Raw genomic sequence first — 110,806 nt, 5'->3', positions numbered from 1 at the left:
CCGGCAGTTGCTGGCGAAAGGCCAGGGCGTGGTGGCCAATTTCACCACGCGCGGCAATCTTTGCGAACGCCTCGAGCGCCAGGCGAAGAAGACACCAAACGCGATCGCCGTCTCCGACGGCCGCACCTCCCTGACTTATCGGGAGCTCGCCCGCCGCAGCCAGGCGGCCGCACGCTGGCTCGCGCGCGAAGGTGTTGGCGCCGAGAGCGTTGTCGCCTTGCTTGCAGATCGCGGGCCCGACCTGCTCGCCGCGATGATCGCCGCGCAGCGCGTGGGCGCAGCCTTCCTCAATCTCGATCCCGACCAGCCGCCGGCGCGGCTTGCGACCATCCTCGGATCGAGCTGCGCCCGCATGCTGCTGACCGGGCGCGCCCAGTCGGCCATGGTCGAGGCGCTGCTCGAGCCGCTGGTCGAGCGCATCCATGTCGCCGAGCTCGAGGACGCGATCGCACCCGGATCGACCAGGCCGGCCCGCGCGGCGCGGCGCGCGGCCGCGAGCCTCGCCTATCTCATCTACACATCCGGCTCCTCCGGCGCGCCGAAGGGCGTCATGATCGAGCAGCGCGGGCTGTCGAACCATCTGCCGTCGCTCATTTCCGAGCTCGGCCTTACGGCCAGGGACGTGATCGCCCAGACTGCGCCGCAGAGCTTTGTCATCTCGGTCTGGCAGTTCCTTGCCGGTCCCATGGTCGGCGCGCGCGTCCATGTCTGCGACAACGCAATCGTGCAGGACCCGATCCTGCTCGCGCGGGAGATCGAGCGTGAAGGGATCAGCGTGCTCGAGATCGTCCCGTCGCTACTGCGGGTGATCCTCGACCGCATGGACGACGCGCAAGTCCAGCGCGCCTTTGCGGGATTGAGGCTCCTGATCTCGACCGGCGAGCCGCTGCCGGTCGATCTCTGCCGCAGCTGGTTCGCCCGCTGCCCGAAGGTGTCGCTGATCAACGCCTATGGCGCATCAGAATGTTCCGACGACGTCTCGCTGCATCGCCTGACCAAAGCGCCGGCGGCGGCGACGAGCAACGTCCCGGTCGGCGCGCCGCTGCCCAACACCCAGCTCCATGTGCTCGATCAAAACCTCCAGCCGCTGCCGGTCGGCGTGATCGGAGAGCTTTGCATCGGCGGCGCCGGCGTCGGCCGCGGCTACATCAACGATCCCGCGCAGAGCCGGCAGCGCTTCCTGCCCGATCCGTTCTCGCGCCAGGAAGGCGCGCGGCTGTACCGGACCGGCGACCTCGCACGCCGCCGCGCCGACGGCACCATCGAATGCCTCGGCCGCGCCGACCATCAGGTCAAGGTCCGGGGCTACCGTATCGAGCTCAAGGAGATCGAGAACGCGCTTGCCGACCATCCTGCGGTGCGCGCCGGAATCGTCGAGCCGCGCCGCGAGGCGAGCGGCGATGTCAGGCTGATCGCCCATATCGTCGCAAGGGCCGGCAGCCAGAGCAGCGCCAGCGCGCTGCGCGACTTCCTGAAGAGCCGGTTGCCGGGCCATGCCATCCCGTCCGCATTCCTGTTCCTGGACCAGATACCGCTCAATGCCCATGGCAAGATCGACCGGTCGGCGCTGCTGGCGCCCGCGCAGCAGGACATCTCCCCACCGGACGCCGCCGTGCCGGCGCGGCACTTCACCGAAAAAGTGCTCTCGGACATCTGGGTCGACCTGCTGAAGGTCGAGAGCCTCGGCGTGACCGATAATTTCTTCGATCTCGGCGGCCATTCGCTGCTGGCGGGCCAGGCGATGGCGCGCGTCGCCCGTGCGCTCGGCGTGTCCTTACCGATCAAGACCATCTTCGAGGCTCCGACGATCGAAGAACTCGCCCGGCGGGTTGACGAGGCCGTGGCAGCAAAGCCGCGCAAGCCGGCAACAGGCATGTTGCGGCCTGCTGAAAGCGGGCTCCCAACGCTCTCGATCGCACAGGACCAGATGATGCGGATCGAGCAGAACCTGCCGGGCCTGCCGCTGTTCAACCTGCCCTTTGCCTTCCGCCTCCAGGGCCCGCTCGATCCGACCACCCTCGCGCAGGCGTTCGGCGACATCGTGCGCCGCCACGAATCACTGCGGACCGGGTTCGGCCGGAGCGGCGAAGAGCCCGTCAGCCGCATCGCGACACCCGGTGAACTCGGACCGGCCCTCACGATCGAGGTCATCGGCGACGGACGTCCCCACGACAACAAGCGGCGCAAAGCCCTCGAACTCAGGAAGATCGATCTCCTGATCGAGCAGGAGACCTACGCCCCGTTCGACACTGCGCGGCCGCCGCTGTTGCGGGCGCGGCTGTTGCGGCTCCATGCCGACGATCATGTGCTGCTGCTGACGCTGCATCATGCCATTGCCGACGGCTGGTCGATCGGCGTGCTGTTCGAGGAGCTGTCCAACCGCTATGCGGCGCTGGCCGGACGTCCGTCCGTGCCGCTGCCGAAATTGCCGCTCGCCTTTTCGGACGTCGCCCGCTGGCAGCGCTGGTGGTGCGGCACCGACGCCGCCCGCCGCCAGGCCGCCGACTGGACGGAGAATCTGCGCGGCGCGGCCCCCGTCTTCGACGGCGAAGCAAGCCCCGGCGCGTCCACCGGGCATCACCCCGTCAGCCTCGAGCGCGAGCTGATCGGCCGGCTCACGGCGTTCGCCGGCCGGCATAACAGCACGCTGTTCATGTGCCTTCTCACCGGCCTGAAAGCCCTGTTGCTGGCGCAGAGCGGCCGCAGCGACATTTCGGTCGCCACCGCCATGGCCAATCGCGCCCAGCCGGATACCGACCGGGTCGTCGGTCCGTTCGAGAACACGGTGATCGTCCGTACCCGAATCACGCCGGAGCTGTCGTTCGCGCAAGCCCTGGCCCGGGTACGCCAGAGCGTGCTCGACGCGCATGCGCGCCAGGAGCTGCCGTTCAACATCCTTGCCGACCATCTGGAGCAGGAGGGGATCGAACCGGCCTCGCTGCTGCAGGTCTATTTCACCCTGCAAAATCCGCTGCGCCAGCCGCTCGATCTGGCTGACGTCACGATCGAATCGATCGGCAACGTCGCGCGCGAAGGCCAGCCGGTGCTGCCGATCGACCAGACCTGGCTGTCGCTGATGCTCAAGGAGCGCCCCACCGGAATCACCGGCTCATGCAATTACAAGGGCGAGCTGCTTGATGGCCGCAGGGTCCGTGAGTGGATGGCGAATCTCGTCGCGCTGCTGGATGCGGCCGTCGCCCACCCCAACACGCCGCTCGGCCGATTACTCGCTCGCAGGGCGGCATGACCGGCTGTACGGGACGGGAGAACACAGGTTCACTCGCCAAAGCTGTGAATGACCAAGTTGCATCTTGATTATTTGGCGCCAGCGCGCAAGATTATTCCCTCGATTTGATTTGGACGATTATTTTCAACCGGGGGAGTATGTTATGGGTTTCATCAAATTTACCAAGGGTACCTCGTTGAGCGACAAGGACCGCAAGGCCCTGCAAAAGCTGCTGGGCGCCGAGAAGAAGAAGCTCCAGTCCGCGCTCAAGGATGTCGACGCCAGCCTTTCGATGCTGGGCGGAGCGAAGAAAGCCAAGAAGAAGAAGAAGTAAGGATCGTCGGCCGGGACGCCGCACGAATCCTCAGGCTTCATTTTCCGGATATGGGCCGCTCGCTTGTCGAGTTGGGGTCTCGCACAAGCTTGCGCCTGTAAACCGGCCTGCAAATCGACAAGAAATTGCCCGGGTGGACCGTTAGAAGCGGTCCGCTCAGTTGATTCTTGCTCAGTTGATTCTTCCGTCAGGGCCGGAGACTTGGCCTCCGCCTGACGCCATGGGCCTTATTGATGGCAGACGACAGAATTGAACTGTTTGTCGGACTGATCGAGACCATTGACGCTCCGGGCGCAGTCGATGCGTGCCGGCGCCTGCTCTCGGTCGACGAACGGATCCGCGCCGATCGCTTCATGTTCGAGCGGCATCGGCGGCAGTATATCTTCGCGCACGCGATGCTGCGCCTGGCGCTGTCGCAGGCCGCGCCGGACGTCGCACCCACCGATTGGTCCTTCGGGGCCGGTCGCTACGGGCGGCCGTTTGTCGCGGCGCCCGCGACCTCGACCGCGCTGCATTTCAGCCTGTCCCATGCCGATGGCTGCGTTGCCTGCGTCGTGTCCGGGCATGAGACCGTCGGCGTCGACGTCGAAACCGTGTCACGGCGTGTCGCGCCCCTGTCCACTGCGCTTCGCTTCTTTGCGCCGGAGGAGGTCGAAACGTTGCGCGGACTGCCGGAGCCCGCCGCGATCGAGCGCTTTTTCGACTATTGGACGCTCAAGGAGGCCTATCTGAAGGCAAGGGGGTTTGGGCTCAATCTGCCGCTCGACGCTTTCGCGATGCAGGTGTCCCGGGAGGCCATCGAGATCAGCTTCAAGCCCGATATCGCCGACGATCCGCATGCATGGCGCTTCTCGCTGTGCTCGCCGTCGCCCTCGCATCGCCTCGCGATCGCCGACGGCTCCCGCGCGGACGGCGGCCTTCCCATCACCCGCAATTCCTGGCCGTTCCAGGAAGCGGCTGAATGACGCCCCCGCGGCTGCGCGTCTTTCCCGCGATCTCGCGCAACCGCGATCCCAAGAAATATGTCGGCGAGCTGATGCGGGTGGCACAGTTCGCCGACCGTAACGGCTTCGAAGGCATCCTGCTGTTCGAAGGCAACGACGTGTTCGTCGAGCCCTGGGCGATGGCCCAACACATCATGGGTGAGACCGCGCGAAGCTCGCCGCTGATCGCGGTCAATCCGGTCTACATGCACCCGTTCACCGCGGCAAAATTCGTCTCGTCCTTTGCGCAGCTCCACGGCCGCAAGGTCTATCTCAACATGATCACGGGGACCGCGGTCAGCGATTTGCAGGGGCTGGGCGACGAGCAGTCGCATGCCGACCGCTACGTCCGGCTCGGCGAATTCGTCGCGCTGATGCGCCAATTGCTGGAAAGCCCTCGCCCGGTGAATTTCGAGGGCCGGTTCTACCGCGCGAGCAATCTGCAACTTCGCCCGCGCCTGCCGGCGGAGCTGATGCCGGAATTCCTGGTCGCGGGCCAGTCGGAGGCCGCGCAGCGCGTGGCGAAGGAGACCGGCTGCATCAAGATGCAGATGCTGCCGCCCGATCTCGATCGCGGCCTCGATGCGCCCGGAATGAACTTTGGCATCTTCGCCCGCGAGGGACGCGACGAGGCACGGCAGGCGGCAACGGCGCGTTTCCGTGACAATGCCGATGACCGCGAGCTGCTCGCGCTCACCGTGGAGAACAGCGATTCCGTGTGGAAGCGGCGGCTGTATGAAGGCCAGAGCGGCGAGCTCGCTGACAATGGCTACTGGCTGCTGCCGTACCTCACCTTCCAGGCCGACTGCCCCTATCTCGTCGGCAACTACATCGAGATCGGCGCAAAGCTGAAGGATTTTGCGGCGAAGGGCCTGACCACGATCATGCTCGACATGGTCGCCGACGAGGCCGAGATGCAGCACGTCCGCAAGGCGCTCGCGGCGAGCGGGATGTTCTAGGACGTCACGCCGAGCGGACTGAGCCGTGCCAACGGCTCGCTGCCCTCCGGCCGTCGCAAAAGCTGCATGACATGACGCTTCAGGCGTACGAACTCGGGTTCGGTCACGAGATCGTGGCTGCGTGGCCGCGCGAAAGGCAGCACGACATCCTCGATCACCCGGCCGGGTCTTGCGCTCATCACGACGATACGATCGGCGAGGAACAATGCCTCGTCGATGTCGTGGGTGACGAAGACGGTTGTGGTCGGGATCTTGCTCCAGATGTCGAGCAGGACCTCCTGCATCATGCCGCGCGTCTGCGCGTCGAGCGCGCTGAAGGGCTCGTCCATCAGCAGCACCCGCGGCTGGTTGATCAGGACCCTCGCAATTTCCACGCGCTGCTGCATACCGCCCGACAATTGCGTCGGATAGAACGCCTCGAAGCCGGAAAGGCCGACCAGCTTCAGGATCGCGTCGGCGGCGCGGTCGCGCTCCCTCCTCGCGAGACCCCGCATCTTCGGGCCGAAGGCGACATTGTCACGCACCCGCTTCCAGGGAAACAGCGTGTGCTGCTGAAACACCATGCCCCGGTCCGGGCTCGGACTCTGGACCTGCTGGCCGTCGACCGTGAGACGTCCAGCCGTGATCGGCAAATGCCCGGCCAGCGCGCCGAGCAGCGTGGATTTGCCGCAGCCGGAGGGACCGAGGACGCAGACGAGCTCGCCCGGCGCAATCGCGACATCGAGACCGCTGACCGCTTCGAATGCATCACCGCCCGCTCCGAGCGAGATCGAGACATCGGCGAAGTCGATCCGACCGACGCTCTTCGTGCCGATATCCGCGACCCGAATGTTCATCGCGCCACCTTCGGGCTCCGCCAGGGCATCAGAAGCCGCCCGGCCGTCGTCAGCAGCCAGCTGGATCCCATGCCGAGCAGACCGATGATCAGCATGCCGACGATGATGTCGGCGTAGTTCTGGAGCGTGTAGGCTTCCCAGGTGTAATAGCCGATGCCGAACTGGCCTGAGATCATCTCCGCGGTGACGAGGCAGAACCACGAGGTGCCCATGCCGATTGCAAGCCCGGTGACGATGCTGGGCGCGGCGTCCGGCAGCACGACCTCCCTCAGGATCGCCAACTCCCCCGCGCCGAGGCTGCGGGCGGAGGCAACCAGCCGGCGGTCGACATTCGCGACACCGTGGACGGTGTTCAGCACGATCGGAAACAAGGCACCGATGAAGGTGATGTAGATCATCGAGAGTTCGGACGACGGAAAGATCAGGATCGACAGCGGTATCCATGCCACCGCCGGTATCGGCCGCAGCAATTCCAGCGGCGGCAGCAAAAGATCGCTCGCGGCGCGTGACCGGCCGATGGCAAAACCAAGGATCACGCCGATCACGACCGCCGCCCCGTAGCCCGCGAACACCCGCCAGAGGCTACTGGTGATATGTGCCGTCAATTTCGGCGAACGAAACAGGGCGAGCGCGGATTGAACGACCTCGACCGGCGGCGGCACGTTGCGGAAGGTCACGATCCCCAGATTGAGATGCGTGGTCGAAGCGACCTGCCAAAGGGCAATGCAGGCCAGGATCGAAAGGCCGCGGACCATCCAGCGGATGCCCGCAGGCCGCGCCTTGATAGCGGTGGCCATCGCCTCACCGGCTCGCGACGAGGGACTCGCGCGCGGCCGCGAAGTCGAGCACCGCGCCACCGTTCTTCTTCGACCAGCCCTCGGCCGCCTGCTTGAGCAGGAACGCGCTCAGCTCGCCCTTGGATGACCGCACGAACCAGGCCTGGTTTGCGAACAGCTTGATGCCGCTCTCGCGATCCTGAGCGTAGACGACGCGGATGGTCTTGCCGTCCTTCTCGAGGCCGGCGAGCGCCTTCAGCGCGTTCTCGGGCGAGGCATAGTGGCGTACATGAGCCTCGTCCTTGACCCAGATCTGCGCGACGCGGCTGTAGTCGTTGATCTCGGCGCCCGTCGCAGCGTCCTTGGCGCGAAGCGGAAGCTGCGCATAGTTCTTCAGTTCGGAGTCGTAATCGCGCCCCGCCTGCGCCGCCGCGATACGGATGAACTTGTCGGTGACGAACTGGTTGATATCGAGATCGCTGTCCGCGCGCTTGAGCAGCTTCAGCGTCTTGATCGAGGTTGCGACCGCCTGGCGGTACTCCGGCTTCCAGGTCACATCGCGGGTCTGGAGACCGAGCGGTCCGTGAAAGAGGTAATCGACCTCCGCCTCGATGCCGGTCACCTTCGCGATCAGCTCGCTGTACTTCTCCGGCTCTTCAGCGATCAGGCGATCCGCTTCCAGCGCTGCGCGCAGATAGGCGACGACGATCTCGGGATATTTCTCGGCGTATTCCGCGTCGACCAACCCACCGTGGAATGTCGGGGCATTGGCCTGCGCGCCGTCAAAGATCTTGCGCGCGAAGCCGCGCCACGGAAACAGTTCGGCGAACGGAACGAAGTCGGCATGCGCCTCGACCTTGCCTGCCTGCAAGGCCGGCCCCGCAACCTCCGGCGCCTGCGTGATGATGTTGACGTCGGTCTCGGGATTCCAGCCCTTGGCCTCGATCGCGCGGAGCAGCATGCCGTGCGAGGTCGAGGCGAAGGGAACCGAGATGGTCTTGCCTTTGAGCTCATCGAGCGATTGCACCGGCGAGCTCGACGGCACCACGATGCCGTTGCCGCTGCCCTTGGTGCTGCCGGACAGCACGCTGATGAAGAGGCTGCGGCGTCCGGCCTTCTGGAACGCCACGCCGTTCAGCGAGCCCGGAAAGTCAGCCATCGCGCCGAAATCGAGCTTGCCTGCGACCATCTCGTTGGTGAGCGGCGCGCCGCTCGTAAAATTCTTCCACTGGATGTCGTAGGTGACATCCTTGTACTTGCCATCATGGGGCAAAAATTTCTCAAGCAGCTTGAGCTCGCGGATGAGCAGTCCGCCGGTCGCGCAATTGATCGTCGTGTCCTGCGTCCCGACCGCCACACGGATCGTCTCCGCCTGGGCCGGCGCGAACATCGCAACGGTGATGGCCACAATGGCCACACTGAATCTCAAAGAGCTGAATTCGATCATCGAACTGTCCTCGGGAGGCCGGGCGCGTGCCGGCGACAACGCTGGCCGGCACTATCGAAGGCGCGGCGCAACGCTTGAAGCAATTACTTGCATCGCTGTCGCAGGACGTTCGCGCCATGATTCCGTCGCGCAACGACGCAAAGGATTTTCTCAGGACGGAGCCATGGACAGAGGAATCATTCCACTGCCGATCGCCGCGCGTATCAAGCTTTGCTAAGTGATTTGGAACGATCGCAAAGAGATGGACATCGCACCATCGCCGCACTTACCTATTCGCAGGCCCCTGGAGAGCTGACGGATTGCGATGACCATACTCAAGGAAGCTGCCGCGATCGAGCCTGCCGCTTTCGCCGACCGGCCTCATGCAGGCGTTCCGTTCGACTGGATCGACCACAAGAAGACGCGGCGGGTCCGCAGCACACGTGCAAGGCCCGCAAGCTCGGCGCTGTTCATGAGCGAGACGATCGACGGGCTGAATGCCGGCGCGCATTTCCTCGACCGTTTGTCCGCGTCGGAGCAGGCGCGCGTGCACGCGGCCGGCCGCATCATCTCGGTGCCGCAGGGCGAAATGGTATTCAGCCAGGGCGATGGCCACGACGGCATCTTCATCATCCGCCGCGGACAGGTGCGGGTCTATTACACCGCGCCGTCGGGACGCGAGATCACGCTCGCCTATTGGACGCCGGGACATTTCATCGGAGGCCCCGAGATATCCGGCGGTGGCATTCACATGTGGTCGGGCATCGCCATCGAGGCCTGCGAGATCACGACACTCTCCGGGCCGGCGCTCGAGAAGCTGTTGACCGGCATGCCGAGCTTCGCGCTGGCGCTGATCGACGGCCTCATCGCCAAGGGCAAATGCTACTCCTCGATGGCGCAGATCCTCGGCACGCGCTCGGTGATCGAGCGGCTGGCGCAGTTCCTGCTCACGCTGTCGGAGTTGCACGGCACGGCCGACGGCGACACCATCATCATCAACCGCAAGATCACCCATGACCAGATCGCGGCCATGGTGGGCTCGACCCGGCAATGGGTGACGATGATGCTGAAGCGTTTCCAGAACCGCCGCATCATCGCCATCGACGGCAGCACCATCCAGATCAGGCGGATCGACCTGCTGGAGCAGATCCTTTTCAAGGACTGAGGTTCGCCTCTCCAGCGCCAGCGCTTTGGGCGTTGAAGCACCCTCAGCGTCATGGCCGGGCTTGTCCCGGCCATCCACGTCTCACCCCTCGGCGCAAAGAACGTGGATGCCCGGGACAAGCCCGGGCATGACGACCTACGCGGGGAGAGGTGAAGCTCACCGCGCCTCTTCGAATCCCGCCAGCACCGAGGTCAGGTTCGCGCCCAGAATATCCGAGAGATAGCCGCCCTCCTGCACGAACACGGTCGGCAGGCCCATCTTCGCGATCGCCTGGCCGATGCGGCGGAAGCCCGGCGTGGTGACGGCGAGGCCCTTCAGTGGATCATGCTCGGAGGCATCTAAGCCGAGTGCGATGACGAGGGCGCCGGGGGCAAAGGATTCGATCGCCCTGCGCGCGACATCCATCGCCTGGATGTAGCCGTCGTCGCCGGTGCCGATGGCCAGGGGGACGTTGAGATTGGCGCCGAGGCCGGGTCCTTCGCCGCGCTCATGCGCGTAGCCCCACACATAAGGATAGTACGCGATGGGGTCGGCGTGGATCGACACCGTGTAGACGTCAGGGCGTGCGTAGAAGATTCCTTGCGTACCGTTGCCGTGGTGGACGTCGACGTCCAGGATCACGACGCGCTCGTGCTTCAGACGCAGATGCGCCGCGGCGATCGCGCTGTTATTGAGGAAACAGAAGCCGCCGGCCATGTCGCGGTAGGCGTGATGGCCGGGCGGACGGCAGAGTGCATAGGTCGCATCCTCGCCGTCCATCACCATCTGCGCTGCCGTGACCGCAACATCGGTGGCAGCGCAGGCCGCGGCCCAGGTGCCGGGACCGATCGGCGCCGCGGTATCGGCGGTGTGCCAGCCAAGCTTGCCGACGATGTGGGTCGGATAGGTCGCGGCATGGCGCACGGGATGGATGTTGCCGATCATCTCCGGGCCGGAATCGCCGAGCGCGGTCCAGGCGTCCCAGGCTTCGCTGAGGAACGACAGATATTCCGGGCTGTGAATCCGCGCACGCGGCCCCTGTCCGAATGTCGTCGGTTCGACCAGTTGATGCTTGCCGTCCTTCAACCCCTTGAGCAGGCGATCGGCGCGCTCGGGCTGCTCTGTGGTGCGCTTGACGACACCGCGAACCAGGAAGAATTGCGGATCGTGGCTGCGATGCAGTTCGGTATGGACGGCTTTCACTCAAACACTCCGTGGTCGCGTTGACGGTGCCCACAGATGTCTAAATGCCTGCGGCGGCCAGATGCAAGCAAGAAGAATGCCGCCGCTTTGGTGCTGCTCTGCGCCGGAGGCAGACCGCCCGTGATGCTCTAGCAGCGCCCGCGCTGGAGGCAGTGCTCGCGGCCCTGCTGGTCGGTGCGGAAGGACTCGACGAAGCCGCCCTGACGCTGGGTGACGAAGACGGTCTTGCCGTCGCTGCCGCCGAAGGCGAGATTGGTCGGCTCCTTGCCCTTCAGCGCAATCTCCCGCTCGACAGCACCATTGGGCTTCATCAGCGCGATGGTGCCCTTGAGGATGCGCGCGACATAGAGACGGCCGGCGACGTCGGTGCGCAGGCCGTCGACGGTGTCGGGCTGGAAGGCTTTGACGAGTTTTGCGCCGGTGAGCTCGTTACCGCGGACGGTGTAGGACCAGATTTCGCCGCTGCTGGATTCCCCGACATAGAGCGTCTTGCCGTCAGGGCTGAGGTCGATGCCGTTGGTGGTGCCCATCGCGCGCGGCGCGGGCATCACCTGCCCCTGCACCGTGCCGTCCGCAGATTTGGCGATGCGCCAGATGTGGCCTTCCCTGCCCTTCCAGTTCGGATCGCTCGCATAGATCGTGCCGTCGCGCGCGACCGTGATGTCGTTGGGCTGGTTCATCTCGTCGGAATGAAACCAGACGACGGGCTCGCTCGCGCCCTTCGGGACAGCGAAGATGTTGTGCTTCTTGTAGTCGGCAATGAACATGGTGCCGTCACGCGCAAAGCGGATGGCGTTGCCGACGCTGCCCGCGGGCAGTGCCGTAAACTGCTCCGAAGCCGCGCCGCCCACCGGCAGCTTGCCGATGGTGCCGGGCTTGCCAAAGTTGACCACGAAGAGATTGCCGTCGAGATCGGCCGCCGGCCCTTCGATGCCGAAGGTGTATTCGCCCGACGGCGTCACCTGCACGCTTTCGAACAGCTTTGTTTCAGCATGGGCCGGCGATGCCGCGATGACGAGAAGGAGGCTACTGCACAGGCACCAGAAATTCCTGCCGAATGTAATAGCCATCGTCGTCGCTGCACTCGCCATTCAGATAGGGATCGGCAGGCCGGAAGAATCGGCTGAAGCCGGGTTTGTCTACAGCGCTCCTTTGTGTCACGACAACGACCTTGGCGGCCGGTATTTCGCCGCATTCCTTATTGGTCTTGCCAAAGAACTTGCGCTGCGGCGGGCCGGACTTGATCTGCATCCGCGTGCCCGGAACCATTTTCGCAACCAGCAGGTCCGCGGTATCGAGCACGCGCGTGTAGCCAGGTTCGGTCCTGGGCAGGCTTTCGCCGCCCGGCGGCATCAGCTTTTCGGCGCCGATACCGCGCAGCCGCGTGCGCAGCTTGCCGGAGCCTGGATCGCCCGGATAGATCCAGCCGTCCTGCGACAGCATGAAGCGTAGCACCGTCGCGTCCTTTTCCGCATCCGATTGCCCTGCCTTCAGGCCGAAATCCGAATGGCAGCCGACGCAGTGCTTTTCGACGAGCCCCTTACGCAGCGTGGTGAGCCGGATGCTGTTCTGCGCGTCTTTTGCGACGAAGGCGGCAAGCTGATCGATCAGCGCCTGGCTGCGCATGTCGCAAGGCAACGGCGGCGGATCGCCAGCAGCGCGATCGATGCGGATTACCGTCTGGTTCTTGTCCTCGACCAGCCAGATTGCGCCGTCCTCCGCGACCGTCATGCCGACGGGCGCTCCTTGCGGCCGCGCGCCGTTGACGCGGTGCCAGCCTGCGATCAGCTCGTCGAACGGCGCGGCGGCGACGTCGCCGGCGTCGGTCTGAAAGCTGTGGGTCGGATCTGCCGCGCAACTGACGTGGTAACGCACCGGCGCCGGGGCGGGCTTCGGGAAGCCATGGTCGTCGACGTCATAGACGAGGACGCGGCTGCCGGTCGGGCGATAGCCGTGCAGGCCGACCAGCAGCTTGCCTTCCAGTTCCGGGAATTTCGCGCCGTGATAATAGAGCATCGCGAGCGGCGCGCCGTGCGGCGGCATCAGCGAGAACGGCGCCTTGTAGAGCGCATTGGCCGTGCAGAGCGATTTGTAGACCCCGGATTGCAGCACGAGCTTGAATTCGGGGCTCGGCGTCGACAGGTCGTAGCAATAGGGCCAGCCATAGTGCCTGCCCTGCTCGATCGCGTTGATCTCCTCGTTCGGCTTGAAGATGTCGGGCAGGTCGCGCCCGTTCTCGCCTTGCAGGAAGGCGTAGCCGGCATCGGGAAAATTCGGATGCAGCGCCAGCGCCATCGAATTGCGCAGGCCGCGCGCGTAGACGGTGTGCGGCGGGTCGGGATCGGCCGGCTTCAGCGCCGGGAAGGTGCCGCCCGCGGGCGGTGTGAACAGCCAGATCGAGGCCATCGCGGACGCGCCCTCGGCCGCCGCGCATGGCCTTGTGATCGGCGCCGGCGTGATGCAGTCGTCGCTGTGCGAGCCGACATTGACGAACAGCCGCCCGTTCCTGTCAAAGACGAACTGCTTGAGCGGATGCGCGCTCTCGTCGAGCCTGGTGCCGTCGGGCAATGTGATCCGGCGGCCGGGCATGTGCCGGATGATGGTCTCGACCGTGCTGCGGGGATTGTCGGCGAGCGGATCGAACCGGAAGATCGTCTCCGCGGTCGAGGCGTACAACTTCTTGTCCGGGCCAATGACGAGGCCGAACGGATATTCGATGGCGGTCAGCAACTCCTTGAACCGCTGCCCCTGGGGCGCGCGGGGATCGAGCAGCAGCAGCCGTCCATCGGTGTGGCCCCAGCCGCCCATGTCGGCGACCACGAACAGGTCACGGCCCGGCACCTGCATGATCGAGCGCGGAAATTTCAGGCGATCCTCTTCGCTGGCGACGAGGCCGGCGCAGAATCCCGCCTTCATGTCGATCTGGATTCTGGGAAAGGCGAGATCGCCGCTGCCACAGGTTTCCGTGCCGATCGCGTAGCCGCTTTTCCTCACCGGCTCGGAGGAGGCTCCCGGGGCAAGACCGAACAGCGCTCCGGCGACGATCGCCGCAAGCAGGCTTCGGCGTTCATGCCAGAATGTGAGCTGGTTCACGGCGGTCCCCCGGACTTTCGGTCCAAAGTTGTTCCATGCCATGGGAACGCCGTCCAGTTGATCATCACCCCCCTGTGATCAAACCCGCTCGGGCCTTCGCAGCGACCAATCTCCGTAGATTCCCTTACCGGGCTCGCCCCGAATGTTTCGCAAAGGCCTCGGGTGGTATCGATTTGCCATCCCAGTCGCTCCCGACAGGAGACGCATATGGTCCAGGTCTATTTTCACTGCTCCAACACCGAAGGCACGCTGATCGATCGCAGCGGCACCGCGGTGGCCAGCCTGACCGAGGCGCGTGACCGTGCGGCCCAGATCATGCACTCGATGATCTACACCCCGGGTGCCGAAGACTGGCGCGACTGGGTGATCCATGTCAGCGGCTCCGACGGCGAGGAGATCTTCGACCTTCCCTTCACCGCCATGCTCGGCAAGCCGCATTGAGGTGATGTCGTGCTGTTCGCTTCATTAACCCTGCTCTGCCAGCCCCTCAACCTCGTCGCCACCAAGTGGCAGAAGCTGGTGCGGATCGCAGGCAACCCCTACCGCCCCGAGCTGCACTACATGCGCGGGCCTGGCCCGAAATGGCACGCCAAATATCGGGCCAGCCGGCTGGATCGCAGGCTCTGAGCGCCGCGGCTCTTTTCCTGCTAACGATCTCTCGTCATGCCCGGGCTCGTCCCGGGCATCCACGTCTTGGCCACCACGAAAGAACGTGGATGGCCGGGACAGGCCCGGCCATGACGACCAGCGAGCACAGGTCACTTCACTTCCCCGTAAACTTCGCCTTGCGCTTCTCGACGAAGGCGGTGCGGCCTTCGATGGCGTCGGCGCTCTTGCGGATCGTGGCCTGAACCTCGATCTCGCGGCGGAACTGCGCCTCGTAAGCCGCATGCTCGCTCTCCTCGACAAGCGCACGCGTTGCGACCAAAGCGCGCGTCGGGCCGTCCGCCAGACGGCGCGCCAGGGCCAGCGCCTCGTCCATCAGCTTCGCATCGTCGACGACCTGCCGCACCAAGCCGATCTCCTGCGCGCGTTCGGCCGTCAGGGGCTCGTTCAGCAACATCAGCTCGAGCGCGCGCTGCCGGCCGACCAGCCGCGGCAGCAGCCAGGTCGAACCGAGGTCAGGCACCAGGGCGATCCGGCTGAACACCTGGATGAAGCTCGCCGACCGCGCCGCAACAATCATGTCGCCGGCCATCGCAAGGCTGAAGCCGCCGCCGGCCGCGACGCCGTTGACGGCGACCACGACAGGCACGCGGCATTCGCGCAACGCCTTGAACGCCGGCCAGTAGAACCGCATCACGCCGGCGGCGATGTCCTCGCCCAGCGCTTCCGATGCCTTCAAATTCTGTCCTGAGCAAAATCCGCGCCCCGCGCCGGTGAGGATCAGTGCGCGAATGCCCTCATCCCCAGTCATCTCGGCGACGGCGGCAGCGAGCGCGCCGAGCAGGTCCGGCGTCATCGCGTTCAGACTCGCCGGCTCGTCGAGCGTCAAGATCCCAACCGCGCCATCCCGCGCCTGTTTCACACCTGCCATGCCGCTTCTCCCTTTGGATTTTCTCGTTGGCGGCAATGTGCCATCCTTCGCGCGCCCCGCCAATGCTGCAGCTTCCGCGTGAAGCCAGAACAACCGAATCCAGAGATCAAGACGACATCATGCCTCATCAGTTCAGCCTCGCCCAAGCCGTCCGCAAACCCGCCGTCACATCCAAGGGCGGCATTGTCGCTTCGCAATCGCGGCGGGCGGCCGAAGTGGGCGCGCAAGTGCTGGCGGCAGGGGGCGACTGCGTGGACGCGATCGTCGCGACCACCTTTGCGCTGAACGTGCTGGAGCCCTGGAACAGCGGCATCGGCGGCGGCGGCGCGATGGTGTTGTACCGTGCCAAGGAAAATCGCACCGAGGTGATCGACTACGGCATGTGCGCGCCACAGAGCCTGCGCACCACCGACTACCCGCTCAGCGGCGAAGGCGCGGCCTCCGATCTGTTTCCGTGGCCGCGGGTCAAGGACGATCGCAACATCCACGGCCCCGGCTCGGTCGCCGTGCCCGGCGTCGTCGCCGGCATGGAGGAGGCGCATCGCCGCTACGCCAAGATGCCGTGGAAAGACCTGGTCGCACCGGCTGCCGCGCTCGCCGGCGAAGGCCTGCTGGTCGATTGGTGGACCACGCTGACGATCGCGGCATCGGCAGCCGATCTCAGGCGCTATCCCGCGAGCGCGGCCGCGTTCCTGAAGGATGGCCTGCCGCCGAGCGCGCCGTGGGGCATCAAGTCCGAGACGCGGCTGCCACTGGCCACGTTGAAGGCGACGTTGTCACACCTCGCCGCTGCCGGTCCGCGCGATTTCTACCAGGGCGACCTCGCCAAAAGCATCGCATCCGACATCAAGGCCGACGGCGGCTCGCTGTCGGTGGAGGATCTCGCCGCGTTTCGCGCCCATCTGCGCGAGCCGCTGGCGATCCCCTATCGCGACGGCAAGGTGTATGCGACGCCGGAGCTCACGGCCGGACCGACAATGGCGCATGCGCTGCGGCTGTTGCAGCAGAGTCTGAAGCCGGGAAGCGCACCCGACGCGACCACCTACAGCGAATATGCGCTCGCCTTGCAAGCGGCCTTCCGCGAGCGGCTCAAGGACATGGGCGATGCCGACGGCAAGCGCTCGCTCGGCGCCGAATATCTGGCGCCCGCCTGCACAACGCATTTCTCCGTGGTCGACCGCCACGGCAATATCGCAGCGGTCACACAGACCCTGCTCTCATCCTTCGGCTCGAAATACGTGACGCCGCACACCGGCATCGCCATGAACAACGGCATCATGTGGTTCGACCCGACGCCGGGCACCACCAACTCGCTCGCACCAGGCAAGCGCTGCCTCTGCAACTACACGCCCGTCATCGCCGAAACGAAGGACGGCAAGCGTCTCGCGGTCGGCGCCTCCGGCGGCCGCCGCATCCTGCCGTCGGTGATGCAGCTCGTGTCCTTTGCGATGGATTTCGGCATGGACCTCGATACAGCCATCCACCAGCCGCGGATCGACGCCAGCGAAGGCGCGGTCGTGATCGGCGACATCAGACTGCCGGCGGACGTACGCAAGACACTTGCCGCACGCTTCGATTATGAAGAGACGCAAGTGCAGGCCGTGCCGCAGAAGTTCGCCTGCCCCAGCGTGGTGATGCGCGAGGGCGATACGAATTCGGGCGCGGTCGAGATCTTCCAGCCCTGGGCCGACGCTGTCGCCGAATCCTGAGCGTCACGACTCCTCCGCATTTGCACGCGACACCGCGATCGATGTTCGTTCGTCGAACGGACAGATGCGTGCCTAACAGGAGAGATTTCGGATGAAGAAACTTGCGCTCGCCGCAACACTGATCATCGCGGCCGGCTTCACCATGCCAAACGCCGCATTCGCCAGGGGCGGCCACGGACATGGTCATGGCCATGGTCACGGCCATCATGGCGGATACCATGGACATCGCCATGCCACTCCTCCCGGATGGCATCACGGGCGCAAGGTCGGCTGGCGCGGCAGGGGCTGCCCGCCCGGCCTGTGGAAACAGGGCCGCTGCTGACGCCCTATCTGCAAGTCATGCAAGGCGTCGCTCCTGACGGGGCGGCGCCTTCTTCTTCAAACGCCCAGCCGATCCCGCACCCGGCCCGCGATCACAGCAGTCGTAACCCCCAAGGGCCAGAACGCGTGCATCGGGATCGGCTTGATGCCTGTGACCGGCATGTCGATCTCGGCCTTGGCACCGCCGATCAGCCGGCGCGCGAGCTGCGCGCCCATCGCGGTCGAGAGCGCGACGCCGCGGCCGTTGCAACCGAGCGAGATCAGGACGCTCTCCGTCGGCTCGTGCACATGGGGATAATGATCCTTGGTGATGGCGAGCCGGCTGTTCCAGCCGTGCGTCCAGGCGGCGCCCTTGAGCTGCGGCCATAGCCGCTCGGCATAACGCATGAGATAGGCGACGTCGTTGGGCGACTTGATCCAGCGCATCGGGCCGCGGCCGCCCATCAGCAGGCGGTTGTGCTGATCGATGCGGTAATAGACCGTGATGTGGCCGCTCTCGTAGAGCACCGGCCGTGTCGGCATGATCGAGCGGGCGACCGCGTCGGAGAGCGGCGCGGTGGCGGCAATCGAGGAGAATACCGGCACGATGGTACGGCGGAGCGCCGGCCAGAGATCGTCGGTGAAGCCGTTGGTGGCGAGCAGGACCTTGTCGGCATGCACCACCGCGTGCGGCGTCTCGATGCGCCAGCGCGCGCCGTCGCGACGGAGCGACAGCGCCGGCGTCTCGCCATGGACCTTCGCGCCCGCGGAGATCGCAGCGCGCGCAAGACCGCGGGCGTAGCTGAGCGGATGGAGATCACCGCCGCGCGTGTCCAGCATCGCGCCGATGTAGCGGTCCGTGCCGGTCATCTCGCGCAACTGCTCGCGGTTCAGATATTGCACCGGCATGCCGCGGCGGATGCATTGCTCCGCCGTCTTCTCGATCGCGGCGGCGCTGGCCTCGTTGTAGGCCGCGCGCAGCGTGCCATTCTGCCGCGCTTCGCAAGGGATCTGGTAGCGGCGGATCAGGTCGTGCGTGAAATTGGTCGTGCCGTAGGAGAAGTCGATCATGCGGCGGCCGAGCTCGGCGCCGAAATCGGCCTCGATCTGATCGGGGTCGTGCTTCAGGCCTGGATTGGTGTGGCCGCCATTGTTACCCGACGCGCCCCAGCCCGGCTCCTGCGCCTCGAGCACCAGAGCCTCGACACCTTGCTCCGCCAGATGCAAAGCCGTGGACAGCCCGGTGTAGCCGCCACCGACGATAGCAACGGAGACGGTCTTGTCGACATCGAGCGGCGGCGTGGCAACCGGCGCGACGGCGGTGTCGGCATAGAGCGAGGGCGGCAGAGGCAGGCGCGTCGTCATGACAAGGACCGATCAGAGCGGATGTAGCACGCGGCGCAAAAAGTCCTGCGTGCGCGGGTGCTGGGGTTGATTGAGGACGGCCGTCGCCGCGCCCTGCTCGACGATGACGCCGCCGTCGATGAACAGCACGCGGTCGGCGACGTCGCGGGCAAAGCCCATCTCGTGGGTGACGACGACCATGGTCATGCCGTCATCGGCGAGCTTGCGCATCACGCCGAGCACGTCACCGACCAGTTCGGGATCGAGCGCCGAGGTCGGCTCGTCGAACAGGATCGCCTTTGGCTGCATCGCGAGTGCGCGCGCGATGGCGACGCGCTGCTGCTGGCCGCCGGAGAGCTGCGGCGGATGCGCATCGGCCTTTTCGGCGAGGCCCACCTGACCGAGCAGCGCGCGGCCGCGCTCGAGCACCTGCGCACGCGGCTCCTTCTTTACAAAGAGCGGGCCTTCGACGACGTTCTCCAGCACGGTCCGATGCGGGAACAGGTTGAAGCGCTGGAACACCATCGAGACCTGGGTGCGGACCTTCACGATGGAGGACGCATCGCGATCGACCTTCAGTCCCTCGACGTTGATCTCGCCGCGGTCGTAGCTTTCCAGCCCGTTGATACAGCGCAGGATCGTCGACTTGCCGGAGCCCGAAGGGCCAATGATGCAGACCACCTCGCCCTTCTGGACGGAGGCCGTGATGCCCTTGAGCACCTCGTTCTGGCCAAAGCTCTTGTGGACGTCGGTGAGCTCGATCATTTCTTGCCCGCCCGCTTCTCGAAGTGACGGACCAGCAGGATCAGCGGGATGCTCATGGTGAGATACATCAGCGCCACCAGCGTGAACACGTTGGTGTTCTTGAAGGTCGAGGACGCGATCAGCTTGCCTTGAAGGGCGAGCTCGGCGACCGTGATGGTCGAGGCCTGCGACGAATCCTTCAGCATCATGATCATGACGTTGCCGTAGGGCGGCAGCACGATGCGCACCGCCTGGGGCAACACCACGCGGCGCATGGTCAGCCACCAGCCCATGCCGATCGACTGCGCCGCCTCGATCTGGCCCTTGTCGATCGCCTCGATGCCCGCGCGGAAATTCTCGGCCTGGTAGGCCGAATAGGCGATGCCGAGCCCGAGGATCGCGGCCTGCAAGGCCGACAGCGTGACGCCGAGATCCGGCATCACGAAGTAGAGATAGAACAACAGCACGATGATCGGGATGCCGCGGATCACGTTGATCAGGCTGGCGCTGAGCATCGACAGCACCTTGATGCCGGAGACCCGCATCATCGCCCAGATCAGACCCAGCACCGTCGAGAGCAGCAGCGAGCCGATGGTGACGACGATCGTCAGCGCGACGCCGCTCATCAGGATCGGGAAGAATTCGACGGCGTCGTGCCAGAAGCCTTTCATCGGTTAGCCTTACCAGCCTCTGTCGATCAACCCTGCGCCTTCTGACCCCACTTCTCGAGGATCTTGTCGATGGTGCCGTTGGCCTTCAGCTTCGCCAGCGAGGCGTTGATCTTGCCGAGCAGCGCGGCCTCGCCCTTGCGGACGCCGATGCCGACCGAACCGACCGTGACGGGCTTGTAGCCGTCGACGAGACGCACCTCGGGGAAACCGCCCTGCTTCAGATTGTAGGCGAGGATCGGATAGTCGGCGTAGCCGGCCTTGAGGCGACCGGTGTTGACGTCGCGCAGGATGTCCGGGATGTTGTCGTAGGCCTTGACGTCGGCGAACAGGCCGGACTTCTTCAGCGCATCGACGAAGGCGGTGCCGACCTGGGCGCCGACCGTCTCGCCCTTCAGATCATCCTGCGTGGCATAGGCCTTGGTGTCGCTCTTCGGGACCACCAGGCCTTCGCCGTAGGTGTAGATCGGATCGGAGAAGTCGACGACCTCCTTGCGCGGCGCGGTGATGAACATCGCCGCCGCAATCATGTCGATCTTGCCCGATGTGAGCGACGGGATCAGCGCCGAGAACGCCATCGGCTCGATCTGCACGCTGAGGCCGGCGTCCTTGCCGATCTCGGTGACGATGTCGACCATGATGCCCTGGATGGTGTTGGTCTTGGTGTCGAGGAAGGTGAAGGGAATGCCTGTCGGCGTCGAGCCGACCTTCAACGCCTGCTGCGCCGAAGCCGGCATCACCGCTGCAATCGCGAGCGCCGCGACCGCGGCCAGACCAAAACGCTTCATCGCATCCCCCTTTGGGCTTGGCCGATGTCGGCGCTCGCGCATGTCGTGATCAGACGTTGCGGGCCAAGCCGTTTCGGCCTATTTTCACCAATATGAAAATTTGGTCACACTTTCGCGGGCGATGCAAGCGATTTTCATGCACATGAAGGAAGCGGTTTGACGTGAGCGGTGGCAAAAGAATGCGCAAACCGGCCGCCGCAAAGCCGGCGAAGGTGAAAGCCAAGGCTACCACCAAGCCGGCCGAGCCCGCGATGGATGTCGCGGTCGGCCGCCGTATCCGCGATCTCAGGCGTGTCAGACAATTCTCGCTCGAGACCGTCGCGGCGCGCACCGACCTGTCGATCGGCTTCCTCAGCCAGATCGAGCGCGGCCTGTCGTCGCCATCGCTGCGCGTGCTGGCAACGCTCTCCGACGTGCTCGGCGTCGGCATGGCCGCTTTGTTCGGTGCGAGCCCAAGTCCCGACGGCGCCTCCGGCCAGGTGGTGACGCGCGGGCTTCAGCGGCCGGAACTGAAACTCTGGCGCAGCGGAATTTCGAAGCAATTGCTGAGCGCTGCGGACAGCGACAACCGGCTCAACCTGTTCCTGGTGCATATCGATCCCGGCGGCTCCGCGGGCGACGAACTCTATACCCATGACGGCGAGGAAGCCGGCCTCGTGCTCGAAGGCGAGATGATGCTGACGGTGGACAGCGAGACGTGGTCGCTGAAGACGGGCGACAGTTTTCGGTTCGCGAGCCGAAGGCCGCACCGGTTTTCCAATCCGGCACAGGATGCGAAGGCTGTGGTGCTGTGGGTGAATTGCGTGACAGGGGCGGGGTAGCTTCTTTTCGCGCCGCGAGCGCAATTCCAGTCCTGTCATCCTGAGGCGCTCGCGCAGCGAGCCTCGAAGGATGCACGGCTCCGATAGAGCCGGGCCGTCGCCCTTCGAGGCTCGCTGAAGAAGCGGCCACCTCAGGGTGACGGAGAGGGAGTGAGTGAGCGATGCCTCTCCACCGTCATTGCGAGCGCAGCGAAGCAATCCAGGCTGCCACCGCGGAAAGATACTGGATTGCTTCGCTGCGCTCGCAATGACGAGCAGATGGAGTCTTAGCCGAACCGATACTTGTACCGGTCCACCGTCAGCGCGCTCACATCGACCTCCGGCTTCTTGCCCGACAGCATGTCCGCGAGCACGCGGCCGGAGCCGCAGGACATGGTCCAGCCGAGCGTGCCATGGCCGGTGTTGAGGTGGAGGTTGCCGTATTGCGTCGGGCCGATCACCGGCGGGCCGTCCGGCGTCATCGGACGCAGGCCGCTCCAGAACGTCGCCTTGGAGAGATCGCCGCCGCGCGGGAACAGATCGGTCAGCGAGTGATCGAGCGTGGCGCGGCGGGCGTCGTAGAGCTGGCTCGAATAGCCGGAGATCTCGGCGGTGCCGCCGACGCGGATGCGATTGCCGAGGCGGGTGATCGCGACCTTGTAGCTCTCGTCCATCACAGTCGATTCCGGCGCGCCGGAGGCGTCCTTGATCGGCACCGTGATCGAATAGCCCTTCACCGGATAGACCGGCAATGAGATGCCAAGCGGTGCAACGAGCCGCGACGACCAGCTTCCGAGCGCGAGAACGTAGGCATCGGCCTGCAACGTGCCCGCACTGGTCACGACACCACTGACGCGCGCGCCATCCGTGACGATGCGGTCGATGCCGGTGTTGAACATGAAGCGAACGCCGAGCGCTTCGGCATGCTTGGCCAGCGCCTGCGTGAACATGTGGCAGTCGCCGGTCTCGTCCTGCGGCAAGCGAAGCCCGCCGGCGAACTTCTCCTTCACGGCGGCGAGCGCCGGCTCGACCGCGATGCAGCCCTCCCGGCTCAACACCTCGAAAGGAACGCCATACTGCTTGAGCACGGCGATGTCCTCACCGGTGCCATCGAGCTGCGCCTGGTGACGGAACAGCTGCAGCGTGCCCTGTGAACGCTCGTCATACTGGATGCCGATGTCGCGGCGCAGGTCGCGCAGGCAATCGCGGCTGTATTCCGCGATCGGGATCATCCGGCTCTTGTTGACCGCGTAACGCGCGCTGGTGCAGTTGCGCAGCATCTTGGACAGCCAGACCCACATCACAGGGTCGAGCTTCGGCCGGATCACCAGCGGGCCATGCTTCATCAGCAGCCATTTGATCGCCTTCACCGGCACCCCGGGGCCGGCCCAGGGCGACGAATAGCCGGGCGACACCTCGCCCGCGTTGGCGAAAGAGGTCTCCAGCGCCGGCTCGGGCTGACGGTCGACGACCGTCACCTCATGTCCGGCACGCGCAAGGTAGTAGGCAGAGGTGACACCGATGACACCGCTGCCGAGGATCAGAACTTTCACGCTTCGTCAAACTCCCGCGGCATCACGCTCGCCGCTGCAAGAACAAACTCCGCAACGGCGAGAGCAATTATCAGGCCACCCGCTTGATGGCGTCGCCGAGGATCGAGACCATATCGTCGATATGGCTCTTCTCGACGATGAGGGGCGGCGACAGCGCGAAGCTATCGCCGCTCATGCGGAAGTACAGACCGCGATTGAAGCAATCGACCATGACGTCGTAACCACGCGCGCCGACCGCACCGTCACGCGACGACAGCTCGACAGCGCCCATCAGGCCGCAATTGCGGATGTCGACGACGTTCGGCAGGCCCTTCAGCGAATGCAGCGCATCGCCCCAGTACCCGGCGATCGACGCACCGCGCGTGAGCAGACCCTCGTCCTTGTAGATGTCGAGCGTCGCGATGCCGGCGGCACAGGCGGTCGGATGCGCGGAATAGGTGTAGCCGTGGAACAGCTCCATCTGGTTCTCCGGGCCGACCATCAGGCCGTCGTGAACCTTGCGGCTCGCGAACACCGCGCCGCAGGGAATGGTGCCGTTGGTGATGCCCTTGGCCGTCGTCATCAGGTCCGGCGTGACGCCGAAGAAGTCGGCGGCGAACGGCGTGCCGAGGCGGCCGAAGCCGGTGATGACCTCGTCGAAGATGAGCAGGATGCCGTGCTTGTCGCAGATCTCGCGCAGACGCTTAAGATAGCCCTTCGGCGGCGGCAGCACCGCGGTCGAGCCCGGCACCGGCTCTACGATGACGGCGGCGATCGTCTCGGCGCCATGCAGGCCGACCAGACGCTCGAGATCGTCGGCGAGCTCGGCGCCATGCTCAGGCTGGTCCTTGGCGAAGGCGTTGCGGGTGAGATCGTGGGTGTGGCGGATGTGGTCGACGCCCGGCAGGTGGGTCGCAAACGCGCGGCGATTGGCGACCATGCCGCCGACCGACATGCCGCCGAAGCCGACGCCGTGATAGCCGCGCTCGCGGCCGATCAGACGGGTGCGGCTCGCCTGGCCGTTGGCGCGGTGATAGGCGAGCGCGATCTTCAGCGCAGTGTCGACCGACTCGGAGCCGGAGTTGGTGAAGAAGATGCGGTCGAGGCCCTTCGGCGCGATCTCGGCGAGACGCTCGGCGAAGTCGAATGCCAGCGGATGGCCCATCTGGAACGACGGCGCGAAGTCCAGCGTCATCAGCTGGCGCTCGACCGCGGCGGCGATCTGCTTGCGGCCGTGGCCGGCATTGACGCACCAGAGGCCGGCGGAGCCGTCGATCACCTTGCGGCCGTCGACGGTGGTGTAGTGCATGCCCTCGGCCGAGGAGAACAGGCGCGGCGCCTTCTTGAACTGACGGTTGGCCGTGAACGGCATCCAGAACGAGTCGGTCTTGATAGTGTTCGGAATCTGATGAAGGGTCACGGGCCACGCTCCTTTGCTGACCGGATAGCAGAGGCACGGCTTCGGAAGCGCAACAAGTCCTTTTCTGGTCACCTGCAAGCCATTGATTTCACTGGGGCTGCCGGTCCATATTTGCGCGATCCGCAACACCTGCAACAGGGACCAGGGGCATGAGCGTCGACATCGGTGGACGGCTGCGATTCATCCGGGCGCACCACAAGCTGTCGCAGCGCGAGCTCGCCAAGCGCGCCGGGGTCACCAATTCGACGATCTCGCTGATCGAATCCAACCAGATGAACCCGTCGGTCGGCGCGCTCAAGCGCATCCTCGACGGCATCCCGATGGGGCTCGCCGAGTTCTTCGCGCTGGAGCCGGAGTCGCGGCGCAAGATCTTCTACCGTGCGGAGGAGCTGACCGAGGTCGGCAAGAAGCCGATCTCGTATCGCCAGATCGGCGACAATCTGTTCGGCCGCAGCCTGCAGATCCTGAAGGAGCGCTACGAGCCCGGCAGCGACACCGGGCGCGTTCACCTCGTCCATGACGGCGAGGAAGGCGGCATCGTGATCTCGGGCAAGCTCGAAGTCACCGTCGAGGACGAGCGCCGCATCCTCAATCCCGGCGATGCCTACTACTTCGAGAGCCGTCGCCCGCATCGCTTCCGCTGCGTCGGCGGCAAGCCGTGCGAAGTGATCTCGGCCTGCACGCCGCCGACGTTTTGAGGCGCATCGACATTATCCGGAATCTTACGGAGTGCCCCGGTGTCTTACGGAGCTTGAGGCATCTCAAATTCCGCGCGTCGATCCTCTATATGTTGCGAACCCAAGCCGAGGAAACATTCCGGCGCCGCTTCATAACTGGGCTCGAAGATGAAGATCACGCTCGCCAATGCAGAGGCTGCGCTCGATGAAGTGCAGCGCGACACCGACAAGCTCCATTCGCAGGAGCTGCGTAAGGCTATTGCCGACTACATCGAGACGCAGCGAGAAGCGCTGAAGGCGCTCCGCAAGAAACTGCATTAGCAGGACGCGGCGGAACGAGAAGATCTCGTCCCGCCTTTTTGCCTCAACGCTGGGTCAGCAACTCCTCGATCTTGATCGGGAAACGACGCACCCGCACGCCGGTCGCATGCCACACCGCGTTGGCGACCGCGCCGGCGCTGCCGGTAATGCCGATCTCCCCGACGCCCTTGATGCCGAGCGCATTCACATGCGGATCGTGCTCCTCGACCGTGATCACGTCGAGCGGCGGCACGTCCGCATTCACGGGGATGTGGTACTCGCCGAGATTGGCATTCATGATCCGGCCGCTGCGGCGGTCGGTGATGGCTTCCTCATGCAGCGCGAAGGACATGCCCCAGATCATGCCGCCGAACAGCTGGCTCTTCACCAGGTGCGGATTGACGATGCGCCCAGCCGCGAAAGCGCCGACCATGCGGGTGACACGGACCTGGCCGAGTTCGGGATCGACCTTCACCTCCGCGAACACCGCGCCATGGGCGTGCATCGCATACTCCTCCATCGCCGCAGGATTTGGCGCACCGGTGCCGCGGGCCTCGATCTCGGCAACGCCCGCACGGGCGAGGATCTCGACGTAGCTCTCGCCGCGGCTCTCGTCGTCGCGCCGGATCAGCCTGCCGTCGCGCGCGATCACGCCGGCATTGCCGGCACCGAACAGCGGCGAGCGCTCGTCACTGGTGGCGAGATCGGCGAGCTTTGCGACCACGGCCGCACCGGCGCTATGGATCGCAGCACCCGCGGTCGCGGTGTGCGCCGAACCACCGGCAATGCCGGCGTCGGGCAAGTCGGATGAACCAGCCTTGAACTCGACACGGTCGATGTCGAGCCCGAGTTCGTCGGCCGCGATCTGGGCGAGTGCCGTCCAGGCGCCCTGCCCCATGTCATGCGCGCCGATTTCCATCGCGCCGGAGCCGTCGCGGCGGATGACCGCGCGCGCTTCGGCCTGGAACATCAGCGCTGGGAAAGTCGCCGTGCCCATGCCCCAGCCGACGAGAAGGCCGGCATCATCACGCATCTGCCGGGGCTGGAGCGAACGCTTCGACCAGCCGAAGCGCGCCGCGCCCTGCTCGTAGCAAGCACGCAGCGCCTTGGACGAAAACGGCTTGCCAGTGATCGGCTCGACCTCGGCGTAGTTCTTCAGGCGGAAAGCCAGCGGATCGATGCCGCACGCCCAGGCCATTTCGTCGATCGCGCGTTCGAGCGCGATCGAGCCGGTGGCCTCGCCGGGCGCACGCATGAACAGCGGTGTACCGGTGTTGACGCGCACGGCGTCATGCGAGGTGCGGATTGATGGGCTGGCATAGAGTGTATGCGAGGCGTCCGCCGCGGGCTCGTAGAAATCGTCGAACGTGCTCGACACGGTCCGGGCGTGATGATCGAGCGCAGTCAGGCGCCCTTCGCCGTCCGTGCCAATGCGCAGCCGCTGACGCGTCGGTGCACGGTGACCGACCGGGCCGTACATCTGCTCACGGCGCAGTACCAGCTTGACCGGCTTGCCGACCAGCTTTGCGGCCATGATGCCGAGGACCGGCGGACCGGCCATCAGCCCCTTCGAGCCAAAGCCACCGCCGAGGAACGGGCTGCGGATGTGGATCTTGTCATGCGCGATGCCGAACAACTCTGCCACGCGCGCAAGCGACAGCATCAGACCCTGGGTCGGCATGTCGATCTGCAAATTGTCGCCATTCCATGCGGCCACTATCGCATGCGGCTCCATCGCGTTGTGATATTGCGGCGGCGTTTCGTAAAGCGCGTCGATCTGCTTCTCGGCCGCGGCAAGGCCGGCCTCGACATCGCCGAGGTGATTTTCGGTGGGGTTGCCGACGCCGACGACCGGCGGCACGTAACTCTCGCCGGCATCGAGACCGACCAGCGCAGGCAGCGTCTCGTAGCGCGGCGCCAGCAGCACCGCGCCTTCAGTCGCGGCCTCCAGCGTCTCGGCGATCACGACGGCGATGGGCTGGTTGGCGTAGCGGACCTCATTGCTCTGCAAGACCTCCATCCGGAACACGAACGGATTGGTTTTGATTTCAGGGTCGATCGCAAGCTGTGGCTTGTGGTCTGGTGTCATGACGTCGACGACGCCGGGATGGCGTTTTGCGGCGGCGACATCGAGCGAGGTGACGCGGCCATGCGCGATGCTGGCGACCGCCATCACGGCAAGCAGCATGCCGGGCGGATGATTGTCGGCGGCGTAGGTCGCCTGCCCCTTGACCTTGAGGACGCCGTCGCGGCGGGTCAGCGGCTGACCGATGTTCGAGCCGTGGCGCAGATGGGCGGGAGAGCTGGACAGATTAAGCTCAGGCATGGATGGCTCCGGACGTCGAGGCAAAGGGAGAGGCCGGCAGCGCGGGGATGCGCGCGGGCGTACCGGCGGCGGCAAGGGTCAGCGCGCGCACGACGATGCGGCGTGCGAGCTCGATCTTGAAGGCGTTGTCGCCGGACGGCTTTGCGTCGGTAAGCGCGCGCCAGGCGGCTTCCTGAAAAGCGTCGCTCGTCGGCGCGACGCCCTTGAGCACATCTTCCGCGGCGCGGGCACGCCAGGGCTTTGCGGCGACGCCGCCGAGCGCCAGCCGCGCCTCCGCGATCTTGCCGTTCTCGATCCGCAACGCAGCCGCGGTCGAGACCACGGCGAACGCGTAAGACGTGCGCTCGCGAACTTTCAGATAGCGCGCATGTGCGGCAAAGCTGCGTGCGGCAGGCGGCAGGCGCACCGCGACGATGAGGTCGCCGGGTTCGAGCGCCGTTTCACGCTCGGGCGTATTGCCCGGCAGGCGATGTAGCGCGTCGAGCGCGATCTCGCGGCGGCCGTTCCTGCCCTCGATCTCGACGACGGCATCGAGCGCGACCAGAGGTACACAGAAGTCCGACGGATGCGTGGCGATACAGCTCTCGCTCCAGCCGAGCACGGCATGCGTGCGGTTCTCGCCCTCGCGCGCGTCGCAGCCAGAGCCCGCCTCGCGCTTGTTGCAGCGGCTGGCGGTGTCGTAGAAATAGGCGCAGCGCGTCCGCTGCAGCAGATTGCCGCCGACGGTCGCGGCATTGCGCAGTTGCGCGGACGCACCGGAGAGCAGCGCCTCAGCAACGGCCGGGTAGGACTTCGCGAAGTTTGCGTCATGCGCGAGATCGGCGTTGCTCACCAGCGCGCCGATGCGCAACGATCCGTCGGCGAGAGTCTCGATCTGATCGAGTCCGTCGAGATGCGTGACATCGACCAGCCGATCCGGTCGGCTGACGCCGCCCTTCATCAGATCGAGCAGATTGGTGCCGGCGGCGAGATAGGCAGTGCCCGGCTTAGCGGCCGCCGCAACGGCCTCGGCCACTGTGGCCGGCCTGATATAATCGAACGGTTTCATGCGGAGCGCCTCTGATTGGATTCGTCCGTGCCGGCCTGGGCTTCCAGCACGGCATCGACGATGCCGGCATAAGCGCCGCAGCGGCAGAGATTGCCGCTCATGCATTCGCGGATGCGCTCGGGATCGTTGCCGGCCTGCGCCTCTTGCATCATGCCGATCGCGCTCATGATCTGGCCGGGCGTGCAGAAGCCGCACTGAAAGCCGTCATGTGCGATGAAGGCCGCCTGCACGGGATGAAGCTGGTCGCCGCGCGCGACGCCTTCGATGGTGAGGATGTCGGCGCCGTCATGGCTGATGGCCAGAGCAAGACAGGAGTTGATGCGCTTGCCGTCGACGAGAATGGTGCAGGCGCCGCACTGGCCGCGATCGCATCCCTTCTTGGTTCCGGTCAGATGGAGGCGCTCACGCAGGAGATCGAGCAGCGTGACGCGCGTATCGTCGAGGACGAAGTCGCGCCGCGCACCGTTCACGGTGAGGCTGATGGAGTGGTTCATACAAGGCTCCGATCAGATATGGACATGAGTCATCGGCCAGCGCGCCACCTCCGTGGCCGCTGTCGATATGCGTTGGCCAGGCGGAACCCAGCCAACATCTCAAGGAAGATACGGAGGCACCCTCCGCTTAACAAGGGTCGCCGAAAAATATTTGGAATTCGTCAAAAGCCCATGCGCAGACAACGCGATGCAGCCTTGCAAGGGTTCATTGCGAGGGTTCAATCTAACCAATTCGTGATCTACATTACCGTCATGGACGACCAGACCGACCAGATTCGGAAGCCCCGCGCCGATGCCGTGCGCAATCGCGAGCGCGTGCTCGAGGCGGCGAAAATCGTGTTCAACGCGGGCGGTCCCGAGGCAAGCCTGGAAGCCGTCGCAAAACGCGCCGGGGTCGGTATCGGCACGCTCTATCGGCATTTTCCAACTCGCGAGGATTTGTTCGAGGCGGTGTACCGGCGCGAGGTCGAGCAGCTCAGCGAGCTCGCTGAGCAATTGAAGAACGCCAAGGACCCGGTCGACGCGCTGCGGCGCTGGCTGCGCTCCAATGTCGAATTCGTTGCCACAAAAAAGGGCATGTCGGCCGCGCTGGCGCTGACGTTCCAGAGCTCGTCGGAACTCGCGGCGTTCTCGATGGACCGGCTCACCAAGGCGATCGGCTCGCTGCTCGACCGCGCGGTCGCGGCCGGCCAGATGCGCGGCGATGTCAGCCCGGAGGATCTGCTCAGGGCACTCGTTGGCATGTGTTACATGCACGACCAGCCGGGCTGGCAATCCTCGGTGCTGCGCATGCTCGACGTGTTCGTGGACGGGCTGCGGGTGCAGCCGGCCGGCAAGTCCGGCACCAAGGCCAAGGCGCGTGCCGCCAAGCCCGCAAAGCCCGCGGTGAAACGGAAGCGATAGCACGCCGTATTTCGCTGAGGGCGTGCTAGGATTGGCATCGCCGGGATTTCAACGCGGAGCCTGTCATGCGCATCGCCACCTTGCTCGTCGCCCTTATGATTATCCTTGGTGCCGCTCCAGCATGCGCCGCCGACGTTACTGCGGCACAGGGCGTGATCCGCGCCCAGGAGCAGGCTTTCGCGCGCGACGATGCGGCCGCGGCCTATTCCCACGCCGCGCCGGCGATCAGGGAAATCTTCCCCGCCCCTGACATCTTCATGTCCATGGTGCAAAACGGCTACGCGCCGGTCTACCGGCACAAGAGCTTTGAGTTTGGCGAGAGCAGGAGCGAAGGCAACTGGATCTCCCAGCACGTCCACATCATCGACGCCAACGGCGAAGCCTGGGAAGCGCTCTACACACTCGAGCAGCAGGCGGACGGCAGCTACAAGATCACCGGTTGCTCGCTGCTGAAGGTGGGACGAGAAGTCTAGGTCGCAAAACCCGGTCCCGTCTTGACCGCGTTCATTCGCGACCGGATCAGCAGCGTCAGCACGATGCCGACATTGAGGGCATTCCACGCCACGCCGTTCGCGAACGCCGCAGCGTAGGAGCCCGTCGCGTCGAAGATGACGCCCGACACCCAGCCGCCGAAGGACATGCCGAACACCGAGGCGAAGATCACGATGCCGACGCGGGTTGCCGCCTCGCTCGCCGGCATCGCCTCGCGCACGATGATGGCGTAGCTCGGCACGATGCCGCCCTGAAACAGGCCGAACATCGCGGAGATCAGATAGAGCGAAGTCAGGCTGTCGAAAAACAGATAGAACACCAGCGCAAAGCCCTGCGCCAGCGATCCGACCAGCAGCGTGCGGATGCCGCCGATCTTGTCGGCAAGGTAACCCGAGCCGATGCGGCTGACGATGCCGCAGGCCATCATCAGCGACAGCATCTCGGCGCCACGCGCCACGCCGTAACCGAGATCGCCGCAATAGGCGACGATGTGCACCTGCGGCATCGCCATGGCGACGCAGCAGGAGATGCTGGCGATCGAGAGCAGCACGGTCAGCGTGTTGGTCGAAAGCTTGAGATCGACCTGCGGCGGCCGCGCATTGGCGTGATTGCGGACCTTGTCGTCGCCCATCTGTGCGCGCAGGACCAGCACCAGGATCGTCATCAAAACCACGCAAACGAGGGCGATGCCGATATGCGTGGTGCGCCAGCCGATCGTCTGCATGCCCTCGCTGATGAGCGGCGGCCACATCGTGCCCGCGACGTAATTGCCGCTCGCGACGATGGTCACGGCAAGTCCGCGATAGCGCTCGAACCAGTGCGAGGCCTCCGCCATCAGAGGCGCGAAGGTCGCCGAGGTGCCGAGCCCGATCAGGAAATAGGCCGCGACGAACTGCCAGAGCTGGGTCGAGAGCCCCGCCAGCACGTTGGCAACGCCAATGAAAGCGATGCTGATCGCCATCGCCGGCACGATGCCGAACTTGTCGGTGATCTTGCCGGCGATCACGCCGCCGAGGCCGAAGCCGAACATCATCAGCGTGAAGGCCAGCGACACCGCTGCTCGCGTGGCGGCGAACTCGGTCTGCACGACGGGAATCACCACGACGACCGCCCACATGCCGACGCCGCCGATCGAACCGATCAGCAGCGCAAGCAACAGCCGCACCCAAGCCTGACGCGAATCAGGGGTGAATGAGGCCGGTCTCTGTCCTGGAAGATTTGGCGCGTGCACAGGCCGGACCATGTTCGCTGACCGCCTTGGGGTCAAGCATCGTGCCGCGATATTGGGCATGCGCGGTGCACTGCGGTAAGAAGATGCTTGGCGAAGCCGCGCTTTGCCATTAGTTTGCAATCTGCGTGTGCAACATTGCCGCGCGAGGAGCCTATCGGCGGAATGCTGTTGCGATTGACGCGATCGATGCGGATCAGGGTGGGGCGGATCATCGCCCTCGCCTATCTGTTCTGCGTGCTCGCGCCGGCAGCAGCCCTCGCCTGGGGCAGCGGCCCGGCGCCGTGCCTCGACGACGCGCTCCTCGCCGATCTCGTGCCGGTGCATCACGAGATGCAGGCCGGCCACGTGCATGACGGTGTGTCGCATGACCACGCAGGCCTGCACGCGCATCACCAGGCTGCCGCACAGGATGCGCCAGCCCAACATCACCATGACGGCAAGGCTGGCCCGTGCTGCGCGATGATGTGCGTGAGCGCCCTGCCGGCCGACCTGCCCGGCATCGCCAAGCCGCTGCAGCCGATTTCCGCCTGCGCGCCCGAGATCGTGGTCAGCCTGCACAGCGCGGCGCCGCCTCAGCGCTACCGCCCTCCCATCGCCTGATCTGACGCGACGACGTCAGGACCGCACGCGCATCCGCGCGCGCGAACCTGTGGTCTCTACGACAGATCAGGGATGACTCATGCTTACGCTTTCCGGGGCGAAGTTCGCCGCCGCATCCGCGGCGCGTGGACGACACTTTCGATTCAATTGGCCGCTGCTGGCCGCAATCGCATTGATATTGTCCGGCTGCATGCCGGCAACTGTGCCCGTGGCCGGCGCCGATCCTGCCGATCCGGCGGCGAAGGTCGCGCGCGTCGGCTATCGATCGACGATTGCGCCCTATACCAGCCTGCGGCCCGCGACGCCGGGGCCATGGCGCGACCGCAACGACGCTGTCGCACCGCAGCCGAAGCAAGACCGGTAGGGGCGCGCCATGACGCATCATTTTGCGCGGGGCCTGCTCGTGCTCACTGCGCTGGGACTCTCCGGCTGCATGGCATTCTCGCCGGACGGAGGCATGACGACGGTCTCGGAGCTCACCAGCCAGACCATCAACAAGGACGTCGCCTTCGTGCGAACGGCCGAAGGCGCGGAGGCCGTCAACGCGACCGTCCGCCGCTTGCTGGCACGCACGCTGACCACTGAGACGGCCGTGCAGATCGCGCTGCTCAACAACAAGGGATTGCAAGCGACCTATAACGAGCTGGCGCTGGCCGAGACCGAGTTGGTCGAGCAGAGCCTGCCGCCCAATCCTGTGTTCTCGATCTCGCGCATCGCAGGCAATGGCGCGAGCGAGATAGAGCGTCAGGTAGTTGGCGACATCCTCGCGCTGGCCACCCTGCCGTTCCGCTCCGACATCGCCCGCGACCGTTTCCGTCAGGCGCAATTGCGCGCGGCGTTGGCGACGCTGCGGCTGGCCGCGGATGTCCGGCGCGCCTATGTCCGCGCAGTCGCCGGCAACGAAATGGTGGCGCTGCTCACCGACGCGAAGGCGACGGCGGAATCGACGGCGCAGCTCGCGGTCAAACTCGGCGACACCGGTTCGATCAACAAGCTCGACCAGGCCCGCGAGCAGGTGTTTTATGCCGAGACCACGGCCGACCTCGCCACCGCGCGGCAGGCGGCAACGAGCGCGCGCGAAAGGCTCGCGCGCCTGATGGGGCTGTGGGACGGCGGCCTCGACTTCCGTCTGCCCGATCAACTGCCGCCGCTGCCGCGCCGGCCGCAGGCACTGCCCTCGATCGAGGCCGATGCGGTGGCCCATCGCATCGATCTTCAGATCGCGCGGCTGGAGCTGACGGCGCTGGCAAAGTCACTCAACCTCACCGAGGCGACGCGCTTCGTCACGCTGCTCGACCTCGCCGGTATCTCCCGCCGCACCCAGGATCCCGAGGGCCCGCCGTTCCGCGAACGTGGTTTTGACGTGCAGTTCCAGATCCCGATCTTCGACGGCGGCGAGGTGCGGGTGCGGCAAGCGGCGGAGACCTACAATCTCGCCTTCAACCGCCTGACCGAGCGCGCCGTCAACGTTCGCTCCGAGGCGCGCGATGCTTATCGCGCCTATCGCTCCAGCTACGACATCGCCAGCCATTATCAGCGCGAGATCCTGCCCCTGCGCAAGATCATCACCGAGGAGATGCAGCTGCGCTTCTCCAGCATGCAGGTCGATATTTTCGCGCTGCTCACCGAAGCGCGGCAGCGCCTGGCGTCGCTGCGCGGCGCGATCGATGCCAAGCAAAAACTCTTCCTCGCCCAGTCCGACCTCCAGACTGCCGTCAACGGCGGCGGCGCACCTGCGTCGGGCGGCGACACTTCAACCACCATCGCCGCGGCAGCGCCTGCCGATGGCGGTCACTGAGATGGAGGCCAACATGTATTCCCGCCGAGGATTTTTGGGCACCGCCGCGCTTGCCAGCGCGTCAGCCGTCAGCGGCCGTGTGCAGGCCGCGTCCATTCCGGAAGCGCCTCACATGGACAAGGTGGTGATGCAGCCGCCGCTGCATCCGATCAGCGGCCCGGACTACCGCCCCGTGGTCACGCTGAACGGCTGGTCACTGCCGTTCCGCATGAACGGCGACTGGAAGGAATTCCATCTCGTCGCCGAACCCGTGGTGCGCGAGTTCGCCGAAGGCATGAAAGTGAATCTGTGGGGCTATAACGGCCAGTCACCGGGCCCGACCATCGAGGCGGTCGAAGGCGACAAGATTCGTGTCTTCGTCACCAACAGGCTGCCCGAATACACCACCGTGCACTGGCACGGCATGATCATTCCCAGCGGCATGGACGGTGTCGGCGGACTGACGCAGCCGCACATCCAGCCGGGAAAAACCTTCGTCTACGAGTTCGAGATGAAGAAGAGCGGGACCTTCATGTACCACCCGCATTCCGACGAGATGGTGCAGATGGCGATGGGCATGATGGGCATGGTCGTCGTGCATCCGCGCGATCAAAGCTTCCGGCCCGTCGACCGCGACTTCGTCTTCGTGATGAGCACCTATCGCGTCGATCCCGGCACATACCTGCCGCAGGTCAACGAGATGACCGACTTCAACATGTGGACCTGGAATTCGCGGGTGTTTCCCGGCATCGATCCCTTGCCGGTCAGGCTCGGCGACAAGGTGCGCGTGCGCATCGGCAATCTCAGCATGACCAACCATCCGATCCATCTGCACGGCCACAGCTTTGCGGTGACCTGCACCGATGGCGGCTGGATTCCGGAGAGCGCGCAATATCTGGAGACGACCACCGATGTACCCGTGGGCGCGGTGCGGGTGTTCGACGTGCTCGCCGACAATCCCGGCGACTGGGCGTTCCACTGCCACAAGTCGCACCACACCATGAACGCGATGGGGCACGAGGTGCGCAATCTGATTGGCGTGTCGCGCAAGGACCTCGCCAGGGCCGTCGGCAAGCTCGCGCCCGATGCCATGGCGATGGGTTCGACCGGCATGGCCATGGGCAACATGGAGATGCCCGCGCCCGACAACACGCTGCCGATGATGACCGGCACCGGTCAGTTCGGGCCGATCGAGATGGGCGGCATGTTCACGGTGATGAAGATCCGCGACGACCTCGCGCGCGACGATTACCGCGATCCCGGCCCCTACCAATTCCCGCAAGGCACCGTCGCCTACGAGGTCACGCCGCCGTCCGCCGAGCCGGCGCGGCAGCAAGGCGCGCCGATGAAGAACATGAAGATGTGAGCGTTTCGATGAACCACCAACTGGAGAACAAGATGAAGAAGACGATCAAACTCGGACTTGCGCTGGCTGCGCTTTCGACCGCACCGGCGTTTGCCCACGACCAGCACGGGCACGGGACCTTTTCGGCCGGCGAGCCCGGCGATCCCAGGAAGCCCGCGCGCACGATCGAGATCCTGCTGAACGAGATGGACTACGCGCCCGCCAGGATCGAGGTCAAACGCGGCGAGCAGATTCGTTTCGTGCTGCGCAATGTCGGCAAGGAGGACCATGAATTCCTGCTCGCCACGACGAAGGAGAATCTCGCGCATGCCGTGGAGATGAAGAAGCATCCGCACATGGAGCACGACGATCCCAACGGTGTCCGGCTCGCACCGAACAAGACGGCCGAGATCCTCTGGAAGTTCAGCAAGGCCGGCACGTTCGAATTCTCCTGCCTGATTCCCGACCACCGCGACTACGGCATGGTCGGCCACGTCACCGTGAAGTAACAAGGAAGACTCCCATGAACCGCACCATCCGTATCGCCGCAGCGCTGGCGCTGACCGTCGGCCTTGCCGCCGAAGCCTTCGCGGCCCAGGGCGCCGCGATCAGCGGCGAGGTCAAGAAGATCGACGAAGGCGCCGGCAAGATCACGCTCAAGCACGGACCGGCGAAAAGCCTCGGCATGGATGAGCCCATGACCATGGTCTATCGCGTCAAGGACCCCGCTTTGCTCAAGCAGGTGAAGGTCGGCGACAAGGTGACCTTCGAGGCCGAGGAGGCGGCCTCGGGGTATACGGTAACGACGATGCAGAAGGCGCAGTAGGGCTACGTCCTCCGCAGCTGATTTCGGCGCCAAACGCTTCCACAACGTCATGGCCGGGCTCGTCCCGGCCATCCACGGCTTGGGCGCGACATGAAGAACGTGGGGATCCCCGGGCCTTCGCCGCGCCGAAGCGGCTTGGGCCGCGCAGGCGGGACAAGCCCGGGCATGACGACTTCGTCCCTGCCAGGTGCCCGAAACACCCCGGTCTGACCTCCTGCCGCACCCTCCGTTAACCCTTTGCTAACCATACACCCGGCAAGAATTGCCGAGTGAAGTCGAGTGTCGTCAGCCGCGTAGAACGGGAGGTTCCCCGTGGACGCCAGTGCGGTGCCTCACTTTCGAAACGGCGGCCCTTCGGCCGCCGCGCAGACATTTGGGGCGCGCGGACGGCAGTCGCGCGGGGGAGCAGCTACCATGGTCGACGTCACCGCGGGACAGGGCGTAGGCAGCACGAACGCCGGCTTCCCGACCCTTACCGAGATCGGCAACATCCTCAAGCGCGGCGATATCGCGCTGGCGCTCGGCGTCCTCACCATCCTGGTGGTGCTGATCCTGCCGCTGCCCGCGATCGTGCTCGACCTGTTCCTGGCGATCTCGATCACGCTCTCGATCCTGATCCTGATGACGTCGCTGTTCATCCAGGCGCCGCTGGAATTCTCCGCCTTCCCGACCGTCCTCCTGATCTCGACGATGCTGCGCCTGTCGCTGAACATGGCCTCGACCCGCCTGATCCTGTCGCACGGGCACGAGGGCACGGATGCCGCCGGTCACGTCATCGAAGCCTTCGGCAGCTTCGTGATGGGCGGCAATTTCGTCATCGGTATCATCGTCTTCGCCATCCTGATCATCGTCAACTTCGTCGTCATCACCAAGGGTTCGGGCCGTATCGCCGAAGTCGCCGCCCGCTTCCACCTCGACGCCATGCCCGGCAAGCAGATGGCGATCGACGCCGATCTCTCCGCCGGCCTGATCGACGAGAAGGTCGCCAAGCAGCGGCGCAAGGATCTGGAGGACGAGAGCGGCTTCTTCGGCGCCATGGACGGTGCCTCCAAATTCGTTCGCGGCGATGCCATCGCGGGCCTTTTGATCGTCTTCATCAACATCGTCGGCGGCATGATCATCGGTGTCGCGCAGCAAGGCCTCTCCTTCGCCGATGCCGGGCGCAGCTACACGCTGCTGACCGTCGGTGACGGCCTCGTCACCCAGGTGCCGGCGCTGATCGTTTCGACCGCGGCCGGCCTGCTCGTCTCCAAGGCCGGCGTGTCCGGCGCCGCCGACAAGGCGCTGATGAAACAGTTCTCCGGCTATCCGCAGGCGCTGGCGATGTCCGCGGCGGTCATGCTGGTGCTGGCGGCGCTGCCGGGCATTCCGACCATCCCCTTCCTGGCGCTCGGCGGCGGCGCCGGTGCGCTCGCCTGGCACGCCCGCAACCGCAACCGGGCGACTGCCAGGGCTGACGAAGTTGCAAAGACCGCACCCGCTCCGGGAACGCCGGGTTCACCTGGCGCCGCTGCGGCCGAAGAGCCGATCTCCGCCGCGCTCAAGATCGACGATCTCAAGATCGAGCTCGGCTATGCGCTACTGCCGCTGGTCAACGGCCCTGATGGCACCGACCGCCTCACCGAGCAGATCAAGGCGCTGCGCCGCTCGCTCGCGATCGAGATGGGCTTTGTGATGCCCGCCGTGCGCATCCTCGATAACGTCCAGCTCGAAGCCAACACCTACATCATCAAGATCAAGGAAGTGGACGCCGGCACCGGCAAGATCTGGCCGAACCAGTTCATGGTCATGGACCCCGGCGGCAGCCAGGTGCAGGTGCCCGGCATCCATACCACCGAGCCGACCTTCGGCCTGCCCGCAACCTGGGTCGATGCCAGCCTCAAAGAAGAAGCCTCGCTCAAGGGCTACACCGTCGTCGACGCCGCGACCGTGCTCTCGACCCACCTCACCGAGCTGCTCAAGGCCAACATGTCGGACCTGCTCTCCTACGGCGAGGTGCAGAAGCTGCTCAAGGAGCTGCCGAAGGAGCAGGGCGAGCTGGTCAAGGACATCGTGCCGGGCCAGGTCACGGTCTCCGGCATCCAGCGCGTGCTGCAGCTGCTGCTCGCCGAGCGCATCTCGATCCGCGACCTCTCGACCATCCTGGAAGGCATCGCCGACTCGCTCGCCTTCTCGCGCAATCCCGCGACCATGGTCGAGCATGTCCGCGCCCGCCTCGCGCGGCAGATCTGCGCGCAAAACACCTCCTACAGCGGTTATCTGCCGCTGATCGCGCTGTCAGCGCGGTGGGAACAGGCCTTCGCCGAATCCATCATCGGCCAGGGCGAGGAACGCAGCCTCGCGATGCAGCCCTCGAAGCTGTCGGAATTCATGACCGGCGTGCGCGAGGCCTTCGAGCGCGCCGCGCGCGAAGGCGAGGCGCCGGTGCTGGTCACGTCTGCGGCAATTCGTCCCTTCGTACGCTCCCTCGTCGAGCGGTTCCGGGCCCAGACGACGGTGCTGTCGCAGGCTGAAATCCACCCCAGGGCGAGATTGAAAACGGTCGGAAGCATCTGATTTGCCTTAAGAAGCCGTATGTTTTTCGGCCACAGGCAAATGGTTTTTGAGTTCCTGGCGCCTTGTCGACCAAATGCAAACAAGGCGCCTCGCAAGCACATTACACCTTTGAAATAATTATATAATCGAACGATTGAGGGGTCGCTTTCGATCGCGATCTTTCACGTCCTGTCACGCTCTTGTGATCGCCCCTTGGGAACGAATCCCCCCAATACTAGGTTGTTGGGGACCGGAAGCATGAACCTCCCCCAACAGGGTAGCGACTACTTCGGGTAGATGGCGGCAGGAGCCTTCCATGAACCACTCGATTTACAGCGCCGATCGCTCGACCCACTTGAAAATCGTGGTCGTAGCCCTCGTCGCCGGCATCGCGGTGGCAGGCTTCGGCATCACGGCGGCGCGCACGGGTTCGGACGAAGGTCTGACCCAGACCGCCCGCGTCATCAAGGCCGGCAAGCCGGTTGTTATCACCAGCTCGAACGCATCCCTCGTTCGATAAGGAGATTTGACGAGTTTTGTGAATTCACGCGGCTCTTTACCAGCCCCCCAAAGTCGCCACGTGGATATGTAGACGACCCCAACCCCAAGTCGACTACGGAAAGCGCCCGCCCCCCACGGGCGCTTTCTCATGTCTGGGGTACCTCGTCATTGCGAGCGTAGCGAAGCAATCCAGACTGTCGCCGCGGTAAGATTCTGGATTGCTTCGCTACGCTCGCAATGACGGAGCAATTGGCACAGCCGCGATCCTCCAACCAGCCCCGATCAAATTCTACCGCGCCCCATAAGTCGGCGGCGGCGCCTGGACCGTCGGTGCTGCCGCAGCGAAGAGCTCGGCCTTGCTACCGGTGAGCGGCGGGTAGATGCGCTTGCAGTTGATGGTCTGCTTGGTCGCCTTTGCGGCCGCGCCAGTGGTGCGAACCTCGCGATCCCACCCTTCGGTATAGAGCGCGCCCCAGCCGCCGAGGTCGAGCACGGTCACGTACCAATCGATGCGCAGCGGCAGCATCGGCAGGCCCGCCAGATCGGCTACGACGTTGTGACCGGCGAAGCGGCCCATGGGACGGGCGAACTGGCAGGACATCACCGTCGGGTGCAGTCCATCGACCACGCTCGAGGCGACGTCGCCGGCGGCGAACACGCCCGGCACATCGGCCACCCGCATGAAAGGATCGACCAGCAGGCGGCCGAGGCGATCGCGCGCGCCCGCGAAGCTCTCGGCCAGCCGGCTCGCGCGCATCCCGGCGCACCAGATCACGGTTTGCGCCGGGATGAACTCGCCCGAGCTCAGGTGCATGCCGGCGGCCTCGACGGACACGACGCGCACGCCAAGCCGCGTCTCGACGTCGAGCGAGGCCAATGCCGTCTCGATGACGGGACGCGCATGCGCGCCGATGGTGGCGCCGACCGCAGGGTTGGGATCGACCAGGACGATGCGGCGGCTGCCGGTGATGCCGACGCGCGCCAGCCTGTCCGGCATCTCGGCCGCCACCTCGATGCCGGTGAATCCGGCGCCGACCACCACGACAGTCGAGCGCCCCGGCGAGGGCGCGCTGTGTCCGAGCGAGACGAGATGATTTTCGAGGATGAGCGCGGCGGCATAGGTATCGACATCGAAAGCATGCTCGGCAAGGCCGGGGATGGCGGGACGCATCACTTCGCTGCCGAGCGCCAGCACCAGGCGGTCGTAGCTCAGCGTCTCCTCGCCCCCGCTCGTGACGAGCGAAATCTCGCGCCGTGCCGGGTCGATGGCTTCGACCTCGCCAATGCCATGAGTGACGCCGATCGGATCGAGCAGTTGCGGCAACGGCAGTGCGACCTCGCTGAGGTCGGCCTCGTAATTGCGCACGCGGATGTTGTGATAGGGATTGCGATCGACGACACGGATCTCGATGTCACGGCCGGCCGCGCCGATCTCGTCGCGCCTGCGCGCGGCGCCGATGGCCGCCCATAGACCCGCAAACCCCGCGCCGAGCACGACGATACGCGCCATGTCCGTTTACTGCTTTGTCCAAGAATTCCGGCGGCCTGCCCGCGCAGGCAGATATAGCTCATTCGACCGGATCGACCAACTGCGGCGGCGCCGCTCCGCTGCATAAAATCGCGGCTCAGGCCTCGCGCAGCTCCGACGGCGTCGCGCCAAAACGCTTGCGGAAGGCGCGGTTGAAATAGGACAGGTCGGAGAAGCCCGAGGAATGCGCGATGTCGCTGATCTTGCGCGCCCTCGCGCGGGGATCGCCGAGCAGCTTGCGCGCCAGCACCAGGCGCTGCTCCAGCACGAATTCGGTGAAGGTCGTGCCGGCCTGCTCGAACAAGCGTTGCGCCTGGCGCGGGCTGAGCCCTGAGCGCGTCGCGATCTCGGACAGACAGAGATCGTTGCGGCCGAGCGCGGCCATCACGTCGGCACGCATGAGATCGAGACGGGCCGCCGCATGTCCGCGACCGCGCGCGAGGCTTGCATGCTCCGCATCGGTGCCGAGCAGCAGGCCGACGAGATCGATCACGTGCTGCGCGGTCAGGCGCTGGCCGACGGCGTCGAGATGCGGCGCGTGGTTGGCGGCGAGTGCGTGGTAGCGGAAGATCGTCTCGGCCACCGCGCCGTCCGAGAGCACTTGCGACAGCTTGTCCTCGGCACGCGGATTGATGTCGAGCAGCGCGCGGCGCGGCATGCGGATGCTGGTGAAGCGATCTTCCTGGGTGTGGCCGACGGTGCCGGTGACGCCCATGTCGACAAGCACCATCTGCGCAGGCGCAAGTTCAACGGTGTGGCCGTTCTGCCCGACGCGGACTAGACCCGCATGCGCGGCGATCAGGACCAGATCGTCGCTGCCGTCGGCCAGATGGCTCTGCGTGCGCGAGTATTGCGCGGAGGCACCTTCGGGAATGGCCAACGCGATATTGTCGACCACGCTGACCTGGAGCCGGCAATCGATGTTGTCGCCATGGCTCGGCCCGACGTCGAGGCCGCAGGGACCGAAGGCCCGCTCGCGCCAATGTTCGAAGGCCGGACCATGCGGAAGGCCCGCATATTGGTGGACGAAGATGCCCGGCGTCTTAGCTGCGTCCATCTGACTTCTAGCCCCTTTTCCGGCGCCATGATGTGCGGCGCCGACTGCAAATTCCGGGCATTTGACGCCGTGGATTGCGGGGAGGTTCAACGCGGGAGTGGATTCGGCGGGACTTGTCGGGGTGCGACGGCTGGACGGACCTTGGCGACGGTCGAGCGCCGTGTGCGCTCCATCCGGGCTACGGCGCCACGACACCTACTTCTTCGCGGGCGCCTGCGGCTGAGACGGCGGCACGGTCTCGATCAGCTTGCCGGAAAACACCGGAGCCGAGGTCGGCTGGCCGTTGGGCGAGCCGCCGGCCTGCTCGACGGTGACGGCGTAGGTCGCACCGTTGACGACCTCGGGATCGAAGGAGCCGAGCACCGGGCGCGCGGTGAAATCGCCCGCGCCAATCACGCCAAGCGAGCGCGGACGCGGCAGCTTGTCGGAGATCAGCCAGAGCTCGAAGCTCTTGCCGGCCTCCGGAGTCGCGCCCACCTTGCGCACGGTGAAATTCCGCGTCGCGCCGTCGACGGTGAGGATGAAGGCGGGACCGCCGCCCTGGCCCTGCAACAGCGCGACATACTGCGCAGCAGCCGTGAGCGGCGCCGCCGGCGTCTTCACTTCCACCGTCTGGATGCGCGGCGCCGGGCGCAAGCCGCCCGGCAGCGCATCGGGCTGGAAGATCTGAAGCGACAGCGTCACCAGCAGTGCAGCCGCAAGCGCGCCCACCGCGGAGGCGATCGTGCGCCAGCGTTTCACGCGGCCCTCGAGCCGGATGACATTGCTGTTGTCGGCAACCGGCGCCGGCGGCGCGCGCGCGACGTCAGGATCGGGTGCATGGACCTGCGGCATGAATATCGGCGCGATGTCGGGAAGCGCATCGGGTGCCGGCCGCGCCGTCCCGGGCTGCTCTGCTTCGGAAGGCTGCAGCTCCGGTTGCGGCACGGCGTCCGGCGCCAGCTCAGGCGGTGCAGCTTCGATCGAGGAGGACTCGGGCACAGGTGGCGGCGGCGGCGAAGCTTCCGGCGCAGGCGTCTCCTGCGCAAAGTCCGTCCGCGCAAGCTCGGACCGGATGTTCTCCCACACGATCGGACGCGGCTCGACCGAGCCGACCATCTGGTTGAGGACGCCGAGCCGGTAAGCCCAGGCCTGCACGACATCGGCGAACGCCTTGTCCACGGCCATCATGGTCTCGACCTGCGCGCGCTCACTGGCGTCGAGCGTACCGAGCGCATATTCCGCGGCGAGCGCGATATGGTCCTCCGTGTAGGCCATCACTTCCAGTCCAGAACCACCCTCACAATGCAAGTCCTCATAGTCCGAGGCACTCGCGGATATCCAACATGCTGCGCCGGAGCCACGTCTTCACCGTGTTGACGGGCGCGGCGAATTTTTCCGCCAATTGCTCGCGGCTCCAGCCGTTGTAATAGGCGAGAAGCACGAGCCTCTGACGATCCGGCTCGAGCCGGCCGATGCATTCCAGGAGCCGCTTCAACTCCTCGGTCATCTCCCTCCGCGCCAGCGGATCGGGGCTGTCGGCAGCGACTTCCATCGCCTGCGGCTCTTCCTCGATGGAGACTTCCGTCTTCTTGCGCACGATGTCGATGGCGCGGTTGCGCGCGATCGATGCCATCCATGTGATCGGCGACGACAAGGCCGGATTGAACTGGCCCGCGCCGTTCCAGATCTTGACGTAGGTCTCCTGAATGACCTCCTCTGCGAGATCCTGTCGACGCAAGATACGGAGCACGACGCCATAGAGTTTCGCGCGCGTGGCGACGTAGAGGCGCTCGAACGCGGCCTGATCGCCCCTGGCGACCTCCCCAATCAGCCCGACCAGCTCTGCTGGCGTCAGCATTCAGCCCCCCACGCACGGCCTGTCGCGTTCGGCGCAGGCCCTGGCACTCCGCTACCATAGCGCGCGGCAAAGCCCATCACCAAGGGGCGGCGCGCCACACTGTGGATAGCAAACGCGAAACCCGGACCTTGCGGGTCCGGGTTCGACGAATTCTCGGCTGTTGGACCGCTGGCTGCGCCGTCAGGCGACGGCGCCGATGCGGGCGCGCATCAGGCCGATGCTGTCGAGGTCGGCCTGCTCGCGGGCGTTTTCTTCGGCGCGCTCGCGGGCCTGGTCACGCTCGTCGAGGAGCTCGACCTTCTTCAGTTCCTCGAAGGCTTCGGCCAGCGCGGCCTTGGCTTCGTCGAGCTGGCCCTTCAGTTCGTCGGCCGAGCGGGTCAGGTTCTCGCGGCGCTGAATCGCGGCCTTGGCATAGGTCGGATAAGCGAAGTGCGAGGGATCGTTGATCCCGGCACGCTCCTGCTCGGTCGTGATCTCGCGTTCAAGATCGGTCGACATCCGCTGGAAGTCGGCGATCATGGTCTCGATCTGGGTGACCCGGCGGCGCTTCTCGTCGACCTGAAATTTCTTCAGGCGGATGAGGGTATCACGTGACTTCATCGACTCATACTCCCCAGAAGTCCCCTGGCTGCACGTGGGACGTCACCGGTCTCCCCACAGGCCCTGATAGGGCCAAGACCGGCTCTGCTACTCTGTGAGAGCGGATGATGACCTGACAAAGTTAGCGTTCCGTTTCCAAATCACCGAGGATTTGCGCCAACTGGCGGTAGCCGTCCGCCAGTGATGCATTTTCGTCCTTGCGCTGGCGCAGGAACGCCTCCAGCGGCTCGTGCAGCCGGATCGCCTCGTCCACCTCGGGGCTGGAGCCGGCCCGGTAGGCCCCGAGCCGGATCAATTCCTCCATGTCGGCATAGGTCGCCATCACCTGGCGGGCCCGCTGGATGGTCGGCCAGAACTGCGGATCGGCCGATTTCGGCATGGTGCGGGAGACGGATTTGAGGATGTTGATGGCGGGGTAACGGCCGCGCTCGGCGATCGAGCGCTGCATCACGATATGGCCGTCGAGGATGCCGCGGACGGCATCCGCGATCGGCTCGTTATGGTCGTCGCCGTCGACCAGCACCGTGAAGATCGCGGTGATCGCGCCCTCACCGAGGCCCGGCCCCGCGCGCTCCAGAAGCTTCGGCAACTCGGTGAACACGGTCGGCGTATAGCCCTTGGCGGTCGGCGGCTCGCCGGCGGACAGGCCGATCTCGCGCTGGGCCATGGCGAAGCGCGTGACCGAGTCCATCAGGCAGAGCACGTCCTTCTCTTCATCGCGAAAGTATTCGGCGACCGCGAGCGTCAGATAGGCGGCCTGGCGCCGCATCAGCGCCGGCTCGTCCGAGGTTGCGACCACCACGACAGAGCGCGCCAGGCCCTCCTCGCCGAGGTCGTCCTGCAGGAATTCCTGGACCTCGCGGCCGCGTTCGCCGATCAGCCCGATGACGCTGACCGCGGCATCGACGTTGCGCGCGAGCATCGACAGCAGCACCGATTTGCCGACGCCGGACCCTGCGAAAATGCCCATGCGCTGGCCGCGGCAGCAGGTGAGGAACGTGTTCATCGCGCGCACGCCGAGATCGAGCGGGGCGCCGACGCGCTTGCGCGAATGCGCCGGCGGCGGCGAATTGCGGTATGGCATCGGCGCCGGGCCCTGCGGCAATGGCCCCTTGCCATCGATCGGCTCGCCCAGCGCGTTGACGACGCGGCCGAGCCAGGCCGACGACGGACGCACTTGATTGGCGGCATTGGCGATGACGGCCTTGCAGCCGCGGCGCACCCCGTCCAGGCCGGCGAACGGCATCACGACAGCGTTGTTGCCGGAGAAGCCGATCACCTCGCAGGGAATGGAACGGTTCGCGCCGGTCTCGATCACGAGCCGCGCACCGACCGACATCGCGTGAATGGGTCCGGCCACTTCGACCATCAGGCCGCGAACGCCGACCACGCGGCCATAGATGTTGACGCCGTCGATGTCGCCGATCTGTTCGGCAAGAGCCTTCATCAGGGGCGCGCCTTTAATAAGAGGACCTTCATAAGGTGATCGCCTCCGATCCCGGGCTTCATGGCGAAAGACTTAAGTTTCGCCATATTTCTGAACGGCGCTTAACTTCGTGTTTACCCGCATCGTTAATCATTGCGTCACTGTCTTTGTGACTGAGCGTGACTCCCCTTCAGAAGAAGGCTGAGTCGCGGGAGTCGGTTAGGCCCGTCTCTTAAAGTGGAACTTGAACGGTACGGGGTGACGAAAGCTGCTTCGCGCGCAAGACCTTAGGGCGATTCGACAAAAATTGCACCGGGGGGACTTGCGTTCCAGAATCAGAGTTTGTTAACCATCTGTTGTCAGGATCCGAATCAGTTGTTCAAAGGCGTTTTGTTGAGTGCCGCGAATGCGGCCGACCTGACGCCCAGGAGCGGCGACTATGGGGAACTGGCATGCGCGTTTTGCTGATTGAAGATGACAGCGCCGTCGCGCAGTCGATCGAGCTGATGCTGAAGTCTGAGAGCTTCAACGTCTACACGACCGATTTGGGGGAAGAAGGCGTCGATCTCGGTAAGTTATACGATTACGACATTATTCTTCTCGACCTCAATCTGCCCGACATGTCCGGTTACGACGTGCTCAAGCAGCTTCGGGTCTCCAAGATCAAGACACCGATTCTGATCCTCTCCGGCCTCGCCGGCATCGAGGACAAGGTCAAGGGTCTCGGCGTCGGCGCCGACGACTACATGACCAAGCCCTTCCACAAGGACGAGCTGGTAGCCCGGATCCACGCGATCGTGCGCCGCTCCAAGGGTCACGCCCAGTCGGTCATCCAGACCGGCGACCTCGTCGTCAACCTCGACACCAAGACGGTGGAAGTCGGCGGCCAGCGCGTGCATCTGACCGGCAAGGAATACCAGATGCTGGAGCTCCTCTCGCTCCGCAAGGGTACGACGCTCACCAAGGAAATGTTCCTCAACCACCTCTATGGCGGCATGGACGAGCCCGAGCTGAAGATCATCGACGTCTTCATCTGCAAGCTCCGCAAGAAGCTCGCCAACGCTTCCGAGGGCCGCAACTTCATCGAGACCGTGTGGGGCCGCGGCTACGTGCTGCGCGAGCCGCACGAGCACGAAGAGCGCATTCCCGCCTGATCACTAAGTTTACGTCGCGAGCCCCCGGGGCTCGCTCCTCCCAGCCTGGACCCCGCCGCAAATGGCGGGGTTTTGTTTTTTGGGGACGCCAACGCGGCCTCATCGTCCTTGCGCCATTGAACCGCTATCCTCCCCCCGCCGACGAATGGTCGCTGCACGATGGGGGAACGATGATCCTGCAATCACTGGCCGGCCTGCCCGCCTTCCTGGTTTATTTCTGCACCGGCCTGATCGCGATCGTGGCGTATCTGTTCGTCTACACCCGCATCACCCCGCACAACGAGTTCCAGCTCATCCGCGACAACGAGCCGGCCGCCGCGATCGCGCTCGGCCTCAGCCTGCTCGGCTTCGTGGCGCCATTGGTCAGCGCGATCGCGCATTCGGCCAATGTGCTGGACTGCCTGATCTGGGCGGTCATCGCGTTGATCGTGCAGATCATCGTGCTCTTTCTGGTGAAGGTCCCGGTGCCGAACCTGTCGGCGCGGATTGCCGCAGGCGAGCTTGCGCCGGCGATCTGGCTCGGGCTGTCTTCGCTCGCGGCGGGCCTGTTGAACGCCGCCTGCATGATCTACTGACATGGCCAAACCCTCCAAAAAGGAGTTCGGCAAGCGCCGGCCGGCGCCCGTGGCGCCGCCATCGGGTCCGCCTGTGAAGCGCTCCGGCCATGTCGCGCTGCTGGTGATGGGCACGATCGCGGTCGGCACCACCGCCTACACGCTGATGCCGCGGCAGCACTGCGAACCCTCGCCCGGAGCCGTGCCGGGCCAGACGACCACGACGTGCAGCAGTAGCAGCAGTTCATCGGGCGGAAGCGACGGCAGCAGCTCGCGCTGGTCGTCGCGATCGAGCTTCTTCAGCAGCGATTCCTCGAGCCATTCCTCATCGGGAACCTCTTCGGACTCAGGCTCCAGCAGCGTGAGCCGTGGCGGCTTCGGCTCGTTCGGCCATGGCTTCTCGGGCGGCGGCTAGCGCATGATCCGGAAAAGCGGCCACCGATTTTCCCTCGCGACAAACGCGGAACGCGTTTGCGCGGAGATCATGCGCAGGAAATAACATGCGACGCATCGTCTGCCCCGAGCGCGACGACTGGCGGCAGACCGCCGAACAATGCGGCTTCGCCTTCCACACCATCGACGGCGAACGCTATTGGGACGAGAGTGCCTATTACGCCTTCACGCTCGACGAGATCGAGTGCGGCATCGAGACGCCGACAGCCGAGATCGACGCGATGTGCCTGGAGCTTGCCGGCCGCGTGATCGGTGACGAGCGCTATCTGCGACGCTTGAAGATTCCGGAGGCGTTCTGGAGCTTGATCGCCGAGAGCTGGAAGCGCGACGATCGCAGCCTCTATGGCCGGCTCGATCTGAAGTTCGACGGACAGTCGCCTGCAAAGCTGCTCGAATACAACGCGGATACGCCGACCTCGATCTTCGAGGCTGCGGTGTTTCAATGGACCTGGCTCGAACAGGCGATCGAACGCCGCATCATTCCGGCGCGCGCCGACCAGTTCAACTCCATCCACGAGCGGCTGATCGCGGCGTGGAAGGAGATTGCCGCAGGCCGCCATGTCCATCTCACCGGCACCACCGGCAACGAGGAAGACGCCGGCACGCTCGCTTATCTCGAGGACACCGCGCGCCAGGCGGGGCTCTCGACCAGGATGCTCGACATCGAGGAGATCGGCTGGCGCGACGAGCCTGGCGGCTTCGTCGATCTCGACGACGGCGACATCGCGTTCGCCTTCAAGCTCTATCCCTGGGAATGGATGTTCCACGACGCCTTCGGCGCCAAGCTGATGAGCGCGCCGACACGCTGGATCGAGCCGCCGTGGAAGGCGGTGCTCTCCAACAAGGGCATTTTGCCGCTGCTCTGGGAGATGTTTCCGAACCATCCCAATCTGCTGCCGGCCTTCTTCGAGGACGACGCGCGGGCAGCCGAGCTCGGCAGTTCCTACGTCCGCAAGCCGCTGTTGTCGCGCGAAGGCGCCAATGTCACGCTGGTGTCCGGAGGCATGCCGCTCGACGAGCAGGCAGGACCTTACGGCGCAGAAGGCTTCGTGCGGCAGGCATTGTCACCGCTGCCGAATTTCTCAGGCTTCTACGTTGTGGTGGGAAGCTGGCTGGTGAACCACGAGCCGTGCGGCCTGTCGATCCGCGAGGACGAGAGCCCGATCACGGGAAACCGCTCGCGGCTTCTGCCGCACGCGATTTTGTGAAATGCGCTCGCGACCTCATCGGAACGGGACGCGAGCGCAGAGACTTGCGTGCTTACTCAGGGTGTCTTGACGATGAATCTCCCGTCGTAGAGGCCCGCGCCCTTGAAGCCGGCTTGCGCACTTTCGAAGCCGCCCGTGCCCGTCGCGTTTGCATACGCCCCGGTGCCCGACAGGATTGTGTATTCGCCTTTCGCCCGACCATCCTTGATCGCGCCGGCGTAGCGCGCCGTGATCGAGGATCCGTCGTCGAAGGTGTAGGTGCTGTAGCCGTAGATGGGTCCTGAGCCCTTGATCAGGTCGGCGGAGTGGACGAAGTCCTTCACCGCAACGCGGCCGTCCTTGAAGAAGGCAACGCCAAACATTTTGCCAGACATGACCGTCTGACCTTCGACGTTCGCGACCTCGGTGACCTTTAAGTCCATCGGCTTGGTGACAAGCTTGAATTCGAGGACCTGCTCGCCAGCGAGAGCAGTGGCGGGCAACGAAAGCGCCGCCAACAAGAAATACGAGGCACAAGACATTCGCATGGTATGTCCTCCTCAGTACAATTCATGATGGAATGGAATCCCGCCTCGGTTCGGCGGGACCATCGCCAGCATAGCACAACCGTCAGATGCTGATCAGGGCCGCGATTGCATTGCATCGCGGCACGAGCTCTATTGCGCGGTAGTCGAGTAATCCGCAATGCTCAAACGCGTGTGAAGCGTCACGCACTCTGACGGAACGATATCCGCCAGTTGTTGCCGATCATTCGCGACGACGGCGTTCAGTGAGATTGCCTGTCGTTCGGCGAATCACCTCGCCGCGGCGACCTTCAGCGGCTGCGGCATCAATCCGCCCATCGGACGGCCGGAGCGCGCGGGGTTGAGCTGATAGAGACCGCGGCGCTCGGTGATCGGGCGGAACGCGTCGGTGATGCCGACGACGGATTCGGCGGCGCCAAGCAGCAGCGTGCCGTCGGCTTCCAGTCCCTTCGCCATGCGCTCGAAGATCACGGCCTTGGTGTCCTGGTCGAAATAGATCAGCACGTTGCGGCAGAAGATCACGTCGAACGTGCCGAGATGGGAGAAGTCCTGCAACAGATTGAGCTGGCGGAACTGCACCATCGCGCGAATGTCGGCATTGAGCTGCCAGAGCTCGCCGACTTGCGTGAAGTATTTCATCAGGTGCTGGATCGGCAGGCCGCGCTGCACCTCGAACTGGCTGTAGATGCCAGCCCTGGATTTCTCCAGCACCTCCTGCGACAGATCGGTGGCGACGATCTCGATGCGCCAGCCGGCGAAGGCCGCGCCCATCTCCTTCACGCACATCGCGATCGAATAGGGCTCCTGCCCGGTCGACGAGGCCGCCGACCAGATGCGGAGCGACCTGCGCGCCGCGCGCGCCTGGAGCAGGCCCGGCAGGATGGTTTCGCGCAGATGATCGAACGGGATCTTGTCGCGGTAGAAGAAGGTCTCGTTGGTGGTCATCGCTTCGACCACGTCGGTCGCAAGCCGGCCGTCGCCGTTCCTGATCTTCAACACGAGATCGGGAATGCCGGGCAAGCTCGCCTTGCGGGCAAGCGGCAGCAGCCGGCTCTCGACGAGATACTGCTTGTCGGCGGAGAGATCGAGGCCGGAGCGCTCTTTCAGGAACTTGCGCAGATATTCGTAGTCGACCGGCGTCACGAGCGGTCTCCCGCGAACAGGCGGTTGACCTTGGCGCCGATCTGGTTGAGCGGCAGGATCGCCGCGCAGATGCCGGCATTGGCCGCCGCGCCCGGCATGCCCCAGACCACACTGGAGGCTTCGTCCTGCGCGATCACGTTGCCGCCGGCGGCGACGATGTCCTTGCCGCCGCGCATGCCGTCCGAGCCCATGCCCGTCAGGATCACCGAGAGGATGTTACCGTGCCAGATGTCGATGGCGGAGGTGAACAACGGATCGACCGCGGGCTTGCAGAAATTGACGGCAGGACCGTCGTCGAGCGCGATCGCCGCGTCCGCGCCACTGCGCACGACACGCATGTGCTTGCCGCCGGGCGCGAGGTAGATCCGTCCCGGCTTCACCGGCTCGCCGTCGACCGCCTCGGCCGCCGGCTTGCGGCTCGCGCGCGCCAGGTGCTCGGCGAGAATGGTGGTGAAGGTCGGCGGCATGTGCTGGGTGATCAGCACGGGGAAGCGGTCGATCACCGGGCCGAGCTCGGTGACGAGCGCCATCAGCGCCTGCGGACCGCCGGTCGAGGAGCCGATCAGCAGCACCTTCGGTGCGTGGGCCGAGAACGGGCGCGTGGACAGCGCCCCCGACGACGGCGCATGCAGAGCCGGTACGGGCGCGGCGGGCCGCACGACAGCCGGTGCACGTGCAGCCGGCGCCGGGGTCGCGGGCGCCAGCGGCGGGCTCGCGACTGCGGGCCTGCGGCGCAGCCGCGCGCCGAGGTGACGGATCTTCTGGATCAAATCGTGATGAAAGATGTCCGCGGCCGACGCTTCGCGCGTCGACTCCGGCTTCGGAATGTAGTCCGCCGCACCGAGCGACAGCGCCTTGAAGCTGATCTCCGCGTTACGGCGGGTCAGCGTCGAGGCCATGATGATGACGAGATCGCGCTTCTTCGCCAGCAGTTGCGGCAGCGCCGAGATGCCGTCGAGCTCGGGCATTTCGATGTCGAGCACCGCAACGTCGGGATTGATGCGTTCGAGCTGGTTGACCGCCTCGAGCCCGGTGCGCAGCGAGGCCGCGACCTCCATGTCATGCTCGGCACCGATCCAGCGCGAGATCAGACCGCGTATGACGACCGAGTCGTCGACGACCATCACCCGCAGCGGCCCGGCGTCGCGCGACGGACCCGTGGTCGAATTACCTGCGAACGCAACACTCATTACTCACCAACTCAGACTGAAACGGTTCAGTTGAAACAATCGCCGAAGGATCCGTTCAGCCTCCGGATGTTCGCTCAGATAAGTCCGACTTCCTGAAATTTCGCCGTCACGATGTCCTTGTCGAAGGGCTTCATGATGTATTCGTTGGCGCCGGCGTGCAGCGCACGGGCGATGTGCGCGACGTCGTTCTCGGTGGTGCAGAACACCACCTTGGGCTGGTCACCGCCGGGCATCCGCCGGAGATGGCCAAGGAATTCGTAGCCGTCCATGACCGGCATGTTCCAGTCGAGCAGCACGGCATCGGGCAAGCCGCGCTTGCAGGCCTCCAGTGCCTTCTCACCGTCCTCGGCTTCGAGAATCTGGAAGTCGAGGCCCTCCAGGATCCGGCGCGCAACCTTGCGGATGACGCTGGAATCATCAACGACGAGACAAGTGCGCATGTGAACCTCTGCTTCCTACCCCCTTGTGGGGGTACTTCCATTGCGAGTCCGTCGGCGGCGATGCCGCCGTATCAGGCCGCCATCATCTCGGGCGCGAGCTCGAGGACGCGATCGACGTCGAGGACGACCATGAGCTGGCCGTCGAGGCGGTGGACGCCGCCGGCGAGCTTGGCCATGCGGGGATCGAGGTTGACGGGGTTCTCTTCCATGCCGGCCTCGGCAAGCCGCAGCACCTCGCCGATCTGGTCGATCAGGAGGCCGTAGGATTCACCGCGCAGGTCGACGCCGACCGCCATCGGGGCCTTGCCGTCCTCGGGCTTGGGCAGGCCGAGCCGGGCGCGCATGTCGACCACGGTGACGATGCGGCCGCGCAGGTTCAGCACCCCCGCGATCTCGCGCGAGGACAAGGGAACGCGGGTGACGCGCTCGGGCATGAACACGTCCTGGACCCGGGAGATCGGCAGGCCGAACAGCTGGCCGCCGATCATCGCGGTGACGTATTCGACCATGGCGCCTTCGCCGATCTGCGTCTTCTTGTTGCTCATAGCGGTATCTCCTGATCCCCAGTGCCGTTACGCCGCTGCCCGGCTCAGCTCGGAGGCGCCGGCGGCGCCCGCGGTCTGTTCCTTCAGCGCCGCGATCAGACCGGGACGGTCGAACTTGGCGACATAGTCGTGGAAGCCGGCCTGACGGCCGCGCTCGATCGCCGCCGGCGACACCAGCGCGGACAGGCCGATGATCGGCATCGCGCCCAGATTGGTGTCGGAGCGGATCACTTCGGCGAACTCGAACCCGTTCATGTCGGGCATCTCGATGTCGGTCAGGACCACGTCGAAGCTCTGCGCACGCAGCGCAGCCAGGCCCTCCTGCGCGGTCGGCGCGGTGCGGACGCGGTAGCCGGCCGCCTTCAGCACGGGTGCCAGCATGTTGCGGAAGAACGCCGAGTCGTCGACCAGCAACACCGACTGCGAGTGCTGCGACGGCTTCATCTCCTTGCGGGTGAACCAGTCGGCGAACGCCATCGGCAGGAAGTGGCCGACGTCGATCACTTCGGTGGCCTGGCCCTTGATCACGGCCGAGCCGAGGATGCCGGAGGCGGAGCCGCCGACCTCGATGTTGAGCCGTTCCTCGACGATGTCGATGATCTCGTCGACGACGAGGCCCATGGAGCGGCCGTCGTCCGCAAACACCAGGATCGGCTGGGCGCCCTGGCTGGCGATGGTGACGCTCTCCATGGCGACGAGCGGCATCAGCTGCTCGCGGTACTGCACCATGTAGCGGCCGTTGCTGAACTCGATCTTGTCGGCCGGCAGCTCCTCCAGGCGGGTGACGAGCCCGAGCGGGACCGCCTTGGGCTGGCTGGAGCCAGCGCGGAAGACGAGCAGCGAGGTGGTCTGCTCGCCCGATCCGATGTGATGCGCGCCGTTCTCGTCGCCCATGTCATGGGCCGAGGAGCCGGCAGCACCCAGCGCCTTGGCAATGCCGTTGGGATCGATGATCATGATGACAGCGCCATCGCCCAGAATGGTGTTGCCGGAGAACATGTCGATGTGACGCAACTTCGTCGACATCGGCTTCACGACGATCTCTTCGGTGTGGAACACGCCGTCGACGACGATGCCAAAGGTCTGGCTGCCGACTTGCGTGACCACGATAAAGCCGTTCTCGGGATCGCTGGCGGCGCCGTCGTCGATCTTCAAGAGCTTCTTGAGGTGGATCAGCGGCAAGAGCTTGTTGCGCAACCTGAGGACAGCGGTGTCCTTGATGCGCTCGATGCGGTGCTCGCTGTTGGCCCGCGCACGGACGAGCTCGACCACCGAGAGCTGCGGGATCGCGAAGCGGTCGCCGGCGGCTTCGACGATCAGCGCCGAGACGATGGCCAAGGTCAGCGGGATCTTGATGGTGACGGAGGAACCCTCGCCGGCCACCGACTTGATGTCGATGGTGCCGCCGATCTGGTCGATATTGGTGCGCACCACGTCCATGCCGACGCCGCGGCCGGAGACCGAGGTGATGGCGGCCGCGGTGGAGAAGCCGGGCGCGAAGATGAACTTGTGGATCTGGGCTTCGCTCATCTTCTCGAGCTCGGCCTCGGTGACGAGACCGGAGGAGATCGCCTTGGCCTTGATCCTCTCGGTGTTGAGGCCTCTTCCGTTGTCGGCGATGCAGATGATGATGTGGCCGCCCTCGTGATAGGCGGACAGGCGGATGGTGCCCTGCTCGCCCTTACCGGACGCGAGCCGCTCGGCGGGGGTCTCCAGGCCGTGGTCGGCGGAGTTGCGCACCATGTGGGTGAGCGGGTCCTTGATCAAATCGAGCACCTGGCGGTCGAGCTCGGTGTCGGCGCCGTGCATCTCCAGCTCGATCTGCTTGCCGAGTTCGCTCGACAGGTCCCGGACGATGCGGGGCAGCTTCTGCCAGGCATTGCCGATCGGCTGCATGCGCGTCTTCATGACGCCTTCCTGCAGCTCGGCGGTGACGTTGGACAGGCGCTGCAACGGCACCTTGAACTCGGTGTCCTCGTTGCGGCGGGAGATCTCCAGCAGCTGGTTGCGGGTCAGGACCAGCTCGGAGACCATGGTCATCAGATGCTCCAGCGTATCCACGTTGACGCGGATCGACTGGTTGGCGATGCGGTCGCCCTCGGCGGCGCCCTCGTCGGCCATCGACTTCTTCGGCGCGACCTTTTCCTTGGCCGGCTTCGCAGCTTCCTTGGCGGCGGGCGCCGGAGCTTCAGCAGCCGGCGCGGGCTCGGCCTTGACGACGGGGGCCGGCGCTTCGATCGCGGTCTCGCGGAAGGCGCGCTCGAGCTCGTCGAGCGAGACTTCGCCCGGACGCAACGGGCGCTCCAGGGTCTGATCGATCAGCGAGCCCTGCGTCATCTCCTTTGCGGGCGCAGGCGCAGCAGCAACAGGGGCTTCAGGCGCCAGTGGCGGAGATTCGGCGACAGGAGCAGCGGCCCCAGCGGCCATTGCCGCCATGCCCTGCTCGACCATCGCTTCCAGCTTGTCGATGAGATCGCGGTCGGTGCCCTCGGGCTCGGCTTCGGTCGCCTCGAGGCCGGCAAGGATCTCCTTGATGCGGTCGATCGAGGACAGGATCACCGTGACGGCCTGTCCCGTCACCGGCATGCCGTCGCGGAATTTGCCCATCAGCGTCTCGCCGGCATGTGCCAGCGCTTCAAGCCGCGGCAGTCCGAGGAAACCGCACGTGCCCTTGATGGTGTGGACCAGGCGGAAGATGTTATCCAGGATCTTGGCGTTGTTCGGCTCCTGCTCGAACTTCACCAACTGATTGTCGACGGTGTCCAGGCTCTCGCTGGTCTCCGTCAAAAACTCCCGCAACAGATCATCCATGAAAACAGGCCTTCATACAGGGAGGGCGCGCACGACTTGTGATGCGCCATTTCGGAATGGGGCCAGCTTCACCGCAAAGCGTTTAATAATGGTTGAGTATGTGCAAAAGAACGGAACCAACAAAGAGATAAGGCGCTCCGGACAAGCCGAAGCGCCTCGTAAAGATTCGATTAACGTTTGAGGGCCGCGGCGCGCCTACGACGCGGTGATGGTGATGGCTTCGCCCTCGTGCGCGAGCCGCACGGTGAGCCCGCAAGCCTCTGCCAACAGCCGCGTATAATAAGGCTGGATCGCGTGCGCATCCGCGGCCGGGCCGCGCTCCCCGCTCAGGAGTTCGGAGATGTTCTGCGGCAGGCGCGCATTATGACCGGTCGCGGTGACCCGGAAGCTCATGGTCTCGCCGTCACCGATCGGATCGATCGTCAGCATGCCGCCGCGCGGGATCGTGTGCTGGGAAACAACCAGCATATTGAGCAGCAGCTTGACGCGATTCTTCGGCAGCAAGAGCCGCGGCAGATTCCACGTGATCGAGCACTTGCCGTCCTCGATATGGCCGCGCGCCATGGTCTGGGCGTCGCCGAGGTCGATCTGCGCGCCGGACGAGCCGGCCGCGCCGAAGGCCAGGCGACAGAACTGGAGGCGGGCGGAGGCGGTTTTCGCGCTCTTGCGGATCAAATCGAGCGCGAACTCGCGATCCTCGGGCTTGGGATCGTCGTCGAGCACTTCGAGCCCATTGACGATGGCGCCGACAGGGCTGATGAGATCGTGGCAGACCCGCGAGCACAGGAGCGCGGCGAGTTCGAGCGCATCTGGAGCGGTAGCGGTACCGGGTGACGAAGCGTCAGACATAAAGGGTTCCTGGAATTGCACGGCGCGGACGCGGCGAATCACGCATGCTTGACGAATGCCGCAGGTTCTAACATTCGCAAGCCCGTGGCAGCTAGCTTGCGATCGGCTCGAAGCGGCCCTAAAGCCGCAGCGAATCAGTCGAGTAGGATGGAATTGCCGATGAATGAGGCATGCAGGTGAAGCGGATCATCGACGGCCCGGCCGCCTCCCACCTGATGGAGCCGCTCACTGCGCTGGTGGTGAAGGCGGGCGAAGCGATTCTCGCGGTCAACCGCGCAGCGATGCGGGTCGACGGCAAGCAGGACGGCTCGCCGGTCACCGAGGCCGATCTCGCCGCCGACCGCATCATCGCCGACGGCCTGGCGCAGCTTGCGGGCGACGTGCCGACGCTGTCGGAAGAGCGGACCCAGCTCGCCTCGCCGCCATTCCGCGACAGCTTCTTCCTGATCGACCCGCTCGACGGCACCAAGGAGTTCGTCGCCGGCCGCGACGAGTTCACCGTCAACCTCGCCCTTGTGACCGAAGGCGTGCCGTTGCTGGGCATCGTAGCCGCGCCCGCGCTCGGTCTGCTCTGGCGCGGCATCGTCGGCCGCGGCGCCGAGCGCGTCAGTTTTGACGGCACGAGCATCGGTGCTGCCGAACCGGTCCGCACCCGCACGCTGCCGACGCAGGGCGAGCCCTGGATCGCGGCGGTGAGCCGTTCCCATGGCGACCTCAGAAGCGAGGCGTTCATCGACGGCCGGCCCAATGCGGTCAGGAAGACGGTCGGCTCGGCGGTGAAATTCGGCCGGATCGCGGAGGGCAGCGCCGACATCTATCCCCGCTTCGGACCCACTTGCGAATGGGATGTCGGGGCGGGCTGCGCGGTCGTAACGGCGGCCGGCGGCAAGGTCACCGACGGCAAGGGTGGCGAGCTCCGATTCGGCCAGCGCGGCGACACCGGCTTCATTATCCCGGAATTCATCGCCTGGGGCGATCCGCAGGCGGCGGACCGCTACTGACTGAGCTGTTCCTGGAGCGCCGGCCAGCGCTTGCGCACCTCATAGAGGAAGCGCTCCGGGTCGGCGGCGAAGGCATCGCGGTTGGCCTCCCGGCTGAACAGATAGAGCCGCTGCGCCGAAATCACGTAGAAGCGGGGATTGGCGGCGACGGCGACGCCGCGGGCGATGTCGGCCGGATCGTAGCCGCCGAACTGCGGTCCATAGATCTCGGGATGGGCCAGGAAGGACGCCCGGTTGCCCTCGTTGCGGAAACGCCAGACCGCGCCCCAGAGGTTCGCCTCGAACTCGGCCGTCCCCTGCACGGCCGCGCCATCGACGAAATAGGATACTGGGTCGAACCCCTCGATCGCCACGCCGCTGAAGCGGTTGACGACGATCCGCTCGGTGGTGGCGGCCTCGGCCGGCAAACCTGCGCAAGCGATCCAAATGCCGGCCAGCAGGCAGACCAGAAAGCGGATCAAGGCGATTCCGGGGCGCAAAGGGCTATCTTCCTGCCGTTGTGCCGTCATAGTTGCTGCGGATAACATCCGAGTCGAGGGGACATCCGGCGCAACCTAGAGCCGTGCCTGTTGGCGTCAGGTTAAGGAAGCGGCGGGATTCGATACCAGGGGTTCTTTTATGACTTTCGCATCACGCCTTGCTGCGGTCGCGCTTGCCGCGCTGGTCGGCTGGATCGTCCCGGCCTCCGCCCAGCAGCCGCCGCCGCCCAATTTGCCGCCGCCGCAGCGGAGCCCGTCACCCAGCACCTATGGGCCGGACGAGCTCGTGACCGCCGGCCACCGCTTCTTCGGCAACGTCTCGCGCGGGCTCGCCTCGATCATCGAGAAGGCCGTCAGCCAGTGGGGCCTGCCCAACGGCTATATCCTGGGTGAGGAAGGGTCCGGCGCCTTCGTTGCCGGCCTGCGCTACGGCGAAGGCACGCTCTACACCAAGAACGCCGGCGACCTGCGCGTCTATTGGCAGGGCCCCTCGCTCGGCTTCGACTGGGGCGGCGACGGCGCGCGCACCATGACGCTGGTCTATAACCTGCCCGCCACCAACGCGATCTACCAGCGCTTCGCCGGCATCGACGGCTCGGCCTATATCATCGGCGGCTTCGGCATGACGGCGCTCACCGCCAACAACATCGTGCTGGTGCCGATCCGCTCGGGCCTTGGGCTGCGGCTGGGCGCCAATATCGGCTATTTGAAATTCACCCCGCGCGCGACCTGGAACCCGTTCTAAAGCGCGATCGCGCTTTAGATTGTTGTTCGAGCATGATCTTTCCGGAAAACCGTTGCGCACTTTGCGCTGACGCGGCCCTTCGGGTCCGGATCATGCTCTAGGGCTCCCTCCTCCGGTCCGATTCCGGATTCACGTTAACAACAGGGCGGGGCTGGCTTTTTGCCGGCCCGCCATGCATTGTCTTTGGTAAATTTTTCCTTGCTTTCGGAGTTCTGGCCCCATGGTCGAACCGATCATGTACCTGGCGATCGGCTTCCTGCTCTCGATGCTGTGCGGGCTTGCCATCGTGCCGCTGGTGCATAACCGCGCGGTCCGCCTGACCACGCGCCGGCTCGAGGCCGCGACGCCTCTGTCGATGGCCGAGATCCAGGCCGACAAGGACCAGCTCCGGGCCGAATTCGCCATGTCGGCGCGGCGGCTCGAGATGAGCGTCGACCAGCTCAAGAACAAGACCACGAGCCAGCTCGCCGAGCTCGGCAAGAAGAGCGACGCTATCAACCGCATGAAGATCGAGCTCGGCGAGAAGAACGCCACGATCTTCGCGCTGGAGGCGCGCGAGAAGGCGGTGAAGGAACAGCTCCGCGCCACCGAAGAGGAATTCAGCGCCAAGACCGAGGCCCTGCGCGCCGCCGAGAATGCGCTGACCGACAAGCAGGGCGAGCTCGCAAAAATTAATTCCGAGCTGTCCGACCGCTCGATGATGGCGGAGAGCCGGCAGGTCGAGCTGGTCGCGGTGCGCGCGCAGATAGAGAACTTGAAGAATCGCGTCGGCGACGCCGAGAAGGAATTTGCCGCCACGCAGGCGCGGCTGACGCAGGAGCGGACCGAATCCGAGACCGCCTCCCGCGAGCTCGGCGATGCGCGCGGCCGTGTCGAGAATCTGAGCCAGCGCGTCACCGAGCTCGATCGCCAGCTGATCGTGCAGGTGAAAGAGGCCGAGATGCTGTCGGGCCGCGTCGCCGATCTCGAAGGCCGCCTCGCCACGCAGGGCAAGCTGCTCGCCGAGCGCGACTACGAGAACAACCAGCTCCGCCAGGCCAACGAGGGCAATGATCGCATCATCAAGGAGCTGCGCGTCGAGATCGCCGGCTTGAGCGGCGGCAAGTCGTCGGCGGCGTTCGAATCGCTCCGCGCGGAAAAGACCGCGCTGGAGGAGCAGCTGCGCACCGCGCGCGACGAGCGCGCCAAGCTCCAGCGCGACATCAATGCGATCCAGCAGCAGGCGGAGAGTTCCTGGGCGACCGAGCGCATGGAGAATGCGCTGCTGCGCGAGCGCATCAACGACATCGCAGCTGAAGTTGCAAAACTCGCGATGCAGCTCGAAGGCCCGAACTCGCCGATCGAGGCGCTGCTGGCGGCCGAGGCCGGCCAGCCCCCGAAACCGGCGCCGCGCCCGGCCAATGACGCCGCTGGCAATGGCGCGGCCGCAATCACCCTGCCCGAGGGCGGCGGAACGCTCGCCGAGCGCATCCGCGCGCTGCAGGCCCACGCCTCCCGCGCCCGCCAGCAGGGCGCATAAGCGGCCCAAACCACGGTTTCGCCTGCGATTGCGTGATTGACGGAAGGTTTTCCGGCTTCGAGGCGCCTGGAAACTTGACACCTTTGGCCCGCACTTCTAAATCGCGGGCTCCGATGTGCCGGCCGGCCGAAAGTCCGGCCGTCGGCATGATGGTCCCGGGCGCATAGCTCAGCGGGAGAGCGTTCCCTTCACACGGGAGAGGTCCAAGGTTCGATCCCTTGTGCGCCCACCATCCATCTTCCTGAACCCTCTGCCGGTTGCGAACGATCACCCAGGCCTGACGGCTGTCGGGGCCGTCTGATCAAAAATGTCGAAAACAACCCCATGCACAGTAGCCGGCATCAGTCGGATCAATGGGTTGCGCATTTTCCGAATTTCGATTGACGCGTCGGGCAAAACACCGGCATGATGGCATCATCCAAGGAGAGGCCCGCACCACCGAGCGACTAGCCCGCCTTGACACGCGAGAGGTCCATGGTTCGATCCCATGTGCGCCCACCATTGATCCTAGATTTCAAGAGTCGCTGAAAGCTCCCTTGCGAGGCGTGCGAACGTCCGCTTTGCCAAAAGCGGTCATTCACCCGAGGTCGGCTTTTGACCCAAAGCGGACATGCCGACCTCGGTCATCGCAATAAGCTGGGTTGGAGCTATCCTATTCACAGAACCTCGAGGACTATCATCTTTCGGTGGTCTTTGCGGGACAGGCGACTGGGACGTACATCGATATCGGCGCAGGGGCATCCGGTAGCTGAACTGTGCTTCGGAAGCTGGTAGCGGCGCAACCGCGCTTCAGACCCGTCCGTTGACCGGCAGCAGCGCGCCGGTAACGGCGCTGGCGGCGTCACTCGCCAGGAAGAGGATGACATCGGCGAGTTCCTTTGGCGCGACCCATTTGGAAGAATCGGCCTTCGGCATGCTGGCGCGGTTTGCCGCGGTATCGATGATCGAGGGCAGCACCGCATTGACGGTGATCTTGCCTTTCAACTCGGCAGCTAGTGACTCCGTCAGCTTATGCACGCCGGCCTTCGACGCCGCATAAGGACCCATGCCGGGGCCGGCCTGCAGTGCGCCCGTCGCACCGATATTGACGATGCGGGCCGCCCGCGAGTTGAGAAGATGCGGGATCGCTGCGCGCGAAGCATTCAGCGCGGTCTCGACATTGAGAGCATGCATGCGCTGCCAAACCTTGGGATCGCCGTCGGCAATGGTCTCGAAGGCAAATCCGCCAGCAATATTGATTAGCGCGTCGATCGCGCCAAAATGCGCGGCGGCGGCATCGATCGCCTCTTTCGCCTGTGCCGCATCGGTCAGGTCGATGCGGCCGAATTCGATCCGCTGGGCTGTTGCGGCGAACTGCGACTCAGCATGATCGATACCGGCGACTCGCGCGCCGCGCGAAAGGGCTTCCTCGGTGACCACCTTGCCAAGCGCGCCCAGCGCGCCGGTGATGATAAAGACGTTACCCTTCATGGCGGTCTCCGTGCGAATGAGAATGAATCGACGCCGCAATCACTATGGTCAGCAGAGCTTCAAAATGTGCGCCGCCCTGGCTGAGATCGACCGCGACGATACCGGGATAAAATGCCGACGACGCCCGGCATCCGCCCAGGCTTGCGGCGCATATCATTGGCGCCGATCTGCCACAGTCACGCATCACGTCTTCCACTTGATCATCGTCCGCAGGATGCTCATTGGGCGGCCGGCGTAGGGCGGCTGAAATAGCATTTGGATCGGCGAGAGAGGACCTTGATAGAAGACCGGGCGCAATTTTGAAAAGGTGTTGAACCCCTCGCGCGCGTGGTAATGGCCCATACCGCTCGCACCGATCCCACCGAATGGCAGGTCGTGCTGGCCGACGTGCAGGAGAGCTTCATTGACCGATACGCCACCCGACATCACCCGCGAGATGTAGAAGTCGCGCAGCTCGGCATCGGAGGTGAATGGATAGATTGCCAACGGTCGGTCGTGACTATTGATATAGTCGGCGACCTCCTGCCGATCTGTATAGGTCTTGATCGGCAGGATCGGGCCAAAGATCTCGCGCTGCATGACAATCATGTCGTCCGTCGGATTTAGCACGAGATGCGGTGGAAATTTGCGCTGCTTCGTGTCCGGAATCTGCCGTTCCGCAAGATTGACCAGGACTGCACCCTTTGTACGGGCATCCTCCAGGGTCGCCTGCAGCCGCGTGAACGACGGTTCATCGATGATCGACGTGTAGTCTTGACCGTTGATGTCCGGGAAGCGCTCGGCAAACAGCTTGCGGCAATGATGGACGAACTCGTCCTCACTCCCTTTGGGCAGAAACATGTAGTCGACATTCGTACAGATCTGACCGGCATTGAACATCTTCACCCAGAGAATGCGCTCTGCCGCTGTCTTGACCGGGAAGTCAGGCCCAACAATTGCAGGTGCCTTGCCGCCCAATTCAAGCGTGACAGGGGTGAGGTTGCGGGCCGCGTTTGCCATGACTGCGCGACCAGTCGCGCCGGATCCCGTGAACAGCAGATGGTCGAAGGGCAATGACGAGAATGCGGGTCCTCGTCCGCCGCCATCCTCGAAAAAGGCAAGCTTCTCGAGCGGGAAATACTTTGGCGAGACACGGATCAGGACCTCGGCGAGCGCTCTTGAATTTTCCGACATCTTGACCATCGCACGATTGCCGGCGGCCAGAATTGCGGCGAGCGGGCAGAAGCTGAGGTTAAGCGGGAAATTCCAGGGAACGATGACCCCGACGACGCCGAGCGGCTGTGGGATGACGCGGTTGCGCGCGAGCGGGTAGGTCATGAAGTCGACGTGCCTGCGCTGCGGTTTCATCCACTTTTTCAGGTTCTTTCTGGCGTCGGCGATTGTTTCCAGGACAACGAAATATTCGGCGAACAGGGTCTCGAATTCAGACCGGTTGCCGTAGTCGGCGTTGATCGCTGCGACCAGCTCGTCCTTGTTGTCCTTCAGGAGTTGCCCGAGGGCCTTCAGGTCAGCAATGCGCTGATCGTAGGATGGCTCGGGCGCCGCCAAATAGGCCGCCCGCTGCGCGGCGAAGCAGGACTGCAGTTCGGCGGGAATGTCGACGGAACGGAAATTGACAGGCACGTTCATGATGTTCGCTTTCTCTGGGTTTCGCGTGTCCTCCAGGTGGATAACCAGGGCACGCGCTGACCGTGACCGTGTCAACTCCAAGTCAGTGCATGCTTGCGCTCGCATGGACGGAGCCCGGCCTCTCATCCATGATCCGCTTGATGGCGCGAGCGCAGCAGCCGCACTGGGCGCAGCATCCGAGGCAGGCATACACCTCGCTCATGCGGGGCCGTCGCGCTTCTTTTATGACCACTGAGCGCACCTGGTGGTCGCTGAACACATTGCAAGAACAGACGATCATCGCCTTCTCCTAACCAATACCAATGAGTCGGATGAAGACCGCCACAAGCGCGGTGCTCCAGCCGCAAGCACGATGGTTTCCGCTCGGCTCATCTCGGTGTGGCCAAGAGGCCGCTCGCGGACCAGATGGTTACCCATTCCAGCTCCTTCCGAGGCATCGCGAACGCTTGCTGCGGCGCCTCGACGCTACCCGCGTTCAGGTGGCCTTCTGCTTAGCTTCGGTCTGCAGGTCTGCTTCGGTGAAGCCACGGCCGCCGGGGCGGAGCGCCGAATGTTCGCGCTTTGAGTGGACGAGCGGGTAGAACATCTGCGTCGTCCAGCGCTCCGGGCCAAACAGGATGTCGTCCTGCAGGCCGACCTTGGCGGGATATTTGCGTGTGATATGCGCCGTGCCGAACAGCACGTCCCAGAAGAACAGCAGGTTGCCGAAGTTGCCCTTGTAGTGGCCAATGCCATCTTCGTTGGTGAGCGCATGGTGCGCCTGGTGCGTGGCCGGCGTGGAGATGGTGCGCTCCAGCACCCACATCAGCGGATGCAGCGCGCGGATGCGGTACAGCGGCGCATCCCACGCCCAAGCGCAGTGCGCGCCCAGGATGACCGCCAACTTGATCACCAGGTACGCCGCATAGACTGGGCCGAAACCCAGGTACACCGCCACGCCGCCGATCCACAGGCCCGGCATCATCAGGTAGTAAAAGAAGTTGTTGCGGTAGGTAATGCGCACGCTCATGTAGGCCGCGCTGTGATGCGCGCGGTGCAGCGGCCACAGCAACGGCGTGTGCGAGGCGCGGTGCCAGAGGTACTGCGTGAGGTCATCGCCGATGAGCAGCAGTCCGGCCATCGCCCACCATGGCAGGTTGGCCCAGGCGTCGTGCTGCGTCGGCATGAGCCAGCTGCACAACGCGTTGCTGCCCAGCAGTGCGATAGGCTGGGTGATGGCGATCAGGCTGACGAACATCAGCACTTCAAGCCAGGCGTCGTTGGCTGTCGCGTTGCCGCGCACGGTGGCTTGATACCGCCGGGTGACGAACTCCATGGCGGCAAAGCCTAGGATGCAGGCGCCAATTAAGAGGTACTGCAATTGCGAGCTCATATGGGACGTCTCCTGCCGCTCTCATGTTTTGAATTGTGGAACGGTCTAAGGGGTGTCGCCATATTGCGTCCAATGCATAATATTCATCGTCTTGATGCATGGAGAGCAATGCCGTGAATCTGCGCCGCCTGAATCACGTTGTCGCCCTTGCCGACACTCTGCACTTCGCCCGCGCCGCCGCAGCCGCCCACCTGAGCCAGCCGGCCTTCAGCCGCAGCATCCAGGCCATTGAGAACGACCTGGGTATCCGCCTGTTCGACCGCGACGTTGGTGATGTCCGCCCCACCCGTGCCGGGGAATTCGTCATTGAGCGGGCGCGCAAGCTGCTGTTCGAGGCGCGTTGCCTGCAGCGCGACGTGGATCTTTACCGCGACAGCCAGCTCGGCGACACGGCCTTCGGCGTCGGGCCGCTGCTAACGGCCACCCTGATGCCACGCGCGCTTGTGGCGTTGCGCCGCCAGCACCCGCAGGTGGCGCTGCGCATGGAGGTCGGCAACTGGGCGCAGTTGCTGGAGAGCTTGCGTACCGAAAGCATCGAGTTCTTTGCCGCCGATGTCCGTGACATGCCTGGGGATGCCGCGCTGGACATCCAGTTGATCGGGGGGCAGCAGGCCGGCCTGTATGTGCGGGCAGGACATCCGCTGGCCGGGCGCGAGCACATGCTGCAGGACGTCTGGGCGTACGGTCTCGCCGCACCGAAGTTGCTGAGCCCCTCAAAGGTGGAGCTCGCCGCCCTGCTGGGCCTGCCTGCGGGCCAGGAGGCCGCCATTGCGCTCGAGTGCGACAACTACGGCCTGCTCAAGACGGTCGCGCTCACCACGGATACTGTTCTGGGTGCGACGAACGCGGCGGTACGGGGGGAGCTGGAATCCGGCGCGCTTGTCCGGCTTGTCGTACATGGCTGGCAGTCGCCGCCGTCAAGCACGGGCATCGTGTGTTTGCGAGGGAGAACCTCGTCGCCGGCAGCCAAGGCAACCGTAGCAGCGATTGTGCGGGCAGCGGCCGAGATCAACGTCTAGGCGCCTTGTCGCACTCGACGCATCGTCCGGTGCGGATTACCGGCCTGTCCATATGACGACTGTTTCGAAGTGATCGACCAGACGCCGGAGTCTGCTTGTGGCCCTTAGCCGACCTCGCTAATTTCCCAAATGTCCGCTTTGCCCTCGCAAGCAGAATCAGGCAGCCGACCGACATGGGCCAGATTCGGACATCGCAGCACAATGGGCATCTTGATCAACTCGAAAAACCGCTGCAGCAGGTCGCGACGACCACGATAGCAGTCGGGGCTCGCTCTGGCCGGCAACCTCGATCATGCGAACGTTAGGGACCGAGCGGCGTGAGGGCGCTGCGCAGTGGCGCGCTGGAAATCTGCATCAAACCCGCAAATGGCTGACCCAGCTCCAGGACCAGGTAGATCGCCCCGGCGGCCGACAGTGCAAAAACGAACAGCGAGCCGAAAACGGTTGCGCTGGGCTTGGCAAACAGGCCGAAGCTTCCAAAGATGATGGTGAGCCAGAAAATCAGCACCACCAGGAACGGCATAGGGATCGAGTTGTTCGTCTGTGCGAACAGCAACAGGCGGGTTTGCGCAATGTCGGTGGCGATCTGTATGGCCCTGGCTTGCAGGGAGCGCTGGGAATCGTTCTGCGGCGAAAGCTCCTGAAGCTTCGCAAAGAATGCTTCGCTTACGGCGCTGGCCTCGAAGGGGTTCGCCTTGGCAACCTCGGAACTTTTCTCGCGCCACATTCGATCGGCTAAAACAACGATGGCGCGCCGCAACAGATTGCGTTCGTCATTCGCCTCCGGTCCGTACTGCGCCAGCAGATTGTCGAGCAGGACAACATTACTCGTCATCTGCGTGACTTGAGTGCTCTGCGTGTCGTAGGAGCCCTTCGCCGAGGCGATCAGCAGACCGAGGACAAGCGCGGCTATCGTCCCGATGAGGCCCGTGCCCAGCCTGACCACATCCTTGTCATCCGTGCTCAAGTGATGCCCAGGAAGGAACATACCGAGCAGGGCACCGCCTGAGATGCATAGAAACGTGATGCACGATAGCGCGATTGCATTCATGATTCACCACTGTGTTGCGAGGCGTGTCGTGACTTAGCGCTGTGTCGCCTTCGCCGCGGAGGCAACTGCGGGTCCCTTGGCGATCAATGTGCGTCGGTCGTGAATCAAGCTCTCCAGCCGGTGGGCTGCCACGTTCAATGTGGCATCATCCACCGCGCTCTCGTCTCCAGCAGCGGATTTGGCGAGCTCCGCCTTTAGAATGCGGTCGATTTCGTCTTCGATATCCGAAAGTTCAGCCTCTGTATCGACTTTCCGAATCCGGCGCGCCAGGGCGTAGAGAGAATCGAGCGGGCCTTCGGCTGCGCGGCTGCCGAGGCCCAGGAATTTCCACGCCGCCGCAAGCATGGTGGCAGCGCCACCCAGTACCATCGGCGTCAAATAGATCCAGTTGCCGTACTCATCCATGAAGCTTTGCGTGGTGCTGTTGTAGACGGCTGCGGCGCCAGGGTGCAGCGGAAGGTAGGCATCCTGGTCGGTGCTGGGCGCGGTGATCTGCGCGAAAATCGGCTGCTCACGCAGAAGATTCCTGCGCGCGCTCATGATCGCCTCCGTGAGGTCGGTTACCAGATCAGTGCCAAGCTTCTTTTGCGCAACCAGATATAGCGAGGTCCTCAGAGTCGTCAGGTCATCTTCCGGGACCGGCGGCGATCCCCGCAGTGTGCCCTTCGGGACGTCGAAGCTTTCAAAAGCGCGCTCATTCTCTGCAATTGCCCCCGCGGACTCGATTGGGATCAGTACCGGGGTCTTTTTACGGTCAAGCTGAAAAAATCCGCGAACGAGCGAGAGGTATTTTTCGGCGAGCGGGATCACGACAAGCAGGGCGCTGACTTGCTTTGACTGAATGGCTTGCCGGACATCCGTCAAAGCAAGGTTCTTGAAGACAACTTTTGCGCCCGCCAGATCGTATCCCTTGGTCAACACATCGACAATTTTGGCGTTCACTGCTCCGCCGACCACGCCGACCGTGCGTCCCTTCAGGTTGGCAATGCTGTCGATGGACGATCCCGGCGGCGCGATGATCAGTACGACCATATGGCTGACGACGACGACGGCTTGCGCCTGCGACAAGTCGCCAACATCGCCGCGAACCACAGCGAGATCGACCTTGCCCGCGGAGAAAGCGGCAGCGGCCTCAAGCGCGGTGCCGCTGTCGATGACCTTGAGCCGGACCGGCGCGTTCGCTGAAACGAACTCGCCTGCCATCGCTGACATTGCCTTGGCCGCCTCGCCGTCGACCGAACCGACCGCCACAGTCAGCGTTACCGGGCGGCTGTAGTACCGATAGGCAAGGAGACCCGCGCCTGCCGCAAAGGCGACGACGCCGACGAGCAGGAAAAAGCGAAGCCACAGCGGCAATTTCATCGACATCATGCTCGCCACCTGTGTGGGTTCGCCACGTCCCTGCCGCTGTATTTCTGCACACCTGCGATGCCCGCAAACGTCCGCGGCCAGAATAGCTGCCAGCCGCCGCTCTACGTGCTCGCTGCTACGGCAGATGAGGACGTTGATCTATATCAAGCTCACCCACCGCTGAAGGTCTACGGGAAACGGCCGGCAAATCGGGCTGTTTGCGCGCCCTATGCGGCGGCTCATTCCCTCTCCTCGATCAGGGGTGATCATCATGCAATCCTCTTGGCCTAACGAGCCCAGTCGTCGCCTGGTTCTAGGCGCACTCGCAGCAGTGCCCGCATTCTCCGTGCCACTCGTTGCCGGTGCCCAGACACAAACAACGCCCGCGCAAGCACCGCTTCCCGCAGCCGGTTTTTCATTCGCTGCGGTCGGCGATACCCGACCGATGATGTACCTCCCGTTGAAAGAGGGACAACCGGACCTCAGCAAGTTCTTCGTCGAGATGTTCGGATTGGTCATGCCGGAAAAGGTCGCCGAGGCCGTCGTAGCGAAGGATGTGAAGATGATCTTCGATCCGGTCACAAAGGACCTGGTCAAGGTCGTCATGCCGTTCGCATCCAAGACGGAAGTGATGACCCTGACGGTAGATAAGGGTTGGGTCACTGAGGCATCCGTTGAAGACGTGAAACTGCTTCCCGGAGTGCATCGAACCATGTTCCGGCTTCAGGGCGGCGAATGGGTGACGCGCGAAATTGTCAAGGACGTTCAATCCGGTCGCGCCAAATTCGTGGTCAATAGCGGTGACGCTGTGTGGTGGGGCAATCAGGGCTTGACCGTGAGTGACAGCCCATACTGGAAGCGCGTGAACGAAACAATGTTGAAGAAGCTACCCGCGCCGGATGACGAGATGCGCGCGGCCGGTCTGGATGGGCGCTTTTTCATGAGTGTGGGTAATCATGAGGTGTGGGCCGACCCAAAGATTGAGGGCGTACTTTCGGCTGTGCCGTATCTGAAAAAATTCGGCGTCACGCCGGAAAACCTCATCTACAAATTCGACTTCAAGGGCACCCGCTTCATCTATCTCTGGAGTGGCAAGTACGATTACCGTTCGCCGTCGCTGTGGGACGCTGATCGGCCAAAATATGCCGAGCAGATGACCCAGCTTCAAAAGTGGATGGACGAGGCGAAGGCCAACGGCATTCGGAAGGCGTTTATCGTCTTCCACTATCCCGTGTTTGCGCGGTCAGGCTTAGGCCCGATCCCGGCTCCCGATAACCCGCACAAGGTGATTGCGTCGTATGCCAAGGACATGGAGGTGATCGTGTTGAACGGGCACGTCCACACCACGGAAATCTACGATGTAGATGGGGTAAAGTATCTGATGTTGGGCGGTGGGGGCGCAGAACAAGACCCAATCCTGCCGGGGCGAACCAGCATCAAGGTGCCCGCCGACTATCCGCGGGACCTTTACTGGAAGGGCCAGCCTCCGCAAGAGGAGTACAACTACGTGCTGGTGGACGTTGAACCCGGCCAGAAGACTAAGTTCACCCTCAATCGCTTCCGGCCGTGGTCGGCGGAGCCATTCGGGACTGAGGAACTCTTCACGTGACAGCAAGCGGGCAATAGGCCGGGAGTGAGGTTCTGGCGACAGTACTCCTGATTATTCACGGCTTGGTCGCCGTTGCACTGCTTGGCGCGATTACGCACCAGACCTTGGCGACGTGGGCGACTGTGGGAACGCGCCCCAGTTCGTTTTTCGGCCGCTTTCGCTCCGTGCCATCGGCCCGGTTCGCCGACGCCGTCGTCGTCTTGTATGCCATCTCCATCCTGCTCGGTGGGATCATCTATCTGTATTTTCGCGTCGACATCAGGCCAGAGTTAGAGCGCGCCGGTCATTGGCCAGCCCTGGGCTTCTTCGACCTCAAGGAGCACTTCGCCGCTATCGGTTTTGCGTTGCTACCAGCCTACTGGGTTTGCTGGCGACGGCCGCGTGCCGACGAGCCTGCTCAGACGCGCACGATGCTCACCTCGATCCTCGCCTTTGTCATCTGGTGGGGCTTCCTAACTGGCCACGTCGTAAACAACATCAGGGGTTTCGGCGCATGACGTTATCGGCTGCGTTCCGCCGCTTTGCATTCGCGTTCGGGACGACATTTGGCTTCCTCTACGTGGTTGCACTCGCAAAGGACCTTGCTCTTTTCACCGTTTTCCCGTCGCTCGGCATCGTGCTGGCGGGCACGCATCATTCGCGAGACGTTGCTGACCCTGCGATGGGATTTCTAGCTCCAGCGATGTACTGGTACGGGTGGGCCGCGACGGCCGCGCTCGGGGCACTGATCGTCGCCCTCGTTGCTGCGTCGTTACCCGGACGTTCAGTGCGAAACTTCTGGTCGGGATGGGTGTGGGTAATTCCCATCCTCTCGATGATCGCTTGCGTCTATCTCACCCTGCCTTGGTTTAGGCTCTGACTTGGGTGCTTCCGCACATGGATCATGACCGACCAAGCTCAAAGCGGGCTCTCTGGTCGGAAAACCGCTTCGCGCTCTTCCGGATCAAGCTTCAAGCAGCCCGATCCGGCCGCAAGGCCGCGTAGAGACCGACGAGGGTTCCGATGGCGACCAGGCCTGCCGCCAGCAGCACCTGCAATTCCCCATCATCGGTGGCGCCTGCGGACGACACCAGCCTGGTCACGACGACGAACAGAATGCCCACGGAGGCTGCTGCACCCACACTGAGATAAGCGAGCTCTCGCGTCAGGTTCCGGCCGAGAAGTCCGAGTGCCGTGAAATACATCGCGCAAGCGTTGGGATGAACGAACAAGGCAACGCGCGCGTACGGACCATAGGAGTCGAGAAGGGACTCACATCGGCCCAGTGCCGCTTTTGAGGCAACCCGTTGCAACATCGGTCTGAAAAAGCGAGCCTGTCCGTAACTCAGAACGGCGCCCACGATGATGGCCGCCCACGCCACGATGAAAACGGAGACATCCGCAGGCTTCGGATTGAGCGCCACGGACATCAGGATGAGGGCGGTTCCGGGAAAATAGCCGAAATACGGAAAGACCGACTCCAGGAGCACGCAAGCGAACATGAAGACCGGAAACCATGCCGAACCGGTCGCATCCTGGACGATGGCGTTCAAGTCGAACAGGTTCGTCTTGTACAGGACGAGGTACATGCACATGGCCAATCCGGCCAGCGCGTAGAACGGCAACGCCCCCGACAAAAACCGTCTCATCCAGCCGCCGCGCTTTGTTTCGCGGACAGGGCGGAGACCTTCGATATCGGGACAAGACGACGGAAACGCATGGCTCATGTTTAGGCGAATGAGATTGCCCCTGTCGATAGCAATCCTCGCCCCAGCTGCGCGGGCCATTCGCCGCATTGAAAATGCTCGCTGATCGGGAAGACGCAGTCGATCACAGACCTAGTGTGACCTCAGCCCAGTGCATCGCGGTGCTGCCGCCCAGAAACTCGATCACGCGGGGCTCGATGGTCTCCGGCCGATCGTGGCCAATGACAGCGGTCGCTGCGATCATGTCGCAACGCTCGTTGTAGACGACCGACACCAGCGTTTTGCCGGGAGCGCCACGTGAGTTGAGCGTGTAGGCGCGGCTGCGACCGTTCATCGACGCAATCCTGATGGGATGGCCGGAACCGCGTGGAGAGACTTCGCCCAGGAGAACGGTATCGCCCATGCGATCGAGATCCTCGTCATCGGCGACGCCCGTCGTGCAATTGCAAAAACCTATCTTGGCACGCAGGTACAGCGTCACCTCGACACCGCAGTCGGAAGCCCTGCAGCGGAACGCCTTTCCCTTGCCCCATTGGTCGATCGAGAAGGGCCACGTCACCTCCTGCCACACCGGCGTGGCGGAATTCGCGGCGGCATGCCGTGGCACATGGAGCCACAAGAGCGATGCCGCCAGCGCGCTTCCCAGCGAGATTGCTGCGACGGCGATGGCGGCTGCCCTTCTCATCATTTCACCGTTCTCGTTCCGGGTCAGTTGCTGGCGAGATATTGCTTCGCCGCCGCGACCTCGGGGCGTTCCGAATCGGCACTGGCCGTCAGCGTTACGAGCTGCTGACAGTTCTGTCGTGCCGCTTCCCTGTCACCAAGGGCTTCGGCCGCCTTGGCCGCTCCCGCGAACGCGTGCAAGCGGTTCGGCTCCTTCGCCTTGGTTGCCTCGAATGCAGCAAGCGCCTCCTTGGCCATGCCGCGATCGAGCAGCATGAAGCCGTAAAGTTCGCGTGCCGGCGCCAGCGGTCCGGGCGTGATCACGTGCTTTTCCGTCTTGTCCTCGGCATCCGCCGCGGCACTCATCGCATTGAGCGCCTCGTCATACTTGCCCTCGGCGTAAAGCACCCAGGCGACGGCGACCTGACGCTGGATGTCGACGATTCCGGACCAATAACTGTCCTTGGCGTCCTGCAGCTTGTCGCGCAATTCTGCCAGCTTCTGGATGTCGGCCTTGGCGGCCTCCGGTTTGCCGGAGCGCGCCGCGCCGAGGGCCCGGGCGAAATGCGTTACCGCCATCGCAAAGTTGAGGTTGCTCGGCCTGACCGGCAGCTGCGAGGCCCCCTCCCAATCGCCACGGTCGATCGCATAACGCGCCGGCGAAGCCGCCAGCGCGTAGTCTGCCGCCGCGACCGTCGCCTTGAAGTCGGTCTCCTTGATCATGTCGTCGATGACGGCACGCGCCTGCTTGTCCTGGCCGAGCTGCAGGTAAGCATAGACCATGTAGTCCTGCGCATGCAGGTAGTTGCCGACCGACTTTTCGGCCATCGCGGCTTTCACGGAAGCGGTGTTGGAGTCGATCGATTCCTTCCAATAGCCGACGCGCGTGTAGATGTGGGAGGGCATGTGCTGGGCGTGCGGCGCGGCCGGTGCGATCTTGGCGTAACGATTGGCGGCATCGAGCCCTTTCTGCGCCAGCGCCGGGTAGTCGTAGAGATGGATCAGATAATGCGTCACGCCCGGATGCATCGGCAGCCGCCTGGAGATCGGCTCGAGAATCGCCGCGCCTTTAATTTGCTGCGCATAGGTCTTGTCGTTCAGATCCGCCGAGGTATTGAGCGTAATGGCGTAGGCGATCTGGGCTTCGTCGTCGTCTGGATATTTTGCCGCGACGCGCGCCTGCGCGTCACGCAGCATGCGCATCCGCTGGACGTGAGGAATCTTGTCGTAGTCGGCATACATCACCATCAGCGCATCGATGTAGTCGCGTTCGCGCTCGGTCGCGGCGCCGATCTCCTTGGCCTTCATGATCGCGGCGAGGCCTGGCGCGAGGTTCGGCTTTGGAATCGCATTGTGCGGATTGTCCATGTAGGTGAGCGCAATGCCCCAATAGGCCATGCTGCATGTCGGGTCAGCCTTGATGGCTTCTTCGAAGATCTCCTTGGCGTTGGCGTACCAGTAGGAATGCTGATAGCGCATCCCGCGATCGAAACGACGCTGGGCCACATCGTTGCAAGAGGTCTGGAAATGAACGCTGCCGAGCTGCTGATCTACATCGTCTTGCGCGACCAGAGCCTGTGGTCCTGATAGGCCGAAACCGGCTACGATGACGAGGAACAGGGACTTCCGCATGGATCCCTCCCTTTGCCTGATACGCAATGAATTGGTCTTGATACCCCCTCACTATATGACGTTCGCGGCTTTTGAACAGCGAAGTGAATCGCGGCAGCGCAACTGACCCAGCGGCGCCTCGAAGTTGGCGAAACCAATCCGAAGCCAGAGCCGTCGGAGTTCGATCCTTACGCGCGCATCATTCTGGCCTCGGATCGCGTCGCTACGCGATCGACAGAATCTCGATCTCTTGCGCGCCTGAACCCACGACATCGCCGACCGCCTTCCCGATCAGCGACTTCGCGACCGGCGCCACGAACGAGATCGTTCCGGCCTTTGGATCCGCTTCGTCCTCGCCGACGATGCGATAGGTCTGCACGCGGCCGTCGGTGCGGCTGAAGGTCACGGTGCTGCCGAAGGCGACGACATCGGTCGACGCCGGATCGGGAATGACCTGCGCCGTGCGCAGCCGTTCGGTCAGATAACGAGCGTCGCGCAAGGGCACCGCCGACTGTCGGCGCTTTTCGTTGACATCCTCGATGGCTTGCGCGGCTTCATAGGCCTCGCGCGCCTCGCGAAGCTGCGCCTGCAGCGCCTGCAAGCCGGCTTCCGTCACGAGGTTTGGATGCGGCGAGATCGGGCGATCCGGCAGCAGCGTCTCGGACGCAGTTTCGGCGCTTTCTTCCTTGGTAAAGGCGACGCTCAATTCAGAATCCTGTCGAACTGTTTCGGACACCCGCTCGCGCCTCGCCCCACAACGGGGAATCGCGCCGAACAGCAGCCGGTGATTGTCCCGGACTATATCTCAAGTTCGACGAAACGGCGCAGCTTGAAGACCAGGTCCGGTACGGCCTGGCGGAACCGCGTCGCGTTCTGGAACGTGGTCGAGAACGGCGCGAAGGTGATCATCGCATTCCAGTGCTTGTAACCGTAGACCGTGACGGAGGCGCCGGTCGCCGGAAAATTCTCCAGCTTGCGCAGCTCGCCAAGCACCAGATCGGCAATCGCCTCGGCAGGAAGCAACTTCTTGCCATCAGGCGTCGTCGTGATTTTCGCCGGCCGCTCGACCGGCTTCGCGGCAGCCGGCACGGCATCGGGCGCAGCGTCGGGTTCGGCCGGTGCAGGATCGGGGGTGGACGGCTCGATCAGGTCGAACCCGTTCGTCGGCGCTGTCGGCGGAACCTCGGTGAGCGGCGGCGGAGCACTGCTGTCTGCGCGCTTGTTGCCTCCCAGGATGCTGCTGATCATGGCCACAAGGCCAGCATCCTTCACGTCGTCGCTCATTTCTCCCCCCGGGCTTCGGCCTACTCTAGCACCGCTCTCGCGGACCGCCACTGGGGATGTATGGCCGGATTCCGCTTGGTTAAGGCGCTACGACAAGGCGTCACACCAAGGCCGTCACACGATGGCACCGGCGGCCCGACGTCCGATCACGTCGCCCGCCGTGAGACCCATCACCGCTTATCGAACGGAATGTACCGCTGGTACTGCCTGGGCACAGAGTTGCGGTAGCGCGCGGGCACGGTGCCGCTGTCGACCGAATGATCGATTTCCTGCTGCCGCGTCATCTTCTTCTTCGCCGGCTTCTTCGATGCGCTCTTCTTGGAGTCGGCCGGCTGGCTGGAGGTGTCGCTGGTCGCGGCCGGCGTTGTCGTCGTCGCTGCCGGCGCAGTGGTTGTCGCGGCAGGCGCTGCGGTTCCACCGGCGGCCGGCGCATTCTGGGCCAGCGCGAGCGGTATTTGCATGAAAAGCGCCAGCGCTGCTGTCGCAGCCAGCAAATATGACCTTTGCATTAGAACCTCCAAAATACCTGATCCGAATGAGACAAGCCTGGTTCTCCGGGATCGACGCGCGCAAGTCTGCTCACGATAGGCCCGGACCCCCACCGCGAACTGTGGCGTAGATCACATTGCTGGCCGCCGGCTGCGTCATGATGTGCCATGTCGCGAACGCACGGCATTCCGCCGACACCAAGATAGGCATGACATGCCTCAGACGAGCCCAGCTCGCTGACGTACCCGTCCACCCGCTCTCGAAGGAGATTGAAATGCGTCGCATCATCCTCACTCTCGCATCGTTCGCCGCCCTGGTCGCCGTAGCATCCCCGGCCGCCCAGGCACATCCTGCAAACGATCGATATTGCCTGCAGGGACGCATGTGGGGCTATCCCGGCAACTGCCAGTTCGCGAGCTATCAGCAGTGCCTCGCCACCGCCTCCGGCACGTCGGCCTCTTGTGGCATCAATCCGCGCTACGCGTTCTCGCAGCAGCGTGCCTACTGACGACGTCGCGGGGGGGGGGGGGGGCCCCCCCCCCCCCCCCCCCGGGGGGGGGGGGGGGGGGGGGGGGGGGGGGGGCCGCCCCCGCGGCACTGGTTGCCAAAGGCACGGACGCGACCTTCGCCAACAGGGTGCATCTCGCCATGCAGGCGAAGGGCTTTTTGACCAAGGACGAGAACGGCAAGGAATAGGGCACCGTTTTCTCCGTCAGGCCCGGCCATGACGAATACGGATAGAGGACGACCATGGGATTTAAATGCGGGATCGTCGGGTTGCCGAATGTCGGCAAGTCGACCTTGTTCAATGCGCTGACCGAGACGGCCGCGGCGCAGGCCGCGAACTATCCGTTCTGCACCATCGAGCCGAATGTCGGCGAAGTCGCCGTGCCCGATCCGCGGCTCGACAAGCTCTCGGCCATCGCCAAATCGGCGCAGATCATCCCGACCCGGCTGACCTTCGTCGACATCGCCGGCCTCGTGCGCGGCGCCTCCAAGGGTGAAGGCCTCGGCAACCAGTTCCTCGCCAACATCCGCGAGGTCGACGCCATCGCGCATGTCGTGCGCTGCTTCGAGGATTCCGACATCACGCATGTCGAGGGCAAGATCGCCCCGCTCGCCGACATCGAGACCATCGAGACCGAGCTGATGCTCGCCGACCTCGACAGCCTCGAGAAGCGCGTCGACAACCTCACGAAGAAAGCCAAGGGCAACGACAAGGACGCCAAGGAGCAGCTCGACCTCGTCAACCGCACGCTGGTGCTGCTGCGCGAGGGCAAGCCCGCCCGCCTCGTCGAGCGCAAGGCGGAGGAGGAGCGCGCCTTCGGGATGCTCGGCCTGCTGTCGTCGAAGCCGGTGCTCTACGTCTGCAACGTCGAGGAAGGCTCGGCCGCCACGGGTAATTCGTTCTCCAAGGCGGTGGAGGAGCAGGCGGCCAAGGAAGGCGCCGTTGCCGTCGTCATCTCCGCCAAGATCGAATCCGAGATCGCCACCATTTCACGCGAGGAACGCGCCGACTTCCTGGAGACGCTGGGTCTCGAAGAGGCCGGCCTCGATCGCCTGATCCGCGCCGGCTACACCCTGCTCGACCTCATCACCTATTTCACGGTGGGCCCGAAGGAAGCGCGCGCCTGGACCATCTATCGCGGCACCAAGGCCCCGGGCGCGGCCGGCGTGATCCACACCGACTTCGAGAAGGGTTTTATCCGCGCCGAGACGATGGCGTATGAGGACTATGTCGCGCTGAACGGCGAAGCCGGCGCCCGCGATGCCGGCAAGCTGCGTCTCGAAGGCAAGGAATACGTCGTCGCCGACGGCGACGTGATGCATTTCAGGTTCAATACGTAAGACGCGAAAGAGCGGTGCTGTAGGGTGGGCAAAGCGACTTGTCCGCCGTAGCTCGAAGAGCGAAGGCGGAAGCGTGCCCACCACGTCTCTCTCAAATCGCGAAAGGATGGTGGGCACGGCGCTTTGCGCCTTTGCCCACCCTACGGCACCTGCAGCCGCCTCACCGCGCCCCGCCGCCCTGGTCGCGGATCGCGCCGAGATGCTCGTTGATGCGGAAGACGATCAGGATCAGCTCCGCGGCGATGCGCGAGAACACGATGCCGACAACGATGCTCGCGATCGATGACAGCAGCACCAGGAAGCCGCCGAACGGGCTGATCGCCATCGTCGCGAGACCGGAGAAGATTCCGGAAAGGCCGAACAGGCAGATCAGTGCGATCACCAGCCAGTAGAAGGTCTTGATGATCGTAGGGGTTATGAATCGGTCCCATTGAAACAGGTCGCTGAATGAAAACATTGCTCTCCCCAGGGCAAATCGGGCCTCGGCCTGCCGGTTGATCCGACTCAAGACCAACGCCGACACCCCATATGTAGCACGAGCCATGCGGGCCGGCGGGTTGAGATTGCCGCAAAGTGCGGCCACAATCTGTCATTCCCTCAAAGCATTCCCGAGATGACCCTGACCTTCGAAGATTTCCCGCCCGGCCGGTTCGGAACATTCGGCCCGCGCCATGTCACCCGCGACGAGATCTTGGCTTTCGCCGCCGAGTTCGATCCGCAGCCGATGCACCTCGATGAGGAGGCCGCGGCCAACAGCATGCTGCGCGGCCTGTCCGGCTCGGGCTGGCACCTCTGCTCGCTGATGATGCGGATGATGGCCGATGGCTTCATCACACGCGCCGCTTCGCTCGGCTCGCCCGGCGTCGACGAGGTGCGCTGGCTGTCACCCTTGCGGCCCGGCGACGATCTCATGCTCGACGTCGACGTGCTGGAGGCGCGCGCCTCGAAGAGCCGGCCGGAGCTCGGCATCGTCAAGTTCAAATGCACGGTGCGCAACGCCAAGGACGAGGCGCTGTGCGAGATGACCTCGCCGATCCTGATCAAGCGGCGCGAGAGAGCAGTCTGATGCCCTTCTTCGAGGAGATCGAGATCGGCCACCGCCGCGAGATCGGCGCCTATACGTTCACCGCGGAGTCCATCAAGATTTTCGCCGCAAAGTTCGATCCACAGCGCTTCCATCTCGACGAGGAGGAAGGCAAGAACTCGCTGTTCGGCGGCCTTGCGGCCTCGGGCTGGCATGTCGGCTCGGCCTGCATGAGCCTGCTTGTCGCGGATGGCCAGCGTCTGGCGCGTGAGGCCGCTTCGCGCGGCGAGGAGGTCGCGGTGTGGGGGCCGTCGCCGGGCTTTCGCGACCTGCGCTGGATCAGGCCGGTGCTCGCCGGCGACACCGTCGCCTACGTCAACGAAGTCATCGACAAGCGCAGCTCCGCCTCGCGCCCCGGCTGGGGCATTCTGACGGCCCGCACCACCGGCACCAACCAGCGCGGCGAGGAGGTCTATTCCATCACCGCCAGCGCCTTCGTGCCGATGCGGAAGGGCGGTTAGACCTGTTCCAGGATGAACGGTCCAAATGTATGCGCGAGTGTTGCCCGCGCGCTATGGACGCGATTCCGGGCGGCTGCCATAAGCCTGCTCAACATGATGACCCGCGAAGCAGTTGGCGGAACCATCGAGTTGCTAACCAATTATGAACCTGTCGCTGTCTAATTGAAACGAATTGGGCAGAGAACAGGGGACGAGGACCATGGCAGACCGCGGCGCACTCAAGCTGGTGGGATTTATCTTTGCGACCGCGACGCTGGCAGTGATGCTGGTCGCCGGCATGGTGGTGAAGGGCTATGCCGATGGCGGCTACACCCTGGAAGCCTCGACGGTCGACGCGAGCCGTTAAGGGCTCGTTAACTCTTCGGGGCCGGACGTCCGGCCTCCGCCGTCAGCGGCTATAGACGAACGCCAGCACCGCGATCGCCACCGCCAGCAATCCGACGAAGCGCAGCATGATCGTGCCGAACTGGTTCGGCGCGGGCCGCAGCGGGATAGGGTCCGTGTTGTCGGGCCGAATGCTTTCCATCTGAAATGTCCCCAGGCCCGGCCGCAAGGCTGCGGGCGCTTGGCATTGGTCGGCGCTGGGGCGCGGAGGGTTCAAAGCGAACCGGGTCGGCTGCATTGACTGCGTGAACGCATGTCCACTGCCTCAATCTTTCGCAGCCACACCCTCCGCTGTCATGCCCCGGCTTGACCGGGGCATCCAGTACGCCGCGGCGTCCCGGCTCTTGCCTCATTGTCTCTGGAATACTGGATCGCCCGATCCCGTCTCCGCCAAGGGCTTCGCCGGGCCAAGAACTCACTCGGCCGCCGAAGCCTTAGCGAAGGCGGCAAGTCGGGCGATGACACCTATCGTGGGGAGCTTGTGCGCACCCAACTCCCCGCGAATCAAAACCGCCGCGTCCTTTGCGGAACGCGGCGGCCGGTGATGCTTGACGTGAGTGATCAGCTGTTGCGCAGGCCGTCGGCGGCGCGCTTCCACTGCGCGACGTTGTCGGCGATCATGCGGGTCGACTTCATCGCGGCCTGGCTGAGCTGGGCGTAGCCGGAGATCTCGCGCTGGACGCGCTGGCCCTCGGCATGGAGCAGGTCGCGCAGGCTCTCGAGCTCGGAGATCAGGTTCTCGATCTCGGCGAGCGAGGTGCCGGCGACGCGCTGGATCAGCGAGTTGACGTTGGTGACGGTGGCTTCCGCGCTCGGATCGAGCGGCGGCGTGTCGGTGGTTCCCGATGCCGGCCGGCGCAGATAGGCGATGTCGTTGCGGACGAAGTCGCGGATGCCGGCTTCGACTTCCGTCACTGCGGCGAGGTTGGTGTCGACCGTCTCGGTCTCGGTGGGTTCGGTCTTTTCCGGACGCATGGCGTTCATCGTTATTCCCCTGTTCGCGTTGAGCGCAGCGCGAGTGTCCCCCGCACGACGAGTTCGGTCATCCGACTAGGGCGTCGGATTTTGACCGCAACTTGGCCGAGATACGGCAAGGGCGGACGATTCGGGGGCTTTGCCGTGGCGTATGGTTACGAGAGTCTGAACTGCTGGGAAAACGAACCTATCCCGGGATGATGGCAGAGGGGGGCGCAGGACTGCTACCAGCTCTTCTTGAAGCCCGCCGTCAGGCTCTTGTTGATCGCGCCCTGCGAGGTCTCGCCGACCGAGCCGGAGACGGTGACGTTGTCGAACAGCTTTTGCTCGGCGCCGACCTTGCGCAGCCATTTGTCGTCGGTGGTCGACAGCGACTGGCCGGCGGTGATGCTGGTGCCGGTGTCGGTGAGGGTGACCTTGGCGCTCTGCTCGGTCTCGTAATTGCGCGTGATGTGGCCGCCGATGCCGGGCACCGCGGTGGTGCCCTGCTGGTTGACGCTGTAGCCGTTCTGGAGCGTCAGCGACGTGTCGCTCGACAGCGGCACCGACTTGATCAGCGACGCCCCGATCTTGCTCTGCTCGGCGCCGGGATCGACGCGGGCTTCCACCGCGGTCTTGTCCCAGATCGAGCCGGCGCCCGGCGCGGTCGCGGCCGCCCAGGCGCTGCCGGAGGATTGCGGCAGGCTGCCGCCATTGGTGGCTTTCTGCGCCAGCAGCTCGGACATCGTCCGCGGCTCGCTCGTCACCGTCATGTCGGCGCCGATGCGGGCGTCCCAGAACGAGGAGACCGACTGCTTCACCGTCACCGCGGAGGAGCCGTTGGCGTTCGCGTTCGACGACCAGTTCAGGCCGTCCTTGGCCGCGGCCTGGGCGCGCTTCTTGGCGGCCATGACGTCGTTGCCGGTACCGGCGTCGACCGCGAGTTGACTCCAGTCGAGCTTGTCGACGTCGATGCCCTTTAAAATGTCGGGGTCGTTGACGTCGGGAGCTGCGGCGGTCTCCGTGGCTTCGGTCTCGGCCTCGTCGTCAGGCGCAGCCGCCGAGAAGGGCGGGATGATCTGCGCCGAGACCGTCAGAACCGAGCCCAAAATGAATGCGGCCGCCAGCACCGGCAGCCTGGTCCAGCCAAAACCTGTCGAGAATTCCATCGTCCTGCCCGCGAGCCCAGCGCATGCCTGCCGCCACTATAATGCGGCCTTCGGTGATGACCATGCGCCATTCCGTCCGCTCAACACATGGTGATCTATCGTTGCGAAATTGTGGCGGCTCGCCTCGGCCAGAGCATGATCCGGACCCGAAGGGCCGCGCCAGCGCAAAGTGTGCAGCGGTTTTCCCTCGCGACAAACGCGGAACGCGTTTGCGCGGAGATCATGCTCAAACCACTGGAATGGCGAACCAACGGGCCGCGCGAAAGGCGCGCCCGATGACGAGCTTCGCCACGACGGCATCCGGCGGGGCTGGAGGCCAGGACGCGGGTCGGGCGAGCATCAATCATCGGTCCCGGCAAGCGGGGCCCGTTGGCGTCCCCCTCAGCCGACGCGGGTCATCTTCGGCAGATGAATGGCGCGGCCGAGTGCCTGTTCAACCAGATCGAAGGTGTCGACCAGCACGCGCATGCTGATCAGCTTGCCCGCCCTGAACTGGGCGAACTGCGCCACCCGCAAGCTGATCGGCTTGTCGGAATCCAGCGCGGTCAGCGAATAGCGCAGCATCGAGGCGGCGGAATCCACGCCGAGCATGATGCTCTCGCGGTCGAAGCGGCGGACGTGGAAATTGTCGGCGAGCTGGCGGATGACGTCGAGCACGGCGTCCCGGCCCTGGCGCGCGCCGAGGAACGGAAACATGTCGATCGGGCCGTAGATCGCCCACTCGACGTCCTCGTCGATCAGGGCCTCGATGTCCCTGAAATCCCGGTCGTTCACCGCGCGATGCAACGCGCGCGAGAAACGCCAGAGGCTGTGCTCTGTCATTTGGGGGCGTCCTGAAGCTGGCTTGCAGAAAAAACGGAAAGCAACCCCATGCACAGAAAAGGTGCGGGGGCCGCTCAATTCATTCGTATACAAATAAAATAGGCGATTTCGGCCAAAACGCAATTCACGTTTTCGCAATGCACAATTGATGCGGGTTTGTGAGATTTACAACAGAACCCCGTAATCTCCCGGTCTCTGCTCCACCTCTGCCCGTCAGAACGGGGCGAGCGCGAAGGATCATCCCCCGTCCGCCCGCGCGCCCACGATCAGCGGCCCGATCTCCCGCTCCAGCACCTGCTGCACCAGATCGTAGGAATCGATGATCTCGCGGATCTGCGCCACCAGTCCGCCCCGGAAGCTGTAGAACACCGCCATGTCGAACTGCACGACGCGATCGTTGCTGCGCTTCTTGAAGTAGGTGTGCATGTAGGTCGCGACCTCGTCGCCCTCGGCGAGGATGTGCGGCGCCCTGTAGCGGATTTCGGAATAGCGCGACCAGACGGTCTGCCACAGATCGCGCAGCTGCTGCTTGCCGTGGCGCGGCACCATGTGCGGCAGTACGTCGATCGGCGCGTGGGTAAGAAAGTCGACGTCGTCGGTGCAGCACGACAGCGCGGCCTCGATATCGCCGCGCGCAAAGCTGTCCAGCAGATGCAGCACGCGTTGCCTGTTCAGCGATCCAACCGTCATGCCGCTCCCGCCCTCGTGGGGTGTCGATTGCAAACGCCAATGCGCGCTCTGCGGGTCCAGCAATCCGCAAAAACAATGGTGTCCGGATCATATGACGCGCCGATGCAAAGCCCGGTTCATGAAATGCAATTAAAGCTTGTGTTGATGGCCGCCTGCAAGAATTCGAGCGGGCTTTCGCGTCCCGCATGACGCCGCGTGCATGCCGGTGGGCGCGTCCGCCACGCACGGCACACGGGAACCCGCGCCCGTCGGTGCTCGTTGAGACACCGAAACCGATCCGGAGACATCGATCATGAAATCCCCGCTTCTCACCGTCGCCGCAGCACTTCTGATGCTGGGCGCGACCTCCGCCGCCAACGCCAAGGGCTGCATCAAGGGCGCCGTCGTCGGCGGCGTCGCCGGCCACTATGCCGGCCATCACGGCGTCCTGGGCGCCGCCGCCGGCTGCCTCTACGGCAGGCATCACGCCAAGGAGCAGGAAAAGCAGCAGCAACAGCAGGGTCAGGTAAACGGGCAGGGGAAGTTGTAGGCGCGAACGGCACCACATGCTCCCTCGTCATTCCGGGGCGCGCGAAGCGCGAGCCCGGAATCCATAACCACGACAAGCGCGGACGATACTCCGCCGCCTACCTCTTCTTCCACCCACCCCGCCGTCCCGGCTGTCCACCCGTCGACTTCGGCGCAGGTCCGAACTCCGGCCCGGACTGCCTCGAGTCCGTCGGCTGGATGATCCGGCTCGTGCTGCCGAACGGCTTTGCCGGCAGGCTCGGGTTCTCGCGATAGGGCAACGACTCCGGCCCGTGCATCTCGTCGAGATGCGGCTTGTGCACCTTCGAGCCGCTGCCGCCGCCGCTGGCTTTCAGTGCGGAGCTCACGGTCTTTTTCTTCATCGCGCTGACGGGGAGGTTGGCGGCGTCGCCGTACTTCTTGGTGCCGGCATAGGCGCCGGCCTTGCCCTGCACGGTGCGCTGCTTGACGGTGGGGTCGTCGACCACTGCGAGCTCGGTGGCGCGCAGGCGTTTGACTTCGTCGCGGAGGCGGGCGGCTTCCTCGAAGTTCAAATCGGCGGCGGCCTCGCGCATGCGGGTTTCGAGATCGGCGAGCACGGCTTCAAAATTGTGGCCGATCGAGATGACGTCGTCGGTCATGTCGTGGCCGCCGACCTCGACCAACACGTGGTCGCGCTCGTAGACGGAGTTGAGGATGTCGCCGATCTGCTTCTTCACGCTCTCCGGCGTGATGCCATTGGCGGTGTTGTACTCGACCTGCTTTTCGCGGCGCCGGTTGGTCTCGGCGATGGCGCGCTCCATCGAGCCCGTCATCTGGTCGGCATAGAGGATCACCTTGCCGTCGACGTTGCGCGCGGCGCGGCCGATGGTCTGAATCAAGGACGTTTCACTGCGCAAAAAGCCTTCCTTGTCGGCGTCCAGAATCGCGACCAGTGCGCATTCGGGAATGTCGAGACCCTCGCGGAGCAGGTTGATGCCGACCAGCGCGTCGAAGGCGCCCAAGCGAAGATCCCTGATGATCTCGATACGCTCGATGGTGTCGATATCGGAGTGCATGTAGCGAACGCGAATACCCTGCTCATGCAGATATTCGGTGAGATCCTCCGCCATGCGCTTTGTCAGCACCGTGATCAGCGAGCGATAGCCTGCCTGGGCGGTGGCGCGGACCTCGCCGACGAGATCGTCGACCTGGGTGCGGGCGGGGCGGATATTAACGGGAGGATCAATAAGTCCGGTCGGGCGAATGACCTGTTCGACGAACACGCCGCCGCTTTCGTTCAGCTCCCAGCCGCTCGGCGTCGCCGACACCGCGACCGTCTGCGGCCGCATCATGTCCCACTCCTCGAAGCGGAGCGGGCGGTTGTCCATGCAGGAGGGCAGGCGGAAGCCGTATTCGGCGAGCGTCGCCTTGCGGCGGAAGTCGCCGCGGAACATGCCGCCGATCTGCGGCACGGTGACGTGGCTTTCGTCGGCGAACACCAGCGCGTTGTCGGGGACGTATTCGAACAGCGTCGGCGGCGGCTCGCCGGGCAGGCGCCCGGTGAGATAGCGCGAATAGTTCTCGATGCCGGCGCAGCTTCCGGTCGCCTCCATCATCTCGAGATCGAAGGTGGTGCGCTGCTCCAGCCGCTGCGCTTCCAGCAGACGGCCCTGGTCGTGTAGCTGGTCGAGCCGCTGCTTCAGCTCCGATTTGATCGACTTGATCGCCTGCACCAGCGTCGGGCGCGGCGTCACATAGTGCGAGTTCGCATACATCTTGATGAATTCGAGCTCGTCCTGCTTGTGGCCGGTGAGCGGATCGAATTCCTCGATGGTCTCGATGGTGTCGCCGAACAGATTCACGCGCCAGGCGCGGTCTTCATAGTGCGCGGGGAAGATGTCGATGACGTCGCCGCGCACACGGAACGTGCCGCGGGTGAAATCGGCCTGGGTGCGCTTGTACTGGAGCGCGACGAGGTCGGCGATCAGCTGGCGCTGGTCGATGCGCTCGCCCTTCTTCAGCGCGAACGTCATCGCGGTGTAGGTCTCGACCGAGCCGATACCGTAGATGCAGGACACCGAGGCGACGATGATGACGTCGTCGCGCTCGAGCAGGGCGCGCGTCGCCGAGTGGCGCATGCGGTCGATCTGCTCGTTGATCGACGAGTCCTTTTCTATGTAGGTGTCCGTGCGCGGGACATAAGCCTCGGGCTGATAGTAGTCGTAATAGCTGACGAAATACTCGACCGCGTTATCAGGGAAGAAGCTCTTGAACTCGCCATAGAGCTGGGCGGCGAGCGTCTTGTTCGGCGCCAGGATAATGGCGGGACGCTGCGTCTTCTCGATCACTTGCGCCATGGTGTAGGTCTTGCCCGAGCCGGTGACGCCGAGCAGCACCTGCGAACGGTCGTTGCGCTCGATGCCCTCGACCAGCTCCTTGATCGCGGTCGGCTGATCGCCCCGCGGCTCATAGTGGGACTTAAGCTCGAAGCGCACGCCGCCTTCGGACTTTTCCGGGCGCGGCGGCCGGTGCGGCGTCCACACCTTGGTGGAGCCGTCGTCCCTGCGGAACTCCGGACGGCCCTCGCGGATCAGCGATTCCAGCGCATCCGCGGTCGCCTTGACCCCGAGCGCCTCCATTTTGTTGCGCGGCGGACGCGCCAGCGCTTCCGCATCGTCCTCCTCTGTCGGCATCCCGAGCTGCCGCGCCAGTTCCGGATCGAGCGTCGGGATCGTGGCCGCGGTGCCGTAATTGGCCTGCGGCGCCTCGTCGAAGCCGCCGCTCTCCGACGCACGCGCCCCCGGCGGCTGCGGATTGGGCCGCAGCGGCATCGGCTTAGTCAGATTCTTGGCATTATCCTGCGGAAAATCTCTCGGTGTCGAGGCGCGCGCCCGGTGCGCGGCGGCCTCGCCCCCGGCGCGGCGGTCGCGCGAATTGTCCGGCGGCGGCTGCAGCCCGGTGCCCGATCCCAGCCCGGCATCGCCGCGATTGATCGCGGGATTCAGAAGTTCGGCCAGCGCCGGCCCGATCGGCTGCACGTCGGGCCGATGTGCCTTCGAGTTCGGGGCTTTGGATTTGGGGGATTTCGGGGGAGCAGGTTTCTTCGCCATGCCCCGAATATGGGACGAGTCAGCGCTTCAGAAAAGGGCGAATGCCCTTCCGTGCTCAGGCTGCTGACAGCAGGTTGGCAGCAGGAGCCATGATCGCCCCGACGCGACAAATTTGTCGTTGCGTCGGACGGCGATGGCGCTACTTTAGGTAGTGTTTATTGCGCGATGATCTGACCATTTTCATGCATCTCGGCGGCGCTTTCGGCCGCAGGCGCGGCCAGTCGCCTCAACAGCGGGTAGATTCCATGACAATCAATTTCATCCCGAACGACCCCAATGCCGTGACCGACATGCCGCAACGGCAGCAGGACGCGCGGCCCGACCGTCCGGCCGGGCGTGCAAATTTCAACTATGAGGCTCACGCGGCCGAGGCCCCGTTCGGTGTCAATCAGCGGGACTTTCTGTTCTGGCAGAGCCGGGAAGCGGCGCTCGCCGCTGTGGAGGCCTGGGAGACCTATGCCGGCAACCTCGCCAGATGGTCGCAAGGGCCTCGCATCGACATCAGCCTGACCTACAATGACGGTGAAACGGTCGGCCCCCGGCGGTTGAATGCCTATTACGACACGCAAGGTGTTCGGTTCTTCGACTTCAACGACGGCACCACAACCACCTTCTCCGCGGCCAGCACCGACACGGTCAGCCATGAGGTCGGCCACGCCCTGCTCGATTCCCAGCGGCCGGAGCTGTTCAACAGCCCGCTACCTGAGGTCGGAGCGTTTCACGAAGCGTTCGGCGACGTGGTTGCCCTGCTGACCGCGCTGTCGGACCAGGCGACGCGGATCAAGCTGCTTCAGATCACGCCCGACCTGTCCCAGCCGAATTTCGTCGAGGCGAGTTCCGAATATCTGTCGGCCGCCATTCTCAAGCAGTTCGGCAACGTCAACCCCTCGAAGCCGCGGCGGGCGCTGAATACGTTCAAATGGCAGCTGCCCAGCACCTTGCCGGCCGGCAAGTTCGAAGATCCGCCCGAATTGCTCACGCGCGAGAGCCACAATTTCAGCCGCGTCTTCACCGGCGCATTCTATGACACGCTCCGCGGCGTGTTCGCGGCGAGCGGCGCCGGCAGCGAGGCGGCGCTGCTGACCGCCGCGCAGACCTGCGGCAGGCTGTTGGTCGAAGCGGTGCGGCAGACGCCGGAGACGGCGCGATATTTTCAGTCCGTGGGCCGGGCCATGGTCAAGGCCGACGGCCAGATCAACAACGGCGCCAATCGCGAGATCATCGGCAAGGCGTTCTCCGATCACGACATCATGCTCGGCAGCGCCGCCATGACCGCGCCGACGGCGGCGTTGGCGGGGCCGCCACCCAAGATCCTGAAGGCGAGCGCCACGATCGCGCCGAGCACGCTCTCGGATCTGCGCGAGCGGATCGGCGCGAAGGGCGCCAGATTCGCGATCCGCCCGCTCGCCATGCTCGGGGAGGGCGTGGCGGAAGCGGTGCATCGGCGCGAAGTCCCGCTCGGCGATATCGACACCAGACTTCGCGGCGTGGTCGCCTTCGCGGCGGAGCCGGTTCTGATCGGCCGCTCCGGCGCCCGTGCGGCGGTGCTCGGCGCGTTGCCAGAGCACAATCGCACGGAGGACGAGGTCGGCGCCTTCGTCGAGACGCTGCTCAGGAACGGTCGCATCGAGCTCGACGGCAAGCCGAAGGCGGCCGCAAAGACGGCGAAGAAGAAAGGGCTGGTGGCCGCCGCCGCGGCCGACGATGCGTCGTCGAACAATATTCGCACCCACGTCATCCGCACGGTCGGCGGCAAAAAGGTGCTGACCCGCATCCGCTTCCTGTGCGGCTGCTGCATTTGAGGCGGCGGTCTGCGGTCAAAAGGCCGTCAAGCGGCGGCGGCGCAGAATGCGCCGCCCCTCAGAATCCGTTTCCACCCGATAGGTCGGCAGCACGGGCGATGCGGGATCGGGCGGACCGTCGGCGATCTGCTTGTTGGCCGCGAGCGACTGCACATTCAGAATGGCCTCGGCCACGTCGTCAGGACGGGGCGTCGAGTGCACCGTGGTGATGCGACCGGCCGAATCGAGGCTCGCCGCGACCTCCACCGGCAACTCAACATGCACGTCGTTGAAGCTGCCGAGGTCGGGCGAATGCAGCTGCACCAGATTGCGTGCAGTGCCGCGGAGCTTGTTCGGGCTGAGGTCCTCGATGGATTGAAGCTTCAGGCCACGGTCGGCCAAAGCGGGTCTGAACACCGCTTCGCTGTTCTTGAAACCGGCGGCGCCAATGTCCTGCGAGATCAGCAAGGGGGCCTGCGACCAGGATGTGAAATCGGTGCCATATCGCAGGGTCTTCATCCCAAGTTTGCGGCAGGCCGCTATATGCTCGGCATTTTCCGTGATGAACAGCGCCTGATTCAAGCCGCCATCGACACCGGCGCGCTTAAAGGCTGTCTCGAACACCAAGGCATCGGGCTTTCTCGCGCCGGCATGGGTCGACAGCGTCACGCGTTCCTCGACCGGTTCGAAGAAGCGCCGCAGGCCGGTCCTGTCGAGCAACTCAAGGTATTCGGCAAAGGTCGCAGCGATCGCCCGTGATGTCCGCGGTTCAGGCATCGTGTAGTCCGAGACCAGGCACACGACCAGCGGCGCGTGGTCCGCCGTCTCGAAGGTCTCGATCACGCCGAGCGCGTCCTCGACGCCGGGAAACGGTTTTTCACTGGCGGAGTCGATCAGTGTATCGCCGAGATCGAGCAGCAGAGCCTTGATCATCCGTCATGCCTCGCCTGCGCGCGCGGTTGCTGCGCCAGCATAGCAGTTGCAGGGGCCGGATGGAATTGCGATTGCGAGCGTGCGACCGGATCGCCGGTCGCGCCTTACGCCGCCGGCGGCGGGGCCTCGTCGTCGTTGCTCGCCCGGTGCGGCTCGAGGATGTCGAGATGGATCCCGCCGCAATCGGTGCAGCGCATGGTCCAGTACTCGCACCCGGCGCGGCCGCCGATCACGCGAAGCACCGCGAGATCGCCATCGCATTCGGGACATTTCGACAGCACATTGCGGGCATAGATTCTCGGCCGCGGCGTGTCTTCGAATTCGATGACTGACATGACCGGTTCCCCCTTTATGCTGCGCTGTCCCTTGGTTCGCTTGGAGTCCCGCGCTTATTCGTCGTCGTGGTCGTCGGCCCGCCGGCGGAAGCGGTCGATGTGGTGCTTGGCATCGGCGATCGCCGCGTTCTGATCCGGCCAGGCGAAACCGACTTCCATGGCCGGAAACAGCACGCCGTCGATGGCGAGGGGGCTGAGATCGGCGCGGCGGATGCGGGCATGCCAGAGGCCTTTGCCGGCCTCGAAGGATTCGATGTCAAAGCCGTCGTAGATGGTCGTCATTGTAGTCCCCAAATGTTCCGTAAGTGTCTTGTTGAAGGGTCAGGGGACCACGTTTGGCGGGTTCAGTATGTGAAGCCATTCACAAGCGGCCGGCTTTTTTGCCCAGGGCCTCGTGGAACGGGCGTCAGTTCCGCGGCGCGGCGCGGCCGATCCGCCTGGCGGGGCGTGCGGCGGGCTCCGAGGCCGCCCGCATGATCCAGCGCCGGAACGCGGCGAAGTCGCGCTGCTCGGTCTGAAAACTGCGATACAGCAGGTACCAGCGCATGCCCTTGGGAACCGAGAGATCGAACGGCGCGACCAGCCGGCCGGCGGCGAGATCGTCGTCGATATAGGGCCGGATGCCCATGGCGATGCCGAGGCCGTCGGCGGCGGCCTGGAGCGCCTGGCCGTAGAACTGGAATTCCGGTCCGCGCGCGTTGATGCGGGTGAGGTTCGCCGCCTTGAGCCAGATCGGCCAATCCTCCGGCGAATGCGTGACGCGGATCAGGCCTGGCCCTTTGAGGTCGGCGGGCCGCTTCAGGCCGGTGGCGAGGCGAGGCACGCAGACCGGCGTGAGGTCGCCGGCGAATAGCGGCTCGGCGACCAGGCCGGGCCAGTCGCCGGTGCCGAGCTTGATGCCGCAGCTCCAGTCCTCGCCGAATGGGACCTCGGCACCACCGGTGGTGAAGCGCACCTCGATGTCGGGCTCCTCGCTGCGAAACTCCGACAGGCGCGGGATCAGCCAGCGCATCGCAAAGGTGTGGCCGACGCCGATGGTGAGCACGCGGACGCTGGAGGGCGCCGTCACCTGCGCGGTGAGGCTTGCCAGCGCGTCGAAGATCGGCGTCAGCCCGCCTTGATAGGCGCGGCCTGCCTGCGTCAGCACGAGCTTGTTGGCCTTGCGCTCGAACAGCGCGACGCCAAGACGTTCCTCCAGCAGATGCACCATGCGGCTGACGGCCGCCGCCGACACGCTGAGCTCGAGCCCGGCCGCCGCAAAACTGCCGGTCCGCGCCGCCGCCTCGAATGCCTTGATGCCGTTGAGAAACAGCAGCCGCCGCAAATGACCCACCCTCAGGAAAGCTGATGCAAGGCCAAGATAACTCAGTTTGCGCAGCCGGGGCAAGCGAGGCACAAGAATGAGAGTAATTCCAAGTTGTGTTTCGGGGCCGCCGCCGCGTTCTTCGCCTCTCCCCGCACGCGGGGAGAGGCCGGAGTTTGCGAGAGCAAATTCCGGGTGAGGGGGACTCTCCGCGAGTCCCTCTGCCACCTTCCTTGCGGAGACTCCCCCTCACCCCACCCTCTCCCCGCAAGCTGGGCGAGGGAGTGATGCAGCCTTCGTCCCTTACGTGCTTGCAGGAGAATCTCTCGTGACGCCCATCATGATCGCTGCCCTTGGATTGCTGATGGTCACCACCGCGTTCCTGTCGGGGCTGTTCGGCATGGCGGGCGGGCTGATCCTGATCGGCGTGCTGCTGGCGCTGATGCCGCTGCCGACCGCGATGGTGCTGCATGCGATCACGCAGATGGCCTCGAACGGCTGGCGCGCGTTCCTGTGGCGCGCGCATATCCGCTGGCGGCCGGTCGCGAACTACATGGTCGGCGCTGCCGTCGCGCTCGCGGCCTGGTCGCTCACCCGCTATGTGCCGGACAAGCCGATGGCGCTGCTGCTGCTCGGCATCACCCCGTTCATGGCGCGGCTGCTGCCGTCGAACATCAAGCCGGATCCCGACCGTCTCTGGCAGGGCACCGTCTATGGCACGATCTGCATGGGCTTGATGCTGATGACCGGCGTGTCCGGCCCGTTGCTCGACACCTTCTTCCTCGGCGGCGATTTCGGCCGGCGCGAGAAGGTGGCGACGAAGGCGATGTGCCAGCTCGTCAGCCATTTCACCAAGCTCGTCTATTTCGGCCGCATCATCGACCAGGCCGCGAGCCTCGATCCCGTGCTCGCCGGCGTCGCGATCGCAGCCTCTATGCTCGGCACCACGCTGGCGCGGCGCATCCTCGAAGCCATGACCGACCAGCAATTCGTGGCCTGGTCGAACAAGCTGATCACCACCATCGCTTGCTACTACATCGCCTATGGCGGCTGGCTCCTGCTTCGTACCCCGGTGCTGGCGGCTTTCGACAAGGGAGGTTTGCAATGAGCGAGATGGCCGACCCGCTGGTGCTGGACTTCGTCGAATGGATCGCGCGCGAGCCGCGCGCCTATGCCGAGGTGATCGCGACCTGGAAGACCTCATGCCCGCGTCTCACGATCTGGGAAGACGCCGCCGAGCGCGGCTACGTCACCCGCGAAACGATTGCAGGCGTGGGGCTGATCATCGCGGTGACGACGGACGGCGAGAAGTTGCTGCGCACGAACGGGCGGTGACACACACCTCCGCCGCCACATCGTCATTGCGAGCGCAAGCGAAGCAATCCAGAATGGGAGACCCTCACCCTGAGGAGCGCGCATCTTGCGCGCGTCTCGAAGGGCGAGGCCGAGATCGGGCCTTCATCCTTCGAGACGCGCGTTCCGCGCTCCTCAGGATGAGGCTCTGGCAGGGAAGGCCTTTCATGTCGCTCAAGCTCTTCGAACTCGTCGGTACCGATGCCGCGCGCCCGTTCAGCCCATATTGCTGGCGCACGCGGATGGCGCTGGCGCACAAGGGGCTGTCGGCGGAATCGCTGCCCTGGCGCTTCACCGAGAAGGGCGCGATTTCGCCGCACGGCTCGGAGAAGGTCCCGGTGCTCCTGCATCATGACAAGCCCGTGATCGATTCCTGGGCGATCGCGAACTATCTCGAAGACAATTTTCCAGACCAGCCGTCGCTGTTCGGCGGCGAGGGCGGCCGCGCCATGGCGCGCATGCTCAATGCCTGGGGCGACATCGCCATCGTCGGCGGCCTCTCTCTGCTGATCGTCGCCGACATCCCGAAAAACCTCGACCAGGTCGACGCCGCCTATTTCCGCCAGTCGCGTGAGGCGCGGTTCGGCAAGCCCCTGGAAGAGGTCCAGGCGAGCCGCGAGACCGGCGTCGTCGCGTTCCGCAAGTCGCTCGAAGTAATGCGGCAGACGTTCAAGACGCAGGCCTATCTCGGCGGCAGCGCGCCGAACTATGCCGACTATATCGTGTTCGGCGGTTTTCAATGGGCGCGTGTGGTGAGCCCGTTCAGGCTGCTGGAAGTGGATGATCCCGTCTATGCGTGGCGCGAAAAACTGCTCGACGCGTTCGACGGCATGGCGCGGAAGTCGCCGGGGCACGCGGTGTAAGGCAGGCTCTCTCGACACCGTCGTCCCTGCGAACGCAGGGACCCATACCGCGTGATCTGAATGTTGCGGATGGTCGCATACCGAACGACGAGTCTTCGCCAAACGCCTTCCTGTGGTTATGGGTCCCTGCGTCCGCAGGGACGACACCGAGGTTGTGGCGATCCTCTCACGCTTAACGAGCCGCGCTCACCGCCTCCGCCGCCGCCTTCCTCAGACACTCCCGGCACAAACAATCCTCGCCCTTGACCGGCATCGGCAGGCGCGCCGTTTCCTCCGCGCACCAGCAGGTGCCCGAGAGATCGCAGCCGAATTCGGTGCCGCAACGGGAGCAGGCGAGGCGGCGCGGTTCCGGCAAGGGAAATTCGGAGGGAAATTCTTTCGGATTTGTCATGATTTGCCCAAAGGCTTCGCCGTCATTTTCATGCCGGGTTCATCTCCCGCTACGGTATATTAGGCGCTGCGCTCAGACTCGGAAAGCGGTTGGCAACGCGCGAAGGACACATCGATGGCCCGCGATTCGCAAGCTGCCCTCGTCGCGCTCAACCGTTTCGGTTTCGGAGCGCGCGGCGGGGCGTCCGGCGATCTCATCAACGCGGCCTCCGATCCGCGCGGCTTCGTGAAGGCGGAACTCGCGCGCCCCAACGGCGTGCTGCTGGAGGCGCCGGGCCTGCAATCGACACCGCAGCTGGGCCAGGCCGTGTTCGCCTATCAGGACCAGGTCAAGCAGGCGCGCGAGGCCGCAAAGGCTGCTGCGCCCGCTGAAGGGGCGCAGCAGGCACCGGCCGATCCGAAGCCGGGGCTGCGCCGCAATCTCTCGCTCAATGCGGCCGCGACCGAGATCGCCGGCCAGATGGCGGAGGCCAAGCCCGCCGACAATGCGGCGAAACCGGACGCCATGCAGCCCAACGCTGCCGCGCCCCCTGCCGCCAAGCCCGCGCCGCAGCCGCTCAACGTGATCCAGAAAACCTTTCGTGCCGAGGCGCTGGCGCGGTTGCAGCGCGCGACGCTGGTCGAGTGCGGCTTCACCGAGCGGCTGGTGGTGTTCTGGTCCAACCATTTCTGCATCTCCGCGAGCAAGGGCGAGCTGGCGCGGATCTGGGCCGGCGCGTTCGAGCGCGAGGCGATCCGGCCGCATGTGCTCGGGCGCTTCGCCGACATGCTGAGGGCGGTCGAGCAGCATCCGGCGATGCTGTTCTTCCTCGACAACCAGCAATCGCTCGGGCCGGACTCGCGCGCCGGGCAAAACCGCAAGCGCGGGCTGAACGAAAATCTCGCGCGCGAGATCATGGAGCTGCATACGCTCGGCGTCGGCGGCGGCTACACACAGGACGACGTCACCTCGCTCGCGCGCATCATCACCGGCTGGACCTTTGCCGGAAGGCAGGGGCAGCTCGGCACGCCCGGCTCCTTCGCGTTCAACGCCAACGCGCATCAGCCCGGGCCGCAGATGTTGCTCGGCAAGACCTACGAGCCGACCGGACTCGCGCAAGGCGAGGCCGCGCTCGCCGACATCGCGCGCCACCCTTCGACCGCCAATTTCATCGCCACCAAATTCGTCCGCCATTTCGTTGCCGACGATCCGCCGCCGGCCCTCGTGGCGCGATTGCGCGACGTCTTCGTCAAGACCGACGGTGATCTCAAGGCGATGGCGACGGCGCTCGTCGATTCCGACGAAGCGTGGAAGGCGCCGCTGACCAAGATGCGCTCGCCCTACGACTTCGTGGTCGCGAGTGGCCGGCTGCTCGCGCGCGTGCCGGAGGATCCCGGCGGCTATCTCAACAATCTCAATCTGCTCGGCCAGCCACTGTGGTCGCCGGCCGGTCCCAATGGCTTCCCGGATACCAGCGCGGCCTGGGCCGCACCCGAAGGCATCAAGCTCCGGCTCGACATCGCGGCACAAATGGGCGCGCGGCTTGGGCCCAATATCGATCCGCTCGACTTGCTCGAATTCGCCGCCGCTGATGCGGCGTCCATCGAGACGCGCAAAACCATCGAACGGGCGGAATCGCGCCAACAGGCATTGGCGCTGCTGCTGATGTCGCCGGAAATGCAGAGGAGATGATGATGATCGACTGCGTCGAGAACCGGCTCCTCACCTCGCGCCGCGGCCTCCTGCTCGGCGGCGCATCCTTCGCGGCATGGGCTTATTTGCCGAAATTCGCGCGCGCGGCCGGCGGGCGCGATCCGCGCTTGATCGTGGTGATCCTGCGCGGCGCGCTCGACGGGCTCTCGACCGTCGCGCCGCTCGGTGACCCCGATTATGCCGGCCTGCACGGCTCGATCGCGCTTGCCGCCGACGGCGCGCATCCCGCCATCATGCTCGATCCTTTCTTCGCGCTGCATCCGGCGATGCCGGAATTCGCGCGCATGTATCGCGACATGCATGCCGCGGTGATCCATGCTGTTGCGACGCCCTATCGCGACCGCTCGCATTTCGATGGCCAGGACGTGCTCGAAAGCGGCTATACCGGCCCCGGCCGCGTGCAATCCGGCTGGCTCAATCGCGCGCTCGAAGCGCTGCCGCGCGGCGAGCGTGTGTCGAGCGGGCTCGCGGTCGGGCCGACCACGCCACTGGTGCTGCGCGGCAATGCGCCGACCGTCGGCTGGGCGCCGGTGGCGCTGCCGCAAGCCGACGACGACACCGCGATGCGGCTGGTCGATCTCTATCGCCACCGCGATCCCGCGCTGGCTTCCGCGCTGTCGCAGGGCCTCCAGCTAGAGAAGGCCGCGAGTGGCGACGACATGAAGCCGAAGCCCGGCAATCAGGTCGCGCAGATGCGCCAGGTCGCGCGCGGCGCCGCAAAACTGATGGCGGCCGACGACGGCCCTCGCATTGCCGCGCTCGCCTTCGACGGCTGGGACACGCATGCCAATGAAGGCGGTCCGGTCGGGCGTCTGGCCTTCCTGCTCGGCGGCCTCGATGGCGCGCTTGCCGAGTTCGAAAGCGGCCTCGGCGAGCGCTGGCGCGACACCGCAATCGTCGTCGCCACCGAGTTCGGCCGCACCGCGCGCATCAACGGCACCGACGGCACCGATCACGGCACCGGAACGATCGCGCTGCTCGCCGGCGGCGCAGTGAAAGGCGGCCGCGTCATCTCCGACTGGCCCGGCCTCAAGCTCGCCAACCTCTACGAAGGCCGCGACCTCAAGCCGACCACGGATTTGCGCTCGGTAATCAAGGGCGTGCTGCAGGGACAGTTCGGCCTGTCCGATCGCGTGCTGGCGGAGACGGTGTTCCCGGACAGCGCCGCTGCGCGGCCGATGAAGGGACTGGTGGTGTAATAACAGCCACCGTCATTCCGGGCCCGCGCCTTGCGGTGTGTCCCGGAATGACGACATGATGAGCCGAGCATCAGGAGATCACCCCCATGTACATCGCCATGAACCGCTTCCGCGTCACCAAGGGCTCTGAAACCGCTTTCGAACAGGTCTGGCTCTCGCGCGACACGTTTCTCGACGGGGTGCCGGGCTTCGTCGAATTCCATTTGCTGCGCGGCCCCGAGCTCGAGGACCACACGCTTTATGCCTCACACACGATCTGGGCGAACCACGCCGCGTTCGAGGCCTGGACCAAGTCGGAGGCGTTTCGCGCGGCGCATCAGCGCGCTGGCGATAACAAGCCACTCTATCTCGGCCATCCCCAGTTCGAAGGCTTTGAGGTGATGCAGACGGTGGGACGCGGCGCGAAGTAACGCGCCGCGCTTTAAACATCAGCCCTGCGTGATCTTGTCGATCTCCGCCATCTCATCGGCGCTGAGCTTCCACGCGATCGCCTTGACGTTCTGCTCGATCTGCTCGACGCGGGTGGCGCCCGCGATGACGCTCGAGACCTGCGGGCGGCCGGCGAGCCACGAGAAGGCGAGCTCGAGCATCGAGTGTCCGCGCGCTTGCGCAAAGGCCTGCAGCTTCTCGACGATCGCCTCGTTGCGCGGGGTGACGTAGCGGTCGCGCAGTCGCGGAGTTTGGCCAAAGCGGGTGTCGCCGGGTGCGGACTCACCCTTTTTGTATTTGCCAGTCAGAAGTCCGCTTGCGAGCGGGAAGAACGGCAACAGGCCGAGCTTGTATTCCGTTGCTGCCGGCAGCAGGTCCTTCTCGATGTCGCGCACGACCAGGGAATATTCGTCCTGGCAGGAGACGAAGCGGCTGACATTCATCGCGCGCGCGACGTACTCGGCCTCGGCGATCCGCCACGCGGGAAAGTTCGAATTGCCGATGTAGCGGACCTTGCCCTGGCGGACGAGATCGTCGAGCGCGCGGAGACTCTCCTCGATCGGCGTCAGCGGGTCATAATCGTGCTGCTGGTAGAGATCGATGTAATCGGTCTTCAGCCGCTTCAGGCTCGCGTCCACGGCCGCCATGATGTAGCGGCGCGAAGCGCCCTGCTTGGTTCCGTCCTCCGCCATCGGCTTCGAGTATTTCGTCGCCAGCACGATGTCCTTGCGGCGATCGCCCAACACGGCGCCGAGCACGTTTTCCGAGCCGCCCATGGCCGAATAGATGTCGGCGGTGTCGAACAGCGTGATGCCGAGATCGAGCGCGCGATGGATCACCTTGCGCGAGGCCTCCAGGTCGATGCGCTGGCCAAAATTGTTGCAGCCGAGCCCGACCGCGGACACGCGCAGGCCGGAGGGGCCGAGATTACGAATTTCCATGGGAGGTCCTGTCAGGAGAAAGCGGGCCATTGTGGCTGCGCTGCCCGCTAGCGGCAAGGCGTCGCCTTGCGTTGCTGCCATGCTGCCGGGAACTGAAGCCAAAAAAAATGCGGCCCCTGTCAGACGCGGCGACTGACGGGGACCGCTTTGGGGCGCTTGATCGGTGACGGGGGGCCTGATCAGACGCAGGTGCAACGTAGTCCCGCTATGTTACGCGCGGGTGACAGGCAGAGTTATCCACAGGGACTGCGCGACTGCCGCGATCAGAAGATCTTGCGATAGACGATGAAGCCGGAGCGCTCGGCGACCTTGTCGTACAGGCTCTGCGCCGTGACGTTGGTCTCGTGCGTCTGCCAGTAGACCCGCGGGGACCCCGCGAGCTTTGCGCGCTCGTAGACGTCGTAGATCAGCGCCGAGGCGACGCCCTTGCCGCGCGAGGCCTCCAGCGTGAACAGGTCCTGCAGATAGCAGGACGGTTCGATCGCCGTGGTGCTGCGGTGAAACAGATAGTTCGTCATGCCGAGCAGCTTGCCGTCGCTCTCGGCGACCAGCCCATGCACCGGTTCATAGCCATCGAAGAAGCGCTGCCACGTCATCCGCGTGATTTCGGGGGCCAGCGCGGTCGGGCCGGAGCGGCCGTAGAAAGCGTTATAGCCATCCCACAACGGCAGCCATTGATCGTAGTCCTGTTTCGTGACGGAGCGAATGGTGAGCGACATGTGGGTTTCCGCGATCTCGGAGGACGCAAGGCGATGAAGCGTCCTTCATACGTGATGATCGCACTGCCGATCAATCGCGCCGTCGCATCACTCCGCGACGCGCAAGTACCGCATCAGCCTGCGGCCCGCGGGATCGCGCAGCGAGCGGTAGTACTCGGCGCGCGCGGGCGGGTCGGTGTGGCGCACGAGGTCGGTCACGGGCGTGTAGCCCAGCATGCGCCCGCCATCGGGCAGGACGGCGCAGACGAAGCGCAGCACCTCGCCATTGCGCAAGGCGATGTTGATCGGCGTGGCATCGCCGATCCGCACCATTTGCATCCGCTGCGCGATGAAGGTGCCGAGCTCATCCTCGGGCAGCTCGAACGCGCCGGTGTCGCGACCGTGATACATCAGCGCAATGAAGGGCGGCTTGCCGTCGGCCACTTCGTCCGGCAGCGCAAAATAGTCGCGAAATGCGCGGTTGATGAATTCGGCACGCGTTTCGGCGTCGAGCAGCACGATGCCGATATCGACCTGGTCGAGCGCGGCCGACAGCCGCGCGGCGGTGGCGTGGCTCTGGCGCTCGGCGGCGAATGTGCCGAGCAGCCGCTCGCGCATCAGGCCGGTGATTGCGGCCGTGCCGGCAGTCGTCACGGCGAGGAGGCCGAGCCGGACCAGATCCGCCGCCGCATAGCCCGGCAGGGCCCGATGGGCCAGAAAGAACAACGCCGCGCCGATCACCGCGACGGCGGCGCTGGTCATGGCGGAAGCGAGACCCGACAGTGAGCCGGCGAGCGCCACGATGCAGACGAACAGGGGCGCAGGCGAGGGAACATGGATATAGCGATCGAGCAGGATCGCCAGCAGCGCAATTGCCGCTGTCAGCGCCGGACCGGAGATCGCACGCCATCCGAACCGCATGGGCCAGTCTCGCTCCTCCCGAACGAGGTAAGGCCGCAACACTGGCCGATCGTTGCGCCCATGCGATGCGATTTCATGCGGTGCGCTTAAGGAGCACTTGCCGGCAAGGGTAAAGCTTTCGGATGATTTTAGGCCAAATGCGCGTGCCTGAGGCGCTGCTGCTGCGCCGGCGCATTCAGCGTCGACGTCCCCGAGCTCTTGCGCACGCCGGTGAAAATCAACAGCGATGCCGCGACCAGGATGGCCGCAGTCAGGGTGATTGCAACGACTACCACAGGCGATTTCATCGGTGTCCTGTCGCGATGCCGGTCGGCGCGGGCCGCGTGGCACCTTGAAGGCGGGTCCGGGATGAAACGGGGATCAGACCGGCAGACCCATCGCCATGGTCGCCTTGGTCGACAGCACAGTCAGGGTGACGATCAGGCACAGCGAGAGCGCGGCGACGGCGAGCGAGGCCACGACCGCGTTGGTCAGCCGGGAAGACGAAACGGTAGCGGTTTGGCCCCGAAAGCCTGCCGTGCCGGACGCCCGAATCATGGTCTAAATCCTTCAACGTGCGAGCGAATCACCCGCGACTCGAACAATTTCCCCGTTTCAACCGGCAATATTGGGGCGGCCATAGCGTCGAAAATGGCGAGAATGCGGCATAGGCTGTCCTTATGCCCGCTATTCCCGGAGCCAGCGCGCCGTCAGGCGCCCGCCGCGATACTGGCGGGGTCGTCGACGTCGGCGGGCCGCCAGTCCATCGCCACGAAGCCGGGTGCAGCTTCCACGCGCTTCAGCCAGTCCCGGATCGCCGGGAAGGTCGAGAGGTCGTAGTCGCAGCGCTCGGCGAGGTGGGTGTAGCCGTAGAGCGCGATGTCGGCGACCGTGAGCTGGCGGGCGGCGAAATAGGCGTTGGTCTTGAGGTGGTTCTCCATCACCTGGAGCGCGCCATAGCCGCGCTCCATCCAGTCTTCCAGGGAGTGGGTCTGGAGATCGCGGCCGCCCTTGACCAGCGACAGCCAGAAATAGGCGGCGCCGATGTTCGGCTCGAGCGCGTGCTGCTCGAAGAACATCCATTGCAGCGCCTCGGCGCGGTCAATGCGGTTCTCGGGCGCAAGCGGCGTGCCGACCGCGACGTACCAGAGGATGGCGTTGGACTCGGCGAGATAGCGGTCGTCGCCGACCTCGAGCAGCGGCACCTGTCCCGACGGGTTCTTGGTCAGAAAGTCGGGCGTGCGACTCTCGCCGCGCAGAATGTCCACCTCGACTGCTTCGTAAGGCACGCTCAACAGGGCCAGCGCAAGGCGGACCTTGTAGCTGTTGCCGGAGCGTTGCATCGAATAGAGCTTGTACATTCTGGAGTTCGTTCCGAGGACGGGAAGGCGCGGTGTTCGTTGCCCCGCACCGCGGCTAAACAATGATGCCGTTGCGAATCCGCCGCAAGACCCGCGCCATAGAAAAACTCGAAAACCCTACCGCACCGCAATGCCGCGAAAGATCATTTTCGTGCGACGCTGCAAATCAGATCACGCTTGCGTTAGCGCGCGGCCGCACGTTCGTGCGGGACGGTTGAACGATCGTGATCGCCTCGGCCGCTGACGGCCAAAGTCTTTCAAAGCAAATCGCTCAAAGGTTGTCTCAAGCGTCCTGTCGAGCGTCAGACTGCCGTCAGCTTCATGGCGGCGCGCAACGCGCAAAATTGCTCCGAGGACAGGCCTTGCCGGATATGAGGGATTCCGGCGGCAAAGTTACGGAAAATTGCGGGAAATCGCGCCTTGAAACGCTCCAGATCCGTAAACTTTTTCGAGATCGGACCGAAGTTTCTTGCAGCGCAGCGGCACACGTTTTAGGGTGGCTCATTCCCACAATCGGAGTCGTGAGGCCAAAGGGTTCACGACGCTTGTCAGGAGATGACGATGTCCTTCCTTGCCGCTGCGCTCGACCGTGTGAAGCCGTCCGCGACCATCGCGGTCACGGATAAAGCACGTGCGCTGAAAGCGGCGGGCCGCAACGTCATCGGCCTCGGCGCCGGCGAGCCCGACTTCGACACGCCCGCCAACATCAAGCTGGCTGCGATCCATGCCATCGAAGCCGGCAAGACCAAGTACACCGCCGTCGACGGCATTCCCGAGCTGAAGGAAGCCATCATCGGCAAGTTTCAGCGCGAGAACGGCGTGGCCTACAAGCCGAACCAGATCATCGTCGGCACCGGCGGCAAGCAGGTGCTGTACAACGCGCTGATGGCGACCATCAATCCGGGCGACGAGGTGATCATCCCCGCGCCGTACTGGGTCAGCTATCCCGAGATGGTGGCGCTCGCCGGCGGCGAGCCGGTGCCGGTGGTCTGCACCGCCGCGACCGGCTTCAAGCTGCAGGCCGAGGCGCTCGAGCGCGCGATCACGCCGAAGACCAAATGGGTGATCCTGTGCTCGCCGTCGAACCCGACCGGCGCGGCCTACACCAGGACCGAGCTGAAGGCGCTCACCGACGTGCTGGTCAGGCATCCGCATGTGTGGGTGATGACCGACGACATGTACGAGCACCTCGTCTATGACGACTTCCAGTTCACCACGGTCGCGCAGGTCGAGCCGAAACTCTACGACCGCACGCTCACCGTGAACGGCGTGTCGAAGGCCTATTGCATGACCGGCTGGCGCATCGGTTACGCCGGCGGTCCGGCGCAGCTGATCAAGGCGATGTCGACGATCCAGTCGCAGTCGACCTCGAACCCGTCGTCGATCGCACAATGGGCCGCGGTGGAAGCGCTGAACGGTCCGCAGGACTTCATCCCCGCCAACAACAAGGTGTTCAAGGAGCGCCGCGACCTCGTGGTCTCCATGCTCAACCAGGCCAAGGGCATCGAGTGCCCGCGTCCCGAAGGCGCGTTCTACGTCTATCCCTCCTGCGCCGGCACCATCGGCAAGACCGCACCGTCGGGCAAGGTGATCGACAATGACGAGACCTTCGTGACCGAGTTGCTGGAGACCGAAGGCGTCGCCGTGGTGCAGGGTTCGGCCTTCGGCCTCGGCCCGGCGTTCCGCATCTCCTACGCGACCAAGACCTCGGATCTCGAAGACGCCTGCAAGCGCATCCAGCGCTTCTGCGGTAATCTCCGCTGAGCCTGTCGCGAATACCTATCGAAAAGGCCCGCCTCCGGCGGGCCTTTTTATTGTTTGCACGCTTATCGTCACGCGTGATCTGGCACCACCACGGCTGTTGTGGCATAGACCATCGCGCAACACGGGTGGGGCGCTCTCTCTGCTCGCATCACATTCATCGCCGGAGATATTCATGCGCCGTTCGTTCATCCTCGCCGGGCTCGCCGCGGCCAGCCTCGTTGCCTCCGTCGCAAACAGCAGCGCGCAGCAGCAGCGGATGGTCCGGGTCGGCGTGCTCGAATGCCGCGGCGGCGCCAGCGTCGGCTTCATCGTGGGATCGGTGACCCATCTCGGCTGCGTCCTGCGTGCCGACGGTTTGCCGGAGGATCGCTACGTCGCGACCATCCGTAAAGTGGGCCTCGACATCGGCATCACCCAGGAGACCACGCTTGCATGGGGCGTGTTCGCGCCGGTCGATCGGCTCGGCCCCGGTGATCTCTCGGGCAACTATGCCGGCGCGCAGGGCAGCGCCTCAGTCGGCGTCGGTATCGGTGGCAACGCGCTGGTCGGTGGCTCCAACAATTCGATCGCGCTCCAGCCGCTCAGCGTACAGGGCCAGGTCGGCCTCAACGTCGCCGCCGGCCTCGAGAGTCTGGAACTCCGTCCGGGTCGTTGACAATTTCGCGTGTGCAGATCGCGTCGGTCCGACGCGATCTCGGCAACGACGCACCGCAGCGATTTTTGATGCTTGCCAAATCTCGGGGACGGGCAGAGCATCGGCGTTTGCCGACCCAATCATGGGCCGAGCTCCACACCAAGGAGGCGGCGAATGGGACAAGACGTCAGAAGTCCCCGAGGTCCACGGTGCATCGCACTGGTGGGCCCATTCCAAAGCGGTAAAACCACACTTCTCGAAGCAATACTGGCGCGAACGGGCGCAATCCCCCGCGCCGGCAGCGTCGACGCCGGAACATCCGTCGGCGACGCCTTCCCGGAGGCCCGTCATCACAAGATGACCGTCGGCCTGACTGCCGCCACCACGAGTTTCATGGGCGACAGCTACACCTTCCTCGATTGTCCCGGTTCCGTTGAGTTCGCCCACGACATGCGCGCAGCGCTTCCCGCTGTCGACGCCGCGGTCGTGGTCTGCGAGGCCGACGAGAAGAAGCTGCCGCAGCTTCAGATCATCCTGCGCGAGCTTGAGGAGCTGAAGATCCCGCGTTTCCTGTTCCTCAACAAGATCGACCGCGCCAACAAGCGCATCCGCGAGACGCTGGCGACACTCCAGCCCGCCTCGCGCGTACCGCTGGTGCTGCGCCAGATCCCGATCTGGAAGGGTGAGCTGATCGAGGGCTTCGTCGATCTCGCGCTGGAACGTGCGTTCGTCTACCGCGAGCACAAGGCCTCCGAGGTGGTCGCGCTCGAAGGCGGAGATCTCGATCGTGAGAAGGAGGCCCGCTTCTCGATGCTGGAGAAGCTCGCCGATCACGACGACGCGCTGATGGAGCAACTGCTCGAGGACATCCAGCCCCCGCGCGATGCGGTGTTCGACGATCTCGCCCGCGAATTGCGCGAGGGGCAGATCTGCCCCGTGCTGCTGGGTGCCGCCGCGCGCGAAAACGGCGTGCTGCGCCTGATGAAGGCCCTGCGCCACGAGGCGCCCGGCATCGAGGAGACTGCAAAGCGTCTCGGTGTGCCGGCCAGCAAGGAGGCGCTCGGCTACGTCTTCAAGACGCTGCATTCGCAGCACGGCGGAAAGCTGTCGCTGACGCGATTGCTCGCCGGCCATCTCGACGACGGAGCCACGCTGCAATCCGCCTCCGGCGGGAGCGGTCGCATCTCCGGCATCCTCGCCGTCAACGGCGCCTACGATACCAAGCGTGCCGCGGCCGAAGCCGGCGACACGGTTGCGCTCGCCAAGGTCGACCCGATCAAGACCGGCGACACGGTCTCGAGCGGCAAGTCCCCGCCGGCTGCGCTGTTCGCCCCGGAGCCGACGCCGCCGGTGCTCGCGATCTCGGTCGCCGCTACCGATCGCAAGGACGACGTCAAGCTCGGCCAGGCCCTTGCCCGGCTGCATGAGGAGGATCCTTCGCTCGGCGTCGTGATGAACGCCCAGACCCACGACACCGTGCTGTGGGGCCAGGGCGAAATGCATCTGCGCGTGGCGAGCGAGCGGCTGCGCGACCGCTTCGGCGTCAAGATCACCTCGCATCCACCCGCGATCGGCTACCAGGAGACCATCCGCAAGCCGATCGTTCAGCGCGGCCGCCACAAGAAGCAGTCCGGCGGTCACGGTCAGTTCGGCGATGTCGTGCTCGACATCAAGCCGCTGCCGCGCGGCGAGGGCTTCAAGTTCACCGAGAAGGTGGTCGGCGGCGCGGTGCCGCGCAACTATATCGGCGCGGTGGAAGAGGGTGTTGTCGACGGGCTCACACGCGGCCCACTCGGTTTCCCCGTCACCGATCTGCAGGTGACGCTGACCGACGGCTCCTATCACAGCGTCGACTCCTCCGACCTCGCCTTCCGGACGGCGGCGCGGGTCGGACTCAACGAAGGCCTGCCGCAATGCCAGTCGGTGCTGCTGGAGCCGATCCACGTGGTCGAGATCGTCTGCCCGACCGACGCCACCGCCAAGATCAACGCGATCCTGTCGGCGCGGCGCGGCCAGATCCTCGGCTTCGACACCCGTGACGGCTGGAGCGGATGGGACTGCGTCCGCGCCATGATGCCAGAAGCGGAGATCGGCGAGCTGATCGTCGAGCTGCGTTCGGCCACGGCTGGAGCCGGCAGCTTCACCCGTCAGTTCGACCACATGGCCGAGGTGACCGGCCGCGCCGCCGACCAGATCATCGCCGCGCATCAGCACGCGGCGTGATGTAAGGGAAGCACGGCTCTCTCACTCCCTCTCCCCGTTCTTTACGGGGAGAGGGGCTGTTTCCGCGCGCACCGTGAAAACTGGACTCACACAGCCTCCTCCTCTCCGTCATTGCGAGCGCAGCGAAGCAATCCAGAGTCTTTCCGCGGAGGGATTCTGGATTGCTTCGTCGCTTCGCTCCTCGCAATGACGGTGGAGACGGACGGGTCGTACGGCAAACTCCCTTGCGTTCGCCTTGCAATGATGTATTTTACATCATTGTACATGCTCCAGATATCACTTATAAACTCTGATACGTGAGGCCACGGTGATCACGTCGTTCCAGATGCGGGCAGCCCGCGCGCTGCTTGGCATTGACCAGAAAGCCCTGGCCGAGCTCGCCGGCGTTTCGCTGCCGACCATCCAGCGGATGGAGGCCAGCACCGGCAATGTGCGCGGAGTGGTCGAGACCTTGATCAAGGTGGTCGAGGCGTTCGACCGGGCCGGCGTCGAGCTGATCGGCGAGCAGGCCCGCAGCGACAGCGGCGGGCGGGGCGTTCGCCTGAAGGAGCCGGGACCGCCGCGCCGCGTGGGAGCATGATCGCGTTGATCGTGCTCGGGATGAGCTAGCGCATCGTCGCACGCGCGCGCTGCACGATGCACCGGAGCATTGTGGGCAGCGGAGCACTCTGCGGACATGAGCATCACTGGCGAACACGCAGGCAAGCTGCATCAGCTGCGTCGACCGACCTTTGCCGAACTCTATCTCCCCAAGCTCGTCACCGTCTGGCGCGAAGGCTACGGCCTCGCGGATCTCCGCGCCGATGTGTTCGCGGGCCTGACGGTTGCCATCGTCGCGCTGCCGCTGTCGATGGCGATCGCAATCGCCTCGGGCGTGACGCCGGACCGCGGGCTCTACACCGCTGTCGTCGGTGGCTTCATCGTGTCGCTGCTCGGCGGCAGTCGCTTCCAGATCGGCGGGCCCGCCGGCGCCTTCATCGTGCTGGTCGCGGTCACCGCGGAGCGGCACGGCGTCGACGGCGTCATCCTCGCCACCCTGATGGCGGGCATGGTCCTGATCGCCGCGGGCCTGTTGCGGATCGGCACCTACATCAAGTTCATTCCCTACCCCGTCACGGTCGGCTTCACCGCGGGCATCGCCGTGATCATCTTCGCCAGCCAGCTCCGCGATCTCGGCGGGATCACGCTGGCCGGGAAAGAGCCCAGCGAATTCGTGCCGAAACTCGTTGCGCTCGCCGCAGGCCTGCACACGATCAATCCCTCCGCCGTCGCGGTCGCGATCGTCAGCATTGCCGTCATCGCCGGCCTGCGGCGCTGGCGGCCGTCCTGGCCCGGCATCCTGATCGCGGTCGTGCTCGCGGCGGTCGCGACTGCCGTGCTGTCGCTGCCGGTCGAAACCATCGGCAGCCGGTTCGGCGGCATTCCGCGCGAATTGCCGTCGCCGGCTCTGCCGGCGTTCTCGTTTGCGAAGGCGATGGCCGTGCTGCCGGATGCGATCTCGTTCGCGCTGCTCGCCGCCATCGAATCGCTGCTGTCGGCGGTGGTGGCCGACGGCATGACCGGTCGCCGCCACCGCTCCAATTGCGAGCTGGTGGCGCAAGGCGCGGCCAACATCGGCTCGGCGTTGTTCGGCGGCATCTGCGTCACCGGCCTGATCGCGCGCACCGCCACCAACATCCGCGCCGGCGGACGCGGGCCGCTCGCGGGCATGCTGCATTCGGTCTTCCTGCTGCTGTTCATGCTGATCGCAGCGCCGCTCGCGAGCTACATCCCGCTGGCCGCGCTGGCCGCCGTGCTCGTCGTCGTCGCCTGGACCATGGCGGAGAAGCACGAATTCGCAACGCTCTTGCGCTCATCCTGGGGCGATGCCGTCGTACTGCTTGCGACCTTCCTGCTCACCATCTTCCGCGACCTGACCGAAGGCATCCTGGTCGGGTTCGCGCTCGGCGCGGTGCTGTTCATCCACCGCATGGCGGAGATGACGGGCATCGAGGAGCGCTCCCCGCTGGTGGCCGCCGATCGTCCCGATGACGGCAATGGCGAGCGCGTGCCTTACGATCCCGCGCTCGCCATCGATCGCGACGTGCTGGTCTACCGCATCACCGGCGCGTTCTTCTTCGGTGCCGCCTCGGCAATCGGAAACGTGCTCGACGGCATCGCCGACCAGCGCAAGGGTCTTGTGGTCGATTTCGCCGCGGTGCCGTTCCTGGATTCGACGGCCGCCAACGTGCTCGGTCGCGTCGCCGTCAAGGCGCACCGCCACGGCATCCGGCTGTTCATCACGGGGGCGTCGCCCGCGGTTCGCCGCGCGCTGCTCACCCACGGCGTGACGCCGCCGCGTGCGCGCTATCGCGCGACGATCGCGCGTGCCGTCGCCGACATCAAGGGAGGCGCGGCGCGGCCCGTGGCCGATGACGCGGCCGCGACCTGACGGCAGCGCACTTCTCAAGCCGGCCGATTTGATCGAGACTGCCGCGTCACGGCGGTGGTGCAGGGAATGCTGGATTCGCGTCGCAATATTGCGCTGGCCTGCACGCTCAGCATGCTGGCGGGCTATGTCGACGGCATCGGCTTCCTGCATCTCGGCGGCCTGTTCGTCTCGTTCATGAGCGGCAACTCCACGCGTCTCGGCGTCAGCCTTGCCGAAGCGCAGTGGTGGCAGGCCGCCAGCGCCCTGGGCCTGATCGCGCTGTTCGTGGCCGGAGCTGCGGCCGGCAGCCTCGTCGTGCTCGGCGGCGGGGCCGAGCGGCAGCCCTGGCTGCTCCTCATTGAAACCGGGCTGCTTGCGGGTGCCGGACTTTGCCATGCCTACGGCCTGTCGAACCTCGCGATCGCGGCCATCGTGCTCGCGATGGGCCTGGAGAACGCCGTGTTCCAGATCGACGGCGGCGCGGGCCTCGGCCTCACCTACGTCACGGGCGCGCTGGTCAAGGTCGGCCAGTTCCTCGCGGTAAGCCTCACCGGCGGGCCGCGCTGGAATTGGGCGCCGAACCTGCTGTTGTGGGCGGCGCTCGTTGCGGGCTCGGCGAGCGGCGCGCTCGGCTATGCCTGGATCAACCTCGCCGCGATCTGGTTCGCCGCCGCCGCGGCGCTGGCTTTGGCTGCGATCGCGGCCGCGGCGATGCGGCGGCCGCGCGCTTGACAGAGCCGGCGGGACGCGAAATGGATCGGCCTCGAACACGACCCGAGGGACAGATGACCGCGCTCAGGACTCCCGCAGCCTGTTTGATCGGATGGCCGGCCGCGCATTCGCGCTCGCCGCTGATCCATCGTTACTGGCTGCGCACGCTCGGGATCGAGGGAGGCTACGTCATCGAGGCGGTCCCGCCCGAGGATCTGCGCGACTTCGTGCTGCGGCTGTCGCTGCGCGGCTTCGTCGGCGCCAACGTCACCATCCCGCACAAGGAAGACGTGCTGGCGCTGTCCACGCCCGATGCGCGTGCCAGGGCCGTCGGCGCTGCGAACACGCTTTGGTTTGCCGACGGCGAGCTGCGCTCGACCAATACCGATGTCGAAGGCTTCATCGGCAATCTCGATGCCGGAGCGGCCGGTTGGGACAGCGCGGAAGAGGCATTGGTGCTCGGGGCCGGCGGTTCCTCGCGCGCGGTCGTGTTCGGCCTGCTCGAACGCGGCATCAAGCGCATCCACCTCGCCAACCGCACCGTCGCGCGCGCCGAGACGCTGGCAAAGCAATTCGGGCCGAACGTGCATCCGATTCCCTGGGACGGCATCAACGACGTGCTGCCGCGCGCAAGACTTCTCGTCAACACGACCTCGCTCGGCATGCACGGCCAGCCTTCACTCGATGTCGACGTGGCGCGCCTGCCGGACGGGGCGGTCGTCGCCGACCTCGTCTATGTTCCCCTGGTGACGCCGCTGCTGGCGGCTGCGAAGGCGCGCGGCCTGAACACCGCCGACGGTCTCGGCATGCTCCTGCATCAGGCGGTGCGCGGCTTCGAGCTGTGGTTCGGCCAAAGGCCTGCTGTCACGGCCGAGCTGCGTGCACTGGTCGAGGCCGATCTCACAAAGACTTGAAAGGGTAACGGCGAATAGCACCCCACCTCCGGAGTTCTATCCCCGTGGGGACAATCCGGAGACCGTCATGCCTGTTCAACGTGCAACTTTCACACGTCCGCTCATCGCCGTCGCGATGGTGGCCGCTTCCACCCTCTATGCCGTCGCGCAGAGGGCGCCGGTGCCGACGCGCGTGCGCGGCACGATCGAGAGCGTCAATGGCGACACCATGCAGGTCAAGTCGCGCAGCGGCGAGGACGTCAAGCTTCGCATCGCCTCTGACGTGAATGTGTCGGGCGTTACCAAAATTTCACTCGCCGACATCAAGGTCGGCTCCTTCGTCGGCGCCACCACGGTGCCGGGTCCGGACGGCGGCCAGAACGCGGTCGAGGTCCACGTGTTTCCGGAGAGCATGCGCGGCACCGGCGAGGGCTCGCGGCCCTATGACCTCAAGCCGAACTCCACCATGACCAACGCCACGGTGTCGGAGAGCGTGGTCGGCAATGACGGCCATACGCTGCTGGTGAAATACAAGGACGGCGAGAAGAAGGTGTTCGTGGCCGACAACACGCCGGTCGTGACCTTCGTGCCCGGCGACAAATCCGAGCTGAAGGCCGGGGCAAAAGTCGTCGCCTTCATGAAGCAGCTGCCGGACGGCTCGTTTGAAACCAACCGCGTCAGTGTCGGCCTCGACGGCCTGACACCGCCGATGTGAAGGAGAATCGCAACATGTCGAAATCAAGCTGGATGCCGCGCCTGTTCGTAGCGGCGTTCGCCGTCGCTTCCATGTTCTCCGCCTCGGCGCA

Annotated in this window: 116 protein-coding genes, 1 tRNA gene and 1 pseudogene (2 of these 118 only partly in view); 58 read left to right on the top strand and 60 right to left on the bottom strand. The window is 64.9% G+C overall.

Going from position 1 to position 110,806, the window contains the following annotated elements; all coding sequences use genetic code 11:
• The 4 genes from AB7535_RS01385 to AB7535_RS01370 all read left to right on the top strand — a co-directional run.
• Window positions 1–3,247, top strand: partial view of an amino acid adenylation domain-containing protein gene (locus AB7535_RS01385; protein ID WP_354079376.1) — the 3' portion only. 3,197 nt of this gene lie to the left of the window's left edge; only the last 3,247 of its 6,444 coding nucleotides appear in the window; its start codon lies off the left edge, out of view; the stop codon is at window positions 3,245–3,247.
• Between the two features lie 142 nt (window positions 3,248–3,389).
• Window positions 3,390–3,560 carry a hypothetical protein gene (locus AB7535_RS01380; protein WP_014497648.1) on the top strand — a complete coding sequence of 57 codons (171 nt, stop codon included), beginning with the start codon at window positions 3,390–3,392 and terminating at the stop codon, window positions 3,558–3,560.
• 233 nt (window positions 3,561–3,793) lie between these two features.
• Window positions 3,794–4,525 carry a 4'-phosphopantetheinyl transferase family protein gene (locus AB7535_RS01375; RefSeq protein WP_085403246.1) on the top strand — a complete coding sequence of 244 codons (732 nt, stop codon included), beginning with the start codon at window positions 3,794–3,796 and terminating at the stop codon, window positions 4,523–4,525.
• Window positions 4,522–5,502, top strand: coding sequence for an LLM class flavin-dependent oxidoreductase (locus AB7535_RS01370; protein WP_085403245.1), 981 nt, complete (start codon window positions 4,522–4,524; stop codon window positions 5,500–5,502). Before AB7535_RS01375 ends, AB7535_RS01370 begins: the two co-directional genes overlap by 4 nt.
• On the opposite strand, the gene AB7535_RS01365 is transcribed toward AB7535_RS01370, so the two are convergent.
• Genes AB7535_RS01365 through AB7535_RS01355 form a run of 3 tightly spaced genes read right to left on the bottom strand, consistent with a single transcriptional unit; the run spans window position 5,499 to window position 8,504 of the window.
• Window positions 5,499–6,338: an ABC transporter ATP-binding protein gene (locus AB7535_RS01365; RefSeq protein WP_085403244.1), complete on the bottom strand. Its 840-nt coding sequence runs from the start codon at window positions 6,336–6,338 to the stop codon at window positions 5,499–5,501. The two genes, AB7535_RS01370 and AB7535_RS01365, sit on opposite strands and share 4 nt — an antisense overlap.
• On the bottom strand, window positions 6,335–7,135 hold the full coding sequence (locus AB7535_RS01360; RefSeq protein ID WP_085403243.1) for an ABC transporter permease: 801 nt from the start codon (window positions 7,133–7,135) through the stop codon (window positions 6,335–6,337). Before AB7535_RS01360 ends, AB7535_RS01365 begins: the two co-directional genes overlap by 4 nt.
• 4 nt (window positions 7,136–7,139) lie before the next feature.
• Window positions 7,140–8,504, bottom strand: a complete 1,365-nt coding sequence (locus tag AB7535_RS01355; protein WP_094184296.1) for an ABC transporter substrate-binding protein — start codon at window positions 8,502–8,504, stop codon at window positions 7,140–7,142.
• Window positions 8,505–8,523: 19 nt separating this feature from the next.
• Between AB7535_RS01355 and AB7535_RS01350 the strand changes: the two genes are divergently transcribed.
• Together AB7535_RS01350 and AB7535_RS01345 are read left to right on the top strand one after the other, a co-directional pair.
• Window positions 8,524–8,778: a hypothetical protein gene (locus tag AB7535_RS01350; RefSeq protein ID WP_094184283.1), complete on the top strand. Its 255-nt coding sequence runs from the start codon at window positions 8,524–8,526 to the stop codon at window positions 8,776–8,778.
• A gap of 87 nt (window positions 8,779–8,865) precedes the next feature.
• Complete coding sequence (locus tag AB7535_RS01345; RefSeq protein ID WP_135215550.1) at window positions 8,866–9,705, top strand: Crp/Fnr family transcriptional regulator; 840 nt, start codon at window positions 8,866–8,868, stop codon at window positions 9,703–9,705.
• 156 nt (window positions 9,706–9,861) lie between these two features.
• Here AB7535_RS01345 and AB7535_RS01340 read toward each other — a convergent pair whose 3' ends face one another.
• The 3 genes from AB7535_RS01340 to AB7535_RS01330 all read right to left on the bottom strand — a co-directional run bounded on the left by AB7535_RS01340 (window position 9,862) and on the right by AB7535_RS01330 (window position 13,980).
• Window positions 9,862–10,887: a histone deacetylase family protein gene (locus AB7535_RS01340; RefSeq protein WP_085403242.1), complete on the bottom strand. Its 1,026-nt coding sequence runs from the start codon at window positions 10,885–10,887 to the stop codon at window positions 9,862–9,864.
• A 128-nt stretch (window positions 10,888–11,015) separates the two neighbouring features.
• On the bottom strand, window positions 11,016–11,957 hold the full coding sequence (locus AB7535_RS01335) for an SMP-30/gluconolactonase/LRE family protein (protein WP_085403241.1): 942 nt from the start codon (window positions 11,955–11,957) through the stop codon (window positions 11,016–11,018).
• On the bottom strand, window positions 11,914–13,980 hold the full coding sequence (locus tag AB7535_RS01330; protein WP_085403240.1) for a PQQ-dependent sugar dehydrogenase: 2,067 nt from the start codon (window positions 13,978–13,980) through the stop codon (window positions 11,914–11,916). The genes AB7535_RS01335 and AB7535_RS01330 overlap by 44 nt, the downstream gene beginning before the upstream one ends.
• A 207-nt stretch (window positions 13,981–14,187) precedes the next feature.
• On the opposite strand from AB7535_RS01330, the gene AB7535_RS01325 reads away from it, so the two are divergent.
• On the top strand, window positions 14,188–14,421 hold the full coding sequence (locus AB7535_RS01325) for a DUF6894 family protein (protein ID WP_014497658.1): 234 nt from the start codon (window positions 14,188–14,190) through the stop codon (window positions 14,419–14,421).
• Between the two features lie 9 nt (window positions 14,422–14,430).
• Window positions 14,431–14,607 carry a hypothetical protein gene (locus AB7535_RS01320; RefSeq protein ID WP_201266224.1) on the top strand — a complete coding sequence of 59 codons (177 nt, stop codon included), beginning with the start codon at window positions 14,431–14,433 and terminating at the stop codon, window positions 14,605–14,607.
• Window positions 14,608–14,743: 136 nt separating this feature from the next.
• Here AB7535_RS01320 and AB7535_RS01315 read toward each other — a convergent pair whose 3' ends face one another.
• Window positions 14,744–15,517: an enoyl-CoA hydratase-related protein gene (locus AB7535_RS01315; RefSeq protein WP_028149550.1), complete on the bottom strand. Its 774-nt coding sequence runs from the start codon at window positions 15,515–15,517 to the stop codon at window positions 14,744–14,746.
• A gap of 119 nt (window positions 15,518–15,636) precedes the next feature.
• Between AB7535_RS01315 and AB7535_RS01310 the strand changes: the two genes are divergently transcribed.
• Together AB7535_RS01310 and AB7535_RS01305 are read left to right on the top strand one after the other, a co-directional pair.
• Window positions 15,637–17,226, top strand: a complete 1,590-nt coding sequence (locus AB7535_RS01310) for a gamma-glutamyltransferase family protein (protein WP_085403318.1) — start codon at window positions 15,637–15,639, stop codon at window positions 17,224–17,226.
• Between the two features lie 91 nt (window positions 17,227–17,317).
• Window positions 17,318–17,548, top strand: coding sequence for a hypothetical protein (locus AB7535_RS01305; protein ID WP_041955033.1), 231 nt, complete (start codon window positions 17,318–17,320; stop codon window positions 17,546–17,548).
• A gap of 56 nt (window positions 17,549–17,604) precedes the next feature.
• On the opposite strand, the gene AB7535_RS01300 is transcribed toward AB7535_RS01305, so the two are convergent.
• The 4 genes from AB7535_RS01300 to AB7535_RS01285 are packed head-to-tail and all read right to left on the bottom strand — an operon-like array spanning window position 17,605 to window position 21,070.
• Entirely contained in the window at window positions 17,605–18,891 is a 1,287-nt protein-coding gene (locus AB7535_RS01300; RefSeq protein WP_085403239.1) for an NAD(P)/FAD-dependent oxidoreductase, read from the bottom strand.
• A gap of 12 nt (window positions 18,892–18,903) precedes the next feature.
• Entirely contained in the window at window positions 18,904–19,635 is a 732-nt protein-coding gene (locus tag AB7535_RS01295; protein WP_085403238.1) for an amino acid ABC transporter ATP-binding protein, read from the bottom strand.
• Window positions 19,632–20,285: an amino acid ABC transporter permease gene (locus AB7535_RS01290; RefSeq protein WP_014497665.1), complete on the bottom strand. Its 654-nt coding sequence runs from the start codon at window positions 20,283–20,285 to the stop codon at window positions 19,632–19,634. The genes AB7535_RS01295 and AB7535_RS01290 overlap by 4 nt, the downstream gene beginning before the upstream one ends.
• A gap of 26 nt (window positions 20,286–20,311) precedes the next feature.
• Window positions 20,312–21,070 carry an ABC transporter substrate-binding protein gene (locus AB7535_RS01285; protein ID WP_085403237.1) on the bottom strand — a complete coding sequence of 253 codons (759 nt, stop codon included), beginning with the start codon at window positions 21,068–21,070 and terminating at the stop codon, window positions 20,312–20,314.
• Window positions 21,071–21,249: 179 nt separating this feature from the next.
• Between AB7535_RS01285 and AB7535_RS01280 the strand changes: the two genes are divergently transcribed.
• Complete coding sequence (locus AB7535_RS01280) at window positions 21,250–21,891, top strand: helix-turn-helix domain-containing protein (protein WP_439037212.1); 642 nt, start codon at window positions 21,250–21,252, stop codon at window positions 21,889–21,891.
• Window positions 21,892–22,157: 266 nt separating this feature from the next.
• Here AB7535_RS01280 and AB7535_RS01275 read toward each other — a convergent pair whose 3' ends face one another.
• Window positions 22,158–23,423: a D-amino acid dehydrogenase gene (locus AB7535_RS01275; RefSeq protein WP_039146040.1), complete on the bottom strand. Its 1,266-nt coding sequence runs from the start codon at window positions 23,421–23,423 to the stop codon at window positions 22,158–22,160.
• A gap of 70 nt (window positions 23,424–23,493) precedes the next feature.
• A complete protein-coding gene (locus AB7535_RS01270; protein ID WP_085403317.1) occupies window positions 23,494–24,822 on the bottom strand; it encodes an aspartate aminotransferase family protein in 1,329 nt (442 codons plus the stop codon).
• Window positions 24,823–24,971: 149 nt separating this feature from the next.
• Here AB7535_RS01270 and AB7535_RS01265 point away from each other — a divergent pair, with 149 nt between their 5' ends.
• Complete coding sequence (locus tag AB7535_RS01265) at window positions 24,972–25,520, top strand: cupin domain-containing protein (RefSeq protein WP_014497670.1); 549 nt, start codon at window positions 24,972–24,974, stop codon at window positions 25,518–25,520.
• Window positions 25,521–25,667: 147 nt separating this feature from the next.
• Entirely contained in the window at window positions 25,668–25,820 is a 153-nt protein-coding gene (locus AB7535_RS01260; RefSeq protein ID WP_166082130.1) for a hypothetical protein, read from the top strand.
• 43 nt (window positions 25,821–25,863) lie between these two features.
• Here the strand turns inward: AB7535_RS01260 and AB7535_RS01255 are convergent, their stop codons facing one another.
• The 3 genes from AB7535_RS01255 to AB7535_RS01245 are packed head-to-tail and all read right to left on the bottom strand — an operon-like array spanning window position 25,864 to window position 29,667.
• Window positions 25,864–28,125: a xanthine dehydrogenase family protein molybdopterin-binding subunit gene (locus tag AB7535_RS01255; protein WP_441279787.1), complete on the bottom strand. Its 2,262-nt coding sequence runs from the start codon at window positions 28,123–28,125 to the stop codon at window positions 25,864–25,866.
• The gene (locus tag AB7535_RS01250) at window positions 28,118–29,173 is read right to left on the bottom strand and encodes an FAD binding domain-containing protein (RefSeq protein ID WP_085403234.1); all 1,056 of its coding nucleotides are present in this window, start codon (window positions 29,171–29,173) and stop codon (window positions 28,118–28,120) included. Before AB7535_RS01250 ends, AB7535_RS01255 begins: the two co-directional genes overlap by 8 nt.
• Complete coding sequence (locus tag AB7535_RS01245) at window positions 29,170–29,667, bottom strand: (2Fe-2S)-binding protein (protein WP_085403233.1); 498 nt, start codon at window positions 29,665–29,667, stop codon at window positions 29,170–29,172. Before AB7535_RS01245 ends, AB7535_RS01250 begins: the two co-directional genes overlap by 4 nt.
• A 252-nt stretch (window positions 29,668–29,919) precedes the next feature.
• Between AB7535_RS01245 and AB7535_RS01240 the strand changes: the two genes are divergently transcribed.
• Both AB7535_RS01240 and AB7535_RS01235 read left to right on the top strand, forming a co-directional pair.
• A complete protein-coding gene (locus AB7535_RS01240) occupies window positions 29,920–30,570 on the top strand; it encodes a TetR/AcrR family transcriptional regulator (protein ID WP_193560905.1) in 651 nt (216 codons plus the stop codon).
• A gap of 65 nt (window positions 30,571–30,635) precedes the next feature.
• The gene (locus tag AB7535_RS01235; protein ID WP_085403231.1) at window positions 30,636–31,043 is read left to right on the top strand and encodes a DUF4864 domain-containing protein; all 408 of its coding nucleotides are present in this window, start codon (window positions 30,636–30,638) and stop codon (window positions 31,041–31,043) included.
• On the opposite strand, the gene AB7535_RS01230 is transcribed toward AB7535_RS01235, so the two are convergent.
• Window positions 31,040–32,305 (bottom strand): MFS transporter, encoded by a 1,266-nt coding sequence (locus AB7535_RS01230; RefSeq protein WP_071916413.1) that lies wholly within the window; start codon window positions 32,303–32,305, stop codon window positions 31,040–31,042. The two genes, AB7535_RS01235 and AB7535_RS01230, sit on opposite strands and share 4 nt — an antisense overlap.
• A 150-nt stretch (window positions 32,306–32,455) precedes the next feature.
• Here AB7535_RS01230 and AB7535_RS01225 point away from each other — a divergent pair, with 150 nt between their 5' ends.
• From AB7535_RS01225 to AB7535_RS01190, 8 genes are all read left to right on the top strand, one after another.
• Entirely contained in the window at window positions 32,456–32,893 is a 438-nt protein-coding gene (locus tag AB7535_RS01225) for a hypothetical protein (protein ID WP_085403230.1), read from the top strand.
• Between the two features lie 79 nt (window positions 32,894–32,972).
• Complete coding sequence (locus tag AB7535_RS01220) at window positions 32,973–33,257, top strand: hypothetical protein (RefSeq protein ID WP_085403229.1); 285 nt, start codon at window positions 32,973–32,975, stop codon at window positions 33,255–33,257.
• A 9-nt stretch (window positions 33,258–33,266) separates the two neighbouring features.
• Entirely contained in the window at window positions 33,267–34,691 is a 1,425-nt protein-coding gene (locus AB7535_RS01215; RefSeq protein ID WP_085403228.1) for a TolC family protein, read from the top strand.
• Between the two features lie 13 nt (window positions 34,692–34,704).
• Window positions 34,705–36,036 carry a copper oxidase gene (locus AB7535_RS01210; RefSeq protein WP_085403316.1) on the top strand — a complete coding sequence of 444 codons (1,332 nt, stop codon included), beginning with the start codon at window positions 34,705–34,707 and terminating at the stop codon, window positions 36,034–36,036.
• A gap of 32 nt (window positions 36,037–36,068) precedes the next feature.
• On the top strand, window positions 36,069–36,524 hold the full coding sequence (locus AB7535_RS01205) for a cupredoxin domain-containing protein (protein ID WP_028149531.1): 456 nt from the start codon (window positions 36,069–36,071) through the stop codon (window positions 36,522–36,524).
• A gap of 14 nt (window positions 36,525–36,538) precedes the next feature.
• Entirely contained in the window at window positions 36,539–36,841 is a 303-nt protein-coding gene (locus AB7535_RS01200) for a copper-binding protein (protein ID WP_085403227.1), read from the top strand.
• Between the two features lie 414 nt (window positions 36,842–37,255).
• A complete protein-coding gene (gene flhA, locus AB7535_RS01195) occupies window positions 37,256–39,397 on the top strand; it encodes a flagellar biosynthesis protein FlhA (protein ID WP_071916417.1) in 2,142 nt (713 codons plus the stop codon).
• Between the two features lie 295 nt (window positions 39,398–39,692).
• A complete protein-coding gene (locus AB7535_RS01190; RefSeq protein ID WP_014497685.1) occupies window positions 39,693–39,896 on the top strand; it encodes a hypothetical protein in 204 nt (67 codons plus the stop codon).
• Window positions 39,897–40,166: 270 nt separating this feature from the next.
• Here AB7535_RS01190 and AB7535_RS01185 read toward each other — a convergent pair whose 3' ends face one another.
• The 6 genes from AB7535_RS01185 to fliI form a co-directional block, all read right to left on the bottom strand.
• Window positions 40,167–41,387 (bottom strand): NAD(P)/FAD-dependent oxidoreductase, encoded by a 1,221-nt coding sequence (locus AB7535_RS01185; protein WP_135215542.1) that lies wholly within the window; start codon window positions 41,385–41,387, stop codon window positions 40,167–40,169.
• A 115-nt stretch (window positions 41,388–41,502) separates the two neighbouring features.
• A complete protein-coding gene (locus AB7535_RS01180) occupies window positions 41,503–42,462 on the bottom strand; it encodes a helix-turn-helix transcriptional regulator (protein WP_135215541.1) in 960 nt (319 codons plus the stop codon).
• Window positions 42,463–42,657: 195 nt separating this feature from the next.
• A complete protein-coding gene (locus AB7535_RS01175; RefSeq protein WP_085403224.1) occupies window positions 42,658–43,719 on the bottom strand; it encodes an anti-sigma factor in 1,062 nt (353 codons plus the stop codon).
• Window positions 43,720–43,756: 37 nt separating this feature from the next.
• The gene (locus AB7535_RS01170) at window positions 43,757–44,302 is read right to left on the bottom strand and encodes a sigma-70 family RNA polymerase sigma factor (protein WP_041955015.1); all 546 of its coding nucleotides are present in this window, start codon (window positions 44,300–44,302) and stop codon (window positions 43,757–43,759) included.
• Window positions 44,303–44,482: 180 nt separating this feature from the next.
• A complete protein-coding gene (gene fliJ / locus AB7535_RS01165) occupies window positions 44,483–44,902 on the bottom strand; it encodes a flagellar export protein FliJ (protein WP_008138882.1) in 420 nt (139 codons plus the stop codon).
• 121 nt (window positions 44,903–45,023) lie between these two features.
• A complete protein-coding gene (gene fliI / locus AB7535_RS01160) occupies window positions 45,024–46,349 on the bottom strand; it encodes a flagellar protein export ATPase FliI (RefSeq protein WP_085403223.1) in 1,326 nt (441 codons plus the stop codon).
• A gap of 431 nt (window positions 46,350–46,780) precedes the next feature.
• Between fliI and ctrA the strand changes: the two genes are divergently transcribed.
• From ctrA to AB7535_RS01140, 4 genes are all read left to right on the top strand, one after another.
• The gene (gene ctrA, locus AB7535_RS01155) at window positions 46,781–47,482 is read left to right on the top strand and encodes a response regulator transcription factor CtrA (RefSeq protein WP_008138878.1); all 702 of its coding nucleotides are present in this window, start codon (window positions 46,781–46,783) and stop codon (window positions 47,480–47,482) included.
• Window positions 47,483–47,652: 170 nt separating this feature from the next.
• The gene (locus AB7535_RS01150) at window positions 47,653–48,057 is read left to right on the top strand and encodes a DUF350 domain-containing protein (RefSeq protein ID WP_014497691.1); all 405 of its coding nucleotides are present in this window, start codon (window positions 47,653–47,655) and stop codon (window positions 48,055–48,057) included.
• A gap of 1 nt (window position 48,058) precedes the next feature.
• The gene (locus AB7535_RS01145; RefSeq protein ID WP_085403222.1) at window positions 48,059–48,451 is read left to right on the top strand and encodes a hypothetical protein; all 393 of its coding nucleotides are present in this window, start codon (window positions 48,059–48,061) and stop codon (window positions 48,449–48,451) included.
• Window positions 48,452–48,536: 85 nt separating this feature from the next.
• Complete coding sequence (locus tag AB7535_RS01140) at window positions 48,537–49,697, top strand: glutathionylspermidine synthase family protein (RefSeq protein WP_085403221.1); 1,161 nt, start codon at window positions 48,537–48,539, stop codon at window positions 49,695–49,697.
• Between the two features lie 56 nt (window positions 49,698–49,753).
• Here the strand turns inward: AB7535_RS01140 and AB7535_RS01135 are convergent, their stop codons facing one another.
• From AB7535_RS01135 to chpT, 7 genes are all read right to left on the bottom strand, one after another.
• Complete coding sequence (locus AB7535_RS01135) at window positions 49,754–50,218, bottom strand: hypothetical protein (RefSeq protein ID WP_244623260.1); 465 nt, start codon at window positions 50,216–50,218, stop codon at window positions 49,754–49,756.
• 273 nt (window positions 50,219–50,491) lie between these two features.
• Window positions 50,492–51,364 carry a CheR family methyltransferase gene (locus tag AB7535_RS01130; RefSeq protein ID WP_085403220.1) on the bottom strand — a complete coding sequence of 291 codons (873 nt, stop codon included), beginning with the start codon at window positions 51,362–51,364 and terminating at the stop codon, window positions 50,492–50,494.
• Complete coding sequence (locus AB7535_RS01125) at window positions 51,361–52,554, bottom strand: protein-glutamate methylesterase/protein-glutamine glutaminase (protein ID WP_085403219.1); 1,194 nt, start codon at window positions 52,552–52,554, stop codon at window positions 51,361–51,363. Before AB7535_RS01125 ends, AB7535_RS01130 begins: the two co-directional genes overlap by 4 nt.
• A gap of 74 nt (window positions 52,555–52,628) precedes the next feature.
• On the bottom strand, window positions 52,629–52,994 hold the full coding sequence (locus tag AB7535_RS01120; RefSeq protein WP_007600538.1) for a response regulator: 366 nt from the start codon (window positions 52,992–52,994) through the stop codon (window positions 52,629–52,631).
• 71 nt (window positions 52,995–53,065) lie between these two features.
• Window positions 53,066–53,539, bottom strand: coding sequence for a chemotaxis protein CheW (locus AB7535_RS01115; protein ID WP_166082010.1), 474 nt, complete (start codon window positions 53,537–53,539; stop codon window positions 53,066–53,068).
• A 27-nt stretch (window positions 53,540–53,566) separates the two neighbouring features.
• Window positions 53,567–56,350, bottom strand: coding sequence for a hybrid sensor histidine kinase/response regulator (locus AB7535_RS01110; RefSeq protein ID WP_166082008.1), 2,784 nt, complete (start codon window positions 56,348–56,350; stop codon window positions 53,567–53,569).
• 195 nt (window positions 56,351–56,545) lie between these two features.
• Entirely contained in the window at window positions 56,546–57,199 is a 654-nt protein-coding gene (chpT, locus tag AB7535_RS01105) for a histidine phosphotransferase ChpT (RefSeq protein ID WP_063985400.1), read from the bottom strand.
• Between the two features lie 170 nt (window positions 57,200–57,369).
• Between chpT and AB7535_RS01100 the strand changes: the two genes are divergently transcribed.
• Window positions 57,370–58,200, top strand: coding sequence for a 3'(2'),5'-bisphosphate nucleotidase CysQ family protein (locus AB7535_RS01100; RefSeq protein ID WP_094183830.1), 831 nt, complete (start codon window positions 57,370–57,372; stop codon window positions 58,198–58,200).
• Here the strand turns inward: AB7535_RS01100 and AB7535_RS01095 are convergent.
• Window positions 58,194–58,679 carry a YHS domain-containing (seleno)protein gene (locus AB7535_RS01095; protein WP_085398734.1) on the bottom strand — a complete coding sequence of 162 codons (486 nt, stop codon included), beginning with the start codon at window positions 58,677–58,679 and terminating at the stop codon, window positions 58,194–58,196. The two genes, AB7535_RS01100 and AB7535_RS01095, sit on opposite strands and share 7 nt — an antisense overlap.
• Before the next feature lie 139 nt (window positions 58,680–58,818).
• Between AB7535_RS01095 and AB7535_RS01090 the strand changes: the two genes are divergently transcribed.
• The 3 genes from AB7535_RS01090 (at window position 58,819) to AB7535_RS01080 (ending at window position 61,175) form a co-directional block, all read left to right on the top strand.
• Complete coding sequence (locus tag AB7535_RS01090) at window positions 58,819–59,424, top strand: DUF1134 domain-containing protein (RefSeq protein ID WP_028151234.1); 606 nt, start codon at window positions 58,819–58,821, stop codon at window positions 59,422–59,424.
• Between the two features lie 220 nt (window positions 59,425–59,644).
• Complete coding sequence (locus AB7535_RS01085; RefSeq protein ID WP_085398735.1) at window positions 59,645–60,943, top strand: hypothetical protein; 1,299 nt, start codon at window positions 59,645–59,647, stop codon at window positions 60,941–60,943.
• Window positions 60,944–61,100: 157 nt separating this feature from the next.
• Window positions 61,101–61,175, top strand: a tRNA-Val gene (locus tag AB7535_RS01080).
• A gap of 557 nt (window positions 61,176–61,732) precedes the next feature.
• On the opposite strand, the gene fabG is transcribed toward AB7535_RS01080, so the two are convergent.
• From fabG to AB7535_RS01065, 3 genes are all read right to left on the bottom strand, one after another.
• The gene (gene fabG / locus AB7535_RS01075) at window positions 61,733–62,413 is read right to left on the bottom strand and encodes a 3-oxoacyl-ACP reductase FabG (protein ID WP_085398751.1); all 681 of its coding nucleotides are present in this window, start codon (window positions 62,411–62,413) and stop codon (window positions 61,733–61,735) included.
• Window positions 62,414–62,596: 183 nt separating this feature from the next.
• Window positions 62,597–64,042 carry a coniferyl aldehyde dehydrogenase gene (locus AB7535_RS01070; protein ID WP_085398736.1) on the bottom strand — a complete coding sequence of 482 codons (1,446 nt, stop codon included), beginning with the start codon at window positions 64,040–64,042 and terminating at the stop codon, window positions 62,597–62,599.
• 475 nt (window positions 64,043–64,517) lie between these two features.
• Entirely contained in the window at window positions 64,518–65,414 is an 897-nt protein-coding gene (locus AB7535_RS01065) for a sterol desaturase family protein (protein WP_038388984.1), read from the bottom strand.
• Window positions 65,415–65,527: 113 nt separating this feature from the next.
• Between AB7535_RS01065 and AB7535_RS01060 the strand changes: the two genes are divergently transcribed.
• A complete protein-coding gene (locus AB7535_RS01060) occupies window positions 65,528–66,433 on the top strand; it encodes a LysR family transcriptional regulator (protein ID WP_085398752.1) in 906 nt (301 codons plus the stop codon).
• Window positions 66,434–66,734: 301 nt separating this feature from the next.
• Here the strand turns inward: AB7535_RS01060 and AB7535_RS01055 are convergent, their stop codons facing one another.
• Both AB7535_RS01055 and AB7535_RS01050 read right to left on the bottom strand, forming a co-directional pair.
• On the bottom strand, window positions 66,735–67,484 hold the full coding sequence (locus tag AB7535_RS01055; protein ID WP_085398738.1) for a bestrophin-like domain: 750 nt from the start codon (window positions 67,482–67,484) through the stop codon (window positions 66,735–66,737).
• Window positions 67,485–67,517: 33 nt separating this feature from the next.
• Window positions 67,518–68,855 (bottom strand): TAXI family TRAP transporter solute-binding subunit, encoded by a 1,338-nt coding sequence (locus AB7535_RS01050; RefSeq protein ID WP_085398739.1) that lies wholly within the window; start codon window positions 68,853–68,855, stop codon window positions 67,518–67,520.
• 250 nt (window positions 68,856–69,105) lie between these two features.
• On the opposite strand from AB7535_RS01050, the gene AB7535_RS01045 reads away from it, so the two are divergent.
• The 3 genes from AB7535_RS01045 to AB7535_RS01035 all read left to right on the top strand — a co-directional run bounded on the left by AB7535_RS01045 (window position 69,106) and on the right by AB7535_RS01035 (window position 71,302).
• Window positions 69,106–70,443 carry a metallophosphoesterase family protein gene (locus AB7535_RS01045; protein WP_354114669.1) on the top strand — a complete coding sequence of 446 codons (1,338 nt, stop codon included), beginning with the start codon at window positions 69,106–69,108 and terminating at the stop codon, window positions 70,441–70,443.
• A 62-nt stretch (window positions 70,444–70,505) separates the two neighbouring features.
• On the top strand, window positions 70,506–70,940 hold the full coding sequence (locus tag AB7535_RS01040; protein ID WP_085398740.1) for a hypothetical protein: 435 nt from the start codon (window positions 70,506–70,508) through the stop codon (window positions 70,938–70,940).
• Window positions 70,937–71,302 carry a hypothetical protein gene (locus tag AB7535_RS01035; RefSeq protein WP_028151240.1) on the top strand — a complete coding sequence of 122 codons (366 nt, stop codon included), beginning with the start codon at window positions 70,937–70,939 and terminating at the stop codon, window positions 71,300–71,302. Before AB7535_RS01040 ends, AB7535_RS01035 begins: the two co-directional genes overlap by 4 nt.
• A gap of 91 nt (window positions 71,303–71,393) precedes the next feature.
• On the opposite strand, the gene AB7535_RS01030 is transcribed toward AB7535_RS01035, so the two are convergent.
• From AB7535_RS01030 to AB7535_RS01005, 6 genes are all read right to left on the bottom strand, one after another.
• The gene (locus tag AB7535_RS01030; RefSeq protein WP_085398754.1) at window positions 71,394–72,071 is read right to left on the bottom strand and encodes a hypothetical protein; all 678 of its coding nucleotides are present in this window, start codon (window positions 72,069–72,071) and stop codon (window positions 71,394–71,396) included.
• Between the two features lie 181 nt (window positions 72,072–72,252).
• Complete coding sequence (locus tag AB7535_RS01025) at window positions 72,253–72,816, bottom strand: hypothetical protein (protein ID WP_085398741.1); 564 nt, start codon at window positions 72,814–72,816, stop codon at window positions 72,253–72,255.
• 20 nt (window positions 72,817–72,836) lie between these two features.
• On the bottom strand, window positions 72,837–74,423 hold the full coding sequence (locus tag AB7535_RS01020) for a tetratricopeptide repeat protein (protein WP_085398742.1): 1,587 nt from the start codon (window positions 74,421–74,423) through the stop codon (window positions 72,837–72,839).
• A 202-nt stretch (window positions 74,424–74,625) separates the two neighbouring features.
• Window positions 74,626–75,108, bottom strand: coding sequence for a transcription elongation factor GreA (greA, locus tag AB7535_RS01015; protein ID WP_085398743.1), 483 nt, complete (start codon window positions 75,106–75,108; stop codon window positions 74,626–74,628).
• 92 nt (window positions 75,109–75,200) lie between these two features.
• Window positions 75,201–75,686 carry a hypothetical protein gene (locus AB7535_RS01010; protein WP_071909689.1) on the bottom strand — a complete coding sequence of 162 codons (486 nt, stop codon included), beginning with the start codon at window positions 75,684–75,686 and terminating at the stop codon, window positions 75,201–75,203.
• 170 nt (window positions 75,687–75,856) lie between these two features.
• A complete protein-coding gene (locus AB7535_RS01005) occupies window positions 75,857–76,195 on the bottom strand; it encodes a hypothetical protein (protein ID WP_085398744.1) in 339 nt (112 codons plus the stop codon).
• Window positions 76,196–76,449: 254 nt separating this feature from the next.
• Between AB7535_RS01005 and AB7535_RS01000 the strand changes: the two genes are divergently transcribed.
• The 3 genes and pseudogenes from AB7535_RS01000 to ychF all read left to right on the top strand — a co-directional run bounded on the left by AB7535_RS01000 (window position 76,450) and on the right by ychF (window position 78,023).
• Window positions 76,450–76,683 (top strand): DUF3551 domain-containing protein, encoded by a 234-nt coding sequence (locus AB7535_RS01000; RefSeq protein WP_085398745.1) that lies wholly within the window; start codon window positions 76,450–76,452, stop codon window positions 76,681–76,683.
• A gap of 83 nt (window positions 76,684–76,766) precedes the next feature.
• Window positions 76,767–76,871, top strand: a pseudogene (locus AB7535_RS00995) (aminoacyl-tRNA hydrolase); the annotation flags it as partial.
• Between the two features lie 54 nt (window positions 76,872–76,925).
• A complete protein-coding gene (gene ychF, locus AB7535_RS00990) occupies window positions 76,926–78,023 on the top strand; it encodes a redox-regulated ATPase YchF (protein WP_135216022.1) in 1,098 nt (365 codons plus the stop codon).
• A gap of 160 nt (window positions 78,024–78,183) precedes the next feature.
• Here ychF and AB7535_RS00985 read toward each other — a convergent pair whose 3' ends face one another.
• Window positions 78,184–78,480, bottom strand: a complete 297-nt coding sequence (locus tag AB7535_RS00985; protein WP_063985551.1) for a DUF4282 domain-containing protein — start codon at window positions 78,478–78,480, stop codon at window positions 78,184–78,186.
• Between the two features lie 156 nt (window positions 78,481–78,636).
• Between AB7535_RS00985 and AB7535_RS00980 the strand changes: the two genes are divergently transcribed.
• From AB7535_RS00980 to AB7535_RS00970, 3 genes are all read left to right on the top strand, one after another.
• The gene (locus tag AB7535_RS00980; protein ID WP_085399292.1) at window positions 78,637–79,089 is read left to right on the top strand and encodes a MaoC family dehydratase; all 453 of its coding nucleotides are present in this window, start codon (window positions 78,637–78,639) and stop codon (window positions 79,087–79,089) included.
• Window positions 79,089–79,568, top strand: a complete 480-nt coding sequence (locus tag AB7535_RS00975; protein ID WP_085399293.1) for a MaoC family dehydratase — start codon at window positions 79,089–79,091, stop codon at window positions 79,566–79,568. The genes AB7535_RS00980 and AB7535_RS00975 overlap by 1 nt, the downstream gene beginning before the upstream one ends.
• A gap of 199 nt (window positions 79,569–79,767) precedes the next feature.
• Complete coding sequence (locus AB7535_RS00970; RefSeq protein WP_166103493.1) at window positions 79,768–79,914, top strand: hypothetical protein; 147 nt, start codon at window positions 79,768–79,770, stop codon at window positions 79,912–79,914.
• Window positions 79,915–79,956: 42 nt separating this feature from the next.
• Here AB7535_RS00970 and AB7535_RS00965 read toward each other — a convergent pair whose 3' ends face one another.
• The 5 genes from AB7535_RS00965 to AB7535_RS00945 form a co-directional block, all read right to left on the bottom strand.
• On the bottom strand, window positions 79,957–80,094 hold the full coding sequence (locus tag AB7535_RS00965) for a hypothetical protein (RefSeq protein WP_014492018.1): 138 nt from the start codon (window positions 80,092–80,094) through the stop codon (window positions 79,957–79,959).
• 419 nt (window positions 80,095–80,513) lie between these two features.
• Complete coding sequence (locus AB7535_RS00960) at window positions 80,514–80,936, bottom strand: hypothetical protein (protein ID WP_071909569.1); 423 nt, start codon at window positions 80,934–80,936, stop codon at window positions 80,514–80,516.
• 215 nt (window positions 80,937–81,151) lie between these two features.
• The gene (locus AB7535_RS00955) at window positions 81,152–82,075 is read right to left on the bottom strand and encodes a hypothetical protein (RefSeq protein ID WP_085399294.1); all 924 of its coding nucleotides are present in this window, start codon (window positions 82,073–82,075) and stop codon (window positions 81,152–81,154) included.
• Window positions 82,076–82,456: 381 nt separating this feature from the next.
• Window positions 82,457–82,897 (bottom strand): nuclear transport factor 2 family protein, encoded by a 441-nt coding sequence (locus tag AB7535_RS00950; protein ID WP_063985546.1) that lies wholly within the window; start codon window positions 82,895–82,897, stop codon window positions 82,457–82,459.
• A 237-nt stretch (window positions 82,898–83,134) separates the two neighbouring features.
• Window positions 83,135–83,587, bottom strand: a complete 453-nt coding sequence (locus tag AB7535_RS00945) for a nuclear transport factor 2 family protein (protein ID WP_085399295.1) — start codon at window positions 83,585–83,587, stop codon at window positions 83,135–83,137.
• 292 nt (window positions 83,588–83,879) lie between these two features.
• Between AB7535_RS00945 and AB7535_RS00940 the strand changes: the two genes are divergently transcribed.
• Window positions 83,880–84,116: a hypothetical protein gene (locus AB7535_RS00940; RefSeq protein WP_028151579.1), complete on the top strand. Its 237-nt coding sequence runs from the start codon at window positions 83,880–83,882 to the stop codon at window positions 84,114–84,116.
• A 97-nt stretch (window positions 84,117–84,213) separates the two neighbouring features.
• Here AB7535_RS00940 and uvrB read toward each other — a convergent pair whose 3' ends face one another.
• Window positions 84,214–87,186, bottom strand: coding sequence for an excinuclease ABC subunit UvrB (gene uvrB / locus AB7535_RS00935; RefSeq protein ID WP_135216023.1), 2,973 nt, complete (start codon window positions 87,184–87,186; stop codon window positions 84,214–84,216).
• A 245-nt stretch (window positions 87,187–87,431) separates the two neighbouring features.
• On the opposite strand from uvrB, the gene AB7535_RS00930 reads away from it, so the two are divergent.
• Window positions 87,432–88,988 carry a hypothetical protein gene (locus tag AB7535_RS00930; protein WP_135216024.1) on the top strand — a complete coding sequence of 519 codons (1,557 nt, stop codon included), beginning with the start codon at window positions 87,432–87,434 and terminating at the stop codon, window positions 88,986–88,988.
• Between the two features lie 15 nt (window positions 88,989–89,003).
• On the opposite strand, the gene AB7535_RS00925 is transcribed toward AB7535_RS00930, so the two are convergent.
• The 4 genes from AB7535_RS00925 to AB7535_RS00910 form a co-directional block, all read right to left on the bottom strand.
• Complete coding sequence (locus AB7535_RS00925; RefSeq protein WP_135216025.1) at window positions 89,004–89,810, bottom strand: HAD family hydrolase; 807 nt, start codon at window positions 89,808–89,810, stop codon at window positions 89,004–89,006.
• A 194-nt stretch (window positions 89,811–90,004) separates the two neighbouring features.
• Window positions 90,005–90,235 (bottom strand): hypothetical protein, encoded by a 231-nt coding sequence (locus AB7535_RS00920; protein ID WP_063985544.1) that lies wholly within the window; start codon window positions 90,233–90,235, stop codon window positions 90,005–90,007.
• 54 nt (window positions 90,236–90,289) lie between these two features.
• A complete protein-coding gene (locus AB7535_RS00915) occupies window positions 90,290–90,517 on the bottom strand; it encodes a hypothetical protein (protein ID WP_071909573.1) in 228 nt (75 codons plus the stop codon).
• Between the two features lie 124 nt (window positions 90,518–90,641).
• Window positions 90,642–91,559 (bottom strand): LysR substrate-binding domain-containing protein, encoded by a 918-nt coding sequence (locus AB7535_RS00910; RefSeq protein ID WP_063985542.1) that lies wholly within the window; start codon window positions 91,557–91,559, stop codon window positions 90,642–90,644.
• 307 nt (window positions 91,560–91,866) lie between these two features.
• Between AB7535_RS00910 and AB7535_RS00905 the strand changes: the two genes are divergently transcribed.
• The 3 genes from AB7535_RS00905 (at window position 91,867) to AB7535_RS00895 (ending at window position 93,754) form a co-directional block, all read left to right on the top strand.
• Window positions 91,867–92,646, top strand: a complete 780-nt coding sequence (locus AB7535_RS00905) for a sulfite exporter TauE/SafE family protein (protein WP_085399299.1) — start codon at window positions 91,867–91,869, stop codon at window positions 92,644–92,646.
• Window positions 92,643–92,873 carry a hypothetical protein gene (locus tag AB7535_RS00900; RefSeq protein ID WP_085399300.1) on the top strand — a complete coding sequence of 77 codons (231 nt, stop codon included), beginning with the start codon at window positions 92,643–92,645 and terminating at the stop codon, window positions 92,871–92,873. Before AB7535_RS00905 ends, AB7535_RS00900 begins: the two co-directional genes overlap by 4 nt.
• Window positions 92,874–93,058: 185 nt before the next feature.
• A complete protein-coding gene (locus tag AB7535_RS00895) occupies window positions 93,059–93,754 on the top strand; it encodes a glutathione S-transferase family protein (protein ID WP_439037201.1) in 696 nt (231 codons plus the stop codon).
• Window positions 93,755–93,926: 172 nt separating this feature from the next.
• Here the strand turns inward: AB7535_RS00895 and AB7535_RS00890 are convergent, their stop codons facing one another.
• Window positions 93,927–94,145, bottom strand: coding sequence for a cysteine-rich CWC family protein (locus AB7535_RS00890; RefSeq protein WP_085399301.1), 219 nt, complete (start codon window positions 94,143–94,145; stop codon window positions 93,927–93,929).
• Window positions 94,146–94,259: 114 nt separating this feature from the next.
• Between AB7535_RS00890 and AB7535_RS00885 the strand changes: the two genes are divergently transcribed.
• The 3 genes from AB7535_RS00885 to AB7535_RS00875 all read left to right on the top strand — a co-directional run bounded on the left by AB7535_RS00885 (window position 94,260) and on the right by AB7535_RS00875 (window position 97,446).
• The gene (locus AB7535_RS00885; RefSeq protein WP_135216026.1) at window positions 94,260–95,816 is read left to right on the top strand and encodes a DUF1800 domain-containing protein; all 1,557 of its coding nucleotides are present in this window, start codon (window positions 94,260–94,262) and stop codon (window positions 95,814–95,816) included.
• 2 nt (window positions 95,817–95,818) lie between these two features.
• On the top strand, window positions 95,819–97,036 hold the full coding sequence (locus tag AB7535_RS00880) for a DUF1501 domain-containing protein (protein ID WP_167768214.1): 1,218 nt from the start codon (window positions 95,819–95,821) through the stop codon (window positions 97,034–97,036).
• A gap of 86 nt (window positions 97,037–97,122) precedes the next feature.
• On the top strand, window positions 97,123–97,446 hold the full coding sequence (locus AB7535_RS00875) for an antibiotic biosynthesis monooxygenase family protein (RefSeq protein WP_085399303.1): 324 nt from the start codon (window positions 97,123–97,125) through the stop codon (window positions 97,444–97,446).
• Between the two features lie 18 nt (window positions 97,447–97,464).
• Here the strand turns inward: AB7535_RS00875 and AB7535_RS00870 are convergent, their stop codons facing one another.
• From AB7535_RS00870 to AB7535_RS00845, 6 genes are all read right to left on the bottom strand, one after another.
• Window positions 97,465–98,406: an aldo/keto reductase gene (locus tag AB7535_RS00870; protein WP_439037202.1), complete on the bottom strand. Its 942-nt coding sequence runs from the start codon at window positions 98,404–98,406 to the stop codon at window positions 97,465–97,467.
• Window positions 98,407–98,669: 263 nt separating this feature from the next.
• Window positions 98,670–99,125: a GNAT family N-acetyltransferase gene (locus AB7535_RS00865; protein ID WP_085399304.1), complete on the bottom strand. Its 456-nt coding sequence runs from the start codon at window positions 99,123–99,125 to the stop codon at window positions 98,670–98,672.
• Between the two features lie 87 nt (window positions 99,126–99,212).
• Window positions 99,213–100,025 (bottom strand): PAS-domain containing protein, encoded by an 813-nt coding sequence (locus tag AB7535_RS00860; protein WP_085399305.1) that lies wholly within the window; start codon window positions 100,023–100,025, stop codon window positions 99,213–99,215.
• 128 nt (window positions 100,026–100,153) lie between these two features.
• Entirely contained in the window at window positions 100,154–100,312 is a 159-nt protein-coding gene (locus tag AB7535_RS00855; RefSeq protein ID WP_085965621.1) for a hypothetical protein, read from the bottom strand.
• Between the two features lie 73 nt (window positions 100,313–100,385).
• Window positions 100,386–100,562: a hypothetical protein gene (locus AB7535_RS00850; RefSeq protein ID WP_167768215.1), complete on the bottom strand. Its 177-nt coding sequence runs from the start codon at window positions 100,560–100,562 to the stop codon at window positions 100,386–100,388.
• Window positions 100,563–100,714: 152 nt separating this feature from the next.
• A complete protein-coding gene (locus tag AB7535_RS00845) occupies window positions 100,715–101,365 on the bottom strand; it encodes a glutathione S-transferase family protein (RefSeq protein ID WP_071909583.1) in 651 nt (216 codons plus the stop codon).
• 561 nt (window positions 101,366–101,926) lie between these two features.
• On the opposite strand from AB7535_RS00845, the gene AB7535_RS00840 reads away from it, so the two are divergent.
• From AB7535_RS00840 to AB7535_RS00800, 9 genes are all read left to right on the top strand, one after another.
• A complete protein-coding gene (locus AB7535_RS00840) occupies window positions 101,927–103,129 on the top strand; it encodes a pyridoxal phosphate-dependent aminotransferase (protein WP_039157959.1) in 1,203 nt (400 codons plus the stop codon).
• 172 nt (window positions 103,130–103,301) lie between these two features.
• Entirely contained in the window at window positions 103,302–103,784 is a 483-nt protein-coding gene (locus AB7535_RS00835) for a DUF992 domain-containing protein (protein ID WP_085399306.1), read from the top strand.
• 153 nt (window positions 103,785–103,937) lie between these two features.
• Window positions 103,938–105,986, top strand: a complete 2,049-nt coding sequence (locus AB7535_RS00830; protein WP_085399307.1) for an elongation factor G — start codon at window positions 103,938–103,940, stop codon at window positions 105,984–105,986.
• A 307-nt stretch (window positions 105,987–106,293) separates the two neighbouring features.
• The gene (locus AB7535_RS00825) at window positions 106,294–106,566 is read left to right on the top strand and encodes a helix-turn-helix domain-containing protein (RefSeq protein WP_014492044.1); all 273 of its coding nucleotides are present in this window, start codon (window positions 106,294–106,296) and stop codon (window positions 106,564–106,566) included.
• 96 nt (window positions 106,567–106,662) lie between these two features.
• On the top strand, window positions 106,663–108,417 hold the full coding sequence (locus AB7535_RS00820; RefSeq protein WP_085399308.1) for a SulP family inorganic anion transporter: 1,755 nt from the start codon (window positions 106,663–106,665) through the stop codon (window positions 108,415–108,417).
• 66 nt (window positions 108,418–108,483) lie between these two features.
• Window positions 108,484–109,128: a YoaK family protein gene (locus AB7535_RS00815; protein WP_085399309.1), complete on the top strand. Its 645-nt coding sequence runs from the start codon at window positions 108,484–108,486 to the stop codon at window positions 109,126–109,128.
• Between the two features lie 53 nt (window positions 109,129–109,181).
• A complete protein-coding gene (locus AB7535_RS00810; protein WP_085399310.1) occupies window positions 109,182–110,021 on the top strand; it encodes a shikimate dehydrogenase in 840 nt (279 codons plus the stop codon).
• A 67-nt stretch (window positions 110,022–110,088) separates the two neighbouring features.
• Complete coding sequence (locus AB7535_RS00805; protein ID WP_085399311.1) at window positions 110,089–110,715, top strand: hypothetical protein; 627 nt, start codon at window positions 110,089–110,091, stop codon at window positions 110,713–110,715.
• Window positions 110,716–110,729: 14 nt separating this feature from the next.
• Window positions 110,730–110,806 carry the start of a hypothetical protein gene (locus tag AB7535_RS00800; RefSeq protein ID WP_085399319.1) on the top strand. It continues 544 nt past the right edge of the window, so the window shows 77 of its 621 coding nt (coding positions 1–77); the start codon lies at window positions 110,730–110,732; its stop codon lies beyond the right edge, outside the window.

This window comes from Bradyrhizobium sp. 956_D2_N1_4 (assembly GCF_052076025.1).
GTDB lineage: Bacteria > Pseudomonadota > Alphaproteobacteria > Rhizobiales > Xanthobacteraceae > Bradyrhizobium > Bradyrhizobium barranii.
The sequence above is the reverse complement of the archived record's forward strand: the minus strand, read 5'-3'. Positions and strand labels throughout refer to the sequence as shown.

Coding starts and splice junctions, on each gene's coding strand:
- AB7535_RS00850 (WP_167768215.1), bottom strand. CDS start 100,562: ATGATTCGGGCGTCCGGCACGGCAGGCTTTCGGGGCCAAACCGCTACC.
- chpT (WP_063985400.1), bottom strand. CDS start 57,199: ATGTCTGACGCTTCGTCACCCGGTACCGCTACCGCTCCAGATGCGCTC.
- AB7535_RS01305 (WP_041955033.1), top strand. CDS start 17,318: ATGAAGAAACTTGCGCTCGCCGCAACACTGATCATCGCGGCCGGCTTC.
- AB7535_RS01125 (WP_085403219.1), bottom strand. CDS start 52,554: ATGAGTGTTGCGTTCGCAGGTAATTCGACCACGGGTCCGTCGCGCGAC.
- AB7535_RS01280 (WP_439037212.1), top strand. CDS start 21,250: ATGCGCAAACCGGCCGCCGCAAAGCCGGCGAAGGTGAAAGCCAAGGCT.
- AB7535_RS00865 (WP_085399304.1), bottom strand. CDS start 99,125: ATGTCGCTCACCATTCGCTCCGTCACGAAACAGGACTACGATCAATGG.
- AB7535_RS01265 (WP_014497670.1), top strand. CDS start 24,972: ATGAGCGTCGACATCGGTGGACGGCTGCGATTCATCCGGGCGCACCAC.
- AB7535_RS01200 (WP_085403227.1), top strand. CDS start 36,539: ATGAACCGCACCATCCGTATCGCCGCAGCGCTGGCGCTGACCGTCGGC.
- AB7535_RS00880 (WP_167768214.1), top strand. CDS start 95,819: ATGATCGACTGCGTCGAGAACCGGCTCCTCACCTCGCGCCGCGGCCTC.
- AB7535_RS01300 (WP_085403239.1), bottom strand. CDS start 18,891: ATGACGACGCGCCTGCCTCTGCCGCCCTCGCTCTATGCCGACACCGCC.
- AB7535_RS01190 (WP_014497685.1), top strand. CDS start 39,693: ATGAACCACTCGATTTACAGCGCCGATCGCTCGACCCACTTGAAAATC.
- AB7535_RS00985 (WP_063985551.1), bottom strand. CDS start 78,480: ATGTTTTCATTCAGCGACCTGTTTCAATGGGACCGATTCATAACCCCT.
- AB7535_RS01010 (WP_071909689.1), bottom strand. CDS start 75,686: ATGAGCGACGACGTGAAGGATGCTGGCCTTGTGGCCATGATCAGCAGC.
- AB7535_RS00885 (WP_135216026.1), top strand. CDS start 94,260: ATGGCCCGCGATTCGCAAGCTGCCCTCGTCGCGCTCAACCGTTTCGGT.
- AB7535_RS01325 (WP_014497658.1), top strand. CDS start 14,188: ATGGTCCAGGTCTATTTTCACTGCTCCAACACCGAAGGCACGCTGATC.
- AB7535_RS01225 (WP_085403230.1), top strand. CDS start 32,456: ATGCTGTTGCGATTGACGCGATCGATGCGGATCAGGGTGGGGCGGATC.
- AB7535_RS00815 (WP_085399309.1), top strand. CDS start 108,484: ATGCTGGATTCGCGTCGCAATATTGCGCTGGCCTGCACGCTCAGCATG.
- AB7535_RS01205 (WP_028149531.1), top strand. CDS start 36,069: ATGAAGAAGACGATCAAACTCGGACTTGCGCTGGCTGCGCTTTCGACC.
- AB7535_RS01345 (WP_135215550.1), top strand. CDS start 8,866: ATGACCATACTCAAGGAAGCTGCCGCGATCGAGCCTGCCGCTTTCGCC.
- AB7535_RS01295 (WP_085403238.1), bottom strand. CDS start 19,635: ATGATCGAGCTCACCGACGTCCACAAGAGCTTTGGCCAGAACGAGGTG.
- AB7535_RS01005 (WP_085398744.1), bottom strand. CDS start 76,195: ATGCAAAGGTCATATTTGCTGGCTGCGACAGCAGCGCTGGCGCTTTTC.
- AB7535_RS00940 (WP_028151579.1), top strand. CDS start 83,880: ATGAAATCCCCGCTTCTCACCGTCGCCGCAGCACTTCTGATGCTGGGC.
- AB7535_RS01245 (WP_085403233.1), bottom strand. CDS start 29,667: ATGAACCACTCCATCAGCCTCACCGTGAACGGTGCGCGGCGCGACTTC.
- AB7535_RS00930 (WP_135216024.1), top strand. CDS start 87,432: ATGACAATCAATTTCATCCCGAACGACCCCAATGCCGTGACCGACATG.
- AB7535_RS01180 (WP_135215541.1), bottom strand. CDS start 42,462: ATGGACGCAGCTAAGACGCCGGGCATCTTCGTCCACCAATATGCGGGC.
- AB7535_RS01220 (WP_085403229.1), top strand. CDS start 32,973: ATGCTTACGCTTTCCGGGGCGAAGTTCGCCGCCGCATCCGCGGCGCGT.
- fliI (WP_085403223.1), bottom strand. CDS start 46,349: ATGAAGGCTCTTGCCGAACAGATCGGCGACATCGACGGCGTCAACATC.
- AB7535_RS01150 (WP_014497691.1), top strand. CDS start 47,653: ATGATCCTGCAATCACTGGCCGGCCTGCCCGCCTTCCTGGTTTATTTC.
- AB7535_RS01380 (WP_014497648.1), top strand. CDS start 3,390: ATGGGTTTCATCAAATTTACCAAGGGTACCTCGTTGAGCGACAAGGAC.
- AB7535_RS00805 (WP_085399311.1), top strand. CDS start 110,089: ATGCCTGTTCAACGTGCAACTTTCACACGTCCGCTCATCGCCGTCGCG.
- AB7535_RS01050 (WP_085398739.1), bottom strand. CDS start 68,855: ATGATGTCGATGAAATTGCCGCTGTGGCTTCGCTTTTTCCTGCTCGTC.
- AB7535_RS01375 (WP_085403246.1), top strand. CDS start 3,794: ATGGCAGACGACAGAATTGAACTGTTTGTCGGACTGATCGAGACCATT.
- AB7535_RS01110 (WP_166082008.1), bottom strand. CDS start 56,350: ATGGATGATCTGTTGCGGGAGTTTTTGACGGAGACCAGCGAGAGCCTG.
- AB7535_RS01210 (WP_085403316.1), top strand. CDS start 34,705: ATGTATTCCCGCCGAGGATTTTTGGGCACCGCCGCGCTTGCCAGCGCG.
- AB7535_RS01360 (WP_085403243.1), bottom strand. CDS start 7,135: ATGGCCACCGCTATCAAGGCGCGGCCTGCGGGCATCCGCTGGATGGTC.
- AB7535_RS00870 (WP_439037202.1), bottom strand. CDS start 98,406: ATGGAAATTCGTAATCTCGGCCCCTCCGGCCTGCGCGTGTCCGCGGTC.
- uvrB (WP_135216023.1), bottom strand. CDS start 87,186: ATGGCGAAGAAACCTGCTCCCCCGAAATCCCCCAAATCCAAAGCCCCG.
- AB7535_RS01215 (WP_085403228.1), top strand. CDS start 33,267: ATGACGCATCATTTTGCGCGGGGCCTGCTCGTGCTCACTGCGCTGGGA.
- AB7535_RS00965 (WP_014492018.1), bottom strand. CDS start 80,094: ATGGAAAGCATTCGGCCCGACAACACGGACCCTATCCCGCTGCGGCCC.
- flhA (WP_071916417.1), top strand. CDS start 37,256: ATGGTCGACGTCACCGCGGGACAGGGCGTAGGCAGCACGAACGCCGGC.
- AB7535_RS00955 (WP_085399294.1), bottom strand. CDS start 82,075: ATGGAATTCTCGACAGGTTTTGGCTGGACCAGGCTGCCGGTGCTGGCG.
- AB7535_RS00890 (WP_085399301.1), bottom strand. CDS start 94,145: ATGACAAATCCGAAAGAATTTCCCTCCGAATTTCCCTTGCCGGAACCG.
- AB7535_RS01090 (WP_028151234.1), top strand. CDS start 58,819: ATGACTTTCGCATCACGCCTTGCTGCGGTCGCGCTTGCCGCGCTGGTC.
- AB7535_RS00950 (WP_063985546.1), bottom strand. CDS start 82,897: ATGACAGAGCACAGCCTCTGGCGTTTCTCGCGCGCGTTGCATCGCGCG.
- AB7535_RS01025 (WP_085398741.1), bottom strand. CDS start 72,816: ATGATGAGAAGGGCAGCCGCCATCGCCGTCGCAGCAATCTCGCTGGGA.
- AB7535_RS01045 (WP_354114669.1), top strand. CDS start 69,106: ATGCAATCCTCTTGGCCTAACGAGCCCAGTCGTCGCCTGGTTCTAGGC.
- AB7535_RS01100 (WP_094183830.1), top strand. CDS start 57,370: ATGCAGGTGAAGCGGATCATCGACGGCCCGGCCGCCTCCCACCTGATG.
- AB7535_RS01250 (WP_085403234.1), bottom strand. CDS start 29,173: ATGAAACCGTTCGATTATATCAGGCCGGCCACAGTGGCCGAGGCCGTT.
- AB7535_RS00970 (WP_166103493.1), top strand. CDS start 79,768: ATGGCAGACCGCGGCGCACTCAAGCTGGTGGGATTTATCTTTGCGACC.
- AB7535_RS00820 (WP_085399308.1), top strand. CDS start 106,663: ATGAGCATCACTGGCGAACACGCAGGCAAGCTGCATCAGCTGCGTCGA.
- AB7535_RS01175 (WP_085403224.1), bottom strand. CDS start 43,719: ATGGCCTACACGGAGGACCATATCGCGCTCGCCGCGGAATATGCGCTC.
- AB7535_RS00920 (WP_063985544.1), bottom strand. CDS start 90,235: ATGTCAGTCATCGAATTCGAAGACACGCCGCGGCCGAGAATCTATGCC.
- AB7535_RS01170 (WP_041955015.1), bottom strand. CDS start 44,302: ATGCTGACGCCAGCAGAGCTGGTCGGGCTGATTGGGGAGGTCGCCAGG.
- AB7535_RS00855 (WP_085965621.1), bottom strand. CDS start 100,312: ATGAAATCGCCTGTGGTAGTCGTTGCAATCACCCTGACTGCGGCCATC.
- AB7535_RS01020 (WP_085398742.1), bottom strand. CDS start 74,423: ATGCGGAAGTCCCTGTTCCTCGTCATCGTAGCCGGTTTCGGCCTATCA.
- AB7535_RS01260 (WP_166082130.1), top strand. CDS start 25,668: ATGAAGATCACGCTCGCCAATGCAGAGGCTGCGCTCGATGAAGTGCAG.
- AB7535_RS01030 (WP_085398754.1), bottom strand. CDS start 72,071: ATGAGACGGTTTTTGTCGGGGGCGTTGCCGTTCTACGCGCTGGCCGGA.
- AB7535_RS00900 (WP_085399300.1), top strand. CDS start 92,643: ATGAGCGAGATGGCCGACCCGCTGGTGCTGGACTTCGTCGAATGGATC.
- AB7535_RS01285 (WP_085403237.1), bottom strand. CDS start 21,070: ATGAAGCGTTTTGGTCTGGCCGCGGTCGCGGCGCTCGCGATTGCAGCG.
- AB7535_RS01145 (WP_085403222.1), top strand. CDS start 48,059: ATGGCCAAACCCTCCAAAAAGGAGTTCGGCAAGCGCCGGCCGGCGCCC.
- AB7535_RS01115 (WP_166082010.1), bottom strand. CDS start 53,539: ATGAGCAACAAGAAGACGCAGATCGGCGAAGGCGCCATGGTCGAATAC.
- AB7535_RS01140 (WP_085403221.1), top strand. CDS start 48,537: ATGCGACGCATCGTCTGCCCCGAGCGCGACGACTGGCGGCAGACCGCC.
- AB7535_RS01290 (WP_014497665.1), bottom strand. CDS start 20,285: ATGAAAGGCTTCTGGCACGACGCCGTCGAATTCTTCCCGATCCTGATG.
- AB7535_RS01230 (WP_071916413.1), bottom strand. CDS start 32,305: ATGGTCCGGCCTGTGCACGCGCCAAATCTTCCAGGACAGAGACCGGCC.
- AB7535_RS01185 (WP_135215542.1), bottom strand. CDS start 41,387: ATGGCGCGTATCGTCGTGCTCGGCGCGGGGTTTGCGGGTCTATGGGCG.
- AB7535_RS00945 (WP_085399295.1), bottom strand. CDS start 83,587: ATGACGGTTGGATCGCTGAACAGGCAACGCGTGCTGCATCTGCTGGAC.
- AB7535_RS01315 (WP_028149550.1), bottom strand. CDS start 15,517: ATGGCAGGTGTGAAACAGGCGCGGGATGGCGCGGTTGGGATCTTGACG.
- ctrA (WP_008138878.1), top strand. CDS start 46,781: ATGCGCGTTTTGCTGATTGAAGATGACAGCGCCGTCGCGCAGTCGATC.
- AB7535_RS01120 (WP_007600538.1), bottom strand. CDS start 52,994: ATGCGCACTTGTCTCGTCGTTGATGATTCCAGCGTCATCCGCAAGGTT.
- ychF (WP_135216022.1), top strand. CDS start 76,926: ATGGGATTTAAATGCGGGATCGTCGGGTTGCCGAATGTCGGCAAGTCG.
- fabG (WP_085398751.1), bottom strand. CDS start 62,413: ATGAAGGGTAACGTCTTTATCATCACCGGCGCGCTGGGCGCGCTTGGC.
- AB7535_RS00960 (WP_071909569.1), bottom strand. CDS start 80,936: ATGAACGCCATGCGTCCGGAAAAGACCGAACCCACCGAGACCGAGACG.
- AB7535_RS00840 (WP_039157959.1), top strand. CDS start 101,927: ATGTCCTTCCTTGCCGCTGCGCTCGACCGTGTGAAGCCGTCCGCGACC.
- AB7535_RS01235 (WP_085403231.1), top strand. CDS start 30,636: ATGCGCATCGCCACCTTGCTCGTCGCCCTTATGATTATCCTTGGTGCC.
- AB7535_RS01070 (WP_085398736.1), bottom strand. CDS start 64,042: ATGAACGTGCCTGTCAATTTCCGTTCCGTCGACATTCCCGCCGAACTG.
- AB7535_RS01335 (WP_085403241.1), bottom strand. CDS start 11,957: ATGGCTATTACATTCGGCAGGAATTTCTGGTGCCTGTGCAGTAGCCTC.
- AB7535_RS00875 (WP_085399303.1), top strand. CDS start 97,123: ATGTACATCGCCATGAACCGCTTCCGCGTCACCAAGGGCTCTGAAACC.
- AB7535_RS00915 (WP_071909573.1), bottom strand. CDS start 90,517: ATGACGACCATCTACGACGGCTTTGACATCGAATCCTTCGAGGCCGGC.
- AB7535_RS00975 (WP_085399293.1), top strand. CDS start 79,089: ATGCCCTTCTTCGAGGAGATCGAGATCGGCCACCGCCGCGAGATCGGC.
- AB7535_RS01055 (WP_085398738.1), bottom strand. CDS start 67,484: ATGAATGCAATCGCGCTATCGTGCATCACGTTTCTATGCATCTCAGGC.
- AB7535_RS00845 (WP_071909583.1), bottom strand. CDS start 101,365: ATGTACAAGCTCTATTCGATGCAACGCTCCGGCAACAGCTACAAGGTC.
- AB7535_RS01255 (WP_441279787.1), bottom strand. CDS start 28,125: ATGCCTGAGCTTAATCTGTCCAGCTCTCCCGCCCATCTGCGCCACGGC.
- AB7535_RS00895 (WP_439037201.1), top strand. CDS start 93,059: ATGTCGCTCAAGCTCTTCGAACTCGTCGGTACCGATGCCGCGCGCCCG.
- fliJ (WP_008138882.1), bottom strand. CDS start 44,902: ATGAAGTCACGTGATACCCTCATCCGCCTGAAGAAATTTCAGGTCGAC.
- AB7535_RS01310 (WP_085403318.1), top strand. CDS start 15,637: ATGCCTCATCAGTTCAGCCTCGCCCAAGCCGTCCGCAAACCCGCCGTC.
- AB7535_RS01035 (WP_028151240.1), top strand. CDS start 70,937: ATGACGTTATCGGCTGCGTTCCGCCGCTTTGCATTCGCGTTCGGGACG.
- AB7535_RS01240 (WP_193560905.1), top strand. CDS start 29,920: ATGGACGACCAGACCGACCAGATTCGGAAGCCCCGCGCCGATGCCGTG.
- AB7535_RS00830 (WP_085399307.1), top strand. CDS start 103,938: ATGGGACAAGACGTCAGAAGTCCCCGAGGTCCACGGTGCATCGCACTG.
- AB7535_RS01000 (WP_085398745.1), top strand. CDS start 76,450: ATGCGTCGCATCATCCTCACTCTCGCATCGTTCGCCGCCCTGGTCGCC.
- AB7535_RS01135 (WP_244623260.1), bottom strand. CDS start 50,218: ATGTCTTGTGCCTCGTATTTCTTGTTGGCGGCGCTTTCGTTGCCCGCC.
- AB7535_RS00810 (WP_085399310.1), top strand. CDS start 109,182: ATGACCGCGCTCAGGACTCCCGCAGCCTGTTTGATCGGATGGCCGGCC.
- AB7535_RS01370 (WP_085403245.1), top strand. CDS start 4,522: ATGACGCCCCCGCGGCTGCGCGTCTTTCCCGCGATCTCGCGCAACCGC.
- AB7535_RS01350 (WP_094184283.1), top strand. CDS start 8,524: ATGGCCACACTGAATCTCAAAGAGCTGAATTCGATCATCGAACTGTCC.
- AB7535_RS01065 (WP_038388984.1), bottom strand. CDS start 65,414: ATGAGCTCGCAATTGCAGTACCTCTTAATTGGCGCCTGCATCCTAGGC.
- AB7535_RS01355 (WP_094184296.1), bottom strand. CDS start 8,504: ATGTTCGCGCCGGCCCAGGCGGAGACGATCCGTGTGGCGGTCGGGACG.
- AB7535_RS00980 (WP_085399292.1), top strand. CDS start 78,637: ATGACCCTGACCTTCGAAGATTTCCCGCCCGGCCGGTTCGGAACATTC.
- AB7535_RS00860 (WP_085399305.1), bottom strand. CDS start 100,025: ATGCGGTTCGGATGGCGTGCGATCTCCGGTCCGGCGCTGACAGCGGCA.
- AB7535_RS00835 (WP_085399306.1), top strand. CDS start 103,302: ATGCGCCGTTCGTTCATCCTCGCCGGGCTCGCCGCGGCCAGCCTCGTT.
- AB7535_RS01365 (WP_085403244.1), bottom strand. CDS start 6,338: ATGAACATTCGGGTCGCGGATATCGGCACGAAGAGCGTCGGTCGGATC.
- AB7535_RS01085 (WP_085398735.1), top strand. CDS start 59,645: ATGGTCGAACCGATCATGTACCTGGCGATCGGCTTCCTGCTCTCGATG.